Genomic DNA, 115,343 nt, shown 5'->3' with positions numbered 1-115,343 from the left:
GTAATTTACTTTAGCAGAACCAATAAAACGTTTTCTAAGGTCATCATTCAAATCTTGCTGAGTTGCAAAATAGGGATTTGTCTGATAGGTGTTTGCACCAAAATAATCTGCTTCACCTCCATTTTCATCATAAGCGTTATTCAACAATCTAATGTCTGTTCCCGGAGTTAAAAAAGTAGTTGGGAAAGATGCATTTCTTGGAGAGTCATTCAAGTAAGGTCTGTTATGACTTTTTTCTGTAACATATTGAGCATTTGTTTCTACGCTAATTTTTTTGTTTACAGCCGAATTCAAACTTAAAGCAATGTTATTTCTGCCAAAGTTGGTTCCCGGTAAAATAGATTCATCTTTAGTGTTTCCGAAAGACAATCTGAAGTTAGTTGTTTCATTTCCACCAGAAATTGCTAAAGTATTACTATAAGAATATCCTGTTCTGTAAAAGTTTTTAACGTTATCTTTTCCATAAGCCTGATAAGGTTTTGTAGTTCCGTCAAGCGCAAGAGAAGGTGTTCCGTCGTATTTATCACCCCATGCAAAATAGTACGAATCTCTAAGTTCCTGTAAATCTGAAAATCTTGTAGCTACACCATCTACAGGCGCTCCCGCTCCATATTGATCTTGCCAGTGTAAAAGACTTACAGGCGTATTAAAGGTAGAATTTGTGCTAAAATCTACTCCAATTCCTGTTCCGCTTTTTCCTTTTTTAGTCGTGATTAAAATAACACCATTTGATCCTCTGTACCCGTAAAGAGCCGAAGCAGCACTACCTTTTAATACTGACATCGAAGCAATATCATCCGGATTGAAAGACGACATTCCGTCTCCTTTATCAGCTCCACCATACATTCCTGCATTTCCTTGCTGGCTATTATCAATTGGGATACCATCAACAACATACAAAGGCTGGTTAAGTCCTGAAGCCGATGTTGCTCCACGAATTACAACACGGCTTGAACCAGATGGTCCTGAAACCGGCGCAGAAACGTTAACTCCGGCAATTTTTCCCTGAAGGGCATTTCCTAAGTTGATTTCCTTGTTTTTTGTCAGTTCTTCCCCTTTTAATTCACCAACTGCGTATCCTAAACTTTTCTTTTGTTTTTTAACTCCAAATGAAGTTACTACAACATCTTTTAATTCCTGTGTGTTTTCGATTAATACAACCGAAACTCTGTTTTCATTTTCCTGAAGTACTACTTGTTTTGATCCAAAACCCATTGAAGACACATTTAATGTCACTTTTCCTTCCGGAACATTCATTTTAAATCGGCCTTCAGCGTCTGTAATTGCGCTAAATGGTTTTCCCTGAACCTCAATCGATGCAGCAATAATTCCCTTATTCTCTGCATCAGCCACTATGCCTGTTATCAATCGGTTTTGCGCCACAGCTCCTAAGCTGCTCAACAACACCATTCCTAACACTGCCAATATTCGTTTCATAAGCATTTTTTTTTGGTTATTTGTTTTGATTTTGTTTAACGTGATTGTTTTTAATAATTAATAAAATTCGAGCTCATTCAATAGGTATTCAGAGATCTCCACCTCCTAAATACTATGGTTTAATAGTCATGTATTCAATCTTTTAATTCAAGAAATCGATATAGTGAACAGGTCAAAAAAATTACTGATTTTTCACTCGATCTGCCTAAAATTTACTAAAACGATTTAGTAAAACAGGTAAAAAAAAACGAATCGTTTCTTTTCTTTTTATTTTAAAATTTGTCCTGAAATTAAACGGATTCCCTTACGATCAATTTTCCTTTTTTAAGACTTTTTTCTACTTCAAATTTTGCCATATCCGTCATTTGGCTCATCAATAATTGTATTGATTTTACGGCAATATCTTCAATAGGCTGGGCAACAACTGTGATTGCCGGTGAATGCAATTTAAAACTGTCATGATCGTCAAAACTAATCACCGAAATATCTTCAGGAATTTTAATTCCCATTCCTTTAAAAGCCTGAAGACCCGCAAGTCCCATATAATTTGTTAAGAATATAACCGCATCGATATTTGGATTCTTTTTTAAAAAATCAACGATCGTTGCAATTCTGTTTTCTTCGCTACTGTAGTAATCCATGTGAAGAACAAGCGATTGATTGTACCTATCTGCTTCTTTCAAAGCATCTCTGCAGCCATCTTCTCTCAACTTCATCTGAATCATTTCAGATTTGTTATTCACAACAGCAATATTTTTACATCCTTTACTGATTATAAATTTTGTAGCCGTGTTTGAGGCCTCGTAATTATCCATCACCACATGACTTACTCTTTGTCCCGGAAAATATCTGTCGATTAATACCACAGGTTTTTTCAGTTTTAGAAGTAAATCAATACTGTCTTCCATATTCTCTGTTGGCGTAATTATAAAACCATCAACATTTGCTTGTAAAAGAGTGTGAACCAACTCTGCAGAACGTTCATCGTCGCCACCTGTACTGCAATAAAAAACTCTGTAATCAATACTTTTAGCCTCATCCTCAATAACTCTGGCAAGATCTGCAAAAAACTGATTCGAAATATCTTCAACAATTAACCCAATAGATCTTGTTTTTCCTGTTCTCAGGCTTGTCGCAATCATGCTGGGCCTGTAATTCAATTTTTCGGCAACTTCCTGTACCTTTTTTATTACCGCCGGGCTAATCCCCATTTTCTCCCCCTTATCGTTAATGACAAAAGACACAGTAGATATAGACACTTGCGCCTGTGTGGCAATATCCTTAATAGTAATCTTTTTCATTCAGGGAAGTTAATTTTTTTATCAAGCCATTGTTAATTATATCACAAATATATATAAAAATAGTTACTAAAACGATTTTGTAATTATTTTTTTAAACATATCATTTTTTTAATGCTAAATATAAATATAATCATCAGTAATTACAGGTAATTTTAGCATTAATCATTTTACAAGTAATACAATTAATTTGTGGTTTTTAATATGAATAATCTGCAATTACATTTTTTAAAGTCGCAAAGCCTGAATTTCCCACTTTCCTTACTTTGCGACTTTTTCCGGCTTTACGAAATATAAACTTCTAAAATCGATGCTGAACCTTCTAACACATAACTGCGCATATCAGCAGGAATTAAGACCGTATCGCCTTTTCTATATCTATAATTTACATTTTCATATCTAATCTCAAATGAACCTTCAGTACACATATAAACTGTAAAGGTTTCCCCGTTTTTATTGCTTTCAATTTTTCCGTCAAGCGGAATAATATTCGTTGTAAAATAAGGACAATCCACAATTACATTGGAGGTATTTACAGTAGTTTCATATTTTTTATGGGTATCTACTTTATTATAATTGATCGCATCAAGCGCTAAATCAACATGTAATTCTCTTGTATTTCCCTGAGCATCTTTTCGGTCAAAGTCATACAAGCGATAAGTAATATCAGATGTTTGCTGAATCTCTGCCACAACTAATCCTGCTCCTATTGCGTGAACGGTTCCGGTTTCTAAAAAGAAAACATCACCGGTTTTTGCTTTTACATCATCTAAAATAGAAACCAACGTTTTGTCATTTAAATGTTTCAGATATTCTTCTTTGCCTGAATCTTCTTTAAAACCTACAATGATTCTTGCATCATCATCAGCCTGCATTATATACCACATTTCGGTTTTACCAAAAGAGTTATGACGTTCTTTTGCCAGTTTATCATTTGGATGAACCTGGATCGATAAATCTTCGCGCGCATCCAGATATTTGAATAATAAAGGAAACTGATTCCCAAATCTCGTATAAACTGCCGTGCCTAAAATTTCGTTTGGTGCCTGATCGATTAATTCTGTTAACGATTTCCCTTTTAATTCTCCATTTGCAATAACGCTTACATCTCCTTCTACTGTAGACAATTCCCAACTTTCTCCTGTAATATCAGAAACAATAGGTTTATTAAGCAGTGTTTGTAGTTTTTCGCCACCCCAGATTCTTTCTTTAAGGATGGGATCAAATTGTAAAGGGTAAATTTTTATGCTCATTTTTATGTTTTTACTTTTTTATTAACTTTTTTTTTCGCGAAGCAATTACACGAATTTCAACTAATTAATTTGACTCATTTAAATAATAAATGTGTCTCATTCCAATTATTTTAATTCTTAAAATCTGTAACTAAACTTGTTCTCACGCAGATTAGGCTGATTAAGCAATTTTTTTTAAACAAATATCCAAAGGAAAAAATCCGTCTTTATCCGTGTTTTTGCTTTAGCGAATCAGTTTCATCCGTGTGCCATTTCACATTTCACTTTTAACACATTTCACATTTTTCACTTTATAGAAATAGCCACTCCACCACTTGCAGCTAATTTTTGTTTCAATTTAGTTTTACTATTCACAGTCACTTTTCTAATATTATACGATTGCGGATTCGTTTTATAATCTGCTGTTTTACCATCTTCGTAAATTGTTGCTGTAAATGACTTTCCAACAGGTAAAAAACTAAAATCAATTGTAGCCGTTCGTGGGTTTTCATCTGTGATTCCGCCTACGAACCATTCTTGTTTTCCTTTGGTTTTTCTGGCAATTGTGATATAATCTCCCGGTTCTGCTTCAAGAATATACGTTGCATCCCAATCTAATGCTACATCTTTTATAAACTGAAATGCATCATTAAAACGAATATAATTTTCAGATAAGTCGGCCGCCATTTGCAACGGACTGTACATGGTAACATACAATGCCAATTGTTTGACTAATGTTGTACTTAATTTATTTTTTTTAGCTCCGTAAACCGATAAATCGCCCTGAAAAATTCCGGGAGTATAATCCATCGGACCTCCCATCAAACGTGTAAAAGGTAAAATCGTCGTGTGATCCGGATGAATCCCTTCCATAGATTCAAACTCGGTTCCGCGTGCTGATTCCTGTGCAAACCAGTTGGGATATGTTCTGTGCAAACCTGTTGGACGAACTGCTTCGTGCGAATCAACCATAATCTTGTGTTTCGCCGCTTCTTGTGCAACATACGTATAATGATTCACCATTTGCTGACCATCGTGATGTTCCCCTCTTGGAATAATTGGTCCAACATATCCAGTTTTTACAGCATTGTAATTATTATCATTCATAAAGTTTAAAGCATCATTTAATTGTCGCTCGTATTCAGCAGTTGACGATGTGGTTTCATGGTGCATAATAATTTTGACATTCTTTTTACTCGCATAAGCACTTAAATCTTTCACATCAAAATCCGGATATGCTTTTGTAAAACTATAAATACGTTCTTTTTTGAAAGCCGTATTATCTTCCCAACCTTCATTCCAGCCTTCGACCAAAACAGCATCGAAACCATTTTTTGAAGCAAAATCAATATATTCTTTTACATGCTTTGTATTTGCTCCGTGGGTATTATTGGGTTTTAGCTGAGTAAAATCAGTTTTGCCAATTACAACATCCTGATTGTCCGAATATGCCCAGGTAGATCCACCGCCGGTAAAATATTCCCACCAGACACCAATATATTTTACGGGTTTAATCCAGGAAGTATCTTCAAAAGCGCACGGTTCATTAAGATTCAGGATCATTTTTGAAGCCAGAATATTTCTCGCGTCATCGCTTACCACAATGGTTCGCCACGGCGTAAAACTTCCGGTCTGGATATATCCTTTATTTCCCACAGCATCAGGAACAAGATGTGAACTTAACGAATAGGTTTTATCATTGACATTCAGGCACATTGCCGGATAATTTTTTAAAGCTGCTTCGTGAATATTAATATAAAGTCCCTCATTGGTCTTCATCATTAATGGCGTTTGCGTGGCTAAATTTTTAATCGTTGCTTGTGCCGCAAGAGGAACGTGAGTTGCATTGTAAACTAAAGATTGCATCTCAGATATTTTTGAAGTCGTATAACTGTATTCGTTTGTATCATAATCGCCTGGGATCCAGAAAAGTTTATGATCGCCCGTTAAATTAAACTCGGTAGTTTCTTCCTGAATAATAAAATGGCGCAAATTATCCTGTACCGGAAATTCATATCGAAACCCTAAACCATCATTAAACAAACGAAAATAAATGGCTATTTTTCGTTTGCTTTTCTCCTGAACAAGATCAGCTTTTAATTCATTGTAATGATTTTGAATTTCTTTTTGTTCGCCTAAAACCGGTTTCCACGTACTATTTTCTGATTGAAATTTTGTTTCAGCAATTTTAAAATCACTATTCATCATAATATCCGACTTTATAATAAAGCCCAATTTACTTTCCCTTATAACTTCTCTTTTTTTATAATTTAAAGAATAAACAGGTGTTCCGTCATTATTTAATTTGAAGGTCAAAGTTAAATTTCCATCAGGAGATTTTAGTTCCTGCGCATTTAAAAATGAATTCGAAACGATAAGTAAAAAACAGATAAAAAAGATATTTTTCATAAGTCAGAAGAAGTTTGAATAATTGCTAAATCGATTTAGCAAACATAATAAAATTTACGAAAAGGTTTTAGTTGAATGAATAAAAATATTTAATGAAATAAATTTGACCCGATTTACATTCTTCCAATTTCCATTAAATTCCATTAAATTCCATTATTACTGAAATTTGGAGCATCAGAAATTCTGCATCAATTTCACAAAGATTTTAAAGTAGTAAAAATATTAACTTTTCATAAATTTCTAAATTTCAATCCTTTACCTAATAACATCCTAAATTGTGAATATCTATTTCCGGATTTAAGATTTTATTTTCCTGTAAAATCTATCTTTGGCATCCTTAAAAATTATAGAGATGAGCGCAACTTGGTACGAATGCAAAGTAAAATATAGAAAGACTGACGAAACTGGCGGACAAAAAGTTTTAACCGAACCTTATTTGGTTGATGCTTTATCTTATACAGAAGCAGAGAAAAGAATAAATGAAGAAATGGCGGCTTATATTAGTGAAGAATTTAAAATCACGAATATAAAAGTGGCTAATTATGCTGAGATTCATCCTTTTGAAAACGCAGATCGTTGGTTTAAATCAAAAGTTTCTTTAATGGCTTATGACGAAGAAAGCGGTAAAGAAAGAAAATCGAATATGTATTTATTAGTTCAGGCAAATGATGTGAGAGAAGCTTATGACAATACGCTTCATGTAATGCAAAGCACGATGGGAGAATATTCTATTCCGGCAGTTGCCGAATCGCCAATTATGGATGTATTCCCATATTTTAGCGGTGAAGAAGGAGAAACGGAACAATTAGAAAGATTCAATGCATTAAAAGCTTCAAAACCTGCACAGGCAGAAGTTGAAACGATTGATCATATGGAATTTGAAACAGCTTTAGAAGAATAAATTTTTTAAAATTCCAAAAAAACAAATTCCAAATTCCAAAAATATTTCAATTTTTAATATTGAAATATTCAAAAAGTCAAGCTTCAGAGAAATCTGGAGCTTTTTTATTTTATAGTATTTAAGACAAATCTGTTTAATCGAAGATTCGAAATAAATTATAAATTAGCGAAACCATTAACAACCAAAAAACCAAAACCAGATGACCAAAAAAACAATAATTCTAATAGGATTTATTCTTTTTAAATTTGTTTTACAATATCTCCTGATAAGTCCTGAATATGATTTACAGCGCGACGAATATTTGCATCTGGACCAGGCACATCATTTGGCCTGGGGTTATTTATCAGTTCCGCCGGTAACTTCCTGGATTTCGTATCTGATATTTTTACTGGGAAATTCAGTTTTTTGGATAAGGTTCGTCCCTGCCCTTTTTGGCGCTTTGACACTTTTAATAGTCTGGAAAACTATCAAAGTTTTAAAAGGAAATTTATACGCTTTGGTTTTAGGCGCAACTTGCATTTTGTTTTCGTCATTGTTGCGAATCAATATGTTATATCAGCCCAATTCATTAGACGTTTTGTGCTGGACAGCATTTTATTATGTAATTATCCAATACATATCAACCGAAAAACCAAAATGGCTTTTTATTGGTGCGATCTTATTTGCTTTTGGATTCCTGAACAAATACAATATTCTATTTTTACTAATTGGTCTTCTACCCGCTCTTATACTATCAGATCAACGCAAAGTATTTACTGAGAAAAAATTGTACTTCGCCTTAATTTTAGGATTGGTTTTAATTTTACCCAATCTTTTATGGCAATACAATAACCAATTTCCAATTGTACATCACATGAAAGTATTGTCCCAAACACAATTGGTAAATGTCGATCGGTTAGGTTTTTTAAAAGAACAAATCCTGTTTTTTATCGGCTCCTTCTTTGTCATTCTTGCCGCTTTATATGCTTTGTTATTTTACAAGCCTTTTGCAAAATTCAAACTCTTTTTTGCTTCCATAATTTTCACACTTGTTGTCTTTATTTATCTAAAAGCCAAAGCGTATTATGCCATTGGGTTATATCCTGTTTATATTGCTTTTGGCGCTGCCTTTCTTTCTCAAATTCTTCAAACGGGTTGGAAACGTTATCTTAAACCTGTTTTTATTATCCTTCCGTTATTGTTTTTTATTCCGATGTATTATTTATCCTTCCCAAATAAAAGTCCTGAATATATTGTGAACCATCCGGAGAAATATAAAAAATTGGGAATGTTGCGTTGGGAAGATGGTAAAGATCATGATTTACCACAAGATTTTGCCGATATGCTGGGCTGGAAAGAACTCGCCCGAAAAACAGATTCGGTTTATGCATTAATGCCAAATACTGAAAAAACACTTGTACTTTGCGACAATTACGGACAAGCCGGCGCCATAAATTATTATACCAAAAAAGGAATAAAAGCTGTTTCGTTTAATGCTGATTATGTGAATTGGTTCAATCTCAATATTCAATATAAAAACCTCATCAGAATCAAAACTCACGAAGAACATAATAATGAATTTAAGGAAACAAGTCCGTACTTTGAATCCTCTAAAATCGCAGGCGAAGTAACCAATAAATACGCGCGTGAATACCAAACAATTATTTATGTTTTTACCAATGCTAAAATCAATATCAATAAAAGAATCGAAGACGAGATTAAGCAAGAAAAAAGTTATAATAAGAAATAAAGTATAAAGTATGTTAGACTTCTATCTTATACATGACGAACAAATTACGCAGGAATCACCATCAGACCTGGAATTTATTGATAATCTGGACGACAAAACATTTCAAAATTTAAAAACGAAAAAAATCATACCTGACAATTATGATTATTTTTCAGATTTTAGATGGAATACTACAGTCATAAAGCAAATTTTGAACATTGCATCAAACCAAGAAACACAAAATGATACTGACATACAACAACTAAAACAAATACTGAGTATCGCCGATAACAGAAAAAGCGGACTTATTGCTTTTGCAGATTAAAAATCTCATTAAATTAATAACTAATGATTGATTTCACCACTATTGAATATTTAAAAAACGGAACTCAAAAACAGATTCATGCTTTTGAGATTTTAACTCAAAATAAAATCGTATCAAATCTCGCTGAGTTCGATCCTGTTTTGGTTGGTACAATTCCGATCAATATTGATATTGAAAACAGCGATCTGGATATTATTTGCCATTGGACAAACAAAACCGATTTTATAGAAAAGCTGCATTCCTTTTTTGGAAGAGAAATTGATTTCACAATTAGAGAAGCAATCATTAATGAATCCGAATCTGTTATTGCAAATTTTAAAATAGATGATTTTGAAATGGAAATTTTTGGACAAAACATTCCCACCAAAAACCAAAATGGCTACAAACACATGATTATAGAACATAAAATTCTACAGTCAAAAGACGAAAACTTCAGATTAAAAATCATCAAGCTCAAACAAAATGGCTATAAAACCGAGCCTGCTTTTGCTTTTTTATTGGGATTAAGAGGCGATCCCTACTCAGAATTACTGGATTATAAAATTTAGCCATTATGGTTTCAACATTTAAAGCGCTATTATTTAAACATTTACAACAAAAAAGCCGAAATTTAAAAATAATCCCGAAATTTCTTTGCAAAACAGTAATTACTGTGTATCTTTGCACCCGAAACATCGCGGGATAGAGCAGTAGGCAGCTCGTCGGGCTCATAACCCGAAGGTCACAGGTTCGAGTCCTGTTCCCGCTACTAAGACAAAGCTTCAGAGAAATCTGGAGCTTTTTTTATTTGGATACTTTGCATTAACGGGTGACGCTCGAGCCAATGGCAGTATTCTGCACTTGTAAAGTAACTTAATCATTATTTATCAATTGCATTTCTCCAGAAACAATTGTTTCGCATTTACTTGACCCAACATTGAAATTTCCAACCATACTTGACAGGCATTTTTCTTATCTCCAGATTCAAAATATACAGCCGCTTTATTATATAATGCATCTATATTTTTATGATCAAGACTATATGACTCTGTAAAATATTTAATGGCTTCTGAGTATCTTTTTTCATCGTAAGCGACTAATGCTTTTTTAAAGTAATCGGAGGATTTTCTAAGATCCTCCATTTTTATACCATAAATCCTTTCAAATTCAGTTAAATCTTTTGTAAAAAATACTACTTTAATCCCCCAATATCTTTTTGTGATTTCACTTTTCAAAACAAATGGAATTTCAATGGATTCATAATCCCGAAAGTTTTTTAGATCCCATTTTTCAAAGGAATGATCAATAACTTTTTTTACTACTCTTATTCTTGAGGAATCATTTTGTGTTGAAAATGTTATAGCTGTCTTTACTTTTTTTTGTGCAGGATAAATTTTAAAACTTCCAATCAATTCAAAATTTGAATAATTATTTTTAAAGGCTTTATTCAAATCTATTTCAATTGTTGAACTGGTTTTTGGTGTGAATAATTTTGAAGCGATTATATTTTTTTTGTTTTTATTTTCTTCTTTAAACTTTGCAAGTACAAATTCTTGTCTACTAAAGTATAATCTTTTTAGTTTATCATCTGTTAAACCATCAATTTTTTCGCTTAATATTAGAGAATCATTACTTACTTTTTCAATGACAAAACCAGCATATTGAGATGTTCTTATTAAATCATTAACTAGGTTGAAATCTAAACAACTTTCATTAGTTCTATGAATAGGACTTGAATTAATACATAACTTATTTTGATCAATCCGATATTCAGCATAAGCAGAATCTTCTACAAATCGGTCAAAAAGATCACTGCCATCTTTCATTTCTACCTTGTTTTTTACCCAATATCCTTGTATTGCTGAAAGTTTAATCTGTCCATAAATATTAGAAAAGAAAATAAAGGCTATGATAAAAAAAATGTTTTTCATTTTGGATATATACTTGTTAGATCTATTTTATATTTTAGAAAAAAATATTTTCAATTTCAAGAGCAATTTTAAAGGATAAACTTACTGTTTTATTACTCAAATCCAAAAATAAATCTTCAAAACAGCAGTAAAAATCACTAAACTTTTACTGAAGCAGATTGTCCTGCGGTTGAGTCGTTTCAGATGAGTTCTGAGTGTCAAATTTTTCCTTTCAATATGATTGGTGCCGAAACGTTTTACCGAATGCAGTTTCTCCTCAATCAGATATCTGTAATTTTTTAATCGGTCCGTAAATATCTTTTTAGCTTCTGATAATTTTAGAGTTTCCAAAACATGACTCAGCGTTTTATTGGTTCGTTTCCCAACATTAAAACTCACAACTTTTTTAGAATTCCTTTCCAATGCATAAACCAGCCAGATATAATTTTTCTTGTGTCTGATAAAAGTACACAACTCATCGACTTCATAAGTCTGGCCTTTACTGATAATGGGTTTGATAATACTTCTGGCAATTGAAACAATTCTTTTCAATAATGTTGTGGCTGATATTTTTAATATTCTTGCTGTGCTTCTTATTCCTAAACCTTCTTTTGTGAACAACACTATCTCCTGATTGATATTCCTTTTATAAGCATTATACCTATAGTCAATCTGTTGTCTTTTTTGACAAATACAACATTTATAACGCTGATTTCCGTTAGATTGAAATCCATTTTTTATGCATTTACCATTACAAAAATTACATTTTATTTTCATGACCTAATTTGAAACACTAAGGTAAGGCAAAAGCATTTTAAGGCTTATTAAAAGACAAAAAAAGAAAGAGACGAACTGTTGGTCATCTCTTTCTCTAGCAACAATTAAAATTATATATTCTTTTTCAGTTAGTTAAGTGGTTACATTATAAAAACACCTGATCTGCAACACTACCAAAATGCAGCATCCACTTTCAATAAAAATAAAAAAGACCACTCCTAAAAGGAACAGTCTTTAACTATCTTGCTAAATATATTTGGCTTAAGCCATAAATAAAGCTCCTTTATTATAGTTGAATAAAACCAAGTCATATGGTACTAAAAGCGGTGCAATTTTCTCAGACGATGCCTTGAATTGTATTCCGTTATGTTTTCTGAATAAATAAATTTCTTTCAGGCAATTGGATAAACTCTGGTGAATTGCCGTTGTAAATAAGGGCAATTGCTTATCGCCTTCTAATAAATCAATTTGGTAATTTGAACTGCTTTTAGACAAATTATTCCCTATTATTCGAAGTGTAAATGTTTTGGATTTTCCGTGTTGTTCACCTTGATATTGTACTACCATAATTTTATAATTAAAAAGGTTAGAATATATTTTATTTTATTTCGAATGCAAATTGAAGAATTAAAGTTATGAAAAAAAAGCAAATTGATAAAAAATACTATCTAAAATTATATATAATTTTTACATGATAAAACACCCACAATTTCAAGCAATAAAAAAACGAAAGAATTAACGTTTTTACATTCACATTTTTCAAACTTTCAAACTTGTAATTTTTTATTTAAATTTGAATTAACTAATCATAAAAACCTAATATCATGAATATTAACCCCCTTGCTTTAGTTTTATCAGCGTTTATTACCTTATTTGTTGGCTTTGTTTGGTACAACCCAAAAGTGTTTGGCACAATCTGGATGCGTGAAAGTAATCTCACGCAAGAGCAGCTCAAAACCGGAAGTATGCTTAAAATATTTGGGCTTACGTATATCTTTTCTTTAATGATTACGCTTACGCTGATGTCGTTAACCGTTCATCAGTCCGGCGCAATTGGCATGGTTGGCGGACCACCATTAATAGAGAGCGCAAAACCGTCGTTTAAAGCCTTCATGACAGATTACGGACAAGCCTACAGAACCTTTAAACACGGCGCATTGCATGGTTTTATGTCTGGATTGTTTTTTGCTTTTCCTATTATTGGAGTTAATGGTTTATTTGAAAGAAAATCATGGAGATACATCTTTATTCATGCCGGATACTGGATTGTTACGCTTACTTTAATGGGCGGAATTATCTGCGCATACGCTTAATTATAAAAACAAAAACCCATTTGAATTCAAAATTTAAATGGGTTTTTCTTAATAATAACTTAAACAAACTGAGTTATTATAAATATTACCTAATTTTGAAAAAATTAGCTCACTCTTTTGAATACAACTTACTCTTTTCAAATTTACAAAAGCGCGTCACTATTGCCTCAGGAATGGAATTTGCTGGCTGTAAATAATATTTTTTTGACGAGAGAATATCTCGAAGTGCTGGAAAACTCTTGTCCGGTAAATATGATTTGTCATTTTATCGCAATTTTTAATGAAGACACACTTATCGGGATTGTTTTAACGCAATTTTTATTTGCCGAAAAACTGGAATCTTTTGGAGATCGCGATCAGTGTTTAAAAACTTCGGTACGTAATTTTGCATTCAAAAATTTTGCCTCACATGTATTGTTCGTTGGTAATAATATGCTTACGGGACAAAATGCCTTTGTTTTTCATGAAGATGCAAAAGAATCTAAAGCTATTAAAACACTACATAAAGCCATTAGTCAGCTTAAAAAAGATTTGAAAGCCAGCGGTAAAAAAGTGCATATAACAAGCATTAAAGATTTTACCGAAAGTGAAATTGAGCCACTAAAAGCTGAATTTAAAAATAATTATACGTTCTCGACGCAGCCCAATATGATTTTTGAAATCAATACAAACTGGAAAACCGAGCAGGATTATATTGATGCTTTATCAAAAAAATACAGGGATCAATACAAACGCGCCCGTAAAAAAGCGGAAGGAATCGAGAAGAAAAAAATGTCCTTATCAGACATTAAAAAGTACGAAGATGTAATTTATGATTTGTATTTTCATGTGGCTAAAAATGCGCCTTTCAATACTTTTTTCCTGGCCAGGAATCATTTTAGCTTTTTTAAGGAAATCATGAAAGATGATTTTTTATTTTACGGTTATTTTTTAGATGAAAAACTAATAGGATTTAATACCCTAATCAAAAACGGAAGCGTCATGGATACCTACTTTTTAGGATATGACGAGTCCATTCAGCGCGAAAAAATGCTGTATTTAAACATGTTGTACGACATGATTGCCTATTCTATCAATCAAGGTTTTACCCAAATTGTTTTTGCCAGAACAGCACTTGAAATCAAAAGTTCCGTTGGTGCAAAACCAGTAAAAATGTACGGATTAATTACACACAGCAATGCTTTAATAAATCATAATATCGCCAAATTATTCAATTATCTCGAACCCAAAACCGATTGGCAGGAACGCAATCCTTTTAAATAATAAAACGGCGGCAAATATTATGGGATTATTTGTTTCTATCAATATATCTCTACCTGCTTAAATATTCAAAAATAAAGCGATACTCCGCTAGGACTTACGTGTTGGTAAAAAAAACAAAAACCAATACAAAAATGTCCAGTAGGGAAATGTCATTAGGTTAAGCTTTTAGAAAATAAAATCCGTATTTATCCGCGTTTTTACGAAGTAAATCTGTTTTATCCGCGTCAAAATTAAACGCTGATTTTATTGATTCGCTAAAGCGAAAACGCTGATAAAAACTGATTTTTTTAAGGAACCGCAATTTTCATCTGCTTGTGCAGAATATGAATTTCCAATGAACTTTGGGCGCCGCAATACTCTCCGTCAATTTGAAAATTGACCGGATAATTAGTTGTAATCTCGGCTTTATCTGTAGAAATAATCACGATATCATCAGAATCAATTGGCATATTTCCGGTAATAATTTTGCCCAGTAATAATATATCAAGGCTTTTTAGAATCACCAGTTCAAATCGGCCGTCGTTCATCGCTCCATGCGGATTAATAGTAACGCCGGTTCCGTATTTTTGAGAATTGGCAATAACAATCATTCTTGCGGTATGTTCAACGGTTTCTTTTTTAGTTTTGATCGTAGCCACAAAAGGTTCGTTAGAATCTACAAGAGTGGTGTAAGCTTGCAGGGCATAACCCCAGAAACCTCTCATATTACTTTCTTCATAATTCTTAACCAAGTCTGCATTAATACCAATATCGCTTAAATGAATACTTTTTTTACCATTAATACAAATCATATCCATATCGATATAATGGTGTAAAAAGGCGATTTTTAGATTCTCTTCAATTGTTGTTGGCAAGTTTAAATCAACAGATAAACCATTTGCAGATCCGGCGGGCAAAATGCCAATTATTACATCAAATTGTTCGACAGCTTCGGCAACCATTTTTATGGTTCCGTCACCTCCGGCAACAATAATACGTTCCGGTGAGTATTGATTATAAAGTGATTGTATTTCTTTTTGATCACTTTTACCTGTAGTTTCATAAACTTCCAGATCAAAATTATTTGTGGTTGCAAACTCTTGCACAGCCTCAATCAAATCTGATTTATCAAGGTCTCCTGAAATAGGGTTTACAACAAATATGATATTCTTTTTCACGATTTTATTTTTAAAGTCAATTAAAATAATTAATTTACAGCATCTATATATAAATATACGCAATTAATGAAACCAATTTTACAATTATATCGAGGTTACGCAAATGAAGCAGAATTAATTGTAATGGGACATGTTTTTAAAAGAACGTATGATTATGATTTTCAGAAGAAAAACTTCAAAAACGCTACTTCTATCATCAATCAATTCAGGATAAAAACCCTTAAAAATTTTGATATTTATCTAAAATGCGGCAAGCAGGAAATTCGAACCAAAACATTGGATGACGGATATTTTAAATTTTGTATTCCGCTGGACGAAGAAACTTCTTTTGGATGGATGACTTATGAAGTGAGTATTAAAGAAGGTACGGAAACCATAACCGAAAAAGGCAGTTTCATAAGACCTCACAAAGGAAAACTTGGCATTATATCTGATATTGATGATACTTTTTTGATTTCTCACACTCAGAATTTTTTTAAAAAAATATACATTCTTTTGTTTAAAAATGTAAATGACCGCAAAGTATTTACAGATGTTGTACCTCATTATCAGGCTTTGAGTTCCGCCGGAAGAAACAATAAGGAAGAGGAAAATGCTTTTTTTTATGTTTCCAGCAGCGAATGGAATTTATACCGATTTATTGTAAAATTTACTAAAATACATGATCTGCCAAGAGCGGTAATTTTACTGAAGGATATTAAAAGGGGAATCACTGATTTTTTCATGAGCGGACGCGGCAATCACGATCATAAATTTGATAAAATAAAGCACGTTTTAGAGTTTTATCCTAATCTAAAATATGTTTTATTAGGCGATGACTCGCAACATGATCCTATTTTATATGAACGAATCTGCAAAATATTTCCTGTGACTGTTAAAGCCGTTTATATCAGGCAAACCGGAAGACACCAGAAAGAAACAACCAAAACTATCATGAAAAACTTAGAGAATCTAGATGTTTCGGTTTGCTATTATAAAAATAGTAGTGAAGCTATTATGCATTCAAAATCTATTGGGATTATTTAAATAGTATTCGTCAGGTAAACTTGTGAGATGTTATTTGTGAAATGCGATTAATGGCGCACGGATTATACGGATTATACGGGTTTACGCTGGTTTTGTTTTTGTTTGTTTTTGTTTGTTTTTGTTTGTTTTTGTTTTTGAGATTATATAATTAATTATTCCGTTTATTTTAAAGTATTGAAATCTGTTGCTACAAAATAGATCATTTCTCCGGTATTTTATAAAGTTCTGAAGGAAGAAATAATGATTGTTAGAATGGACTAAAATCCATTCTAACAATCCAAACCCAATCTTGTCATCTCGACCGAAGGGAGAGATCACACGCAAAACTCGACAAAGAGTAGTGCTTTTTTAATGTTCGAAACAGCATAAAATCGAAAATCATATCATTGGTGTCAATCAAGATTTGAAAGTCTATAATTTTTACCGTTTCGCAGTCAATATTGGTAGTCAACAGGAATCGGAATACATATTGTGTGCCGTAGGTACTATATATATCATTTTGTTGCGTACCTACGGCACGCCAACTTATTTCTAACCTATATTATCTACCAATATTGAGTGCCTAACGGCATATTTCAGCTCTTGGTACGAATTACTTCTAATTATCAAAAAAGCTTAACTAAATGATTAGGATCTCCACTATACAAACGTTGCGCAAACTAAAAACTGAAAACTGCGACTAAATAGCCCTGATTGAAGAGAAAAGCCCGGAGCAAAAAAAATTGCATTTCCTGTTGAAAAAAAGCGACTGGAAGAAGCTCTTTTTGCAACATTAGAAATGCATTTTTTTTGTGAGGACTTGAAACGGAAAGCTGGAATTGCTCCTGAAAATCATAAAAAAACCTTTGCCAAGTTTGAAATTTGACAAAGGTTTGTGAATAATATAAACTTTTTTATTCGCCAGAAACTGAAAACTGTTACTGAGACTGAAAACTAATTAAACCGTAAAATTATCAATCTCTTCCTGAACAATTTCCCAATCAAGAAGCAATTGATCCAGATCAGCTTTCTTTTTGTTGTATGCGGTGAAAAAAGAAGCGTCTTCGATATGTTTGTCATAATTTGAAGCCAGCAATTTATCATCGTGCTGAATGTCTCTTTCTAATTGTTTGATTTGACTTTCAACTTTACTTAATTTATTTTGTAGCGCTTTCCCTTTTTTCTGATCTTCGTAAGATGTTTTATTACTTTCTTTAGGGGACGCTGCTTTTGCAACATCTTTTTTCTCGACTTCACGCATGTTTTCAAGATTGCGCTGTTCTAAGAAATAATTGATATCTCCTAAATATTCTTTTATTTTTTGATCTTTGAACTCGTAAACAATATTAGACATTCCCTGCAGGAAATCTCTATCGTGAGATACCAATAATAGAGTTCCGCCAAATTTTTGAAGAGCAGCCTTTAAAACGTTCTTAGATTTAATATCTAAGTGATTCGTAGGCTCATCCATCAATAATACATTTATGGGCTGTAAAAGCAACTTACAAAGTGCTAAACGGTTACGCTCTCCTCCAGAAAGTACTTTTACTTTTTTCTCCACATCATCACCACGGAATAAAAATGAACCTAACATGTCACGAACTTTAGAACGGTTGGTATCCATTGCGGCATCCTCCATGGTTTGCAATAAGGTAATCTCACCATCAAGATATTCTGCCTGATTTTGGGCAAAATATCCTAATTGTACATTGTGTCCCAATTTTATCGTTCCTTCATATTCAAATTCGTCAACGATAGCTTTGATAAAAGTCGACTTTCCTTGTCCGTTTTGACCCACAAAAGCAATTTTGCTTCCGCGTTCTACTAATAAGTTAATCTCTTTTAAGATTGTTTTATCGCCGTATGATTTCGTTACATGATCGGCTTCAACTACTACCCTTCCCGGTTCTTTTGAAACTGGAAAAGAGATATTCATTACAGAATTGTCGTCTTCATCAACTTCAATACGTTCTACTTTATCTAATTTTTTAATTAACGATTGCGCCATCGAAGCTTTAGAAGCTTTTGCACGGAACTTTTCGATTAATTTTTCTGTTTCTTCAATTTTCTTCGCCTGATTTTTTTGAGTCGCCAATTGCTTTTCACGAATTTCATGACGCAATTCTAAATATTGAGAATATGGTTTATTGAAATCGTAGGCTTTTCCTAATGAAATTTCTATTGTACGATTGGTTACATTATCAAGGAACATTTTATCGTGCGATACAATGACCACAACTCCAGGATAATTACGAAGGAAATTTTCTAACCAAATGATACTTTCGATATCAAGGTGATTGGTAGGCTCATCCAGAAGCAAAATATCATTTGCCTGCAATAATAATTTAGCTAATTCGATACGCATTCTCCAACCTCCTGAAAATGTTTCAGTCTGGTTATCAAAAACTTCTCTTTTGAATCCTAATCCTAAAAGAATTTTCTCAGTATCACCCACATAATTATAACCTCCTAAAAGTTCAAAACGATGTGTGTAATCAGATAAATCTTCGATAATCTGGCTGTATTCTTCACTTTCATAATCGGTTCTGGTAACCAATTGATGATTGATTTGTTCTAATTTTTTTTCAACAATCTTAATATCCGTAAATGCTTCATAAGCTTCTTCAAGAACGGTTCTTCCTTGTTCAAAATCGATATCCTGACGCAAGAATCCCATTCGGACTTCCTTTTCGGTGGCAATTTGTCCTGAATCCGGTTTAAAATCTCCTGCCAGAATTTTAAGCATCGTCGATTTTCCAGCACCATTTTTCCCGACAAGTCCAACACGGTCTCCAGCACCTAAACGAAAAGTTACTTCTTCGAATAAATATGAACCTCCAAAAGAAACCGATAAATTGTGTATATTAAGCATGTATTGTTATTTTATAACTAATTGATTGTGTAAATTTACACTTCCAAATCAATGGGTAATTTAATTTTTTGCAAATGTTAAAAAAAGGATCGAAACTAAATAGTATTTTAACAGGAAGTTGTCCAAAATGTCAAAATGAAAGTATGTATTCGGACAAAAATCCTCTTCATTTGACTAAAGTTCTAAAAATGAACGATCATTGCAGCCATTGCGGATTAAAATATCAAATTGAACCTTCGTTTTTTTATGGAGCAATGTATGTGAGTTATGGATTAAATGTAGCTGTTGGAATTGCTGCCTTTATTGTTTCATTTGTATTTTTTAAAACTTCAATCGAAGAATCATTTCTGGCAATAGTTATTTCCTTAATCCTATTGTTTCCATTTGTTCTGCGACTATCAAGAAATCTATATATCAATATGTTTGTTTCTTATGATCCTAAGGCCGGTCGGAAATAAGTGTCTTTAGATATCTCTTATGAAATCTTTGAATGTCAATTTCGCGATCTAGCGGAATCTCCTTTTCAATAGTATCAAACAAGGCTTTTGCCATTGCAGGACCTAACATCACACCGCGGGTTCCTAATCCGTTAAGGATATGGAGTGATTTGCGTTCATGATGCGTTCCAATCAAAGGTCTTCTGTCTTTAACTGTTGGGCGAACTCCGCCAAAATGTTTTACGATTTCAAAATCGCAGGTAATAATTTCTTTGATTCTTTCTATTAATTCCTGTTTTCCTTCTTCAGTAGGTGAATCGGTTTTATCCTGCCAGTTGTATGTAGCGCCTACTTTGAATAAATCATTCCCCAGTGGCAATATAAAGACGCTAGTATTAACAATTACATCTAAGTTTAAATCCGGAGCTTTAATGATAAACAATTCTCCCTTTGTTCCATCTAATGGCAAATAATTAAAGAATGGGTTTTTATGTAAGCCGAAACCTTCTGCAAAAATAATATGACGCGCCTGAATGTTTTTATATTGGATTCCATAATCGAAAAATTCGATATAGATACTATCAAAAAACTCTTCTAAAAGCAGGTTATTTTCCTGTAAATATTCTTTATAACTATCAAGCAATAATGCCGTATCGACATATCCTGTATGTAAAACTTGTCCATAATCATGTGGAGAATCTATACTATTATATTTTGTGGTGACTACTTTTGTCGATAAAAAAGGAGCCAGATTTTTTTTATCCGAAGCAGCAAACCAATTATTCTGTTCTTCAATTGAAAAGAACTTTCGTAAAATTGGTAACTGAAAATTGAATTTTGCCTGTAATTTATTTTCAATTTCATTGTAGAAATCATTCATTAAAACCAATTGTTCCTGCGCTTTCCAAACTTCGCTAAAACGCTTTAAAATGACAGGATTGTATAAACCTCCGGCAACTCTGGACGAATTTTGAGATTTATTATCAATAACCAAAATAGTTTTATTGTTTTTAAGCGCAACTTCTGCAAAAGAAATCCCGGCTAATCCAGATCCAACAATTAAATAATCTAACATGTGTAAAAAATAAAGTAAAAAAACTCTTGCTACAAAGGTAGTAAGAGTTTTTTGTTATAATGTAATTTTGGTAATTAGTAGTTCCACATATCTTCCTCGAAGTTACGAATCTTCTCTTTTACTCTTTCAGATTCTAACAACTGATCCTGCGCATTATCTTTCATATAGCTTTTAATTTCACGATCTCCATACATATTTTCTTCTTTGTAGATAATGGCATTAAAATATCTTGAATTGAAGATTTGATCAAATGAAATTGGAACTGCCGAGTTCTTATCGTTAAACGCTTTTCCCTCATGTAATACCTCGCGCGCATTTGGAAAAAACACCCAAAACAGCTCAATATAATCTTTTTCATCGCTATTCATAGTATAAACATCAGGAGTTACAGGACAAATTCCCAATAAACGATATCTCAGGTCACTCTGCCGTTTGTCAAAATACCAGTATCCCTTAATTTTATATTGAGTAACATCTGCGGCAGTTAAATCTTGTTTCAGGATATACTCTGGCGGAACCGTTCTTGTGGCACCAACGGTTTCATCTACATAAGTTACTACTTTCTTTTTACCGGTACCCGTGATGACTTTTTTCTTCACTACACGAGTTTTATACTCATCCGGATATTGGTTGATTAATTCCCGACCTGCATCTGTGGTATCAACACGAGATAATGCACCCTGAATATCTTTTAATGATTTTTTAGTATTGAAATAACTGTCACTATATACCTCAGTAATTCTACCGCTTCTGATCCCTTTCGTTAAAACATCATAAAGCGAACGTCTGTCAGCACCAATATTAGCAGTATCTACTGGAAAATATAAAGGGAAATTAATTTTTTCATTCAAATCAATTATTTCCCATACTGTTTTCCCCATCAAAACGTCCCGATCATCAATATAACTATATGCCAAAGGCTTATCATTATCAGAAATCTTTTGCGCTTCACTCTTTAATCCAATTTGGTCGGCCGTTTTTGCATTAAGCAAATTAGACTGCGCTTTAGAAGTAAAGCTTCCAACGACAAGAACCACGACCATTAAAAAAATTTTCCTTTTCATCTTAAAATAGTATTTACAATAAAGATAACGTATTTTTATTTTATTTATTGTAAATTTCTTACAAATTTGCATTTTAACAAATATCCACTTTATAAATCAGATTGATAATTAGTGCTTAATTCATGTTGCTGATTTAGCAATTCAATAAATAATTTTCCTTAAAAAAAATTCAATCCTTACGTGAATGTTTTTGTGGTTGCTTTTTGTCTTACCAATATTTAACTCCTAACGGAGTAAGAAAAATACACTGGTGAGCTTACATATTGGTAGAAATCCATTTATTCAGGTCATTTTTGTCCTGCCAATATTTAACTCCTAACGAAGTAAGAAAAATATCACGGAGGGATTACATTTATATACTGGGTGATTTTTAACGCAAAGCGCGCAAAGTTTTTTATAGTAGAGTATGCTAACAAACACACAAAGTTCACAAAGCTTTGTGTTGAAATAGCTTTGTGAACTTTATGTGTATATCCATCCTCCTTGGTAAAAAATTTTCGTGTGCTCCTATGGTATTTTTTTTCTCTTTCCACAGGTTTTATGATTGATCCTAAGGATAATGAATGTTATAAAAGGCCGGGTTGTAAAATAAAAAAACTCTTACTGCTTTGCAGTAAGAGTTTTCTATATTGATATAATTTAGATACTTAGTAGTTCCACATATCTTGTTCGAAGTTACGAATCTTCTCTTTTACTCTTTCAGATTCTAACAATTGGTTTTGAGCATTATCTTTCATGTAATCTTTGATCTCACGATCTCCGTACAAGTTTTCTTCTTTATAGATTACTGCATTAAAACGTCTTGAATTTAATATCTGATCGAATGAGATTGGAAGTGCTGAGTTACTATCGTTAAAAGCTTTTGCTTCGTGCAATGCTTCTCTTGAATTAGGGAAGAATACCCAGAATAACTCAATATAATCCTTTTCGTCACTGTTCATTGTGTAAACATCCGGAGTTACAGGACAAATTCCAAGTAAACGATATTTCAGTTCACTTTGACGTTTGTCAAAATACCAGTATCCTTTTATTTTATATTGTGTAACATCAGCAGCAGTTAAATCTTGTTTAAGGATATATTCTGCAGGAACTGTTCTTGTTGCTCCAACTGTTTCATCAACATAAGTAACAACTTTCTTTTTTCCAGTACCTGTAACAACTTTTTTCTTCACAACACGTGTTTTGTAGTCATCAGGGTATTGGTTGATCAATTCTCTACCTGCGTCAGTAGTATCAATACGAGATAATGCACCTTGAATATCTTTCAAAGATTTTTTAGTATTGAAATAACTGTCGCTGTACACTTCAGTTATTTTGCCGTTTTTAACAGCTTTCGTCAAAACGTCATATAATGAACGTCTGTCAGAACCAATATTAGCCGTATCTACAGGAAAGTATAATGGAAAGTTGATTTTTTCATTTAAATCAATGATCTCCCAAGTAGTTTTTCCCATCAAGATATCTCTATCATCCACATAACCATAAGCTAAAGGCTTATCATTATCTGAGATTAGTTGCGCAGGAGTTTTAAGTCCTATCTGAGCAGGTGTTTTCGCATTTAGCAAATTAGATTGCGCATAAGAAGAAAGACCTCCAGCGATAGAAACAATAGCTATTAAAAAATTTCTTACTTTCATCATGATATCATTATAAGATATTGAATGTAGTTTTACCTACTTTATTATTGTATTTCGTAAATTACCGGAGCAGTTCTTGGTAATAAATAACTACCAGCTCCAACAAGTTTAGTCTTAATTTCAGAAATAGTAACCTGGTCTCCTTTTCCAGCTCTTGCAAGAACTGTTTTACATTGTGCATTTAATCTGTTACCAGAAACTACAACTGTAGGTTGTCCGGCAATTTTCATATTAAATCCAACAACATCTAAACCAACTTCAAAATCAAAATCAAGTAATTTAGCACCAATAGTAGCAATTTCTAAGTTAGATTTTGGTCCTTTAACAACGCCCATTTCTCCTCTAATTGTACCTGTTGGTCCAGGAATTCCTTTAATTCTAAAGGTTTTCTTATCTGTAACTTTATCTCCGTTTGGTAAAGTTCCTGTAACAGCAATTGTAGCTTCTGTACCTGAACCCGGGCTCATGTTATATTTCCCTGGTTTCCCAGCAGAAGATAATCCAGGAGCACTTGCATTAATTTTGTTTGCATCAACACCAGCAAATGATACAGAGATTGGGTTAACAACACCTCTATAAACAACATTCATTTTATCAGCAGAAATAGTAGCTGAGTTTGGTCTTGGTACTACAACGTAAGTTCCTTTAAATTTTAATGGAATGTTTTTACCGTCCTCTAAGAATGTAAATTGACCATTAATATTTTGTTCTCCTACTCCACCAGCAGTTAAAGAGATAACAGCTTGTCCGTTAACAATTTGTCCAGGACCTTGAAATGAAGTTGGTTTCGTATTTTCGTCATAACGACCTAAAACCACTTTACCAGTTACTTTTTCTCCTTGGAAGTAAGCATTTTTATCTAAAACAACAATCGCTTGGTAGTTACTGTAAGAAGCAGCAGCTACAGCAGCTTTTCCTAATGCACTATTGTAAACGTCTGTTTCAGTTTTCTTAACGTCATTTTGCCAAGCTGAAAGCTTAGCAGCTGATGCAATTGCAGGAAAACCTTTAAAGTGATATTCTAAGTATTTTTCTTTTATACCTTCTTTGTTTTTTACGTCAGAAACATCAAATTTTTTCTCAACCTCAGAAATAATAACCGCATATTTTTTATCTGTACCTAAAGCAGCTTTAATATCTGATTTATATTTCTCAATTCTTGAAATGATTTCATTCCCTTTTTTAGTGTAACCGTCTCCTGTAAACCAGTCGTCGATGTTATCACCTCTGTCCATAGACTCGTAAGGAAGTTTTCCAGTTTCTTTTTCAACTTCAAATCCTTTGATAGATTGAGTTTTTAAAGTCCCAATGTAATCGTAAAAATCTTTTGAAATTGTTTCAATTTTGTGAGCTGTAACTGCAGCAATTGCGAATTCTCCTTTTGCTTCAGCAGCTTTTTGATCTAAAGATGTTAATAAACTTGTATTTGTTTCTGATGAACTTGTATTTGCACTTTCAAATTTTTCATTCATCAAACCAAAAGCAGATATAACTTCTTTTGATACGTTCATTGCTAACATTGCGATGAAAACCAGATACATCAGGTTAATCATCTTCTGTCTAGGGGTTAATTTTCCTCCTGCCATTTTTTCTAATTAGTTCTTTATTAATAAATTTAATATAATAGTCAAAAACTAATTATCCTTTGTTACTCATTGCAGAAAGCATACCACCGTAAACGTTGTTTAAAGAAGCAATGTTTGCAGTCATTGATTGCATTTGCTCTTTTAACTTAGAAGCATTTTCAGCGATTTCGCTATTTGCTTGTGCGTTTCTTGAAGCACTTTCTAATTGTACTTTGTATAAGCTGTTTAATGATTCCATTTGCGCAGCAGCTAATGACATTTCTTCAGCATATTTCTTTTGTCCTGCAATAGAATCTACTGTTGGAGAAATTGCTTTTGCAGCTCCTTCGAAATTTTTGATGCTGTTTCCTAAGCTTGACATTAACTCTCCGTCAATTTTAGCTTCTTTCAACATTACATCTAATTTTTGAGATAATAATCCTTGAGCATCAGATGGCGCTTCAACTTTATCCGCTTTTTTTCTAGCCTGACCGTTAGCTAATTCCGGGTAAACAAGAGTCCAGTCTAATTCATCCTCAACTGGTTCGAAAGCAGAAAGAGCAAAGATTAACGCCTCAGTTAATAAACCAACTGACAACATCACAGTTCCTGTTAATGGTCCAATTTCAAAGTGAGTAATTTTGAATAGAGCTCCAACGATTACTACTGCCGCTCCCATACCATAAGCGAAATTCATTGCTTTTTTACTTAATAATGCCATAATACTTTTTGTTTAGGTTTTAATTTAAAAATAGATTTGATTTGGTTATTTGAATTTAATTATAATTTACTTTTCTTTTTTCCGCTTCCTGTTGTTTGAGTTCCCATGTAATCTTGTACAGTTCTGAAACCAATATAACTTCTTGCTGAATCTGCATATTCGTGGTCACGAGTACTTACTTGTAGGAAGTAAGCAACATCTTTCCATGAACCTCCACGAACCACTTTTCTTTGATTGTTTCCATCAATTACGTTAGGGTTCATTGTTGAAACATATTCATAAGCATTTGGATTGTAAGCTGAATCTGTCCACTCTGAAACATTTCCTGCCATGTTATATAATCCATAACCGTTTACTTCATATGATTTAGCTTCAACAGTATATAAAGCTTCATCAGCAGCATAATCTCCTCTGCTTGGTTTAAAGTTTGCTAAGAAACAACCTCTGTCACTTTTAGTATAAGGACCACCCCAAGGATATGTAGCTGATTCCAGACCACCTCTTGCAGCATACTCCCACTCTGCCTCTGTTGGCAATCTGAATGCATTTACTAAATCACGTCCTTTTTTCTTAGATTTGATATAGCTGTTTTTATTTAATGTTCTCCAAGCGCAAAATGCTTTAGCTTGTTTCCAGGTCACACCAACTACAGGATAATCACCGTAAGCTTTGTGCCAGAAATAATCATTATGCATTGGCTCATTATATGAGTAAGCGAAATCTTTAATCCAAACTGTTGTATCAGGATACACACTAACTTGTTCAGTTTTAACGAAATCTTTTCTTTTTCCAACTTTAGCTTTTGCAGCAGCCTGAATGTCCATCCAAGAATAACGGAATTTCAATTTATTCACATCAATTGTTCTCAAACCATTATATGATTCTTCTATTGGTAAATACATAGAATCCATTACCTCAGCATAATACTCATCCGGATATGCTTTAGTATCTTTAATTAACTTAACTTTTTTGTTTAGTTTTCTACCAGCATAAGGATCATCTTTAGTCCCTACACTATAGTAGTTATCATACATGTATTTATCATACGCCGTCATTTTGTCCGGCTCTGAATCATTAAATGCATAATCTGAGATGCTTCCACCTTTTTTACCTTTAGCATCACCAGCTGGCTTTTGCCCTGTTTCGTCAGCTAAAATAGCTAAACGTACTCTCATTGTAGAATCTTTTACCCATTCTACAAATTGACGGTACTCACTATTAGTAATCTCTGTTTCATCCATATAAAACGAACGAACCGTTACTGTTTTAGTCGGAGCATCTTCAACATTAGCTAAATCAGCATCTGATTTACCCATAATAAAAGATCCACCCGGAACTAATGTCATACCATAAGGTTTTTCAGGATGCCATTTGCCTCCTGTAACACCAACTAATTCACCTTTGTCTCCTGACTTACCACAGCCAATTACCAGTGTTAACATTGCTGCAAATGCAATAAACTTCTTCATATAAATTTGGGATTATCTATTCATTATTATAAGTCCGTAAACGTATTTATTATTTATCTAAAAAACAATAGCTATTTGCGAAATTTATTTTACCGTTCAAAAATAATGTTAAAAAAAATAAAAAAAAAATATTTCATCGATAAACTAGCGGAAAAAATCGACGTAAACCGTTAAATTTTATAGTTTAGATTTATTTTCTTACTAATTTTTCTTAATTTTTTTTTTGAAATTATAATTTTATCTAAAATTTTGCTCTATAGAGCATTTTTTCTTTGTGCTTTCCACCATCTTTCCGGCAGTTCTTGGTTACAAGCGCTCAAATATTCGTCGTAAGAACACGGTAATAACGTATTTCTTTTCAATTTATTGTGACCATTTGACTCCGATGGAATTTCAATCCACCAACGATCTGTTTTGTCACTTTTATAGAAAATTAATTCCTCATCTTCAAGAGGAACTATATACTTTAAATACGTTGCCCGACTACCAAACGGATATTCTTTTGATCGATAATGGTACCCTTCTATAAAATACCAGACTATCTGCGCCATAATTACTGCTTCCGGTGCCGTACTATTATGATTAAAAATTCCTAAACAGGAAACTTTATCACTGATACCGGCATATCTTGCCAATGAACATATTTCTTTTCCGTTGAAACCATTGGGCTCAAAAGTAATCATATTACCTGAAACTGATGACTTTACTGAATTTAAATCTATACTTATTAAATCAGCATCTCTAAAAACAGGTTCAGCAAGAGCAATTTTATTCGAAATTTCTCCCAAACGATAAGCATCAAAGAATAATTTCTCGATCAAATCAATTTCTTCCTGCGAATTGTAATAGGTTTGATATCCTATATTACAGTAATTAAAAAGGTTATTGGGCTCATCTATAATGATTTTAGTAAGATAAGAATTAGCCGAAACTGTTTCGTTTTCCTTTCCAAAATCAAATTTATTATCCACAGCAACCATATTTACCATTTGCTCTAAATCATCATATGCGCGATACAATGCATAGGTCAAATCCTGCGAACCTCCCAGAACTATAGGAATCACTTTATTCTTAATTAAAGCAGCTGTTACTTTTTTCAGAGCAAAATAGGTATCCTCTACAGAATCCCCTGCAAGAATATTTCCTAAATCAGCAATTGATGCATCCCAATTACCAGGAAACATGCCGTATAACTTCTTGCGAACTACATTTAAATTAACCTCGTTAATTCCGTTGCTATTACGGCGGTCTTCTAAAACACCAATTATTGCAAAGGTAATTTTATTTATATCAGGAAACTGATCTTTGGTGTGTAAAACTATTTTACTACCCAATTCTTGTGAAGACAATGAACTAATGAATTTTAAAATTCCGTCATTAACTGGTTCTAGAAAATCAAATTCCATTTATTATTTCTTTTTAGCAGCTGGTTTTTTAGCTGGAGCTTTCTTAGCGGTTGTTGCTTTTTTAGCAGTGGTGGCTTTTTTTGCCGGTGTCTTTTTTGCCGGTGTTTTTTTGGCGATCATTTCCTGAACTTCAGCTAATGTCAATTTTGTAGCATCAACATCTTTACTTAATTCAATTTTGATTTTACCTTTTGTAATAACTGAGCGTCCCCAACGGGCCTTTTCAACCAAAATTCCTTCGTCTTCCCAATTGTGAAGCACTTTATCTATATTTTTCTGTAATTTATCTTCAATTAGTTCTTCAACTTCTTGTTGGGACAGGTTATCAAAATTGTATTTTTTGCTTACATTAATAAAAATACCGTTCCATTTGATAAACGGACCAAAACGTCCCACACCTTTTTGTACACCCTCACCTTTGTAAACTGCGATTGGAGCATCGGCAATTGCTTTTTCATCAATTAATTCCTGGGCTCTTTCTTTTGAAAGACTTAACGGATCTTCTCCTTTCGGCAATGAAATAAATACACTTCCGTGACGAACATAAGGACCGTAACGACCATTACTAACTTCTACTTCTTCTCCTTTATATTCCCCTAAATTTTTAGGTAATAAAAACAAATTCAAAGCTTCTTCAAGTGTAATATTACCAATATTTTGATCTGACATTAAACTGGCGAACTTTTTATCTTCATCATCCGCTTCTCCAATTTGAGCCATTGGTCCAAATTTTCCTAAACGAACAGAAACTTGTCTCCCATCTGCATCTTTTCCTAAAATTCTTTCTCCGCTTTCACGTTCTGCATTCGCTTCAACCTCTTTTACATTCGGGTGAAACTTATCGTAGAATTCCTTCATCATAACTGCCCAGTCAATATTTCCTTCGGCAATTTCATCAAAATCCTGTTCTACTTTTGCTGTAAAGTTGTAATCTAATATATTTCCAAAGTTCTTAACCAGGAAATCCGTAACAATAGTCCCAATATCTGTTGGAACTAATTTCCCTTTATCAGATCCTGTATTTTCTTTCAATAACTTCTCCCCCACTTTACTCGCTTGCAAAGTAAGTTGTGTATAATTACGTTCCTGACCTTCAAGAGTTCCTTTTTCAACATAATTTCTGTTGATAATCGTCGAAATAGTTGGTGCATACGTAGACGGACGGCCAATTCCTAATTCTTCTAATTTTTTCACCAAAGATGCTTCTGTATATCTTGCCGGAGGTCTTGAATATCTTTCTGTCGCTGTAATATAATTGTTAACAAGCTTTTCATTTACTTTTAATGCAGGCAACATTCCTTCTTGTTCCTCCTCATCGTCATCATGACCTTCTAAGTATACTTTGAGGAAACCTTCAAAAAGTAAAACTTCACCTGAAGCTGTAAAAATTTCGCTGTGATTATTTGCTTCGATTTTTACGTTTGTTCTTTCTAATTGCGCATCGCTCATTTGAGACGCCAATGTTCTTTTCCAGATCAAATCATACAAACGAGCCTGATCACGATCGATATTTACCGTGTGGCGCGACATATCTGTCGGACGAATTGCTTCGTGCGCTTCTTGTGCCCCTTTGCTTTTGTTAGCGAAAGTTCGGGGTCTTGAAAATTCTTTTCCGTATGATTTTATGATTTCAGCCTCTGCTGCATCCATTGCATCTTTAGAAAGGTTCACACTATCCGTTCTCATATATGTAATAAGTCCGGCTTCGTATAAACGCTGTGCAAGCTGCATGGTGATTCCAACTGGCAAATACAATTTTCTTGCTGCTTCTTGTTGCAATGTAGAAGTTGTAAAAGGGGCTGTTGGTGATTTTTTGGTAGGTTTAGTTTCTAAATCGGCTACCTTATATTGTGACCCGATATTTTTATTTAAAAAATCTTCGGCTTCTTTTTTAGTATTAAAGTTTTTTGGCAATTTAGCCTTGAAAGCTTTTCCTGCTTCATTCACAAATTCGGCTACGATAGAATAACTTGCAACTGCATTAAAGTTTTGGATTTCGCGTTCTCTCTCTACAATCAAACGTACTGAAACGGATTGTACACGTCCCGCAGAAAGTCCTCCTTTAATTTTTCTCCATAAAACCGGAGATAATTCGTAACCTACTAAACGGTCTAAAACACGACGTGCTTGTTGTGCGTTTACTAAATTATAATCTATTTCTCTAGGATTATCGATTGCTTTAAGAATCGCAGACTTTGTAATTTCGTGAAAAACAATTCGCTTGGTTTTTTTAATATCTAGTTTTAGCTCTTCCGCAAGATGCCATGAAATAGCTTCACCCTCGCGGTCCTCATCACTCGCCAGCCAAACCATTTCGGCATTCTTAGATAATGTTTTCAATTTGCTTACCAAGGCTTTTTTATCTGGAGAAACTTCGTATTTAGGTTTGAAACCATTCTCTACATCTACTCCTATTTCCTTTGATGGTAAATCTGCTATATGTCCGTAACTTGACTCTACCTGAAAATCACTTCCTAAAAATTTCTCTATCGTTTTCGCCTTTGCAGGTGATTCCACTATTACTAAATTCTTTGCCATTGCTCTATTTTTCTGCAACAAAAGTATCTATTTTTTTTAAATATCAACCTTGCTAATTCATTTTTGAGGTATTTTAATATTATGATTATTAAAATTACAGATTTATCTGTATTCCTACCTATTATATATATAGGTATAACTATTATAAGATTATGCCCGGAGAATGTTCTTTTTTATCCTCAAAATTCCTAGCCCGGAGTATAGTGAAAAGCCCGGAATAAAAAATGCAAAAAGTTTCTTCTTTTAAAAAAGCGACCAACGGAAGCTCTTTTTAAAACATTAGAAACTTTGCTTTTTTTATGAGGACTTGTAGCGGAAAGCCGGAAATAGCTACAAAATATTTTATATTTTAGATTGTTGATTTTAGATTCCCTTTGATCGGTTTCAACAATCTAAAATCTGAATTCTAAAATCTAAAATTGTAATCTTTAAAATCTAAAAATCTTTTCTCTGCCATCTTGTCATATTTATACCTTTTACGTTATCTTTGCACTTTGAAATTATACAATGGAAAAGATTATTGAAGAAAGCAAACAGGGCGAAAGTCTTGTTTTGGAAAATAAACCTGAGAACACTAAGAAACTTTTTATTGAAAGTTACGGTTGCGCGATGAATTTTTCGGACAGTGAAGTCGTAGCTTCTATTTTATCGATAAACGGATATAACACTACACAAACTCTTGAAGATGCTGATTTGGTTCTGGTAAATACCTGCTCGATTCGGGACAAGGCAGAACAGACTATTCGTAAGCGTTTGGAGAAATATAATGCGGTAAAACGTATTAACCCGAAAATGAAAGTGGGCGTTTTGGGCTGTATGGCCGAGCGTTTGAAAAGTCAATTTCTGGAAGAAGAAAAAATAGTCGACCTTGTTGTTGGTCCTGATGCTTACAAGGACTTGCCAAATTTATTGGCAGAAGTTGAGGAAGGTCGCGACGCTATTAATGTAATTTTATCGAAAGAGGAAACTTACGGTGATATTTCGCCGGTTCGTTTGATGAGTAACGGAATCACAGCTTTGGTTTCGATTACTCGTGGCTGCGATAATATGTGTACGTTTTGCGTTGTACCTTTTACACGCGGACGTGAGCGTAGTCGTGAACCTCAGAGTATTATGAAGGAAATTCAGGATCTTTGGGGTAAAGGCTTTAAGGAAATTACTCTTCTTGGTCAAAACGTTGACAGTTACCTTTGGTACGGCGGCGGTTTGAAAAAAGACTTCGTAAACGCATCGGATATGCAAAAAGCGACAGCGGTTGATTTTGATCAATTGCTTGAAATGGTTGCTGTTGGTTTTCCTAAAATGCGTATTCGTTTTTCGACTTCTAATCCGCAGGATATGCATGAGAGTATCTTGCATGTTATTGCTAAATATCCAAATATATGTAAACACATTCACTTACCGGTTCAGTCTGGAAGTGACCGAATTCTAAAAGAAATGAATCGTTTGCATACTCGTGAAGAATATATGACTTTGATTGATAAAATTAAAGCGATTATTCCGGATGCTTCGATTTCGCAAGATATGATTGCCGGTTTCCCAACAGAAACTGAACAAGATCACCAGGACACAATGAGTTTGATGGAATATGTTAAATATAATTTTGGTTATATGTATTCGTATTCGGAGCGTCCGGGAACTTTGGCCGGAAGAAAAATGGAAGATGATGTTCCGGAAGAAACTAAAGCAAGAAGATTGCAGGAAATTGTTGATCTACAACAAAAACATGCCTGGTTTAGAAGCGAGGAATTCGTTGGGCAAGTTGTGGAAGTTTTAGTTGAAAAAGTGTCTAAAAAATCAACCGAAGAATTCTCTGGAAGAAATTCTCAAAGTATTACGGTTGTTTTCCCTAAAGAGAACTATAAAATTGGAGATTTCGTAAATGTAAAAATCACAAGCTGTACAAGTGGAACTTTAAAAGGTGAAGCGGTTGGATATTCTGAAATGAATTAATTTTTTTTTGCCACGAATTTCATCAATTTGCACGAATTTTCTTTCTTTTATTTATTATTCTATATGTTTGTATAAAAACGAAATATGGAATTATATAGAAAAGAGGAATACTATAAAATTATTGGCATTTGCATGGAAGTTCATAGAATACTTGGCGGTGGACTTCTTGAAATTGTCTACAAGGATGCTTTAGAATATGAATTTAAAAAACATAATATTCCTTTTCAACGTGAAAAAGAATATTATATTAAATACAAAGACATTGTGTTAGCGCATAAATTCTATGCAGATTTTATAGTTTATGACGAAATCATTCTAGAAATAAAAGCATCAAAAGATATAATTGATGAACATATCGCTCAAACAATAAATTATTTAAAACTGGCTGATAGTGATTTAGGAATTATTGTTAACTTTAATAAAAAGTCATTACAACATAAAAGAGTTATTCATTAACCCGGTTTCAAAAAATTAGTGAAAATTAGTGAAATTCGTGGCAAAAGATAAAAAACATAAATGGAAACAGTTCAAGCAATAAAACAACGATTTGAAATTATTGGAAATGATCCTAAATTAAATCGTGCCATCGAAAAAGCCATTCAGGTTGCTCCTACTGATATATCAGTAATGGTAACTGGGGAAAGTGGTGTTGGTAAAGAAAATATTCCAAGAATAATACATTCGCTTTCGCATAGAAAGCATGGTAAATATATTGCGGTAAACTGTGGTGCAATTCCGGAAGGAACTATTGACAGTGAACTTTTTGGACACGAAAAAGGCGCTTTTACAGGAGCTACAAGCACTCGTGAAGGTTATTTTGAAGTTGCCGATGGCGGAACTATTTTTCTTGATGAAGTTGGTGAATTACCTCTTACAACTCAGGTTCGTTTACTTCGTGTACTTGAAAATGGGGAATTTATAAAAGTAGGTTCGTCTCAGGTTCAGAAAACAAATGTTCGAATTGTAGCTGCTACAAACGTAAACTTATTCAATGCTATTGAAAAAGGAAAATTTCGTGAGGATTTGTATTATCGTCTAACAACTGTAGAAATTACTTTACCGCCATTACGCGAAAGAAACGAAGACATTCATTTGTTATTCAGAAAGTTTGTTGCTGATTTTGCACACAAATACAAAATGCCTCCGTTGAAATTAGACGATGATGCAGTACAACTTTTGCAAAAATTCAGATGGAACGGAAACATTCGTCAGTTGCGAAATGTGGCGGAACAAATCTCTGTTTTAGAAACCAATCGCGATATTACATTAGCTACTTTACGCTCGTATTTACCAACTGAGGGAAGTAATTTACCATCGGTAATTAGTGATAAGAAAAAGGAAAGCGATTTTAGTACCGAAAGAGATATTTTGTACAAAGTGCTTTTTGACATGAAAAGTGATCTGAATGATTTGAAAAAACTGACTTTGGAATTGATGAAAAACGGATCATCAAAAGTTCAGGATATTAATCCGAATCTGATTCAGAAAATATACGGTTCTCAGGAAAATGAAAGCGAAATTGATTTTGAAGAAGAGCCAAGAACCGCTGTTATGACACCTGCAGCACGCGAAGATAATTATCAGATACAAGACGATAATTATTTATTTGCCGAAACAATTGAGGAAGAAGAAGTTTTGCGTTTAGAACAAAAAGAAATCGAAATGATCAAAAAGTCATTAGAAAAAAATAAGGGAAAACGAAAAGCTGCTGCAGATGAGTTAGGGATTTCTGAAAGAACCTTGTACCGAAAAATTAAACAATTTGATTTATAAAAATAAATAAATTCCAATCCCGAAGCGTCGGGATAAATTCCAAATTCCAACTTTAGAAAAGTTGAACTTCAAAAATAATTACAAATTGCAAATTGCTATATTTGGAAAAAAATTGGAATTTGGAATTTAAATTTTGGAATTTCCCCAACAATTGGAATTTTGATTTTTTAAAATTGGAATTTACTACTATAGATTTTATGAAAAAAATATATTCTTTACTGGCCTTAATGAGCCTTTTTATGTTAAGCGGCTGTGGAGTTTACAACTTTACAGGAACAACAGGGAAAATTGATGCGAAAACTTTTCAGGTGAACTTTTTTCAGAATAATGCTGATTTAATTGAACCGGGAATTGACAGAACATTTACATTGGCCCTTCAGGATTTAATTCAAAATCAAACCAACCTGAACTTAGTAAGTGAAAGTGGTGATTTAGTTTACGAAGGCGAAATTACAGATTACAGAACGACTCCTATGACTGCGACGGCAGATCAACAGGCGGCTCAAAACCGTTTGACGATTAGGGTAAATGTCAGGTTTACAAATAAAAAGAAAGAAACTGATGATTTCGAAAAATCATTCGAATTCTATTATGATTTCCCGGGAACTGGTTTACCAACAGGAGCCATTTTAAATACAGCGCTTCAAACTATTTTTGAAAGAATCACGCAGGACATTTTTAATGAGTCACTGGCAAAATGGTAAAATTGTTTATTTGTTGAAATCGGTTAAATGTTTAATCGATTCTTTTAAACGATTACATATTTAAACAAAAAACGATTAAATAAAAAAGAAATGAATGTAACTGATTATACCTACTTAATGAACAAACCGGATGCTATTTCTGAAAAGCAAGCGGACGCATTAGGAAGTGTTTTGAATGAATTTCCGTATTTTCAAAGTGCAAGAGCATTACGATTAAAAGGTCTTTACAGTCAAAATAGCTTTAAGTATAATTATGCGTTAAAAGTCACGGCGGCACACACCTCTGATCGTTCGGTTTTATTTGATTTTATCACTTCAGAAGATTTTACTGCTATCCAAAGTGAATTTTATGATCGAAAATTGAGAGATCTTTTAGAAATAAAAGTGGTTGACAGCGAGGTTATTTCATTTTCGGAAATTAAAAAAACAACCGAAACCCGAATTGATCCTGTTGAACAATCTATTCTGAATTCTATAAGAGAAGCGACAAATGCAACTTTTGAAGAACCGGCAGTAACAATAGATAAACCAAGCGTTCCTCTTAATGAGCAATCTATTTTAAATTCTTTTCAAGAAGTAACTCCTGAATCGTTTGAAGAAACTGCAAAAATCGAGGAACTCAAAATTGAGCCAATTACTGAAGAATTAATTTTAGATTCTTTTAAAGAAGTAATACCTATCACTTTTGAAGAGCCTGAAAAAGTTGAGGAAATTATAATTGAACCCGTTTCTGAGCAAGAAATTTTAGACACTTTTATAGCAGTAACACCAACTTTTGAAGAACCTGCAAAAACAGAAGAGAAACCAAATGATTTAATTATTGAGCAATCTATTTTAAATTCTATTATAGAAGCAACAAACATAACTTTTGTAGAAACTTCAAAAATCGAAGAGCAAAAAATAGAGCCAATTATTGAAGAACCTATTATAACTCCCAGCAAAGAAACTATGCCAACCTTTTTTGAAGAAATAGTAGAGGATGAATTTCCGGAAGCAAGAGTTGATTCTATTGAAAAATCAGTACCAGATGCTATTGAAGAATCTACAACAGTTACTTTTGAAGAAACAATAACGCCGGAAGAACCTATAGAAGTTGAAATTCCTGAAGCAGTAAAAATTGCCGAAGAAAATCTGGAAATAGGTAAACCATTGGATTTTTCCGGTAACGAAAAACATTCTTTTCATGAATGGCTGCAATTAGCACGAACAGAACCAATTGACAGAACAGAAGGTCCTGAAGAAGCCAAAAAAAAAGCCGATCCAAAAGTGGAAGCTGAAATAATTGTTGATGAGAAAAAGAAAAAGGCAGAAATAATCAATAAATTCATTGAAACAAACCCAAAAATTCCTCCCATTAAACAAACTGCAATAGTTCCAGCGGTTCAATTTGACCTTAATAAAGAGGATAATTCTTACTTAATGACAGAGACTTTGGCCAGAGTATATCTTGAACAAAAGAAATATACAAAAGCAATACAAGCATATGAAATATTAATTTTGAAATATCCAGAAAAAATTAGTTTCTTTGCAGACCGTATTTCGGATATAAAGATTTTACAACAAAATAACAATAATAATTAAGCAATGAGCACATTTTCAATTTTTTTAGTTTTAATCACAATAGTTTGTTTTCTATTGATCGTAGTAATCATGGTTCAAAACCCTAAAGGAGGCGGATTGTCGTCTACAATTAGCGGAACTCAAATGTTAGGTGGAGTACAAAAAACAACTGACTTTTTAGATAAAAGTACTTGGACACTGGCTACTATTTTGATTGCTTTAATCTTACTTTCAAGTTTAAGCTTTACGGGATCTTTAAGCGATACTGATTCTAAACTTATTGAAAAAACAGAAGCTCCTGCTACTACACCAGCAGTTCCGGTTCAACAAACACCTGCTCCGGCAACTCCTGCAGCAAAATAATAAATTTTTGAAATAAATATAAAAATGCCAGCCTGTCAAAGCTGGCATTTTTTTTAAGAAATAATGTCAGTTTTCAGAGCATGGCATAATTTCTGAAAGTTATTTTAGCATTAAAAAAATATAAACTATTAATAATATAAAATCATGACTTTAAACATTAAACCGCTTTCAGACCGCGTACTTATTGAGCCTGTTGCAGCTGAGACTAAAACTGCGTCAGGGATTTTTATTCCAGATACTGCCAAAGAGAAACCACAAAAAGGAACTGTTGTTGCAGTAGGAAATGGATCTAAAGATCACACTATGACCGTAAAAGTTGGCGACACTGTCCTATATGGTAAATATGCAGGAACAGAATTAAAACTTGAAGGAACTGATTATTTGATTATGCGTGAGGATGATATCTTAGCGATAATCTAAAATCGCTTTATGCTATAAGCTGTAAGCTATAGGCTTTTTTAAAAGCTTAAAACATATTGACTAAAGCTTAAAGCAAAAAAGAAATGAGGGATTTTAAAAAATATGATATTTGGAAGCTAAGTCATTCTTTTACTTTAGAAATATACAAAATGACTTCTTTATTTCCTAAAGAAGAATTATATGGATTAACAAGTCAGATTAGAAGAGCTTCTTCATCAATTCCCACTAACATTAGTGAAGGATGCGGAAGAAATAGCGATAAAGAATTCAATCAATTTCTCAATATAGCTTTAGGCTCTGCCAATGAGACAGAGTATCTTTTGATTTTAGCTAAAGATTTGCAATATCTCAATCCTGAAATTGCGGAGAATCAAATAGTAAAAATCAATAGTATAAAAAGCAAGATTTACAAATTAAAACAAATATTAATTCAGCAGTAGGAAAAGCTTAAAGCTTAAAGCCTCCTGCCTAAAGCAAAAATAGAATGGCAAAAGATATAAAATTTGATATTGAAGCACGTGACGGATTAAAACGTGGTGTTGATGCATTAGCAAATGCTGTAAAAGTAACTCTTGGACCAAAAGGTCGTAATGTAATTATCGGGAAATCATTTGGTGGACCAACAGTTACTAAAGATGGTGTTTCTGTTGCAAAAGAAATCGAATTAAAAGACCCATTAGAAAACATGGGCGCACAAATGGTTAAAGAAGTAGCTTCTAAAACCAATGATTTAGCGGGTGACGGAACTACAACTGCTACAGTTTTAGCTCAGGCAATCGTAAAAGAAGGTCTTAAAAACGTTGCTGCAGGTGCAAATCCTATGGACTTGAAACGCGGTATCGATAAAGCTGTTGAAGCAATCGTTGCTGACCTTGCAAAACAAGCTAAAGTTGTTGGAAGCGATTCTGATAAAATCAAACAAATTGCTTCTATCTCTGCAAATAATGACGAAGTGATTGGGGAACTAATCGCTACTGCTTTTGCAAAAGTGGGTAAAGAAGGTGTTATTACTGTTGAAGAAGCTAAAGGAACTGATACTTTTGTAGATGTTGTTGAAGGAATGCAGTTTGACAGAGGATATCTTTCTCCTTACTTCGTAACAAACCCTGAGAAAATGGAAGTTGAATTAGACTCTCCATACATCTTATTATATGACAAAAAAGTATCTTCTTTAAAAGAATTACTTCCAGTTTTAGAGCCGGTTGCTCAATCAGGAAAACCGTTATTGATTATTGCTGAAGATGTTGACGGAGAAGCTCTTTCAACTCTTGTAGTTAACAAATTAAGAGGCGCTCTTAAAATTGCTGCTGTAAAAGCTCCTGGTTTTGGAGACAGAAGAAAAGCAATGTTAGAAGATATCGCTATCTTAACTGGTGGAACTGTAATTTCTGAAGAAAGAGGTTATACTCTTGAAAATACAACTATCGAAATGTTAGGAACTGCAAAAAGAGTTTCTATCGATAAAGACAACACTACTATTGTAAGTGGTGCCGGTGAAGCTGACATGATCAAAAATCGTGTGAACCAAATTAAAGGTCAAATGGAAGCTACAACTTCTGATTATGACAAGGAAAAATTGCAAGAGCGTTTAGCTAAATTAGCAGGTGGTGTTGCTGTTCTTTACGTTGGTGCTGCATCTGAGGTTGAAATGAAAGAGAAAAAAGACAGAGTTGATGATGCTTTACACGCAACTCGTGCTGCTGTTGAAGAAGGAATTGTTGCTGGTGGTGGTGTGGCACTATTAAGAGCAAAAGTAGCATTGGCAGATATTAAAGCTGACAACGCTGACGAAGCAACAGGAATCCAGATTGTATCTCGTGCTGTTGAATCTCCATTAAGAACTATTGTTGAAAATGCAGGTCTTGAAGGTTCTGTAGTGGTAGCAAAAGTATCTGAAGGTTCAGGTGATTTTGGTTATAATGCTAAAACTGACCAATATGTGGACATGCTTGCAGCTGGAATTATTGATCCTAAAAAAGTAACTCGTGTAGCGTTAGAAAATGCTGCTTCGGTTGCGGGAATGATCCTTACTACAGAATGTGCATTAATTGATATTAAAGAAGAAAACGGAGGCGGAATGCCAATGGGTGGAGGTATGCCAGGAATGATGTAATCATCCTCACTTCTTAAAATTTAAAACGCCAGACATAAATCTGGCGTTTTTTTTGCCACAGATTAAAAGATTAAAAAGATTTTTTTTGCCACGAATTTCACAAATTTTCACAAATTATTTTTCTATTGATTACGCTTAAAAATTTGTGCTAATTCGTGTAATTCGTGGTAAACTTTTTTTTTAAACAAAGCATTCGTGAAAATCTTTGGTAACCTTTTTTCCGCAAAGCATTCGTGAAAATTCGTGAAATTCGTGGCAAACTTAACATTCTCTTTTTCTTTAGAAAATTCATTATGAATATATTTGCAGTTCTATTAAAATTACAAAATGAGAAAATTTACTACTCACTTATTACTTTTTACATTTTTACTCCTTTCCACTTTTTCATATTCTCAATCTAATAAAGAAGCTTATGTTGTATTGGTTTCTATGGATGGATTTCGTTGGGATTATGCGAAACAATTTAAACTTGAAAATCTAAAGCTAATTGCAAAAGAAGGTGTTCATGCTAAATCCATGCGACCTTCCTATCCCAGTAAAACTTTCCCCAATCATTATTCAATAGTTACGGGACTTTATCCGGATCATCACGGGATTATTAATAATGTTTTTTATGATGCTACCCTAAATGAATCTTTCTCTTTATCATCTGATGCAAAAAATGATTCTCGTTTTTATGGCGGAAACCCAATATGGAATGTCGCTGAGCAGCAAGGTATAAAAACTGCTTCGTTCTTCTGGCCCGGATCTGATCTGGATAAAAGAAGACCAAGTTATTATAAAAATTACGATAATAAAATTCCATATGCAACCAGAATTGATACGGTATTGAAATGGTTAGAGCTTCCTGAAAAACAACGTCCGCATTTAGTCACTTTATATTTTGATGAACCAGATCATACAGGACATAATTTTGGACCGCTTTCTCCGGAAAACAAAAAGATGGTGATTAAAATGGATTCAATTATGGGAGAATTATCCCGAAGATTAAATCAATTAGCGATTGGAAAGCAAATCAATTTAATAATAGTTTCAGACCACGGAATGGCAGCTATCAGTAATGATAAGAAAGTAGCAATTCTGGATTATCTAAAACCGGAATGGTTAGGCTATAAAGATGTTATCAACCCAATTATGAGTCTTCAGGCAAAACCTGGCTTTCAGGATTCAATTGTAAAAGCACTAAAAAAAGTACCACATATTAAATTCTGGAAATCAAGCGAAGTCCCTAAAAGATTACATTACGGAACTAATCCTCGTGTGCATGATTTTGTTATTGAAGCTAAAAAAGGATATAGTTTAGTGAGTAAAGAAAGTACGCATATAAAAGGCGGAACACATGGCTATGATAATAAAGAAAAGGATATGCAGGCTATTTTTTATGCAAAAGGTCCTGCTTTTAAAGTAGGTAAAGAAGTAAAATCATTTCAAAACGTTTCGGTTTATCCTTTAATTGCCCATATTTTAGGTTTAAAAATTGATGAAGTTGATGGGAAGTTCAGCGAAGTGCAATCGATGCTGAAAAATTAGATAATGTGCCAATTAGATAATTTCTAAATGATCAAAAGTGACAAACCCGACCGGTTTTTAAAATCGGTCGGGTTTACTAAACTTTATAATTCAGCTAAAGTTGAAGGCAATTCGAAAATTATCTAATTCTCAAATTGCCCATTTTCTAATTAAAATCCTGTTGAAACAGACACCTCTTTCCAGTTCTCTAATTCTTTTTGCACATTTTCAATTTTGAGATTTGCCATATCATAAGCATCTTGTCCTAAAAATAAATGCAATGCAGGATTTTGCTCCTCACTCATTTTGATTAAGGCAACTGCTAATTTTTCAGGATCTCCGGGTTGATTTCCATCAATATCATCTTTATGAGCGCTTTCTGATGCTCTCACTGATTTGTATTCTGCAATTGGGTTTGATGGCAATAATAAAGAACTATCCGCTAAGAAATCAGTTCTGAAATAACCCGGATAAACTAAGGTTACATTTACTCCAAATTCTTTTACTTCGGCAGCTAAAGACTCGGTTAAACCGGCAACTGCAAATTTTGTAGAACAGTAAATTCCCCAACCCGGAAAACCGCCATTATATCCGCCAATAGAAGATATATTAAAAATATGTCCTGCTTTGTTTGCACGCATGTAAGGCATTGTATTTCTGATTACATTTAATAACCCGAAAACATTTACCTCATAATTTTTTCTGGATTCTGCATCTGTCAATTCTTCTAATGTTCCTAATAAACCGTAACCTGCATTGTTTACTAAAACATCAATTGTTTTAAAATGGCTAACAGTTACTTCAATGGCATTTTTGACACTTTTTTCATTTGTCAAATCCATTTCTAAAGGAAGAAAATTTTCAGATGGACTTCCAATTGCTTTTATTAATGCTGCTTCACTTCTTGATGTTGCCGCAACTTTTTTACCTTCGGCTAATAATTTTTTAGCCAATACCAGTCCAAGACCTTTTGACGCTCCCGTTATAAACCAAACTTTGTTATTTTCCATGATTTTATTTTTAGATTAAATTATGGTACAAAGGTATAGGCGTAATAGTTATCCAAAATTAAAGGATTCAAACAAGAAGTTACGAAAATCAAACAATTTCGGTTACGCGATAGGTTTTTGGTGAAAGCTGTGTATTTTTTTTGAAGAAATTAATAAAATGGGACAATTCCTCAAATCCAAGACACCAAGCAATTTCATTAATATTCCAATTGGTTTGTTTGAGTAAAACCATCGCTTCCTGAATAATTCGATCGGATATAATTTGTGATGTCGTTTTTCCCGTCGTTTCTTTTAGTGCTTTATTCAAATGATTCACATGAACATTTAACTGATTGGCAAATTCTGAAGGTGAACGAAAATTAATTTGCTGTGACATCGATTCAATCGGGAATTGGCGTTCCAGTAATTCCAAAAATAAGGAAGAAACCCTAATCGTAGCGTTTGATTTACTGTATAATGAAGAAGTTACGGTTTGTGTTTTTAGCGCGAGATGAATAATCTCAAAAACAAGATTGCGAAGCATGTCGTATTTAAATGCGTAATCAGAATCTATTTCATCGAACATTCTTAAATAAACTGATTTTAATGATTCTGCCAGTTCTTTAGAAACAGGCACAATAGGATTTCCGCCGGGTTGAAACAAAGGGTATTCTTTTAAATTTCCAAACTGACTAAAAAATGCGTCTGTGAAAATGCAGAAAAATCCGGTTTGATTCTCATCAATATGTTCCCAACTGTAGGGAATTTGAGGATTCGCAAAAAATAAAGCCTGATCTTCTATCTCAACAATTTTATCTGCATAATGCACTTTGTTTCTGCCAATGATTAAACTTATTTTATAAAAGTCTTTACGAGTATAAGGCAATGGATTACAAGTAGAACCCACATAATCATCCAATTTAAAAACATTAAAATGTCCGATTTCTTTTTGAAGATTCTCGGGCATTCCTTTTATTTTAATTGTGTAAAAATCTTCGAGGGTTTCTGTGCGTTTCATTTTACAAAGTTACAAAAATCAAACAAATTAGATAATTAGAAAATGTGCCAATTTGATAATTTGATAATGAGATAATTTTATAGGCTGTCATGTAAACGTAATAGACTCGACAAGTTTTTAAAACCTGTCGGATTTACTGTGTCGGATATATATTAATGTAAACAGAATTGACGTGAATGTCCAGCGTAGACGCACTGCTGTGCGTCTCTACGATAAATTGGGGCAGAAATTAATTATGAGATTATCTAATTGACAGATTACCACATTAACTAACCACTTTATAAGTAGGATCTTCAATTAGATTCACTTTAATAACGGCTTCGGCATTTTTAAGTAATTGAATGCAATCAGGACTTAAATGTTGAAGTTCTACTACTTTATTGAGCTGATTGTATTTCTTGGTTAGATTATTCAGCACTTCAATGGCTGACATATCTGCGATACGGCTTTCTTTAAAATCTATAATTACGTGAGAAGGGTCGTTTGCAATATCAAATTTCTCCATAAATGTGGCGACAGACCCAAAGAATAAAGGTCCGTAGATCTCGTAATGCTTTACTCCTGCTTCATCAATAAAATGTTTAGCACGGATTCTTTTGGCACTTTCCCATGCAAAAACAAGAGCCGAAATAATAACCCCAATCAAAACCGCCAATGCCAGATTATGCAATAATATAGTAATTACAGCGACCAAAATTCCAACAAAAATATCATGCTTCGGCATTTTATTGATGACTTTAAAACTTGCCCATTCAAAGGTTGTAATTGCCACCATCATCATCACACCAACTAAAGCCGCCATGGGTAATTTACCAATTACAGGTGCGCCAAAAAGTATAATGAATAAAATAGTCAATGCCGCAATAATTCCTGAAAGACGTGCTCTTGATCCTGCCGAAAGATTCACCAATGTTTGTGCAATCATGGGACAACCGCCCATTCCAAAAAAGAAACCATTTAAAATATTCGAACTTCCTTGCGCTATACATTCACGATTGCTGTTTCCTCTGGTTCCGGTAATTTCGTCGACAAGATTTAATGTCAGTAAACCCTCAGTCAAACCTACAGCGGCAACAATTACAGAATACGGAAATATAATTTTGAAAGTCTCAAAAGAAATAGGAATATCAGGGATATGAAAAGGAGGAAATCCGCCTTGAACAGATGCAATATCTTCAACTGTTTTGGTTTCGATATTAAAAATTAATACAATGGCAAATACTACCATTATTGCGACTAAAGATGCCGGAACTGCTTTTGTAAGCTTCGGAAAAATCAAAACGATCCCAATTGTCAATGCAACCAAACCCAGCATAATATACAAAGGCGTTCCCTGCAGCCATGAAGTTTGTCCGTTGATAACGGTTTTGAATTGTTCGAGTTGTGACATGAAAATAACAACCGCTAATCCGTTTACAAAACCAAACATGACGGGTTGAGGAACTAACCGGATAAATTTTCCGAGTTTAAAAAGTCCAATGCAAATCTGGACGACGCCCCCAATTGCAACGGCAGCAAAAACATATTCTATACCGTGAGATTTCATTAAGGCGATTAAAACAATAACGGTCGCTCCTGCCCCGCCCGAAATCATTCCCGGTCTTCCGCCAAAAATAGCGGTGACCAATCCGGCGATAAAAGCGGCATATAAACCTACCAAAGGCGGAAAACCTGCTAAAATAGCAAATGACAACGATTCAGGAATCATGGTCATAGCAACTGTTAAGCCTGCTAGAATTTCATTTTTATAATTGACTTTTTGAGTAAAGTCAAAGAGATGGAGTGCTTTTTTCATAAGAGCACAAATGTAGAAAATAATGCCCAAAAAGAGCGTCAACCTTTTCAAATCTGAAAAAGCAATTCAAAAAACGAAATATCAAAACAGTTAACTAAACTGTTTTAAAACCAAAAGAAAAAGTGAAACGATGAAACTTGTCATAATTGAATTTTGAAAATAAATTATCGTACAAAACTATTTATAAAATAATATGCAAACCTACGTATTTATACCTGTTTTTTATTTGATTAAAATATTTAATCTAATCGAATACAAATATAACCCAGAGCATTTACATAATCGACAATGTGATTACATTGCAGCTCAACAGCTTCTACACGCAAAATTTTATCGCAGTCTTCTAAATCAAAATTGATTCTGTAATCCGGAAAATGTTTTTGGATTACAGCAATGACATCATTTTTATCTGATTCTTTCTGGACATTTGTTTTAAAAACCTCAACAACCATAACTATTTATTTAATTTTTAGCTTTTAGATTATTTTCGCTGAAAAAGATTGTATGATACTCCTACTCTAACATATCCTTGTGCATCTTCCTTATGATCGTAAACATATTTGTTAGTACGCTCTCCTTTTTCGGTAATACGTGTGCTGACAACATTGTTGACACCGGCTTTTACAAAGGCAATTATTTTAGGAGTAAAGCAATATTCATAAGTAATACCGGATTTTAGCTCCAGTTGATTGAGTTCATAAACGCCATTTAAATCCGGGGTTTTTAAATCTAAATAAAAGCTTTCAGAATTTAATTCTGTTCCAAACGAAATTCTTCCGTTTTCCATCAATTCCCTTCTGAATAAAAGTCGTTGTGGTAAAATAAAATCCATATCCCACTTTGAATCCTTAAACTTATGGTTCAGGGTAAAAAGCGGCGTTACAGGAACAATTGACGATGGGTCCAGCAATGCCAGAGCACCAACGGTAATTGTTGTACTTGGCGTTCTTTTAAGCACTATAATTGCTGATGCAAATCCTTTTAATCGTTGAAAACTATCCTCATTTCCGTCAACACTTACTGTTGCATTGTAGATTACAGGTTTTTTAAAAAGCGATGACATATAAGTTGCGCTCACAGCTCCTGCCCAATAATGAAAATCCTCTGTACCTCTTGTATAGGTTTGTGTGGTGTTGTAATTGTAAATATCGCCAAAACTATAATTTTCGTATTTATATCGAAGTGAAGTTGTTAACACCAATTTTTTAGATTTTGATGCATAAAATGGCATATTAAAAGCCGCTTTAAATCTACTATGACTTTCGATTCTTCCTCTTTCAAAACGATCTCCAAAAAGCTTCGAATCATAATTTGATGGTCCTAATTGTTCATATTGAACATCAAAAGTTCTCGTAGTAGGGAATTTGTCAACTATTGCCTTTCCTAAAGTTTTCATCCCCGGTTCTTTTTCCTGAGCCATGCTTTGTAAAGACGTAAATACAACGATTAACGAAATGATTTTTGATTTCATAGAGTAGAATAAATAAGCTTGTTCTTAGAATTAGTATTTTTAAATCGGTTCAAAAGTAACTGACATACTCGTATTATAATAACGTTTTTATACAAATGGCGTATCATTTATACCAATGGCGTTCGTATAATTTATGCTTAACTAGTACAATAGCCTGTAATATTACCTTAATTTTGCCGTTATGAAGATTCTTAAAATATATCAGAACTTTTTTCTTCGAAATCTAATCGTGAATACGGTTGTTCTGGGTCTTATTTTTGTTGGCGTATATGATGAAATTAATTATGCCGGAAAAAACTCTTTTATTCTTTTACATAATATTTGCCTTGGTTATTTCCCCGTATATATTGGGATATTGTTTAGTAATACTTTTATCATCAAAAGATTTCTGTTCAAAAAGAAATACAAAACTTTTTGGCTTTTATTTCTCTCTTTTTGGACCTGCTATTATATTTTTATGACCTATTATTTTTATCATACAGGTCTTGGCAGAATTAAAACATTATCTATTTCGTCTTTAATTTGCAATGGTACTTTCTTGTTTTTTTTGCATACTGTAATCATGAAAAAAGTCTCGCAAACAGACAAAGATATTATGAATTACAAATCTGAACTTTCATTTTTGAAACAACAGCTCAATCCGCATTTTTTACTTAATGCCATGAATAATTTATATGGAGAATCGCTTGCAGAACCTGATAAAGTGCCGGACAGAATCCTGAATCTTTCGGATATGCTGCGCTACCAGATTGAAGCTACCAAAAAAGATTATGTATCGATAGAGGAAGAAATTGCTTTTATAAAAAAATACATTGAGTATTATACTTTTCAAAACGAACGTCTTGTGGTTACCCAAAATTTTGAAGGCGATTTTGACACTATTGACATTCCGCCTTTGTTTTTTTTGCCCTTGGTAGAAAATGCCGTTAAATTTTCGGCAGAAACCGCTGCACCTTTCATTCATATTGACTTAAAGGTAAAATGCAAAAATTTATCTTTTACATTAAAAAATAACTTATTAGAATCCGGTTCGCGACTTTCAAGCACCGGAATTGGAATCGAAAACCTTAAAAGACGCCTTGAAGTTTATGGTTTAAGACATGAACTGAGTTGTAAAAAAGAAAAGAATACCTTTATCGTAAAATTAAATATATGGCATCTCCCTACCGCTGTCTTATCATAGATGATGAATCGCCGGCACATAAGGCGCTAATATCACATATTTCGAAATTTGACGATCTGGAACATTCCGGAAGTGCTTTTAACGGAATGGAAGCTATAAAAATGCTCAACGAAAACACCTACGATATTATTTTTCTGGACATTAATATGCCCGTAATTTCCGGTGTTGAACTAATGGAATTACAACCTAAAAGACCTTTGACGATTGTTACAACGGCTTATTCTGACTTTGCGCTTTCGGCATATCAAAACGATGCGATTGATTATTTGCTTAAACCTGTTTCGTTCGAAAAATTTTCTAAAGCAATCGAAAAAGCAAAGATTTATTTCTCTGGAAATTCCGCAAAAAAAGAAATTACTCCAAACGTAAAAGTCCTTTCCCACCGCGTAAACGGACAAATGACAGAAACGCTTTTAACGGATATTATTTATATCGAAAGTCTGGGCAACTACATGAAACTTTACAGCACAAAACTAAAATCGCCTATTATTATTTACGGTTCGCTCTCGAGTATTTCGGCAGAAATTGACAGCACTAATTTTGTACAAGTGCATCGTTCCTTTATTGTAAATGTTACCAAAATTACTTCTGTTACTTTTAAATCGCTTACTATGTTTAATGGCGAAATTATTCCTGTGGGAAGGAAATATCAGATTTTATTGGATAATTTGACAATTCGATAATTTTTGAAAGCTCAACTTAATGGTTGGGCTTTTTTTGTTTTTATTTTTTTGAAAAACAGGTATAAGTACTTGATGGTTGGGATTTATTTAGTGGTATAATTGTTTTGAAATAAATATTTTATCCAGAGTATGGATTTCCGTAAAAAGGGGAATCATTAAGTGATGAAATTTGTTATAATAAATAATGAATAAAAGTTAGCTTTTTAATGATAAGAAAATTTAAAAACAAACTCTATTAAAAACGAACAAATCAAATCTGTATAGAATTGGTGTTAATCAATTTAAAATAACTAAACATTAAGTAATCAAATAAGAAAATATTAATTATATGGATGGACCAACATTTGACATTTACAATCTTGACGAAACTAGAGAAAAAAAACTATGGGAAAATGCAGTTTTCGTTTTTGACTCATCAGCATTATTAGATTTCTATTTTTTACCTATAATTACAAGAACCAAAATTTTCGATAATCTTTTTACATCAAAATTAAAATCTCGATTATGGATTCCATCTCACGTTAAATTTGAATACGAAAAAAACAGGCAGAAAATAATTACAAAACCAATTTCAGAAAATTACAAACCTTTAAAAGATGAAAATTTAAAATTTATCAAAACATCAGTAAAAGAAATTGAAAACCGAACAATTGATTTAAAAAATAAAACTATTAAAGATGACAAACATCCTCATATTCCACAAGAAGATATTGAAAAATATCTAATATTGATCGAAGAGTTTAAGAATGCTTCATCTACTTTTGAAGATTTAATTTTAAAGAAAATTTCTGCTGTCGAAGCTGAAATAAAATTGCTTCCAGAAAACGATGATGTAGCCAAAGCAATTCATGAACTATTCCAAATTGGAAGATATTACACATTCGAAGAAATAATTGAAATAACTAAAGAAGGAAAACATCGTTTCGAGTTTTCAATTCCACCTGGATATGAAGATTTAAAAGATAAAGACAAAAAAGGCACCCAAATTTTTGGAGATTTAATTATATGGAAACAAATAATAGAATTTGCTAAAGAAAATAATAAACCTATAATTTTTATTTGCAATGATGTAAAAGAAGACTGGTGTTATATACAAAAAAACAATACTGAAAAACGAATTGAAAGACCAAGAGAAGAATTAATTAAAGAAATTTACGATAATGCTAAAGTGGAATTTTGGATGTATAATCAACCTCAATTTCTACATAAATCAAACCAGTATTATGAAGCAGAAATTGAAAAACAAAACATTGATGCATTATCAGAATATATAGTAAATAGAAATGGCAAATTAGAAAGGGAACTTGTTTTTGAATGCAACAATTGTGGCTACACTCATAAATATTTAAATGAAGATTTTAAATTTCATTTCGAATGTATTGATAGTAACGAACGTAATATGGGAAGGGAAAATGAATATGAAGCATCTGAATATGTAGAATGCAACGATTGTGGAAAAATAATAAATTTAAAGTTTACAATATGGGAATATCCTTTAGGCATACAAAATTACGAAGAAATAGAAATCCAAGGTGCAAAATTAATAAGCAGTTTTGATATTATGCTAGATTTTGAATCAACACAGCAGGAAACCTGTGCAAAATGTGGAAATTCATTTAATGACATTCATCATATTAATATCTGCGATGATTGCGAAAAAGAATATGAAAATTAAAATTTCATTTATTATAAGATAAGTTAGTATCTCAAATTCAATGGAATTATACAACCTTAATAAGATTAAAAATGAACATTCACAGTAGTATATTAAAAGAAACTTTACTAAAAATATCAAATACAGCTTATGATTTTCTTGAAGTTTTTGACACAAAGGAAAACAAAATAAGACAAGTTCATGAAGATGCTATTAGCAGTATTTTGTTAAAAAAAATTGCCAAACTCTCAGATCAAGGAATATATGTTAAAACGAAAAGCTTAGACGTTTTGGAGGGTCAAACGGGAATTGATTTTGATATTTGGATTGGAGAGGATGATAAAAATTACATTCGCTTCGTAGTTCAGGCAAAAAATTTTGGAAACCAAACAAGTTTAGATGCCAAATACATTATTAAAAAAGAACAATGTGATAAAATTATAACTTTTGCAAAAAAAGAGCATACGGCATTTCCTTTGTATTTTTTATATCAATTTATTGATGACAAAAGTTTAAAATCTAAGCATTTCTCATTTTTAGAAGAATTTGAGAACTCAAATTCTAGTATAACATTTACTTCTGCTATTAATATTCAAAAGCAAATTGCAGAAAACAAACTAAAATTTTCCGACATACACAAAAATGATTTTGAACGTACCTGGAAAAATGATATTTATAAATTATTCGAAAAAGAGAAAGAGAATATTGCTTTACCATTATATTTATTATATGATATTTCACCCAGTAAAATAAAAAAATTCCAAGAATTAATTTCAACAAAAAATAATTCGTTAGGATTTTTCTTCTTTTTCTTTTTTGAAGGATCACCTTTTGAAATACATAAGATAACATCTAAAGATATAGAAGAAAAATATGGAAAAAACACTTCAGAAAGATATTGTCCTGTTAAAAACCTAATAATTATAAATGATAATTATAAAACTATAAGAGATAGAACCAAAACAATAAATAAAATTATGAAATAGTGGAATTTAAATTTCTTTTACTTAATAATAACTTTTGCAAATTCTAAAAACAGAAAAGAGACTTCATCACAAAGTCTCTTTTCTATTTATATCTTCTTAAACAATTATTTCACTTTAAATAATTTCTCTAAATACTCCACTTTTTCTTTTTCCACTTGAACTAAACGTTCGTAAAGTTCTACCACTTTATCAATAGGATTAAATGTATATTGATCATAACTCCCAAATGCACCATGACTGCTAGTGAAAGCCTCAGCATTAAAAGTGTTGAAATAATTAATTACACCTTCATCACTATAACTTTTAATAGCTTCTGCAGAAACGCCTAATGCTTCAGCAATCGTTTTTAGTTTTTCGTCATCAATATTTTCGCTTCCTTCAATGTTAGAAACAGATTGTTGGCTTAAACCAAGTGCAAATGCAAGTACTTCTTGTTTCATACCTCTAAGTTCTCTGATTCGGCTAATATTTCTGCCAATGTGTTTTGGTTTTGTTGCTGTGCTCATAGTTCAAAGATATTTAAAATTCCGTTAGATTTTCGGTTTTTGTAAAATACAAGTCTGTAATTGTGAGATACAATTTTCAGTTAAATGCGTACTTGTTTTGTATGAAACAAAAATACAATTTTTTGGACATAATAATTCAGAGTTCTACTAAAAGACATTTATTTTTAATGCTTATTATGTAATTAAGTTTTACCAAAAATTACACACTAAAAATCTTCCACATCTCTTTTAAGACTTGTATAATCTCAGGATTTTTATTTACCATAAATTTTCCTCAAAAAAAACACTCCCTAAACCAATTTTTCTTACATAAATAATTATATTAGCCCCGCCACTAATCGTTAAAGTAATTGTAGAAAAAATGACTCTTTTTAATTTCCTATTTAAAAATTCAGATTTAGAATGTCCGCGCTGTCAAGGGAAAGCATTTGTTGACTGGGAAGATATACGTCGTTTAGATAAAATCTTAAAATGGACGCCCGCTCCTTGCGCTTATTGTTTAGGCACCGGAAAAGTCACTAAAGAAATACTTTTAAAAGTTCCTGTTGACTATACTTATCTCACAATAGATTTACCGGAAACAGAAATGGACAAAATAAAAGAAGGTGACGAGGAAACATTAGAGAAAGGACGAATACATGAACTTTTTTTGGACGATCTTATAAAATATGTCGAAAATCATCATGTAAATAATAAAATGGATGCCGAAAGTATTGCGAATTTATATTTAAGTACCGAAGATGAAAATGCTTTATTTTCGCTAGAAAGAGAAAATCTGAAATTATATATCGAAAAAATCATTGAATTGAAAAAAATTGAATCAAATCAAAAATAAAACTATGCTTTTGCCATTTGATTGCAAAAAATAACCAAAAACAGGTATAAATACGCATTGCCGAAACTTTATTTAGTGGTAAAATTGCGGTAAATAATTTTTACTTAAGATACATAGTTTTCCCGAATAGGAAATTTATAAATGTTGTCATTTTTTTTTGGAACAATTAAAGTGAGATTTCTAATCGATGCCATCGATTAAAGATCTCACTTTTTATTTTAATTATTTTCTCCTTAGAACATGAGCAAACTCAGAATCATAGCAACTTTAAAAACTAAAACTGCGAATTAATCCTGATAGAACCTTTAACCAGTGCAAGTGACTTGATACTTGTTATAGGGAACTCTAATGTTTGATGTTCCGGGTTTTGAGCTACAAACAGCACATGCGATTCGCGCTCAGATTGTTTCAGGAAGCGGGTAAAAAAGTATTCGTTATCGTCATTGTTGACATATATAAGATACATTTCGCCCCAGATGATATTCTGTTCCAGATTAAATATCTTTTTGTACACCACAATATCACCACTTTTTAAAAGCGGATGCATACTATCGCCAGTGACGTATAATGCACCATCGCAATTAGAAATTTTTGGAATTCTGATAAGGTCAACAGGTTTCTGATTTTCGTTGTCTCCAAACAAATCTATAATTCCTGCTGTGGTCTGAATATCATAAAGCGGAATCTCAGGATTATCGATTGCTTTTCCTGTTTTTTGATAAAGTCGGTTATTTTTTTCATGCAAAACATCCCATTTTATCATGTTTCCGTCACCGGTCATGAGCCATTCAATATTGATGTCCCTGTACCTGTTTAAGATATTTTCTAATTTATCGATCCCGATTGTCTTATTTTTTTTCAGTTGACTCGCAAATGAACCATTAGACATTCCAACTTCTCTTTCCAGAACACTGACTCTAATACCTTTATAATCAAGATATTGTTTAATTCTTTGTATTGTATTTTCTGCCATAAAGCATTTTTTTTAGAAAAAATCCTACATTTATTAGTTATTTAAGAAATATCTTACTATATTTGTCTCATTGATAATACAAACAAAGCGATGGGCAAAAATATAAAAACTAAACCGAGTTATAACCAAGAAATCCTAAAGATTATAAAAAATAAGTACGGATATTCTGACGACTACATTCGCAAATCGATTCGTGGCGATCGTGTGGGGCATATTGCAGATATGATAAAGGTGGAATATAACAAGCTCAATAACGAATCAAAAAAAGCAATTGAAACTAAAGCTGAACAATTAAAAAATCAAAAACCATAATAGTAATTCATAAAATATTTACAAAAATCTTACGCACGAAAATTAGTAACTAATAAAATTTCCTTTTTTTTAAAGCATGCATTCACAGTCAAAATATATTACAGCAATTTTTTTTAAATTCATGTTTCTTTTATTGCTGTATTCAATGAGGGAGCTACTGACTCCCTCATTTATAATTCTAGTTTAAATTTCTGTCCTACTTAAATCCTGAAAAGGGGTTGAGGCACCGCAATAAGCACGCACAACATCTCCTATTATGTTGGGCTGCTTGCGGTGATTCTTCAAAAGCTGTCTGCTAAGAAGTGAGATTTATTTAGAAAAGTCTATCACAAAGTACGTGTAGCCTTAATGGGAGTTTGAAATGATACAAACGAAAATTCTAAGCAATATTCCCTAATCCGTCAGGAAATGGTCTATAGGCATAATAATGCAAAACTTCTTCAATAGCTATTTTTAAAGCTTCATTTATTGGAAGCAAAATAACACCCATTCTTAAATCAATTTGTGTAAGCTTCATATAATAGTCGGTAAAAATTGGTACGTATTGTCCTTTCAGGATTAGTTTTTCGGCTGCATCGAAGTTTTCCTGCTGTTCTTCTTTTATAATTTTACAAGTCGCTAATCTTAACTTTCCGTATTTATCTGTGTTTGCGGCATAACCAAAAAGTCGGCAAATTAATCCACGATAACGATAATCGCTGCAATTTCCTTTATGATGTTCTAAAACAGAAAGCGGACGATATAACAAACAATTCTTTGTAGTTGCATTGTTTAAAAGTACTAAGGTTTCATCGGCTTTACCATTTAAAAATAAATGAAACGCCCAAGGCAAAAATTCTAATGGCGACGCTTCTATATTGGGAGTAGAACAACATTTACCACAACCAGCATTACAAGATATATGTGTTGCAGATTTAAAACCAGCAATTTCAATTTCAAGACGATCAAATAATGCTTCAACCTTTTGAACTTTATCCTCTATTGTCATCCTTTTTTTGGTAAGGTAGACTAATAGAAATAGCTCAAGCCACAAATGGACTTTATTGTGACGAGATTTGGCAAAAGCTTTTATGCTACAAAGTTTCATATTCTCACAGAAAAAACCTTTGTATCTTTGAATCTTTACCGCTTTGAACCTCTCTTTTACTAAACCTCTGAACGTCTTTTAAAATAAGTAATTGCTCCGCTTGACCACAAAGCCACAAAAATTAAAACGGGCTGAAAAAACAATCTAATCAAACGAGCCTGATCTGTGTCAAGTCCAAAAGCACTTGTTCCGTTTAAATATTGGGCTATATTTCCAGGAAAAACCATAACGTAAAATAATGCCAATGCAATTCCTACTTTTACTTTGTACTTCGTTAAAAATACCATACAAAGACCTAACGCGATCTCTACTATTCCGGAAAGTAGTACGACAAGATCTTTTTCGAGCGGAATCCAGTTAGGAACTTGTGCCTGAAAATCATCTCTTTGATATGTAAAATGACCAATTGCTGCCAGTATCATAAAAATTCCCAATAAAATTCTGAAGAAATTTTGCGTCTTAGATGTTTGTACATTTTCCATATTGAATAGTAATTAGCTTAAGGTTTTTGGTTACAATTTTTAAATTAAGATTATTCTTAAAAACAATCCATCCAAATTTACAATAATCTCAATTACGTCCTTTGTAAAGTTTCTCTATAAATGTTGTGTAATATCCATGTGATTGATATACTTTAAAATTGCATCTGTTTGAATCTGGATCTCCTAAATAGAAAATAACTAAACTTTAATATAAAATGAGTCTAAAATCAAATTTGGGATGCTATTTTTGTTTTCTGAAAATACCGCAAATTAAAGCCCAAAAATCTGTATGACACGAGAACACTACATTCCCTTTAACAAGGAATTTTTACTCGAACAACAAATAACTTATTTCGCTGAAGATCAAAAAAAAGTCGACGATTTCAAAAAATTATTTGATATCATCGAACATTATTTTCATTATGAAGCTTTTAACCTCAACCGAAACTTAAAACAGCATTATGCTTTATTTGATCCGGATTTAAGTTTAAAAGAGCGTCAGGGATTTGTAGGAAAAAGTGATTTCAGGGTTTTTAAGGAAACACTTCGCACAGTTTTAGAACAAGGCAATTATCGCAGAATCGATGAGGAAACTTTAGACAAAGCCTTTGAAGATTCTGACTTAATAGGATTGCGCCTTTCAATAGATTTTAATGCTTTTAAGGATTACGAATTATATGTTCGCGGTCATCATCAGGCGAAGGAAAAAGTCAAAAAATATATCTTCTGGAAAAAAGAAATTGAGATCGAATATTATGATCGTGTACTGATTTATCTTAATTATAATGAGGAAGATTATCTGAACGAGAAAAAAGTCAAATTAGGAAAAATGCCCATCGATCCGGGAACTATTGCCTTAAAGATTTTTAAACGTGTTCCTAAAAATGATATTGAAACAATTTTCCCAAACGCGATTCCAAGAATGTCTGCCAAAGACAAATTATTCTTTTGGGTTCCGGGTATTGGCGGCGGAATTTCATTATTAAGTACTACCGTAATTCCAGCATTAATAGGTATGTATGGAGCATACCAAACCGGCGAAACGATTGATTTACTAAACAGCAAAGCTTCATTAAATCAAGGTTTAATTGCTCTGGGAATATTGTCTTTGTACTTATTTCGCCAGTACAGCAATTTTGTAAACAAGAAAATTAAATATTCAAAGATACTTTCGGACAGTCTTTATTTTAAGAATTTAGGAAATAACAGTGGTGCTTTTTACTCCTTATTAAATTCATCTGAAGAGGAAGTTCTTAAGGAAACCATTCTGGCATACACGTTTTTGTACAGAAGCGAAAAACCATTAACGGCGCAGGAACTTGATGATGAAATTGAAAACTGGTTCAAAACTAAGCTCAGCACAGATCTTGATTTTAATGTTAAAGATGCTTTATCAAAATTAAAAAATATAGGTCTTGGTATAGAAAAAAATGGCAAATGGCAAGTTATAGCTTTAGAGAAAGCCCTTATTACCATTGATGAATTATGGGATAACGTTTTTGAATACAATCAAAAATAGATTTAGTTCTATTTTTTAAGGCAGAATTACCATAACTAATAATGCCAGAAATGAAGCAATTAAAGTAAAAATAATCAACGCGCCAAAAATCAATTGCTGGTTTTCTTTTTTACTTTCACGATTGTAATTATTATAATAATCGTATTTTCTTACTGCTCTATTATCCTCTTTATTTTCTAAAATAATAGAGAGCATAATTGGCGCTGATTCTTTTAAATTTTTTGGATACATAATTTTGGTATTTTGATAGTGATTTTAAATCAGAACAAAATTACATTTAGAACAGATAAAAGAGCGCCACTATAAGTTTTTAAAATATCAAAATAAGATTTAATCTAAGTTTCCTGTTTTTAAATCTAAAAAGAACTTTTACGAGTTTTATAAGTTTCGAAAGTCGTAAAATTTCAGAATCTCCTAAACATTTAAAAGTAGAATATTCAGGAGCTGTTTCCTGCTATCCGCTTGTATCTTTTATTACTCCCCGAAGCTTCAGGGTCGCCATAAAAGGATACCGCTTCTATCAGGGCTATAATTTAGTTTTCATACTATCTTAAAGCTTGCATTTTGTGTCTTTAGGTACTCAATGTTGGTAACTAATAGGAATCGGAATAAATCTAAGGTGGCGCAGGTACGCAATAGTTATCATTTTGTTGTGTACCTACTGCACGCCAACGTATTTCTAACGTTTATTAAGTACCAACATTGATTGCCTAACGCCACATTTCGATTTTGGTTCGCTTTGTTCTAATTATCAAAAAAAGTTTAACTCAATAACATTGCCCGTAGGACTACATTTAATTTTATTGATTTTTTTCAGACAGTATCCATATCCAAAAATCTAACGTAATAATAACCTTACTTCTTTATATATTTTTTAAATTTGTAAATAAATAAGCACAAATATATCGTTCGAATTATGATTTTAATTTCTTAATTCGTTGTAAATGAAAGCATACCAGAGTATCCCAAATCAATATGTTAATCTAAAAGACAACACATGAAACTTACAAAATTTTTAAGTGAACAAGGTTATGACATTATCGAAGGTCCTGTTAGAAACCATAAACCTTTGCAATTATGGCTTAAAAAACCTTTTGACGAAGCGCAGCTTTATTATGCCAGTATTGAACATGCATTTACAAGTAATGTTGCATTAACCGAGATTGAGAATCCGGCTTTAAGTATAAATTCTACTCAAAAAGATGATTACGGTTTTAATATTGGGATTACATTATTACAGGAAATTCTGAAAACACTTGGACTGGGGACATTCGAAATCGCAAATACTATTAAATCCGGAAAAACTGTTACAATCAGTTATGATAATTCGGTAACAAAAGAATATACTATTGGCAATATCGAAGATTATTTATTCTCGGCAGATTTTCTGCATCCAAATCCTTCTTTATTAAAAAATGCAAATCGCAATTATATCTTAATTGTAACAGGAACTGTATTTGCAAAAAACCTTATTGTTGATATTGAAACCGATTTTACTTTAGATAATAATCTAATTGCCGGTTTAAACGAAGTTGCAAGCGGAAAACTTGATTTTACAATGGGTAATCAAAATAAATTAAGAATGGTTTCTAATGCCGAAATTCATTTCCCGATTGCCGTTAAAGCAAGCAGAATTGATTTTGACAGAAGCCGATTTCAAAAATTAATTCTGGTAACAGATACTAATAATATCTTTTAACCTGAATTTGTTTTACAAAACACTTTTTGTAATGCGCAAATGTTTCCAGACTTTGCGCATTTGTTTTTTAATGCTTTTTGATCCTGAAGAAAAGAGCGCAACTTATACTTAGCAAAAAGAAATTTTATTAGATTTACATATATCTAAACCCAAAACAATGAGAACATTAGACCAATGGTTTGAAGAATATGCTGTAAGTCATCAAAACCCGAAAAATAAAGCAATACATTACATTTGCGTTCCTGCGATTTACTTTTCTATAGTGGGATTATTAATGAGTATTCCCAGTGGCATCATTGCAAATACACTACAACTAAACGCTCCAATTATTGAAAACTGGGCGGTAGTTGTGCTCCTTTTTGTACTCATTTTCTATATTCGATTATCTGTTTCTATGGCATTCAAAATTGCTATTCTGTCGGCGATTTGTTTGGTGGTTAATTATTATATATCAAAGGTTTTTCCGTTATGGATTTTCTCTATTGGTGTTTTTGTGATCGCCTGGATCGGGCAATTCTACGGACATAATATTGAGGGCAAAAAACCTTCTTTCTTAAAAGATCTTCAATTTTTAATGATTGGTCCGGCTTGGGTTGTCGAGAATATATTTTCTAAGAAGTAAATAATTTTTCCAGAAAAATAACCTTTTGATTAAGAAAAACGCCATATAAAAATTTGACCTTTTTTCTTATATCATTTAGTGACGTATTACACTAATATTCACAAATTTCTTTTCTTTATAAAAACCATAACTTGATAACTTACAATCAAATACACCAAGAACATGAAAATTGATGATCACGAAATTAAAATTGAAAGTTATGATATTTTCACTTACAGACGAATCAGACGTGCTATTGGATATTTAGGAATAAGTCTCCCTATACTTCTGGTTGGACTGTCTTGGATTTCATTATTCAAAACCGCTGTTCAGCCTTCTATAAGTGATTATTATTATACTAATTTAAGAGAAATCTTTACCGGAACTTTATCTGCCGTTGGGTTGTTTCTTATTTGTTACAAGGGACACGGCAATCATTCAATCTGGAAAAATGATAATTTACTTACTAATATTGCCGGAATAATGGCTTTGGGCGTTGCATTGTTTCCAACCAATCCTGATGATTTTAAAGCTAAAATTTACACTCTTATTCCCTATTCCGCAAAATGGTTAGGGTGGCTTCATTATGGTTTTGCCGCTCTCTTATTCTTGATTTTTGCTTTATTGGCAATTAATGTTTTTACAATTGGACAGGAAAACGAAACCAGAACTCCTAAAAGTATTCTGAACGAAAATAACATTTATCGCTTTTGTGGCTATTCGATTATCGTTTTTATCATTATGGTTCCAATAGCTGAAACTTTTGATTTGTTTAATTATTCTACTTTGGTTCTTGAGGCTCTTTCGCTTTTTGCTTTCGGAATCGCATGGTTAATAAAAGGTCGTGCATTGGGAGATAAAGGCGTTATTGGACAAAAACTCTATCAGGAAAATAACCCTGTAGATACTGAAAAAGTCTTTGAGGAATAACTTTTTTTTTCATCAGAAAATAATTAAACCGCTATTCTGATAAATCCATTTTTAATTTAAAGAAACCAAATGTTGATTCAATCTGAACCTTAACATTTGATTTACTTATTTTAACTTTTGAAAAAAACTTGAAGGTGAATATCACCGAATAAACTATAATTTTGCATCAAATAAAAATCTGATGAATCTATACGAACTTACTGTAACTGATACCGAAAAAATAGTATTAGCCGATTTGCTTTTTAGTGATGAAAATAAAATTGCTTTAACGCAGACTATTAAGGAACATCAGTATCTGGAAGAATTAAAAAAATACAATCTTAAAGTAGATAATAAAATATTACTTCACGGGCATTCCGGCTGTGGTAAAACGACTACGGCAAAAGCTATTGCTACTGCATTGAATAAAAATATTGTAATTATAAATCTGAGTACATTAATTAATGCGCGAATTGGTGAAACTTCTAAAAATGTAAAAGCCATATTTGATAAAGCTATCAGGGAAAAGGCTGTATTATTTTTAGATGAATTTGACCAAATTGGTAAAAGCCGGGATAGTGATGATAAAGATGTGGGTGAAATGAGACGTCTTGTCAATACGATTATTCAATTAATTGATTATTTCCCCACTGATAGTTTGCTTATTTGTGCAACAAATCATTATCATTCTATTGACACTGCTTTGTTGAGAAGATTTCAATTGCGTTTACAATTTGAAATGCCGAATGAAAGTGAATTAAATCTTTATTATGATAAATTGCTCTCTGCTTTTCCTGTTCATTTACAATCAATTTCACGTAAATACAATATATCTTATGCCGAGGCTAAAGATTATATTAATACCACAATGAAGAAACAAATAATTGCTGAATTAGAACTTGAAAAGTTATTATAAATATATATTGTATTTACTGAGAAAAGACTCCGAAGTTTTTAATTTTTAATAGATTACCGAAAAGCAAAGCTAATATTTACCTATTCTTTTGTATTAAATTTTTTAAGCATATTAAAATCGGACACCTAACAAAAAATCATAATGATTATATTAAAATTAGAAACATGTTATTGCTATATTCAAATATGAATCTTTGAAAAAAGGCCAAATGAAAAAGGCTAAGAAATACATAACATATTTCTTAGCCTTTAATAAGCAAATTTAATTTAATTGTGTTTATTTCATTTTGTAATTCAATCCTATTTCAAAAGTATTGTTTGCATAGGCACCCAACCTTCCAAAATATTTAGAGTAAGCAAGGAATACACCTAAATCGTTAAGCGAAATTCCAAATGCTGTTGAAACAATACTATTAGTATGGTAAAATGCAGATACATTCATCTTATAATCCGGAAAATTAAATCTTGCTCCCATATCTAAAATATCTTTGTGACCTTTAATACCTCTATACGCTAACAATGGCTCAATATTTAAATTTTCATCGTAGTTCGATAATAATATCTTATAACTCACGGCTGAATAAAAAGTAGATCGATCTGCGTAATTTTTCACACCATTATCGTTTTCATAGAAAAGATTATGAAGTTTTGGTACTGATGCCTGAACTGTCCATAACCTACTTGTGTAAGCGATACCCAAATCAGCATCTAATTTTGCTGCTTCATTAAAATTCTGTAGCACAACATCATCTTTTTCCCCTGTCGCTTTACCGTAATCAATTGAGGCAAATTTTGCACCTGCAGATAATCCGAAATGAATTTTGTCTTCAACCCCTATCGGTAAGTGATAAGCAAAGGTTCCCATTATTCTTGTTCTGTTAATTAAACCGGCTCTGTCACTATTAACGTTTAGTCCCAGCCCTGTTCTGTTTCCAGAATTGTATTCGAAGGTGGCATTCATTAATATTGGATTCCCCGGAACTTCATCCCATTGTCTCTGGTAACCTAAGTTCAGTTTTACTCCTTCCTCTAACCCTGCCATAGCAGGGTTGTTAAGATACTGGTTTTGAAAATACATGGACTCGTATTCTGTTAACTGCGCATTTGCAGAGTTTGTTCCCAAAAGAATCAGGAACATAATCACCTGTAAATAGATCGTTTTTATTGATTTTATTTTCATTTTATTTATATCTGTGTATGGTTATTTCTAACCTTTTTTTTAATATTTTTTTCTTTGCTCTAGTATGTTAGTTTCTAAGAATTGAAATAAATCCTTTTAGTTTAGGTGAACCATTTCCCAGATCAATTAAATAATAATAAGTATCCTCGTTAACCGGAGATCCTTTAAAAGTACCGTCCCAATCATTGTTATAATTATTTGCAGAGTAAACTAATCTTGCTGCTCTGTCAAAAACTTTAACTGAATTGTTTGGATATTTATCCAGACCATTAATTATCCAATAGTCATTTTTACCATCTCCGTTTGGAGTAATAAAGTTATTAGGCACAATTGCTTGCGGTGTTGGAGCTGCTCTGTTTACAATAACTGTATATGTTTCTTGTGTACCATCTTCAGCAGTAACCACTACTGTAATTATGTTGTCTCCTACTTTTAAATCAATTGGAGCTGTAGGATCAATAACTACTCCGTCAACTACCATTTCTACTTTTGCTTTTGGATCTATAGGCACAGGATTAATTACAATTGAGTTTGTCTCATTTGGCACATCCACTTTATAATCTTTATAATCCGTATTAAAAGCCGGGCTTAAATCACCCTCACTTAAACTAATATCTGCTAAACCTGCATCATAAATTGGTGTAGCATCTTCTCTTGTAACAATTATAGTATACGTACTAATAGTTCCGTCTTGAGCTGTTACTACAGTCGTGATAATATTTTCACCAACCTGTAAAGGAATTTCTCCAGAAGGAGTTCCACTAGGCACTTCTTTTCCATTAACTGTTATCGTTGCTGAAGCATCTGTATTAGTTGGCTTAACTTTTATGCTGGTAGTGTCATTAGGCACTATAGTTTTATATTCAAGAGTTCCCTCTGTAAAAGCGGGGCTTAAAGTACCTTCACTGATTGCTAAATCTGTCAATGCTGAATTATGAGAAGGCTCTCTTGTAACTATTACTGTATAAGTACTAATGGTACCATCCTGAGCTGTAACTGTGGTAACAATCTCATTTTCACCAACTTCTAACGGGATTTTATCTGTAGGGGTTCCGCTAGGTATTACTTTTCCTTTTATTGTCACTACTGCTGTAGGATCTGAAGTAACAGGCGTCAATGTAACATCTGCAACTTCATTAGGTACTGTAGCAGTATACTCTTTAGTTCCTTCTTCAAAAACAGGGCTTAAAGTTCCTTTACTTATAGCTAAATCGATCAATCCTGCATTATTAGATGGCTCTCTTGTAACTATTACTGTATAAGTACTAGTAGTTCCATCCTGAGCTGTAACTATAGTTGTGATTTTGTTTTCACCAACAACTAATGGAATTTTATCTGTAGGAGTTCCGCTCGGCACTTCTATTCCATTAACTGTTATCGTTGCTGAAGGATCTGCAGCAATTGCTGTCAATGTAATATTTTCAATGTCATTAGGTACTGTAGTTGTATAATCTTTAATTCCTTCTTCAAATGCCGGGCTTAAAGTACCATTACTAATAGCTAAATCTGTTAAACCTGCATTACTGGATTTAATTACAGTTAAAGTTCCTTTTTTAAAGGTAATCGTGTAATTTAATGACGTGGCTTCATCAACTGTAATTTCGTATTCTCCTACTGCACTTGCTTTTGTTGCTGTAGTTGCAATTGTTGCCGGAGTAGTTAAATTTGCTTCGGTATCTCCATTTACAAACCCATCATAACTTACTATTAAAACAGGATTCTCAACACCATACTGTCTTTCCTTATTCTCTGCAGTAATAATTAAAGCAGCAGGAGTAATAGTTAATGCTGTATTTGTTCCGTAAGTAATAGTGTAATTTGATAAAACTGCTCCACTAACAGTAATTGGATAAGTTCCTACTGCACTTGCTTTTGTAGCTGTAGTTACAATTGTAGCCGGAGTAGTTAAATTAGAAACAGTATCTCCATTGACAAACCCAACATAACTTGCTGTTAAAACCGGATTATCTGATCCGTAAACTTTACTATCACTATTTGCTGTAATAGATAAAGCGGCTGGAGTAATAGTGAATACTGCATTTGCTCCGTAAGTAATGGTGTAATTTGATAAAACTGCTCCACTAACTGTAATCGGATAAGTTCCTACTACACTAGCTTTTGTTGCTGTAGTTGCAATTGTAGCCGGAGTAGTTAAATTCGCAACAGTATCTCCATTGACAAATCCAACATAACTTGCTGTTAAAACAGGATTATCTGATCCGTAAACTTTACTATCACTATTTGCTGTAATATATAAAGCGGCTGGAGTAATAGTGAATACTGCATTTGCTCCGTAAGTAATGGTGTAATTTGATAAAACTGCTCCACTAACTGTAATCGGATAAGTTCCTACTGCACTTGCTTTTGTTGCTGTAGTTGCAATTGTAGCCGGAGTAGTTAAATTCGAAACAGTATCTCCATTGACAAACCCAACATAACTTGCTGTTAAAACCGGATTATCTGATCCGTAAACTTTACTATCACTATTTGCTGTAATAGATAAAGCGGCTGGAGTAATAGTGAATACTACATTTGCTCCGTAAGTAATGGTGTAATTTGATAAAACTGCTCCACTAACTGTTATTGGATAAGTTCCTACTACACTAGCTTTTGTTGCTGTAGTTGCAATTGTAGCCGGAGTAGTTAAATTCGCAACAGTATCTCCATTGACAAACCCAACATAACTTGCTGTTAAAACAGGATTATCTGATCCGTAAACTTTACTATCACTATTTGCTGTAATATATAAAGCGGCTGGAGTAATAGTGAATACTGCATTTGCTCCATAAGTAATGGTGTAATTTAATAAAACTGCACCACTAGCTGTGATTGGGTAAGTCCCTACTGCGCTTGCTTTTGTTGCTGTAGTTGCAATTGTAGCCGGAGTGGTTAAATTCACAACAGTATCTCCATTTACAAATCCAACATAACTTGCTGTTAAAACAGGATTATCTGATCCATAAACTTTACTATCATTATTTGCTGTAATAGATAAAGTGGCAGGAGTAATAGTGAATACTGCATTTGCTCCATAAGTAATGGTGTAATTTGATGAAACTGCTCCACTAGCTGTAATTGGGTAAGTTCCCACTGAACTTGCTTTTGTTGCTTTAGTTGCAATTGAAGGTGCTGTAGCTAAATTTGTAACAGTATCTCCATTTACAAATCCGATATAAGTTGCTGTCAATACAGGATTATCCGATCCGTAAACTTTACTATTATTCTCTGCTGTAATAGATAAAGCTGCAGGAGTAATAGTTAATAATGCACTTGTAGCATAAGTAAAAGTATAATTAGATGCAGTTGCTCCAGCAACTGTAATTGGATAAGTTCCTACCGAGCTCCCTTTTATTGCTGTCGTTGTAATTGTAGGTGCTGTTGTTAAAACTGATTCTGTATCACTATTTACAAAACCAGCATAACTTGCTGTTAAAACCGGATTATCTGATCCGTAAACTTTACTATTATTATTTGCAGTAACAGTAAGTAGTGCCTTATTCACCGTACTCGTTGCAATTGGTAAATTTACATTAGCTGTTCCTGTACTACTTAAAACTAAATTTCCAGAATAATCACCTACGGCAATTGTACCTTTTAAGCGAACATATACTTTTGTTTCTGCAATATCACCCGCTGCTCCTAAAGTAAGTGTGTCAGAAAAAGTATCTCCATCTGTACTTACTTCAAATGCTGCAGGCGGAGTAACTAAAATTCCTCCTACCATATCAGTACCTTTTATAGTAAAATTATTAGATCCTAATGATGGTGTTCCATAAGTACTAATTAATCCTGCTAAGCCATTAGTATCTATTACTATTGTTGGTCCAACATTTACAATACCATTATTAAGAACAAAATAGGTATCATTTTTATTAACTGCGTTTGAATTTCTACTACCCCAAGATCCACCAGCTCCAGGTGTATCTCCCAGTTTTATAGTTTTTGCCTTATGTACCAAATTAGCAGTCAAATCTGCAACTACTCCGCTTGCGATAGAAAAAGTTTCATTTATGGTAGTTTTTTCACCAAAAGTTTTAGTTAAGGTTCCTGACAACGTAAGATTATTATATGTTATCGATCCTGTTCCTAAATTTTGTGCTCCTCCATTAAACTCTACTGTACCAGTTCCCGAATCAAAACTACCTCCATTACCTAATACATTTCCTGAAATTTTTAAAATACTTGAACCCGCATTTAATATTCCCTGAGTTCTAGTCCAGTCAGAAGTAAATGTATGAGTCAAACCTGTTCCAAGATTCAGTGTTCCTAAACCATTAATTGTTAACTTCTTCGTGTTTATATTTCCAACAAAGGTGGCTATACCTGCATTTTTAATCATAGAAACTCCTTCTGTAGATGTAAAACTTGCGATACTCTGATTAACACCACCTGTTAAATAAACAAATTTATCAGTTGTTAAAGATCCTCTATTATTAATAAAATCACCTCCTAAATAAAGTTCAGTATTAGTAACTACTAAAAATGCATCTTCATCCATAATTAACGGTACACCATCATTAAATCTTTTTTCTGTACCATTTCCATTTATAGTAACAACGCTTACTGCAGGATTAGCAGTAGAAACTTCAACTCCTCCACCAGCCACAAAAGGAGAAACCCATTCTGGACCAACTGTTTGAGATGATAAACTACTGTATTTTAACGCCGCATTAGCGCCATAAGTTGGTGGCGAAGAAGCTGTTGCTGTTCCTGACATAGTAAGAGTTCCATTTACAATTACTTCAGAAGTTACAATTGTTTTGACACCACTACCCGAAAGAGTTAAATCATTATAAATATATGTACCAATTATACGTGGTCCTGCACCACTATAATTTACAGTTCCTATTCCATCGGCATTTAACGTACCTCCAGTCATCATACCTCCCATTTTTAAAATACCCGCTCCGGAAAAAGTAACGTCATTTTGAAGGGCAGTTCCGGTCATTATCACATCTCCAGTAACATTTACTGTCCCCGTACCAATTTTTAAACTGCAATCGCTGGTATCACCACCATTACTATTCATAATTATTGATGCAGGAGAAAAAGATCCTGATTTTACGGTAAGAACCACCACACTCCCCGGAGTCGAATTTGATAACTCAAGAATAGCACAAGAAGTTCCGGCTGCATTTATTACCGGCTGATTAGTTGCATTTGTTATTAATACATTTTCGCCAGCGGTTGGTTTTCCAACAGGACTCCAGTTTGAATCAGTTTCCCATGCAGTACTCGTAGCACCTGTCCAGGTTTTTTGCCCATACCCTATATTAAATAGAAGAAAGGCCAATACAATAAGTAAGTTTTTGTTCATTTTTATTTTAATTCTATTCATTTTTGTTTTAAATTTTCATTCATTTTTGCTAATTTCCTAATCATCTTTTTTTGTTTTTTTAACTCATCTCATTTGTTTTTAATTTATTTATTTACTCCTTTCCCAAACTTAAGACCAACACAATTTTTAAAACAATTGCATCGACCACTTAATTTAAACTCCTAAAAAAATCTATTCAACTAAGTGCTTCTTTTCCACTTTGCTTTTCATTTCACTGCGGAACTGGATACTAATTATTATTTGAATACTGACTAAATTCAACAATTTAGTACGCTTTTATTTTTACAAAAAATCTTTAAATACTATTCGCTGATACTTCACAATAAATCCATTGCAGACTACAAGTCACAATTGATAATTCTAAAAACAATAATTAATTATAAATTTATTTTACACTAAAAAAGAAGCGACGATCATAATACGCTGATTGCAAAATAATTGTGACTAAATGTTAACAAATCCAATAGATATAAGGGTTAACAAAATTTCAAAGTTCAAATATTGCAGCTATTAACAATTATTATTGCCTTCAAAAGTTTTTAACCTGACAGATAAAGACATTTCTTACAAGTTTTGCTTATAAAGCAAAAAAAACACCTGTAGTCAGACTAGTTTTTACAGTAAATTAATTTATAGCATAAACTTTCGTAGACATGAAGCTGCTATATGGATTGAAAAAAACAAAAAAGATTTAGGAGTATATTTTTGACTTTTTAGAGCAATCATGAAAGAGCAAGTCGGGCGAAAGAATAAATTTGATAAGATGAGTTATTTAAAACACACTACTAATTGTTGTCTTAAAAAAACAATATATCTTCTAAAAAAATAGTTATATATTAGCTATAACAAACCAATAATGCTCTAAGTATTTAATAAACAGTAGAGTTGAAGTTATTATTATGGTACATTATTTAGTATTGTGAGTTGTATATTTTAAAAATCTAAACCTATAATTGAAAATTATAAAAAATGAAAAAAACAGTAATTGTTGCACTATTAGGAATTGTTTTCTTTTCTTGTAAAAACGAAAAAAAAGTGGAGAGCACTGAAAACGCTGAACAAAAAACAGAAACACCAAAAACAGAGACCACGAATAATGAAATAATGTCAACGGGAATAAACTGGGATGAAATACCAGATTTAAAAGATATTGGTAATTTTCCGTTTATTACTGCACCAACAGGTCTTAAGATCGCAAATGAGAAAAATGGCGTTTCAGAGTTTTTTGACTATGAAACCATGGAAAACTTTTTAGGCAATACTATCTATACAGCTGAGGGCAAACTGGGAATTCTGGTTTTTGAAGGATCAGAAGGCAAGGATTTTAATCAAAAGCTTTTTGACAAAAGTGTTTACGACTATTTAGACAAAATAGGTGCAAAAAAATTATATAAAGGCAATTTTCCCGAAGATGAAAATCAAAAAGCCAAATTGGAAAAAAATATGTGGAATGGAAAGCATGGAACAAGAGGTATTCTGAGAGAAAGCGATTCGCCATTTGCTGTATATGCCTTTAAAAACAGCGGTAAAAAATACATTCTAAACATTCAATCCAACTCAGCGCAAGGCAATGTTTTTATAATGGAACTTAAAGATTTTGAACAAACCATTAAAAAATATTCGGCAGAACAAATGAAAATTGATATTGATAAAACCGGGAAAGCAATTTTGCATATCAATTTTGATACTGATAAAGCTACTTTACAACCTGACGGACAAAAAACTGTAGAGGAAATTTTGACTTTATTAAATGCAAATCCAAACCTTAAGTTATCAATAGAAGGACATACAGATAATTCCGGTACTGCCGCAAGAAACCAAAAACTTTCAACCGACAGAGCAAATACTGTAATGTATGCTTTAGCAGGAAAAGGAATTGATATAAAACGATTAAAAGCAACAGGATTTGGTTCACAAAAACCTTTGAAAGCTAATGACACTGAAGAAAATAAAGCAGAAAACAGAAGAGTCGAATTGGTCAAAATTTAATAAAAGAAAATTAAAACACAAAAAAAGCCTGTTTCATAATGAAACAGGCTTTTTTTGTGACCGCGGAGGGGTTCGAACCCCCAACCCTCAGAGCCGAAATCTGATATTCTATCCAGTTGAACTACGCGGTCTTTTGATTGCATTGTTGAGTTCAGATTTTAGATTATTGAATGAAATCTAAAATCTGAAATCTAGAATTCTTTAAACTAAAAGTTTCTTAACGATTGTAGAAATAGTTTTTCCTTCAGCAGTTCCGCCTAATTGAGCAGAAGCTAATCCCATTACTTTACCCATTGAAGCAATTCCTGAAGCGCCTGTTTCAGCAATGATTTTTGCAATTACCGCTTCTACTTCTTCTTCACTTAATTGAGCAGGTAAAAATTTCTCGATTACAGCAATTTGTGCTAATTCCGGTTCAGCTAAGTCAGGACGATTTTGTTCTGTAAATATTCTGGCACTTTCTTTACGTGTTTTAACCAATCTTTGAAGCAATTTTATTTCATCATCTTCCGTTAATTCTTCTTTAGAACCTGTTGATGTTGCAGCTAATAACATTTCTGATTTAATTGCTCTTAAAGCTTCTAGTGCTACTGTATCTTTTGCTCTCATGGCGGTTTTGATCTCGTCCATGATTAATGTTTGTAAACTCATCTTTGTTTTATTTTAATAAGCTATGCTTATGATTGATGCATTTATTTAAAATTACTAGTTTATCCTGAGCAAAGCCCAAGGACCCGAACTGACAACTAATATTAACTTTAAAAGTTACGTATAGAAGTCAAATTTTAAATTCTGTGCGAAGATAAAAAAAATAACCCGAAAATTAAATCCAATTTTCGGGCTATCTTCATTATTATGATTGTAAAATTAATCTACGTTGTCGTGCAAAAATGAATTGTTTGAACGCAATTGCAAATCGTTGTTACTATCTGTTCCAACTGATATTCTCGAATTGTTATTATTTGATTGTGAATTTGATAAATCAATACCTAATCTTTTGTAAGCAGGCTCTTTTTCAAGTTCATCAATTCTCGTAGCATTATTGTTGTGGAATTTATAATTAAATTCTTTTAGTTTCTTTCTTCTTTCTTCTGCTCTTAAGCGTAAAGTTTCTTCGATTGTTAATTCAAGCGGAGAAGCTTCTGAAGTAGTGGTAAAAGCAGCCTCGCTTGCAAAATCGACTTTTGGCTTCATGGTGATATTTAATTCCGCAGGAATTACTTCTTCAACCACTTTATCCACAGGCTTTGATGCTACAAGTTCATTTTCAACCTCCATATATTCCTCTAGCGAATATTTGATGATTCCTTTATCCGAAACTTCTGTAACCGGCACAAATTGTACTGGATCATTCACTTTAATATTACGGGTTTCATTCGTTAATTCGAATAAAATTTTGTTTTCCTGCTGAGCAACCGGTTCTTTTTTAACTTCCGGCTCTGATCTGAAAAGAGGTAAATCAAATGAAAATGTTGTTTGCTCTTCTCTTTCAAAAACTCTTTGCTGAACTGGTTGTGTCTGCTGAAAAGTTGGTGCTTCCGGAGATGAAATAGTAAAATCAATGTCTGTAATAGGCGAAACAATTTCGAATGTTACATCAAGATTTTTAATAAACTCTGACATTATTACTAATTCTTCCTTATTCATTGAAGGATTTACTGCTGGAGCAACCGCAACAACCGGAGTAACTTCAATTGGAGCAACTTCAACTGGAGTAACTTGTGTAGGTGCAAACGGAGTTATCTCCTCTTCATCTTCCATTAAATCAAAAACAATTTTCTCTTCTGATTTTGAAGTAGGTGTTTCAGCATTTAAATCAAAGGAAGTAACTGTTTTATTCGATAAATTATGAACACTTCTTTGCTCATCTTCTAACGTATGAATGATTTTTTTAGGCTCTGTATTTACAATTTCATTTTGTTGTTCAACATCAAAACCTGTTGCAATAATAGTCACGGCAATAGCATCACCAAGAGTTTCGTCTTCACCAACTCCCATGATAATATTAGCATTATGACCTGCTTCTACCTGAATGTGATCATTGATTTCTCCAATCTCATCCAATGTGATTTCGTTTGATCCAGAAACGATAAGCAACAATACGTTTTTGGCTCCTGTAATTTTGTTGTCGTTTAACAACGGAGAATCCAATGCTGAAACGATAGCATCTTTTGCTCTGTTTTCACCCGCCGCAACAGAAGATCCCATGATAGCTGTTCCACTATTCGAAAGAACAGTTTTAGCATCTCGTAAATCGATATTTTGAGTATAGTGATGCGTAATTACTTCTGCGATACCTCTTGAGGCTGTTGCCAAAACTTCATCCGCTTTAGAGAATCCTGCTTTGAAACCAAGATTTCCGTATACTTCTCTTAATTTATTATTATTAATTACAATTAACGAATCGACTTGCTTACGCAATTTTTCGATTCCTAAAAGTGCTTGCTCCTGACGTACTTTCCCTTCAAACTGAAAAGGAATTGTCACGATACCAACAGTCAGGATTTCTCTTTCTTTTGCTAATTGTGCAATTACCGGAGCTGCTCCTGTTCCTGTTCCTCCACCCATACCAGCAGTAATAAATACCATCTTAGTACCACGGTCTAACATTTTTTCGATATCGGCGATACTTTCAATAGCTGATTGCTGTCCTACATCAGGATTTGCTCCTGCTCCAAGACCTTCTGTTAAATTCATACCTAACTGAATTTTGTTAGGTACAGAACTGTTCTGTAGTGCCTGTGAATCAGTATTACAAACGATGAAATCAACGCCTTTAATACCTTGTTTAAACATATGGTTGATAGCATTACTACCACCTCCACCTACACCTATTACTTTAATTACATTTGATTGATTTTTTGGTAAATCAAATGAAATACTTCCAAATTCTGAGTTGCTCATCATCTTTTTGGTTTTTGAAATTCTTATTTAATACATTTTTTACTTCTTGACTTGGGGCAAAAAGTAATTCCTTTTCTTATTTACTCTAACTCTATTCTGCGTTGTCTAAAAAATCTTTGATTTTATCGACATATCTATCAAAAAATGATCTTCTGATTTTGGTCTCCGTAGATTCTGCTTTATTCCCATTATTTCTGCCATCTCTGGAATCTTCAATAGTTTCTACTCTTTCAACGTAGTTTTCTTCAACTTCGTATCGTGGTTGTACCGGTTGTTGTATTTGAGGTGGTACATTTCTGTATACCACTTTTGGCTGCTCATTTACCAGCTCCATTCTAACGGCACTTTGAGTACTGTTTTCGATACTGTTCATTACTAAACCAACAGCTGTTGCATATAATGGACTAGAAATTTCTTCGCTTGAATTACCTGCTAAATGCTCATTTGGATATCCTATTCTGGTATCCATACCAGTGATATACTCTACTAATTGCTTGATGTGTTTTAGCTCAGCTCCTCCACCTGTAAGGACAATTCCTGCAATTAATTTTTTACGCGGATCTTCGTGTCCGTAAGCCTTAATTTCTGCAAAAACCTGTTCTATAATTTCAACTACACGAGCATGAATAATTTTAGATAAGTTTTTAAGCGAAATTTCTTTTGGCTCTCTTCCTCTTAAACCCGGAATAGAAACAATTTCGTTGTCTTTATTTTCTCCCGGCCAGGCTGATCCGAATTTTGTTTTTAAAAGCTCTGCCTGTTTTTCAATAATCGAACAACCTTCTTTAATATCTTCTGTGATCACATTTCCTCCAAAAGGAATTACTGCGGTATGACGAATAATACCATTTTTAAAAATAGCTAAATCTGTTGTTCCTCCACCAATATCAATTAAAGCTACACCGGCTTCTTTTTCTTCCTGACTTAAAACCGCATCTGCAGACGCTAAAGGTTCTAATGTCAATCCTGACAATTCGATTCCTGAACTCTGAATACATCTTCCAACATTTCTGATAGATGATGCCTGCCCCACTACTACGTGAAAACTAGATTCTAATCTTCCGCCGTACATCCCGATAGGTTCTTTAATTTCAGATTGTCCGTCGATTTTAAACTCCTGCGGCAAAACGTGAATAATTTCTTCTCCCGGTAACATTGCCAGTTTATTTACCTGGTCAATCAATAGCTGAATATCATTTTCACCAATTACTTCTTCCGGATTACTACGGCTGATGTAATCTGTATGCTGAATACTTCTTATGTGTTGTCCTGCGATTCCCACGACAACATCTTTTATTTTATAACCTGAATTGTTTTCCGCTTCAAGTATTGCTTGCTGAATAGATTGAATAGTTTGTGTAATATTACTTACAACCCCTCTGGCAACGCCCAAACTTTTGGATTTACCAATACCCAAAATTTCTAATTTACCATACTCGTTCTTTCTGCCAATCATGGCAACTATTTTTGTCGTTCCAATATCTAGACCTACTGCAATGTTATCTTTTTCCATTTTCTATTATTTTGTGCAAACTACTTGTTCCGTAAACCTAAGGTCAATCTTACTATATTTATATAACGAACTATCTAAAACCGCTTTTTGAAAAAAGGCTTTATAGTTATTAAATTTCTTATCAACATTCATCGTTCTGCCAAAATCGATGAAGTAATTATAATTTCTATTAAACATTTTTAAGCTACCATTAGGCATAATTTGAATTGCAATGATGTTTTTTTTCAAAAACGCATCGTCATAAATTGTGCGAAATAGAGTAGCTAAATCTTCGTTATTTTTTTTATTTATTGCCCCGGAAACAAGAGGAACCCGAGCAGTATAATTGTCTGACAAAGGCATTTTATTACCCTCATAGTCAATATAAAAAGAAGCGGTACCATCATAAACTCGCGCTATTGGTGTCTTCTGTTTTACTACTGCTTTTAGAACGCCATCAATACTTACAAAAACATTTGATTTCTCAATCATCTCTTGCGTATCAAGGGTTTTCTCAATCTTATTCAAATCTAGTTCATCTTTTCGGATACTGGAAGCATCTCTTTTATTTTCTATTAACAATTTATTAACCGTCTCAGGCTTTACAAAAAGCGTATTTTCTCCTACAAAAACAACCATTGATTTTTTTAATTTTCTATCTCCGTTTCGATGTTGAGCAAAAGAATATAGAAAAAGTACAAGCCCTAAAATGAGAATTAATCTAACATTTGTCCAATTAAATATTTTCATTTAGCATTTTTTTAATTGACGGAACCATTTCACCAATATCACCAGCTCCTATTGTTACAATTATTGGCGCATCACTGGCTTTGATTTCCGCTAATAAATCACTTTTTGCAACAATTTTTTTGTTCGCATTTGTCATTTTTCCTAACAGCCAATCAGATGTAATCCCTTCCATCGGTAATTCGCGTGCCGGATAAATATCCATTAAAAACACTTCATCAAAAGCGGATAAACTTTCGGCAAATCCATCAGCAAAATCTCTTGTTCTGCTAAACAAATGCGGCTGAAAAATGGCTAATACTTTACGTGCCGGATATAATTCCGTAACCGCTTGATGAACAGCATTTATTTCTGTTGGATGATGCGCATAATCATCTATATAAACTAATTCTTCAGTTTTAATCTGATAAGAAAAACGTCTTCTGATACCCTTAAAAGAAGCCAAAGCTTTTGCAATTGCATCCGTTGGAGTTCCAAAAGTTTTAGCCATTGCAATAGCCATTAATCCATTCATTAAATTATGCTTTCCTGGCAATCCAAAACGCAAATCTTTCATGATTTCTGATGGCGTCTGCACATCAAAGACATAACTTCCGTTTTCTATCCTAACATTGAAAGCTTTATATACAGCATCTTCATTTATAGCACATTGCACTCCTTCAAGTGGCAATTCTTTTGTTATAAACAGCTTATTTTTATCTTCTACTTTATTAGCAAATTCTACAAACGACGCTTCAATTGCTTCACTTGTTCCGTAAATATCCAAATGATCCGCATCCATCGATGTGATACAAGCAATATTGGGGTGTAAATGCAAAAACGAACGATCAAATTCATCTGCTTCTACAACTGTCACGGTTTTTCCGCTTCCAATTAAGTTAGAGTTATAATTTTCTACAATTCCGCCCACAAAAGCCGTAACATCAGCTCCGCTTTCAAATAGAATATGTCCTAAAATACTTGAAGTGGTAGTTTTACCGTGCGTTCCCGCAACAGCAAAACAGAAAGTGTCCTTGGTTATAATTCCTAAAACTTCTGCACGTTTTTTAAGCTGATAGTCTCTTTCTAAAAAGTAGTTCCACTCTGAATGTGTTTTGGGTACCGCAGGAGTTATAATGACTAATGTATTTTCAGCATAATAATCAGAAGGAATCAAACTAATATTATCTTCAAAATGAATATCAATACCGCTTTCGACTAACTCATTTGTCAGCATTGACGGCGTTTTATCGTAACCCGAAACCTGTTTCCCGATATTTTTAAAATAGCGGGCCAGAGCACTCATCCCGATGCCTCCAATACCAATAAAATAAACGTTTTGTATTTGATTTAAATTCATTTTAATTTTTGATTTTGAGCTATTTACAAACAGTTCTTTTTTATAAAAAACTAGTAACTAGGTCTTTGCATTTTTCTTATCTTAATAACTCAAAACGCCTAAAAATAACGTTCTGCTCTATATAAATTGTTGTATAATTTTTCTAAAAAATTACATTATAACAACTTTTCTATTTGTTCTACAATCGCTTTTGTAGCATTTGGCATAGCCAGTTTTTTGATATTCTCACTCAATTGTTTTTGTTTTCCCTGATCTTTTAATAAAGCCTCAAAAACAATACTAAACTGAGTGTCTAATTCTGACTCTTTCAATAAAATAGCTCCTTTTGCATCTACAATTGCCTTCGCATTTTTAGTCTGATGATCTTCGGCTACATTAGGTGACGGAATAAAAATTACCGGTTTCCCAACAATACACAATTCAGATACTGAGGATGCTCCCGCACGTGAAATAATCACATCTGCCGCAGCATAAACAAAATCCATTCTTTCAATAAAATCAACAACTCTTACGTTTTGCTGATTGTGTTTTTTATAATCTTCAAAATATAATTTTCCGCATTGCCAGATAATCTGAACATCCTGAGAAAGTATATTTTGTAACTCTTTTTCAATTAACTGATTGACTCTTCTTGCTCCTAAACTTCCACCCAGAATTAGTAATGTCTTTTTATTAGGATCCAAACCATAAAAAGTAATGGCTTCATCACGTTTAATTTCAATATCAATTAAATCCTGACGAACTGGATTTCCTGTTAAAATCATTTTATTTTTAGGAAAAAATCTTTCCAGATTTTGGTATGCCACACAAATTGCATTTGCTTTCTTACTCAACAATTTGTTTGTAATCCCCGGAAACGAATTTTGTTCCTGAATCACTGTTGGAATTCCTGCTAAACCTGCCGCTTGTAATAAAGGTCCGCTTGCGAAACCTCCTGTTCCTATAACCACATTTGGTCTAAACTGCCTGATGATTCTTCTAGATTCCAGCAAGCTTGTTGCCAGTTTTAGCGGAAACATCAAGTTCTGTAAAGTCAATTTCCTTTGTATACCCGCAATCCAGAGTCCTTTTATTTCATAACCTGCCTGAGGTACTTTTTGCATTTCCATTTTGTCTTTAGCACCTACAAAAAGAAATTCAGCATCAGGAAATTTCAACTTTAATTCATTAGCAATCGCAATCGCAGGATAAATATGTCCTCCTGTACCGCCACCACTTAATATGAATTTATAATTTGTCATATTTTTAAAAGTTATTCGCTTTAAAAATTATTCTATTTACTCTTTTTATTTATTCAAAACTGCATTCATCGGATTCCTGGAATTATCTTCAATTGAATACATTCCTTCCTCTTCATAAACTCCTGCCTTCTCATATTCAATTTCATCTTCTACAGCTAATTCCTTGTCAATTAATCTTTGAAGTGCTTCTTTCCTTCTTTCCTTTTCTTCCTGCTCTTCTGCGATTTCTTCTTCTTTTTTAGTCACGCTGATGATAATCCCAAGAGAAAAACAAGTCATCCAGATAGAACTTCCTCCACTACTTATCAGCGGAAGCGTTTGCCCTGTAACAGGCAATAATTCTACTGCAACTGCCATATTGATCATCGCCTGAAATATCATTGGAAATCCAAGCCCGACGACGACTAATTTCCCAAATAACGTAGTTGCTTTATGTGACGCAATTACAAACCTGAACAATAACAATAAGTACAAAACCAATATTGAAACGCCGCCAACTAAACCATATTCTTCAACAATAATCGCGTAGATAAAATCTGAAGATGATTGTGGTAAAAAGTTTTTCTGAACACTTTTTCCTGGTCCAACTCCGCCAAATCTTCCTGATGCAATTGCAATTTTTGCTTTCTCGATTTGATAATCATCTTCATCAGGTTTGTCTGTGGTGAAGTTCTCAATACGACTTCCCCATGTTCCTACCCTGCTAAAAAATCTTGAATCCGGAAAAGCCTTTGCTACCAAAAGAAAGAATGCTAACATTGCGATTCCTGAACCTATGATAAAACCAATATATTTTAATGGATATCGACCAATAAAAGTCAACATTATTACCATTGCAAATATCAACGCAGTGGTCGAAAAGTTAGCTGGCAAAATAAGTGCCAATGTTATAAAAACCGGCAACCAAAGCTGAATTAACGACGTTTGAAATGGTTCATTTTCTTCTCTGGTTTTAGACAAATAACGTGCTACATAAATAAACAATATACTCGCCGCTAATGTTGACGTTTGAAACGTAATACCTATAAAAGGCACCTGAATCCAGCGACTTGCATTTGCTCCGGCAATCACCGTTCCTTTCAATAATGTATACAGTAAAAGAAACCACACTACAGGCAAAGCAATTTTTGAAATCGCCCTGAAATAATGATATGGCACTTTGTGAACCCAATAAATAATCAGGAAACCAATACAAATATGAGCCAGATGTTTTACTAAATAACCCAATGTGTTCCCCGTTCCGTGACCGATATAAGCCAGATTACTACTCGCACTAAAAACAGGCATAAACGAAAACAGCGCTAATAAAGCCACGAATGACCATATTACTCTATCTCCTTTTAATTTGTTTACTAACTCCTTCATGTCTTTAGTTTCAAGTTTTATTTTGTTTCATGTTTCAAGTTTTCACATAACGTGAAACCTGAAACTTGAAACTATTTTTTACAAATTGTGCACCGCTTGCTTAAATTGTTTTCCTCTGTCTTCGTAACTCTCGAATAAATCGAAACTTGCGCAGGCCGGAGATAATAAAACAGCATCACCTTTTTCAGTTAAACGTTGTGCTGTTTTTACAGCATCGTTCATATTATTTACTTCAACCATTATATCCACAACATCCCCAAAAGCAGTGATAATTTTATGATTATCAACTCCAAGACAAATAATTGCTTTTACTTTTTCACGAACTAATGACATTAATTCGTTATAATCGTTTCCTTTGTCAACTCCACCAACAATCCAAACCGTTGGAACATTCATACTGTCTAAAGCAAAAAAAGTAGCATTTACATTTGTTGCTTTTGAATCGTTGATATATTGAACATTCTGGATTTTTAATACTTTTTCTAAACGGTGTTCAACACCTTGAAAATTAGATAAACTTTCGCGAATTGTTGCATTTCTAATTTGCATCAATTTTGCTACAGAGCTTGCTGCCATTGCGTTTTTCATGTTATGTTTTCCTTCTAACGCAATGTATTCTGTTTCCATTGTAAACTCTTCTTGGTTGATCTTTATTTCCATTTTGTTGTTATTTATAGAAGCCCCTTCATCGAATGTTTTAGTCAATGAAAAAGGAATTAATTTTGCTTTTGTTGTGTTATTTTTTAACCATTCGGCAATTGCCTCATCATCTGCATCGTAAATAAGATAATCGCTTTCGGTTTGATTCATTGTTATGCGAAACTTTGAATCAATGTATTTTTGATATTTATATTCGTATCGGTCTAAATGATCCGGACTAATATTTGTTATTATGGCAATATCCGGTCTGTAATCTATGATTCCGTCAAGCTGAAAACTACTTAGTTCAAGCACATAGGCATCATATTTATTATCTGCTACCTGCCAGGCAAAACTTTTGCCAATGTTTCCACCTAAACCAACATTCAAACCTGCTGATTTCAGCAAATGATGCGTTAACATTGTTGTCGTTGTTTTACCGTTACTTCCTGTAATCCCAACTGTTAATGCTTCGGTAAAAGGTATTGCGAATTCAATTTCAGAAATCACTTTTATTCCGGCTGCAATAAGTTTTTGTACTATGGGAGATTTCTCAGGAATTCCGGGACTTTTCATCACCACGTCGGCGTTTAAAATCAGGTCTTCGGTATGTTTTTCTTCTTCCCAGTCAATTTTATTAATGATAAGAACTTCTTTATAGCTTTCTTTTATTTTTCCAAAATCAGATACAAAAACATCGTATCCTTTTTTCTTCCCCAGAATAGCGGTACCTACACCACTTTCTCCTCCTCCTAATACTACTAACCTCATACTTTATATAATTAAAAATTGAGAATTAAAAATTAAAAATCTATTACACGAGGCTTTTAATTGTTTCACATTTTCCCTTTTAGGGTTATTATAATTTTTGCTAATATTTTACATATTTCTTCTGCTTCACTATGAATGCTTTCAAATTCTATTACTGAAATATAATCTGTGGCTTTCAATAGTTTTAACCAATAAATTGTTTCCCTTGCTTCTTTGTAAGAAATCTCAAGTTTAAACAGAAACTCTTTATCAGAACGTCCTCCAATTGACTCTTCTATATTTGCTCCAATTGAAGTTCCACATCTTAAAATTTGTTTACTCAAAACAAATTCTTTCTTTACCGTGGTTAGATGCTTGTACAAATTGATTATTCTAACCGCAAAAAGAAATGATTTATTCTGAATAACATTTTCTTTCATTTCTAAGAACTTTTAATTTTTAATTCTCAATTTTTAATTTAAAAATTATCTAAGTTTTAAAGTAACGATTGATAATATGGCTAACATGATGGCAACGATCCAGAATCTGGTTACAATTTTACTTTCATGATATCCTTTCTTTTGATAATGATGATGTAATGGCGACATCAGAAAAATTCTTCGGCCTTCGCCATAACGTTTTTTAGTGAATTTAAAATAACTCACTTGTAAAACCACTGAGAAATTTTCTACTAAAAAGATTCCACACAATAGCGGAATCAATAATTCCTTACGAACTGCAATTGCCAAAACTGCAATGATTCCTCCAATGGTCAAACTTCCTGTATCTCCCATAAAGACCGATGCGGGATACGAATTGTACCAAAGAAACCCAATCAAGGCTCCCACAAATGCGGATATAAAAACGGTCATCTCTCCCGAATTTGGGATGTACATAATATTTAGATAATTCGAAAAAATAATATTTCCGGAAACAAACGTAAATATCCCGAGCGCGAGCACAGATACTGCCGAAGTTCCTGCGGCGAGACCGTCAATTCCGTCTGTTAAATTTGCTCCGTTTGAAACCGCCGTGATGATAAAAATAACAACCGGAATAAAAATCAACCATGCCCATTTTTCATATCCTTCGCCTGTCCATGCTAATAATTCAGCATAATCAAATTCATTATTTTTTACGAACGGAATTGTTGTTGCTGTTGATTTTTCCTCAATTGGCGCAGGTAAAATCACAGTCGTATTGGTTGTAGTTCTAAAAACATCTGTTCTGCCAGTATCTGTTCTAACAGTTACAGCAGGATTAAAATAAAGAACTGCTCCAACGATGATCCCCAAACCAACTTGCCCAATAACTTTAAAAATACCTTTAAGTCCTTGTTTGTCTTTTTTGAATATTTTAATATAATCGTCTACAAAACCTATTGTTCCCATCCAAAGTGTAGTTACAATAAGCAATACGATATAAATATTATGCAAACGAGCAAATAACAAAACCGGTAAAAGCGTTGCAAAAATGATAATAAGTCCACCCATAGTTGGCGTTCCTGCTTTTTCATTTTGACCAGCCAGACCTAACTCACGAACGGTTTCGCCAACTTGTTGTTTACGCAAAAAGTTTATAATTCTTTTTCCGTAAATCGTTGACAAAAGCAATGAAAGCATCAATGCTAAAGCCGATCTGAATGTGATATACTGAAACACTCCTGTCCCGGGTATATCTAATGTTTTGTCTAAATATTCAAATAAATAGTATAGCATATATCTTGGTTTATTTGTTTAATTGTTTTTGTTAGTTTTTTTGATTTTATAATTATTCGGTTAAACGAATAACCTATTCACCGTTTAAACTTTATTTTCCCAGTTGTTCTAAAATTTCCTTTACAGTTTCCATATCATCAAAATGATTTCGAACACCGTTTATTTCCTGATATGTTTCATGCCCTTTTCCGGCGATTAAAATAATATCAGTTGGCTGAGCCAATTGACACGCGGTTTTAATTGCTTGTTTTCGATCTGTAATTCTCAATAATTTTTTATAATTATGAGCTTCAACTCCTTTTTCCATTTCATCCAGAATCACTTCAGGATCTTCGTTTCTTGGATTATCCGATGTTAAAATTGCTTTATCACTTAGATCTGTCGCAATTTTTGCCATAATTGGTCTTTTAGTTTTATCTCGATTTCCTCCGCAACCCACAACTGTAAACAATTGTTCGTTTTTTGTACGGATATCAGCAATCGTTTTTAGAACATTATCTAAAGCATCCGGCGTATGGGCATAATCTACAATTGCAGTAACATTTCCTGCTGAAACAATATATTGAAAACGACCCGAAACACTTTCTAAATCAGATAGTAAACGCAATGCTTCCAGACTATCCATTCCTAATTCTACAGCCGTTCCGTAAATTGCCAAAACGTTGTAAGCGTTAAAAGTCCCAATTAGTTTTACCCAAACTTCATTGTCGTTCACCTTCAATAATAAGCCTGATAATTGACTTTCTAATATTGTTGCTTTAAAATCTGCGTATGTTTTTAAGGCATAGGTACGTTTTCTGGCCACTGTATTTTGCAACATCACAGGTCCGTTTTTATCGTCGATATTGGATAAAGCGAAAGCTGTTTTAGGCAACGAATCAAAAAATGACTTTTTAACATCTCTGTATTCTGCAAAAGTTGGATGATAATCCAAATGATCGTGCGACAGATTTGTAAAAACTCCTCCAACAAAATGCAAAGCTTCTGTTCTTTTCTGGTGAATTCCGTGTGAACTCACTTCCATAAAACAATGCGTTACACCTGCTTCAATCATTTCGTTTAAATAATGATTGATTGTAATTGAATCCGGTGTTGTGTGCGTTGCTCTATATTCGGTTTCATCCACCATGATTTTTACGGTTGACAATAAACCAACTTTAAAACCTGCTTTTTGAAACAACTGAAACAATAACGAAGCAATTGTTGTTTTTCCGTTTGTACCGGTTACGCCAACTAATTTTAATTTTTCAGAAGGATTTCCAAAATAATTAGCAGCCATGAAAGCCAAAGCCGAATTGGTATCTTTTACTTGAATGTAAGTGATCCCTTTTTCAACATTTTCAGGTAACGTATCGCAAATAATCGCAATTGCACCTAATTGAATGGCTTTTTCTATATAATCATGACCATCAGAAAGTGATCCGCGAATGGCTACAAAAACATCATTTGCTTCAATTTTTCTTGAATCAAAATCAATTTTATGTATATCAATCTCTGTCGAACCTGTTACAGATTCAATAGCTACTTTATATAATATGTCTTTCAGTACTTTCACGATAATTCTAATACTATTGTTGTGTTTTTACTAATATTTTGTCCAGCCTGTAAAGACTGTTTTTTTACTTTTCCAACTCCGTTTACTTTAACTTTTAAACCTAAATTTTCCAGTAAAGCAATCGCGTCCATTCCCGGCATTCCTTTTAAATCCGGAACCTGATTTGATTTTTTATTCGCTTCAACAACATAATATTTATCATAACTGGAATCCTGTTTTGGCACTCTTGAATCCAGTTTTTTAATTTTATTTGTTGATGGCGCATCTGTAAATATTTTTTGGGCAATTCTTTTAAAAACCGGTCCCGCAACATCTGCTCCGTAATAGTTGTTTTTTGATGTATTAGGTTTATGAACCACTACAATACAGGAATATTTAGGATGATCAGCAGGAAAATATCCCACGAATGAAGAAGCGTAATACAATGCAGACTTTCCTTCTTTCCCACCATAATTGACCTGAGCCGTTCCGGTTTTTCCTGCCATCGAAAAATCTTTCGAATACAACTTAGAGCCTGTTCCTTTTTTAACTACATTTTCTAATACTGCTCTTAACTTTTTAATGGTTTCCGGTGAACATACTTTTGGATTTATTACTTCAACATCAAATTTCTTGATGGTCTTGTTCCATTCTTTTATTTCTGATACAAACTGAGGTTTTACCATTACGCCATTATTGGCAACTGAATTGTAAAAAGCCAAAGTCTGCATTGGCGTAACCGAAACTCCATAACCAAAAGCCATCCACGGAAGTGAAACTCCTGACCAGTGTTTATCGCCAGGTTGTGGTATATAAGGTCTTCCTTCTCCTTTAAAATGCAATCCCAATGTTTTATTTAATCCGTACGAATTGATATGATTGACAAATTTAGAAGGGTTGTTCTTGTAATTATTATAAACCGCCTGAACCATTACCGTATTTGACGAAAGCTCGAAACCGCGCGCTAATGAAACCTTCCCGTAACCTGATCTGTGCGAATCCGTAACAGTACGCCCATAATATTTCACTTGTCCGTTGTGACTATCAAAAACAGTACTTGTATCCGCTACTTTATCGTCTAAAATCGCCATTAAATCGACTAATTTAAATGTAGATCCCGGCTCATGAGACTCTGCTACAGCATAATTTGTAGTTTCATAATAGGACCCGTCTTCGCCTCTTCCTAAATTCGAAATCGCTTTTACATGTCCCGTTTCAGTTTCCATAACTACTACACAACCGTGATCAGCTTCGTATTCTTCAAGCTGTTTTAATAGAGCGTGATGTGCAATATCCTGAATAAAAACATCAATTGTAGAGATTACATCATAACCATCTACAGGATCAACTTCATTTAAATCACGAATAGGTTTCCATTGTCCTTTGGCAATTTTTTGTTTTAAAATTTTACCGTCTTTTCCGTTTAGATAACTTTTAAAAGCCCATTCGATTCCTTTCCCTACTTCAACTCCTGTTGCAGGGTCAATACGATCGTAACCAATTGTTCTTTCAGCAATTTTTCCTATCGGATGTTTTCTAACCGTTTCCTGCTCAATAATAATTCCTCCTTTAAAAGCTCCTAAATTGAATAATGGAAAACCTTTAATTTTTACATATTCAGTATAACTTAAATTGCGGGCAATCAAATAGTAGCGATTTTTATTTTCTCTTGCTTTTCTTAGTTCTTTTTCAAAATAACTTCCCGTTTTATCAAAAACAGTTGCTAAAGAATCTGATAACGCTTTTACATGCTTTTCAAAAGTTTCTGTTTTTGGCGCTTTTGCATCGAAACGAATTTCATAATTAGGAATCGATGTTGCCAGTAAACTTCCGTCAGCCGAATAAATATTTCCTTTGTTTGCCGGAATTACAAAATTTCGAACTGTACGTTGTTTTGCCAGTTTTCTGTAATAATCTCCTTCAACCCATTGAATATTGGTTAACTTAACAACAATAGCAATTGCCATCACAAAGATGAAAACTGCTACGAGGTAAATTCTGTAGGATATATTTTTATCGTCTACTGCCATATTCTTTTAAAGAAATTTTTTTCTTCTTCTTTTTTAACTTCTATTTTAACCGGAGGAACTGTTGACGGATAAATTTGTTTTTCAAACATTTTATCGGATATCGTTGATTCCATTTTCAATTTCATTAACTCTGAACGTCGATCTACAAATTCAGATCGCAATTCTTTTACTTCATTATTCAGTTTTGCAATTTCAAAAACCTTTTGTTCGTATCGTTGTGTATTTGCAATCATCAAAATAGCAAGCAGAATTATAAAAACAATGAATCGCCAGTTTTTTACTGCGTCATCGTTTAAAAGAAATCTTGCTTTTAATATGCCAAATACTCCACTTTTCATTTCTACCTATATATATTATATCTTCTCGGCAATTCTTAATTTTGCACTTCTTGCTCTGTTGTTGATTTTAATCTCTGCATCATCCGGAATAATCAATTTTCCGATGGTTTTATACGGAACAGAAAAATTTCCAAAAAAATCACGTTCTGGTTCTCCTTCAAACATTCCGTTTTTAATAAATCTTTTTACCAGTCTGTCTTCTAACGAATGATAAGATATTACAGAGAATCTTCCCCCCGGATTAAGAATTTCTAAAGATTGCTCTATAAATTCCTTCAAAGCTTCCATTTCGTGATTTACCTCAATTCGAATCGCCTGATAAATCTGAGCCAACACCTTATTTCGAACTCTTTCCGGTAAAAATTTTGCCAGAACATCTTTCAATTCATCTGTCGTTTTTATTGGGTGATGCTCTCTGGCTTCTAAAATTGTTCTTGCTATAACCGGCGCATTTTTCAACTCCCCATAATCAAAAAAAACACGACGTAAATCCTGTTCTTCATATTCGTTAACCACACGATAAGCATTTAAATCATTTTTCTGACTCATCCGCATATCCAGATCGGCATCAAATCTTGTAGAGAATCCTCGTTCCGGAACATCAAACTGATGTGATGAAACACCTAAATCAGCTAAAATTCCGTCTACACTTTTAACTCCGTGAAAACGTAAAAATCGTTTTATAAATCTAAAGTTCTCATTAATTAAGGTAAACCGTTCATCTGGTAATGCATTTGCAAGCGCATCTTCGTCCTGATCAAAAGCAAACAATTTTCCGTTTGGCCCTAAGCGTTTCAAAATTTCTTTTGAATGACCACCGCCACCAAACGTTACATCTACATAAACGCCATCAGGTTTAATGTTTAAACCGTCAACTGTAGGATGAAGCAAAACCGGATTATGATATTCCATTGTCGTCGTCATTAATATTTCCCATTACTTCTTCGGCTAAATCTGCAAAATCCATATCTTCGCCGCTTATTGATTTCTCGTATAAATCTTTATCCCAAATTTCCACAATATTAACCGCAGATGAAAAAACCACATCTTTAGAAATACTTGAAAAAGCAACCAAATCCTTTGGAACCAATAATCTCCCTAATGCATCAATCTCTACCACTTTAACACCAGCAGTAAATCTTCGGATGAAATCATTGTTCTTTTTTACAAAACGATTCAGCTTGTTGATTTTTTGCATCATCAGATCCCACTCTTCCATTGGATACAGTTCTAAACACGGCTGAAAAACAGAGCGCTTCAAAACGAATCCGTTTTGAAGAGAAGAAGCCAATTGCTTTTTTAAAGGCGCAGGCATCATTAGCCTTCCTTTAGCATCGACTTTACACTCATATGTTCCAACAATTGTGTTCAAGAAAAATACTTTAATATGTTATACAGCAAAAATATAAAAAATATTACCACATTTTACCACTAACTACCACTTTGTTGATAAGTTTACCCACTTTCTCCCCACCAACCTTAATTTATAGACAATCAATAGTTTAGATAATAATTAGCAGAGCCGTAATTCTGTTTCCACATCAAAAAAAATACGCACTATATTTCTTAAAAAATTAGGTATTATGCAGTTTTCTTAACATTTAGCAAATACACCAAAACACCCCATAAAAGCTGATTTTTAAACACTTAGAAGTTCGACAAAAATTATCTAGTTAAAAAACGGTAGCAAAAATTCATTTTTATTTATTAAACCCTATATTTGTCCAAATTGAAATTGGCATTAAATTAAATGGACAAACACTACAAAAAAGAAGGCAAATACAGCTATTATGAAGCTGGAGAAGGAACTCCTATCGTGATTTTACATGGCTTAATGGGAGGCCTTAGTAACTTTGATGCTGTAGCACAATATTTCCCAACGAAAGGATACAAAGTTGTTATCCCGGATTTGCCAATATACACCCAAAGTATTTTAAAAACCAACGTAAAAAGCTTCGCTAAATACGTTAAAGACTTTATCACTTTTAAAGGCTTTGACAAAGTTATTTTGTTAGGTAATTCACTTGGAGGTCATATTGCACTTTATCACACAAAACTATATCCTGAAAAAGTAGCAGGACTTGTAATCACCGGAAGCTCTGGCCTTTATGAAAGCGCTATGGGAGACAGTTATCCAAAAAGAGGTGACTATGAATACATCAGAAAGAAAGCTGAAGATGTATTTTATGATCCTGCAATTGCCACTCCGGAACTTATTGATGAAGTTTATGCAACGGTAAACGATCGTATTAAACTAATCAAAACCTTAACGATTGCAAAAAGCGCAATTCGTCATAATATGGCTAAGGATTTACCAAAAATGACAGTAGAAACCTGTATAATTTGGGGTAAAAATGATGCTGTAACACCACCGAATGTCGCTGAAGAATTTGATAAATTATTGCCTAATTCAACTTTGTACTGGATAGACAAATGTGGACACGCTGCTATGATGGAACATCCTGAAGAATTCAACAAAATTCTTGAAGAATGGCTCGTTAAAACGAATTTATAGCATCTAACTTTCGACTTTTAGGAGGTCTTAAACACAAAAAACATGAAAATTAATACCGCCGAATTTATTATCAGTAATTCTGAAGTTGCAAAATGTCCTAAAGATTTTTTGCCGGAATATGCTTTTATCGGAAGATCAAACGTAGGGAAATCCTCTTTGATCAATATGCTTACCAATCATAAAAACTTAGCTAAAACATCAGGAAGACCTGGAAAAACACAATTAATTAATCACTTTAAGATTAATAACAATTGGTTTTTGGTCGATTTACCCGGCTATGGTTACGCGAAAGTATCTAAAAAAACAAAATCAGTTTTTCAACAATTCATTACAGATTATTTTGAAACCAGAGAACAATTAGTTTGTGCTTTTGTTTTGATTGATATTCGTCATGAAGCTCAAACTATAGACATTGAATTTATGTCGTATATGGGAGAAAGCGAGATTCCGTTTTGTATTATTTTTACTAAAGCCGATAAAATTAGCAAAACAAAAATTGACTCGCATATTGCAGCATACAAAAAACAAATGTTTGCCAATAACTGGGAAGAAATGCCCCATTATTTCGTGACTTCTGCTACAGAACAAACCGGAAAAGACGAAGTTTTAACTTATATTGACGAAGTAAATCAGGAAGTTTTTAAAAACCAGAGTGAATTTTAAATCTAAAAATTAAATTCCAATTTTTGAAATTCCAAATTCCAAAATAAGAAACTAACAAAAAATCCCAAATTCCAATTTTAGCTTGGAATTTGGGATTTTTTATTGCAGTAAATTCTCAATAAAATATTGTAAATACATATATTTGCAGCAATTTTAATCACAGAATTTCATGAAGAAAATTATTGCCTTTCTCTTTTTACTACTTTTATTTTCCTGTAATACTACACATTATTACGTATTAAGCGAAAACCAAACTTATGGTGTAGATTTCTCCAGCGGCAAATGGCTACTTGGCGAAATTGAAGTTAATCCATATGTCAAAGATAAATTAACCGATTTGGCTTTTATAGATTTTTCCGAATATCTTGGTGATAGAGTTAAATATTCATTGAATGAAAAGTCATTATTATTACCTAAACAAGTCCCTATTAATCCAAGTAAATCAAAAATTTTAGATTTAAAAAAAGGAGCAAATTTTGACTATTATATAAATATCAAATGCAAAAATTCAAAAAATGATTTAAGTGATTTTCAGCTTATAGATCATTTTTATTATAAAAAGCAAATGTCTTTTGCAGAAGTCACCTTAGAAGTATATGATTTAAATAGTGGGGAAATACTTATTCAAAAACTTCCGGAGGCTCAATTGAAGACGAAAATAGCCTTACAAACAAACCAACATCTACTGTCATAATGGGATGTTACAATAAAATCATAAATGATATTAAACTAAAATCTATCAAAACAAACGCCATAATAAATTAATAAAAAATCCCAAACATCAATCTTTACAATTGGAATTTGGGATTTTTTCTTATTGGAATTTAGTTCCAGTATTTGAATTTGGAATTTAACTACTTCGTTAGTTCCAGCTTTTCTGCAAAATAATCACAGAAATCTTTCATTGTATCCGACATTTTTTCGTCGTCTGTGGCGCGTTTAAAAGTATCTGCCATTGCAACTAAAGTCTGATGGAAGAAAATCTTCATTTCATCAACCGGCATATCCTTTGTCCATAAATCAATACGCATCGTTTCTTTGACTTTACTGTCCCAAATAGACAACATAATTGCTTTTGCTTCTTCAGCTTCAACACCGCCATCTTTTGCGCTCCATGTTAATTTTTCGGGAACACGGTTTTCATCTAATTCTATATTGAATCTAATTTCTGAGTTTACTGTATCTGACATTACTTCTTAGGTTTATATTTTGATTGTTCAAAAATTTCTTTTGCATTTATTTTTAATAATTCCGGCAATGTTACATTCGGATTATTCTTCATGTAAGATCGCACTATTTGCCATCCCAGCCAGGCGCCAATTCGTCCCGGAGAATCGTTATCAATCTCTAAATAAAATTTAGAAAACGGAGCCAGTGCTATAAATCGGGTTGTTAATTTTGGATCATCGCTGTACAGCATTTCATTTTCTATAATAAAACGCCACATATATGCTTCATTTTCCTGACTCCATTTTATTTGTTCCGGTGTGTAGCCTATTTTATCTGCATCTGAATATTCTGGTAAAAGCAAATCTTTGGCATACAATTGCTTTCCTTCAAAAATCATTTGAGAAATTAAGTTTTTGTCCGCAAAGGCAGGAATATTTCTGTAGGCAAAACTCGAAACTACATCCGGCATAATTTGTTTTTCTTCAAAATTCTGTTTCAGATAATTCGGAAACTGATAAAATTTATGCTCTTTCCCTAAATAAAGCTCTAAGGCAACAATTACCAGACTATCAGCATAAATTGCTTTTGAAGTATAATCCATTTCTCCAATTACGGTAATTACTTTAGGAGTTTTTGATTTTGGAAAATAATATTTTACGTGCTGAAACAATTTATTGAATTCCTGACGAACAGGTTCAAAATTGGCGTATTTTTTTTGCACTTCAGTATATACTTCTTTCCAAAGCGGATCCTGCATTTTTTTCAACCAAATATTATCATCATTTCCTGCCGGAAAAAAGAAAGGGTACTGTCTTTTTACTTTTGCTAAATCTTCTGGTTTAGTTTCAAAAAACACTTTATCAAAACGCTCTACCTTAATATCCACAGGGATTTCCTCAACCTCTTTTTCCACTTTAGTTTTTTGTTCACAGGACAAAAAAAACAAGGACAGAACCACTACTAAGCGATAAATTTTCATTTTATTTTAATTAGATTTGTGTTGCTGGATTTTAAGTAAAAAGATACTTAAAAAATAATTCTGCAAATATACATCCCTACATCTTAAAACTTGAACTATTATGGCTAAAAAAAGTACGATTCAGACAGAAAAAGTAAATACCCACATTGTAGAGTGGCTAAAAAATTATGCTAACAATGCAAAAGCAAACGGTTTTGTAATAGGAATTTCCGGTGGAGTTGATTCTGCTGTGACTTCTACTCTATGCGCCCAGACGGGTTTGAAGGTTTTATGTGTTGAAATGCCCATTCACCAGGCTCCAAATCAAGTTTTAAGAGGAAGAGAACATATTGATCAATTGAAAAAGCGTTTTCCAAACGTTTCTGACGTACAAACTGACCTTACGGATACATTTGAAGCTTTTAAGGCAACAGTTCCTACATCCGAAGATTCAACAAAAGTTAATTTATCGTTAGCAAACACTCGTGCACGCCTCAGAATGACATCTTTATATTATTTGGCCGGAATTCACGGCTTATTAGTTGCAGGGACTGGGAATAAGGTAGAAGATTTTGGCGTAGGTTTTTACACCAAGTATGGAGATGGAGGAGTCGATTTAAGTCCAATTGCCGACTTAATGAAATCAGATGTGTATGCTTTAGGTGAATTTTTGGCAATTCCGACAACAATTTTAACAGCCGCTCCTACAGATGGATTATTTGGCGATAATCGTACAGATGAGGACCAATTAGGGGCAAGTTATGACGAACTTGAATGGGCCATGTTAGCCGCGGAGTCAGGAAATACGGCATCTGACTTTGATGGGAGAGAAAAATCTGTCTTTGAAATTTATAAACGTTTAAACACCAGTAACAAGCATAAAATGGACCCAATTCCAGTCTGTTTAATACCAAAAACGTTAAAATAAAAGATTTTAACATTTGTCTGCAATTAATTACAGAATTTATTTATTAATTTTACAGTTCCAAAAACATGAACAATTCTAAAAAAGGTAAAAATTATGATTAAAGTATGTCTTGCAGACAATCATCCTGTGACTCACTTTGGCGTTAAGTCTTATTTCAAAGACCACGATCAAATTTCAATTGTTGCCAACGTAGGCAATTTTTCAATGGTTAGAGATATCCTTCAGACGAAGGAGATCGATATCCTAATTCTCGATCTGGAGCTGGAAGGGCTTTCAAGCATCTTCGAGGTCAAGTCGATCCTGAAAAATTTCCCAAAAACAAAAATTGTAATTTTTAGTGACCTCGCTGAACAAATGTATGCTCCAAATGCTATTAAAGCAGGAGTTTCCGGGTATGTGCACAAAACAGAAAAACTTGAAACTTTAGGTCTTTCTATTATTAAAGTACACGAAGGAAAAATTATCATCAATGAAACGGTACGTAAAAACATGGCACTTATTGCTAAACAAAGCAAAAGCGAACGTTTGTACAGAAAACTTTCTAATCGCGAGATTGAAGTTTTACGTTACTTAAGTGATGGTAAAAAGAATAATGAAATCTCTAAAATCTTAAATCTGAACGAGAAAACGATCAGTACTTACAAATTAAGATTATTGACTAAATTAAATGTTACTAATTTAGTTGACTTAGTTAATAAAGCGAAGACTTTAGAAATTATTTAATGGTATCTCGACATTACTCTTCCTAGTTTTTTCGAGAATGAATTGACAAGTTTCGAGTAATCGACAACCATAGACAAAAGCTCTGTATTATCTGAATTATCAGGTTGTATAGAGCTTTTTAATTCTTCAATGATTTTGTCTACCAAAAACCAACGCATAGACATAATCGTTTCAGAAACATATTGTGCAATTGTTTCGTGTTTCATTTTCGAAAAAATGTTCTGTCCTTCCCAATCGTGCAGCGTCAATCTTTCATCTTCCATTAAAATATCGGTAACCTCCTGAGCAAAATCTGGCTGTAAACGCATTAAATATTGCTCCAGATTGAATTTTTCATTTTGGTTATAAAACCCAATTAAGTCGGTATAAATATCCCTGAACAAATTATTAGAAAGTTCAACCTCATCTTCCTGCAAACTCAAATAAATTCGCTGGAAAACTTTGTATTGTCGCTTTTCAGTAATCATTACAACCTCACCTTCATCATTGTTTTTTAAAAGTACATCTTCAAATTCTTCTGTTTTATCTCCGTAAAGCAATAATATCTCAATTACTTTTCGTTCTAAACGGTAAAGAATATCTACTTTTTCTGTTGACTCGGCTGAATATCCCGTTTCTCCCGGATAATCCTCAGGCGGTCCATTTCGTGGATCTTCCGGATCTCCTCCCGAATATCCTGTATTTTTTTGATTTCTATGAACCTCAAAAGGTTTTTGTTCGTGTTTTTGCTTTTTACCAGCCTCAACAAGATCTTTCTGAATTAATTGCGCCAAAGTACTGGTAAGCACCTGTTCAGAAATATCCATGATTCTGGCGCATTCCTGAATATAAACTTCGCGCTGGATACGATCCGGTATTTTTGAAATACTAGCAACCATATCCCTGATTAAATCGGCTTTTTTTATAGGATCGTTTTTAGCATCTTTCATCAAGAGCGACGCTTTAAACTGAATAAAATCTTTGCTGTTTTCTTCTAAATAGGCAACCAGTTCATCATGGGAATTTTTTCGTGCAAAACTGTCCGGATCTTCTCCATCAGGAAAAGCACAAACTCTTACGTTCATTCCTTCTTCAAGAATCAAATCAATTCCTCTAACAGAAGCGCGTAATCCTGCAGCATCTCCATCAAAAAGAACCGTTATATTTCTGGTTAGTCTATTGACCAAACGAATCTGATCTGGCGTTAAAGCGGTTCCTGATGAAGCCACAACATTCTCAATTCCTGCCTGATTAAACTGAATCACATCTGTATAACCCTCGACCAGATAACAATTATTTTGTTTTGCTATAGCTTGTTTTGCCTGAAAAATTCCGTAAAGCACTTTACTTTTATGGTAAATATCACTTTCGGGCGAGTTTAAGTATTTCGCTGCTTTTTTATCATTAGTTAAAATACGTCCTCCAAAACCTAAAACACGCCCGGACATACTTTCTATAGGAAACATTACACGTCCCTTAAAACGGTCAAAAGGGCGGTCTTCTCTGGCAATTGTCAAACCGGTACTTTCCAGAAATTCCAACTTATATCCTTTACCAAGAGCTTCTTTTGTAAGTGCATCCCAGGTTTCAGGTGAATATCCTAAACTAAATTTCTTGATGGTTTCATTTGTAAAACCTCTTTCTTTAAAATAGGAAAGTCCAATTGCTTTTCCTTCCTCAGAATTTAAAAGTGTATTATGAAAATATCCTTTTGCAAATTCTGATACTAAGTACATACTTTCACGAACATCCGTCATTGCTTTTTCAGCATCTGTCTGTTCGGTTTCTTCAATTTCAATGTTGTATTTTCTTGCCAAATACCGAATAGCTTCCGGATAAGTAAACTGTGAATGTTCCATCAGGAATTTAACAGAGTTCCCTCCTTTTCCTGTACTAAAATCCTTCCAGATTCCTTTTGCAGGCGATACCATAAACGACGGCGAACGCTCATCAGAGAACGGACTTAATCCTTTGAAGTTACTTCCGGCGCGTTTCAAATTGACAAAATCACCAATAACCTCCTCTACACGAGCAGTTTCAAAAACAGTATCAACAGTATTTTGTGAAATCAAAACGTAAAATATTTTAAAAATTTGAAGTCTGTAAAAGTAAACAAATCGATCCTTAATCTTAGGGTTTTCCATAAAAAAAGTGCCTCTTTCGAGACACTTCTTTCACTAACTAATTAACTGTATTCTTAATTTAAATCAAGGCGTAATCCTAACGAAATATTATTTTCTTTTACTAAATTATCCTCAAACAGGGAATTCAAATCATACTTTGCATACAAACTCAAGTCTTTGTATCCAATATAAGAACTCACGCCGTAAATAAAATTATTTACATTATAATCTCCTTTTACTGTTGTTTTGTAATCTAAATCGTCCTGATCGTATTTTAAAATTTGTTTTGATTTCACATTTATTCCTGCATATCCACCAATCCCAAAACGAAAGCTTTTATGTGTTCTGAAATACGTTTTCCCGTTACTTACCTGAGGCTTAGAGAAATCAAACTCTAAATGTAATGGCAAAACCAGATAAACATTTCTAAAACGGGATTCATCCAGATTTATCGCATTTGTTTGAAGTTCAGTTTGATTGCCATTCACCACAAAACTTTTGTTATTTGTGGGGCGAATATTATTATACATTAAAGAAAGCCCGTATTTAACATGCAATAAATTATCGTTTTTCAATAATCTGGAATTATAGGTAAAACCCCATTCGTAAAAATGTGACCCAATAAAACTATAATTAGAGTCCTGAAGTTTTCCATCGACTATCATATTATTTAAACCCATTGCAAATAAAAATTGCGAAGTAGTTCTTTTTTCTCCACGAATGGAATCTTTATCAATATCTCTTCTTTTCCAACTAAAGACATAAGTATGTGTAGAATCCTGTTCTTTAATTTTACCATCGACCTTTTGTTGTACCAGATCGTTAAGTTCATTTTGAGCCAAAGTAACTTTCTCTTCAATAATAACCGCTCTGGCTTCTGCTAATTCTTTTTTGCGCTTGTCTGCTTGTTCCTGCGTAATTTTTCCTTCAGACAATTGTACGTTTACAGCTTCTACTTCGTCTTTTAAAGCAGCTTTTTCTTCTTTGGTAATCTTCTCTATTTTATTGGCAATTTTCTTGGCTCTGGATTCAAAAGTTTCCTGTCCCAGAACTTTAGTAACAAATAAAAAGACCAGGATTACGAGATAAATGGTAAAATTTTTCATGATTGATTGATTTTTAAATTGATTGATGATTTTTTAATTGTGAATTATAAATGGTAAATTGTGAATGCGCTACTTCGTCTCCATCGGGTTGAAAACCGACAATACAATATGGATCGATCCTCCGGAACTAAAAATCTATTTTTTATTTTCTTTATTCTTTCTTCTTTATTCTTTCTTCTTTTTTCGATAATCTTTCTTCTATTCCCCTCACTCCTGCTTATTACGATTTGCCAACGCCACTTTTACCGATTGGTAGTTTTTATTGACTTTTGTAATCATTTTTTCTCTAAACGAAAGTTCTAATTCGCCATCAACCTGATGGAGTAAATCATTCGCATTAATTTTTACTTTTGATTTTGGTTTTACCGAATTTTCAGCAACAACGCTTTTTTCGGCTGTTTCCAGTAACTGATCTACTGTTTCTTTTTTAGGAGTTTCAGCAACTGACGTTTTAGTGATTGATTGTTTTTCCTGATTGTTTTTGATGATGATTGAAGACTCCGCTATTTGATTTGATTCATTTTTTATGGTTTTATTTGATTTTTGTCCCGAAATTTCAGGAAGGTTATTCCCTTTTTTTATTGATTTTTGAGTAGCTGTTTTTTCTGAGATTGCAACTTCAGTTTTACTGGAATCTATTATGTTTAAAGTTGGTTTTACAACCGAATCCTTTTTTACTTTCTCTTTAACAACAACTGTATTTTGTGGTGTTTCAATTTGATTTTTCTTCTGATTAAAAAAGAATGTTCCCACTAATAAAAACCCAACAATACTTGCTGCGATATAAAGCCATTTCTTATTATTTTTTGGCTGCTTTTTTTCTTCAGCAACACTTAACATCGCGTCTAATCGATCCCATGCTTTATCGCTTGGTTCTATTTTACGGTGCTTTAGTTTTTCACGGAAATCCTTTTCAAAATTATTCGGTTCCATTATCTTGTTTTTTTAAAATATTAATCTGTGTTTGCAGCATTTTTCTGGCGTGCGATAATTGCGATTTTGATGTTCCTTCACTAATTCCCAACATCTTTGCAATCTCATTGTGTTTGTATCCTTCAATGGCATATAAATTAAAAACCATTTTGTATCCGTCCGGCAAAGCATCTATTAAAAACTGAATCTGATCTATTGAAAACTGGCTGTCAATTGCATTGAAACTTTCTTCAGTGTAAATCTCCTCTTCGGAAAACTTTACTTTTTTCTGAACTCGTAAATACGATATACATTCGTTCACCATAATTCGCCGAATCCAGCCTTCGAAACTTCCTTTATGTTCAAATTTGTTTAAATTGGTAAACACTTTCATAAAAGCTGTTATCATTACATCTTCGGCAAGTTGAATGTCCTTTATATATTGTCGGCAAACACTCAGCATTTTTGGAGAAAACCGACTATAAATTTGCTGTTGCGCTTGTCGGTTATTTTCGACAGCCAACTTTATAAGTTCGGTTTCTTCTTGATGTAAATGAATAATTTTCATTTATAAGCTTTTGGTTTTGGTTTAGTAACAGACTTCTATTAGCATAGACGATTTGATTTGCAAAAGGGTTGCATCAGTTATGAAAAAATTCCAAAAAATAAATTCTAAATTCAATATAGAAAGACAGAACAACTGATTTACAATCACGTAAACCAATTATCTAATTTTATAATTGACAAATTATCTAATTATTTTTTTCTTTCAATAACGTAGTTTACCATCAAAGTCAGGGCATCTTTGAACTCAGAGTCAGGGAAATTCTGTAATAATAAAAGCGCTTCCTGCTGAAATTCAATCATTTTATTTTCAGCGTAAGCCAAACCATTATTGTTTTTTACAAAAGCAATCACTTCTTTAACGCGTTTTTTGTCTTTATTGTGGTTTTTGATGGAGTTTATCAACCACTTTTTTTCTTGCGGAGTACAAGTATTTAAAACATGAATTAAAGGTAATGTCATTTTTTGCTCCTTAATATCGATTCCCGTTGGTTTACCAATAGCTTCTTCGCTGTAATCGAATAAGTCATCTTTGATTTGAAAAGCCATTCCGATAAGCTCTCCAAATTTACGCATATGTTCTACTTTTTCATCGTCTTCAATAACTGATTTCGCGCCAAGAGCACAACAAGCAGCAATAAGTGTTGCGGTTTTTTTTCGGATGATTTCGTAATAAACATCTTCGGTAATATCGAGTCTTCTTGCTTTTTCAATTTGAAGTAATTCCCCTTCGCTCATTTCACGAACGGCAACAGAAATGATTCTAAGTAAATCAAAATCGCCATTATCTATAGAAAGCAACAATCCTTTTGACAATAAATAATCTCCCACTAAAACGGCAATTTTATTTTTCCAAAGTGCGTTGATAGAGAAAAATCCGCGACGGCGATTACTATCATCGACAACATCATCATGAACTAAAGTTGCAGTATGAATAAGTTCAATTACAGATGCTCCCCGATAGGTTCGTTCGTTTACAATACCGCCGGAAACCATTTTTGAGGTTAAAAAAACAAACATCGGACGCATTTGTTTTCCTTTTCGGTTTACTATATAATAGGTGATACGGTTGAGTAAAGCGACCTTTGAAGTCATCGATTCATGGAACTTTTTTTCAAAAAGTTCCATCTCGTTAAAGATGGGCTGTTTTATTTGAGAAGTAATATTCATTTCGTTCCCAAATATACTATTTTTAATAAAAAAACGTTGTATAATTTAGGTTAGTATATCAATAATTTATAGAATAATTATGAAAACAAACCAAAAGCATTCCGGATTTAAAGCCTGATTTGAATTCACTATTTAAAAGTAAAAACTATTTGAGCTTTTTAATTGACGTTTAAACAATAATCCTTTTTGCCCAAAAAAAAGCATTAAGAACAAGAGTAATTCTCGTTTTTAATGCTTTTGTTTATTTATGATTTTAATGTAATTCAGTAAAAAAATGTATAGTCCCTACGGGACATTTTGAATTTTTACATCATTTTTTGTTACCAATATTTAATTCCTAACGGAATATATTTGAAATTTCTTTAACCAAACATTTCACATTATTATGTCTCGGAGAGACTATATATTGGTAGAAAAATATTCGTCACACATTTCTTTGTCCTGTAGGGACTACACAAACTACTAATATTTAATTCCTAACGGAATAAAGTGAAAACATCTTTTAACCAAACATTTCAAAATCATGTCTCGGAGAGACTATATATTGGTAGAAAAAAATATTCGCATACATTTCTTTGTCCTGTAGGGACTACACAAACTACTAATATTTAATTCCTAACGGAATAAAGTGAAAAGATCTTTTGATCAAACATTTCAAATCATGTCTCGGAGAGACTATATATTGGTAGAAAAAAATATTCGCATACATTTCTTTGTCCTTTTGGAGACTACACAAACTACTAATATTTAATTCCTAAATGAATATATTTGAAATATCATTTAACCAAACATTTCAAAATTATGCCTCGGAGAGACTATATATTGGTAGAAAAAATATTCGCAAACATTTCTTTGTCCTTTAGAGACTACACAAACTACTACTATTTAATTCCTAACGGAATATATTTGAAATTTCTTTAACCAAACATTTCGAAATTATGTCTCGGAGAGACTATATATTGGTAGAAAAAATATTCGCACACATTTCATTGTCCCGTAGGGACTACACAGTTTCGCCTTCTTTATTGGCTAATTGTCCACAAGCGGCATCTATATCTTTTCCGCGGCTGCGACGTACTTTACATACTACTCCAATGTTTTCCAATGCTTTTATATAAGCCATTATAGATTCTTCTGAAGCTTGTTGAAATTCGCCGTCGTCAATTGGATTATATTCGATTAGATTTACTTTGCAAGGCACATATTTACAGAATTTTACTAATGCATCAATCGAAGCTTTATCATCGTTGATTCCCTTCCATACTACATATTCATATGAAATTTTATTCTTTGTTTTTTTGTACCAGTATTCTAATGATTCTCTTAAATCTGCTAAAGGAAAGTTTTTACTGAATGGCATTATTCGCGCACGAATTTCGTCTATGGCGGAATGCAAAGAAACTGCCAATTTGAATTTAACGTCGTCGTCGGCCATTTTTTTAATCATTTTCGGAATTCCTGAAGTTGAAACCATAATACGTTTTGGCGACATTCCTAAACCTTCTGGAGAGGTAATCATATCGATGGCTTTAATGACATTATTATAATTCATTAAAGGTTCTCCCATTCCCATAAAAACAATATTCGAAAGCGGATGATTGTGATACAAACGACTTTCCTTATCAATTGCAAGTACCTGATCGTAGATTTCGCCCGGTTCCAGATTTCGCATTCTTTTTAAACGTGAAGTGGCGCAGAAATTACAATCTAAACTACAACCAACCTGACTTGAAACGCAGGCAGTTGTTCTGGTATCGGTAGGAATCAAAACAGATTCTACTACTAAACCATCATGTAATCGAACGGCATTTTTTACTGTTCCGTCGCTGCTGCGCTGCATTGTATCAACCTTTATATGATTGATAACAAAATTATCTTCCAGCATAGAACGGGTTGATTTGGCAACATTTGTCATGTCCTCAAAACTATGTGCTCCTTTGCTCCATAACCATTCATAGACTTGATTTCCACGAAAAGCTTTGTCATTATTAGCGACAAAAAAATCGCGTAACTCGTCTTTTGATAGGGCTCGTATATCTTTTTTCTCAATTTGCATGGCGCAAAGTTACTACTTTTTTTCTTAAAATTTCTGATGATATACTGAGGCTTAGTACCTGTAAATACTTGTTTTTTATTTTTTTTGTGTTAGCTCATCTTTCGATAAAAGGCGACCAGAAAAACCCATTGTAATAATTATAATTGTTTAATAATTTCTCAACAATGACTTTTATCATACCTGTTGTTGCGTGTTCGCAATAAATTTGATCTCAGAAACAAGACAATCTTTATTATAAAACCTGATTGATCATGTTTCCATTATCCCTAAAAAGAATTAAATACCACATCAAAATGAAAACGACTAAATCAATTTTATTGACAATGATTTTAATAACATTGTCATTACCAACAAATGCTCAAAGAAATTATACTCTGGCAAAATCAACTTTTGAAGTTGCGGGAACTTCAAATGTGCATGATTGGGTGATGAAATCTTCTGAAGGAAACGGTACTGCAAATCTAACTGTTATAGATTCTAAACTTACAGATATAAATAGCTTAACTATTATATTGCCTGCAGAAAGTATAAAAAGCAGCAAAACAAGTATGGATGATGTGGCATACGAAACTCTGGATACTAAATCACATAAAAATATTAAGTACGTTTTAAAAACTGCAAACAAAGTAAACGAAACAACCTGGAATTTAACCGGAACTTACACTATTGCAGGAATGAGCAGAGATTATAAAACTCAGGTAAATGTAACGGCTAATAATGGAAATTTTATCTTAAAAGGATCTAACCAAATCACTTTTGCTGATTTTGGTATGTCACCTCCAACAGCGGCTCTTGGCGTTGTGAGAGCCGGGAAAGAACTGGCACTGATTTTTAATGTGACTTTAAACGATTTTAACATGAAAGAATCTTTGACTCAAAATTAATTTGTAAAAATTTAAAATAAAAAAACAGCTATTTGGTAAAAATCTAATAGCTGTTTTTTTATCCCCTAAAATGAAAACGTTGTAGTTATAAATACAAATTTAATAAAATTTTAACAATGATTATTATCATACAAATCTCATCATAAGAGAGATAAATTTGAATACGATAATAAAACGCGCGATCAAAATCGAATTCAAATAATTGTAAAACCCCATAAATAATAGAAAAATGAAATCACAAAAAATTAAAATATTCGCCTTCATCATTTCCTTTTTAGGAATTATCTCAGTTGCAACTGCACAAAAAAGTTGTACGCTGGATAGTAAATCTACATTTTCAGTTTTAGGCACATCAACCTTACATGATTGGGAAATGAAATCTGCTTCGGGAACAGGAACTGCAAACTTGACTGTTACAAATGATAAACTTTCTAATATCGAATCTTTATCCATAACGCTCTTAGCAGAAAGTATTAAAAGTGAGAAAAAAAGCATGGACAAAGTAGCGTATGAAACTTTAAAAACTGATAAAAACAAAAACATAAAATATGTTCTTAAATCTGCCGAAAAAATAAATGAAACTACTTGGGAACTCACCGGAACTTATACAATTGCAGGTACTAGCAAAGTCCTTAAAACTACTGTAAAAACAAGCATTACAAAAGATACATTAACGATGCAGGGATCAAACAAAATTACTTTTAATGATTTTGGAATGAAGTCTCCAACCGCTCTATTAGGCACTATTAAAACAGGTCAGGATTTAACCTTAAAATTTAATTTAAACTTTAATTTATAATAACCATGAAAAAAATCTATCTCCTATTTATAGCATTAACAAGCACGTTTGCTGCAAATGCACAACTAAGTTTTGGACATATTCAAAATCAGGTTCCCCGTGATCAAAGAGCCATTAATGTATTTGATGTAAAAAAAGATACCACAGCTTATAAAGGTATCAGTATTGACTTAGGCGGCGCATTTGCCTTACAATTTCAAGCCATAAATTCGTTCAACGATCAAAGAAATTTAACTGGTGCTAACGCTGCTTATAGATTAAATAATTTAACAAATGACTTTAATTTACCTAACGCTAATATGACCATTGGTGCACAATTAGCAGATGGTGTACGTGTAAATTTAGATCTCTATCTTGCATCAAGACACCATCATGAAACATGGGTTCAGGGTGGATACTTGCAAATTGATAAATTAGATTTCATCAAAAAAGGGCTTCTTGAAGATGTAATGAAATATACTACCATAAAAATTGGTCAAATGGAAAACAATTATGGTGATGCACATTTTAGAAGAAGTAACAATGCTTATACCATAACAAATCCTTTTATTGGAAATAATATAATGGACGCGTTTACTACTGAAATGGGTGCTGAAGTATACTACAACCGCAGTGGTTTTGTAAGCATGATAGGAGTAACTAACTCCAAGTTAAATCAAAATGTACAAGAAGTTATTCCGGGAACTACTACTGTAATTACTCCGGATCAAAATACAACTATTAGTCCAACAATCCTGGCGAAATTAGGCTGGGACAAACAAATTGACAGCGATTTAAGAATCAGACTTACCGGATCTTACTATCATACAGCAAACTCTAGTGGTAACTTATACTCTTCTGACAGAGCAGGAAGCCGCTTTTATAGTGTTATGACGCACGCCGGAACAATTGGTTACCCAAGTACAAATATTTTAGATTCTGAAACTAATAAGGATACAGGCAGATTCAATCCCGGATTTGGAAATTGGGCAACTTCTTACATGATCAACCCATTTGTAAAATATAAAGGTTTTGAATTCTTTGGTACTTTAGAATTTGCTTCGGGAGGTGATTATAAAGGAACGGATGATACCCGTAATGTCAACCAATATGTGGGCGATTTAGTATATCGTTTTGGAAACCATGAAAACTTATATCTAGGCGCTAAATACAATTTAGTTGATGGAAAACTTAAAAATACTGATGCTGATGCTGTTCAGGTGAATAGGTTTGAAGCAGCAGCAGGTTGGTTTATGACTAAAAATATATTGGCAAAACTTTCATATGTACAACAGAATTACAAAAACTATCAGCAATTTGGGAACGTAGCGGGAGTTTTAATGCCAAATGATTTCTACGGAGGAAAATTTGAAGGACTAATGTTTGAAGCAACAATTTCATTCTAAAAAAAATGAAAACGAGATTTTTAATCTTAATTATGGGCTTAGCAATTTTCTTTTTTTTGGGAAGTGCTAAACCCATTTTTTTTGCAGAAGATACAACTTTGTTAATAAATAAAATTAAAATAGAAATTAACGGACTATCTACTGTTGGCAAGTATAATTGTTCAAATACTTTTAGTATAAAAGATACGATTTACTTAAACTCAAATAAAAAAAATGCTTTTAAAACCGAAATTAAAATGTCTAATTTTGATTGTGGCAACAAAATAATGACAAAAGATCTACAAGGGACCGTAAAGGCAAAAAAATTCCCGAATAGTATTGTTTGCTTAACAGATATAAAACCAAACGGTAAAAATTACAAATGCAATCTGAACTTTTTTATTACTGATAAAACATTAAAATACAAGGATTTCATATTATATAACAATGATGATAAAATTCAGGGAACGCTTAACTTAAAATTTTCTGATTTAGAGTTAGATGCTCCCGTAAAAATGGCAGGCTTAATAAAGGTTAAAGATGAAATTGTAATTAATTTTAGTTTGTATAAAAACTAAACGATTTTTTTAAAATCGAAGTTTCATTTTTTCACATTTTACACATTGTGATTTAAAAGGATCATGAAGATTATTTTAGCAAGAAAAAATTATATCTAATATTTTAAAATTAAAATTTGTGGCACGAGTATTGTCTTGTCCTGAAATGAAAAATAACGTTACAAAGAGCTCAGTCATTTTAAAATGTGTATCTTTATTTTTCAGCTTTATAACCTTTAAATTTTATCAACCTAAAAAAAATCATTCATTATGAAAAAACAAATTTTAAGCTTAGCTGTTGTCGCTCTATTAGCATTCGCTGTTCAATCATGCGAGAAAAAAGAACCAAAACCTGCAGAAGATGAATTAACTCTTGGAAACAAAGTTGATACATTAACTACAGATATTCAACAAGCAAAAGACAGTGCTGTAATTAAAGCAGAAAATGCTGCTGCCAAAGCTAAAGCAGCTTCTGAAAATGCTGCGCAAGATGTAAAAGATGCAACAAAAAAAGCTGCTGACGATGTAAAGGATGCCACTAAAAAAGGAGCTCAAAAAGTAGAAAATGCTGCAAAAGCTGCAAAAGACGGAACTGTGAAAACAGCAAAAGAAGTTAATGAGGCTTTAAAAAAATAATTCTGTCAGAATTTAGAATTGAAACCATCCGCCGCGGCAGATGGTTTTTTTTATGCAAAAAAGTGAAGCAATATTTTTTGTATTTTTACACTCAAATTTAGAAGATTATCACATGCATTTTATATCACAAGACTTAGAAGATTATATTGAACAACATTCTGAAAACGAACCTGAATTATTAGCAAAACTAAACAAGGAAACGTATCAGAAAATACTTTTGCCAAGAATGTTAAGCGGACATTTTCAGGGTCGGGTTTTAAGTATGTTATCTAAATTGATTCGTCCTGTAAATATTCTTGAAATCGGTACTTATACCGGTTATGCGGCTTTGTGCTTGTGCGAAGGAATGCAGGAAAACGGACAATTGCATACTATTGATATTAAGGAAGAACTAGTCGATTTTCAGCGTAAATATTTTGATGCATCACCTTGGGGGAAGCAAATTTTTCAGCATTTAGGTGAAGCGGTGGATATTATTCCGAATCTTGATGTTAAATTTGATTTGGTTTTTATTGATGCTGATAAGGAAAATTACCTGAACTATTGGGAAATGATTGTTCCAAAAATGAATAAAGGCGGCATCATTTTATCTGATAACGTTTTATGGAGCGGAAAAATCCTTGAACCTGTTCATCCAAATGATAGTAGTACAAAAGTACTTTTAGAATATAATATGCTTTTGAAAAATGATCCAAGGGTTGAAACGGTTTTATTACCTATTCGTGATGGTTTGACTGTTAGCAGGGTTCTATAAAAAAAGCGCTTAGTTTCTGAGGTACTGAGATGCTAAGTCTTTAGTAGTAATTACATAAATTGATTTCAAAATGAATGCTGCAAATCAAATAAATTCCGAAGGTTTTGCAATTATTGATAATATATATTCTGAAGTTGAAATTAAAAAACTGATTTCTTTAATTGAGGATGTTACGGAGAATAAAACTGAAAATTCAACTTTTAGAAAATCTCAGGATTTATTTGCTATCAGGCAATTTCACAAAGAAATTCCCAAAACTTTACCTTATATTTTTAATGAGAAGATAAAAAATATTATAGATTCTACTTTTGGAAAAGGATATTTTATAACAAAATCTATTTATTTTGACAAACCGGAGAAATCAAATTGGTTTGTAGCATACCATCAGGATTTAACCATTTCGGTGGATAAAAAAACCGAAATTGAAAACTTTGAAAACTGGACCACAAAACAAAATCAGTTTGCGGTTCAGCCTCCAAAAGAAATCCTTGAAAACAATTTCACTATAAGAATTCATATCGATAAAACAACGAAGGACAACGGTGCTTTGAAAGTTATAAATGATTCACATTCCAAGGGAATTTTCAGGGTTGAAAATCTTGAAATTAAAAATGAAACAATTTGCGAAGTTAATACAGGCGGAATCATGATTATGAAACCTTTGCTATTTCACGCTTCAAATAAAACTACAAATAACAAAAGAAGAAGGGTTATTCATATTGAATTTAGTAATCAACAACTTCCTGAAGGTCTTGAATGGAGTGAAAAGACTATTCTTGAAAATTAATATTCTGCTCAATTCAAAAAATATTGATAATGTGTATTGCAGTAAAGTAGATTTCCGAAAGTATTATGTTTCATTTTGAAGAATAATAAATTCCGCTTTTTGAGGCAGCCAATCTTTGTCGAATTACTATTGTGATTTCTCATTCTTCGAAATAACAAACCTGACTTGAAAAATATTAAAACTTTAAATTAATTTGTGCCGTCAGGCACTAAATATTGGTAGTTTATATGAATCGGGGGGGGAATCTAGCGTGCCGTAGTTACGCAATAGTTATCATTTTGTTGCGTACCTACGGCACGCTAACGTATTCTAATCTAAATTCACTACCAACATTTAGTGTCTGACGGCACTAATCGTGGTTTGATTGCTCTCATTATAAAAAAGCTTAGCTTAATGATATTGAACTTTACCTTTTTTGATTTTAAATCTCTCGTTAAATCAGAAGGCAATTTAAAACTAATATAAAATTAAATTTCTTTTGAAACAAATGTCTTAGCCCAGATAGAAGTGTAAATCCTTTTGTGCCGGGGTTTGGCATAAAAGATTGAAACGAATAGCTGGAAATAGCTCCAAAAAATTATCCCGGAAAATATTGTGGTTTTAGTTTTCGATATACCAGATAAAGTAAAGATCCGAAAATTGCTCCGAAGAAATAACCTGTAAGAATGTCTCCAGGATAATGCAATCCTAAATAAATACGGCTATAAGCGAAGATTAAAGGCCATAAGAACAAGAATCCTAAATACTTAAAATGGCGTTTTAGAACTAAGTACAAAAACGTTGCTACTGCCATTGTATTTGCGGCATGTCCTGAGAAAAAACTATATGATTTTCTGACCTGAACAACGCGTATAATCGAATTGATATCCGGATTATTACAAGGGCGTAAACGCTGAAATGTATATTTGAATAAATTGGTCGTCTGGTCTGTAAAAGCTAATAAAACTGCTATAAACAACAAAACATATAAGGTTTGTTTTCCGCCTATTTTTTTATAAATAAGATAAAACATCAATAAAAAAAGCGGTGTCCAATTTAGCTGACTTGTAATAATAAGCCAAAATGGATCGTATGTTTCAGAACCTAAACCGTTAAGATATATTAAAAGACTGGTATCTAATTGCTGTATTTTTTCAAGCATTATTGTTGACGTTTTACAGGTCCTGAGATCGTATCAATATCTTCTTTTACTTTATCTATTTCTGTGGCTGTATCGCCTAACAAATTTGAAGTTAAATTTGCATTATCTCCTAATAAGTTTGTTTTGGCTTCATTAATCTGAGCATTGATATTACCTGTGATACTTGTCAAAGAATTATGGTCAAGACCATTAGCTTCTGCTCCTTTGTGAATTTCACTTTTAATATCGTTGGTCGCGTTTTTTAACTGCGCCATAGCTTTACCCATTGTACGAGCAATTTCAGGCACTTTGTCTGAACCAAAAAGCATAAGTACGATAAATAATATAAAAACTAGTTCTCCTCCTCCTATACCAAACATATCTTTTATTTTTGTGTGCCACAAAGATATTAAAATTTGTAGCTGAGAGTTTTAAAATTAACTTAAAAAAAAAGACTCTTTTCAGAGTCTTTAAGGTTTATATCAATCAAATTTTGACTTTACTTCTACTTTTGGCCATGAATTATTGGTTACATCAATATCGGCAGTCATTAATTTTGGATCTATTTGTATGCTTTTTATGGATTTTGAAGTCGCATAGACTTTTTTAGCCGTGTCATTATTTTTTCTCCAGATTTGCGCCGGATATTGGTAATTATCTTTTGTACCGTCTTCATAAGTAATCTCAACAAGAATTGGCATAATCATTCCGCCTGGCTTGTTAAATTCGACTTCATAGAAATATTTAGGCGATTTTAATTCTGATTTTTCCTCAGCAGTAAAAGTCTGATTGACATAATCAGCCAAAGGTTTAATATCATCTACTTTTAACGGTTTTTTGCTTGAAGCACTAACCTCGGCATTATCTCCGGAAACCAAATAAACGAACGGTCCTTTCTCGAAACCAAAACGTCCTTTTTTCACTTTTACATCTTTAATATCTGCCGTTGGCGTTTCAGAAACATAATACTGTTTTACATCTTTGATTCCGATATCTACAAAATCTGTTGAATAAAACCATCCTCTAAAAAACCAGTCTAAATCTACTGCCGAAGCATCTTCCATAGTTCTGAAGAAATCTTCAGGAGTCGGATGTTTGAATTTCCATCTGTTTGCGTATGTTTTAAAAGCATAATCAAACAATTCTCTCCCCATTACCACTTCTCTTAAAATATTAAGTCCTGTAGCAGGTTTTCCGTAAGCGTTATTTCCAAATTGCTGAATGGTTTCAGAGTTGGACATAATTGGCTCTAAAAACTTTTGATCTCCGCTCATGTAAGGAACGATATTTTTTGCCGGTCCGCGTCTTGACGGGAAAGTTGGATCTAATTCCTGTTCTGCCAAATATTCTAAAAATGAGTTTAATCCTTCATCCATCCACGTCCATTGACGCTCGTCTGAGTTTACGATCATCGGAAAAAATGTATGTCCAACTTCGTGAATTACAACACCAATCATTCCGTTTTTAACTTCTTTACTCGTTTTTCCATTTTCATCAGGACGACCATAATTCCAGCAAATCATAGGATATTCCATTCCCTGATCTTCTGCCGAAACTGAAACTGCTTTTGGATAAGGATATTCAAATGTATGTGATGAATAGCTTTTTAAAGTATGGGCAACAACCATTGTTGATGTTTCTCCCCAAAGCGGATTTGCTTCTTTAGGATAAACAGATTCTGCCATTACTATTCTATTGCCCATTTTTACAGCCATTGCATCATAAATGAATTTTCTTGAAGATGCAATCCCGAAATCACGTACGTTTTTAGCGCTGAATTTCCATGTTTTTTTCTTTTCAGAAAAACCTTTTTCTGTTACTTCCGCCTCAGCTTGTGTAACAATTACAACCGGTTTATCAAATGATTTTTGAGCTTGTTCGTAACGTTTTACCTGTTCCGGGGTAAAAACTTCGCTCCTGTTTGTCAATTCTCCCGTAGCGTCAATTACGTGATCTGCAGGAACTGTAATATTTACGTCGAAATTCCCAAAAGGCAAAGCAAATTCTCCACCTCCCCAAAATTGCATATTCTGCCAGCCTTCAACATCGTTGTAAACTGCCATTCTTGGGTAAAACTGAGCAATTACATATAATTTATTGCCGTCTTTTTCAAACAATTCATAACCTGAACGTCCGCCTTCTTTTCTGTAATTATTAATATTATACCACCATTTTATAGCCAGTGCAATTTTTTCACCTGGTTTTAATGGCGTAGCTAAATTAATACGCATCATTGTTTCATTGATGGTATACGACATTGGATTACCTTTTGAATCCTTTACCTGTTCAATATTAAAACCGCGCTCTAAATTCTTTTTTAGGTATTTAGTCGAAAAACCTTCAAGTGGTAATACCTGATTGATTTTTTCTCCTTCAGCTAATGATGTTTGGGTATTGGCTTTTTGCTGATTTTGATCTAACTGGATCCATAAATATTCCAAACTATCCGGTGAATTGTTCGAATATGTTATTACTTCAGAACCGCTTAATTTTGAATTTTTATCGTCTAATTCAATATCAATTTTATAATCTGCCTGTTGTTGGTAATATGCAGGTCCGGGAGCACCTGAAGCTGTACGAAACATATTAGGTGTTGCTAACAAATCATACATTTGACTGAATTTGTTAGTATCGTACTTTCCTTGTTGTCTTGGAGCAACTGTTTTTTCCTGAGCGAGCAATATTGCAGGAAAAATCAATAATAATGAAAGCTTTTTCATAAATTTTAATGGTAATTTGAGTCAGGGCGTGAAAATAACAATTAAAACCATAATTGCAGGTTTTAATTAATATTTTAACACTTCTTTCCTTGAAGATTCTGTAAAGAGAACGCTCTTTTTTGTGCCAAATGCTGAAATATGTGTAATGTTTTGCTGTTCAGAATTCCAGTCTACTAAAACAGTATTTGAGATTTCTATTGTTTTGAATTTATCAATATCTTTTATTCGGGAATAACATACTAAAACATCATTAGATTCTACTTCTTTAGATAAAAAAGTGATGGATTTTGACTGACCGTTAATTTTGATAATGAAATTTTCAGCAAGATACTTCTTTAGCAAATCCATGTCAGCCTGAGTTTCCTTATCGGTTCCAACGTATGTTTTTTGATGGTATTTCTTTTCCATTCCGTTATTCAGATCATCGATAAAGATTCTGGAAGTAATTTGAATCATTTTTTTCTCGGACGCATAATTGACCTGAAAAACTCCCATATAAAATTTATGGAAGGCAAAAGATGAAAGCGATAAAAATAATATCCCAATTAAGGGATATATTACTTTTGTTTTCATTTTTTATTCGTTTCGATTTTTTTAAACTCTTTGTTTTTATTAATCATGAAATCTATCAATTCAAACTTTTCTTCAGGTTTAAGATATTTCTTAGATTCAGCATCGTTAGAACAATACATTAAAAATAAATCGATTTCATCTTCCTTCAATCCTAATGTTTTAGTAAAAAAATCAGGCGTAAAATTATCTTTAGAATATTCCACAAAAGCAATATCACTAATAACTTCTTCTTTTACATCGTCATTTTTCCTCAACAGTTTTTTGACATCTTTAAATATTCTCACAAAGTCAGTTCCGTATTTAATCGTCTGATCAGAGTACATTACATTATTTTTCGCCGTAGATTGTCTATCATCCTCAAACTGCATATCGACAATACCTTGTGATCCGCCTTGTAATGATTTTACCTTAAGTTCTTTATGAACCAAAACCTCTTTTAATTCGATATTTACTAAATCCAAAGGCACTGAAAAAAGTATTTCGGCACAATCTTTTTCTGTTAAAACCACTTTTTTAGACTGAAAAGCCAAGCCTGTAAACAGCAAAGTATCTTTAGGTCTTGCCATAATATCAAACAATCCGTTTACACCAATAAAAGTTCTCACGTTCGCATTAATATTCATCACATAACCACTTTCTATAGCCAGTGATTTATTTACTACTTGTCCATGTAATGGCTTCCTTGAATTATTTTGTCCCAGCATAATCTGGCAAAATAAGCACACAACGAGTATTCCTAGTTTATTTTTCATTTTCGAGAATTGTTAGATATTTCCTTGCTAAATCTGTTATTAAAAACATACTCATTGTCTTGTTCTTAGTATTCAAAGATAAGGCAAAATCAGCATCATCTACACAAAATAATTGAAATCCTTTGATATCCTGGGCAGGAATTTTCAATCTTTCTGTATAATAATTCTCCTCAAAAAGGTATTCTATTTTATGAAATAGCATCTCCTTTTTCTCAACATTTACTTCTTTTTTAAGCATTGCAGTTCGTCCGGAAATTTTATTAAGTAACTTATCTACAGAGGTTGAAGTCGCCGTATACACTTTTCGTTCTGCCGGAGTATATTTTTTTTGACCAGCCGGAATTATCCCTAAATTTTCAGCGTTGATATTCGCATTTTCATTTACAATTACTTCTTTCAACTCTACCTCTTTTGCTGTCATTTTAACAACAATCGAAACCGAATTTAAATCTTCAATCGTGATTCGGCGTTTTACAGGATCTAAATTAACTGCCGAAAAAACAAGAACATCGCCTTCTTTTACCACAATAGAAAACATCCCGTTTACATCTGAAACAGTTGTGACCTGAGTAGTATTATTGATGATATTTACTCCTTCAACATTAGAAGATTCTTCAAATATTTGGCCATTAATTTCTTTTGAAACATCTTTTTGACCAAAACCAATCTGAACGACCAATAAAAGGATTATTTGTAAAGCACTATTTATTTTCACGTTCAATTATTTCTTTATATTTTACAGCTAATTCCCCTAACAAAAACTCTGTTGAAGTTTTGTTTTTAGAATTTAAAATCACTGTGAATTTATCATTGTCAACTGCATAATATTCAAATCCTTTTACATATTCTAACGGAATTTTTAATCGATTCACAAAATGATCAATTGAAAACATACGCTCTAACATTTTCATAAAAAGTTCTTTTTTCTCGACCGCAACTTCTTTTTTAAGCATTGCTGTACGTCCTGAGAAAAAGTTCAATAAAGGATCTGCAGAAATAGATCCTCCAGCCATAGTACCTGCATTTGCAGTTGGATTTAAAGCTGTTGCTGTATGTAATTTTCTCTCGGCTTCAGTATATTTTTTCTGATCACCAGGAATAATCCCCAGAGAAACCGCATTAATACCGCCATAATTTCTCACAACAACTTCTTGCAACTGATGCATTACCATATTTAATTTTACAGTAAAGTTCAAGTCCGAAAAGTTTTCCTGAGTTAACAAAACTCTGTTTTCTTTAAATTGTATGGATGAAAAAATAAGTGTTTCTCCAGGTTTTGCTGCAATAGAAAAAGCTCCTGAAGCATCTGTCGTAGCCATGGCCTCTGTTTGCGCGTTAACAACATAAACTCCGTCCAAATCTGAAGTGTTTGACGTTATCCGCCCGTTTATAATAGCACGATCTTCAATTTGAGACCAAGTGGTTTGGGTCATCGCAACAAGCAGAATAAATACAACTTTATTAATCAAAATACGAAAAAATTAGTTTTGTTCTTAAAAATGTAAAAATATCTTAATGTAGTCCAAATTTAGTATTAACAACTTGGTAAAAATATGTTAATTAAACCTTTCTTATCAGTTATAAAATAAGGAGTTTTTAATATCTTTAACCTCAACAATCAGAGTTAAATTTTATGAAAAGTATTATCATTGCCAGCACTTCTACTTTGCACGAAGGCAGCTATTTAGAGTATTTATTACCTACTTTAAAATCCCATTTTCAAAATTGCAAAAGCATCTTGTTTATTCCGTTTGCGCGTCCGGGCGGCATTTCGCATGACGATTATACCGTAAAAGTTGCACAGGCTTTTGCTTCAATAAATATTGAAGTAAAAGGAATCCACGAATTTGAAAGTGCCGAGAATGCCATAAAAAATGCGGAAGGGATTTTTACAGGCGGAGGAAATACTTTTTTACTCGTTACTCAATTGTACAAACACAATATCATGCAATTATTATCTGAAACGGTAAAAAACGGAACTCCTTATTTAGGAACCAGCGCCGGCAGCAATATTTGCGGCTTATCTATGCAAACCACGAATGATATGCCTATAGTTTATCCTCCAAGTTTTCAGACTCTAGGATTGATCCCCTTTAACTTAAATCCTCATTATTTAGATCCGGACACACAATCTAAACATATGGGCGAAACGAGAGAAACGAGAATTAAGGAATTTCACGCCTTTAATGCAATTCCGGTTTTAGGTTTAAGAGAAGGAAGCTGGCTTGAAGTAAAAGGAAACAAAGTCACTTTAAAAGGAAATTTATCTGCTCGTTTATTCAAACAAAACGAAAGTCCTGTGGAATTAGAAACAGAAAGTGACTTGAGCGCACTAAAATAATTTTTCGCTATGTAAGTTATATAAGAATTTAAGATTTGTCTAAAACTTTTTTTAAATGACCTTATATAACTTATGTGATTTAAAACAAAAAATCCCTCCCGATACATCGGGAAGGATTTTGAAGAGCGAAAGACGAGGCTCGAACTCGCGACAACCAGCTTGGAAGGCTGGAGCTCTACCAACTGAGCTACTTTCGCATTAACAGGGTGCAAAGATAAAAAATTAAATGGTTTAAAAAAATAAAATTCAATAATTATTTAACTTTGATAAAAAACCGAAACAATTAAGTTCCGGTTTTTAGAGCGAAAGACGAGGCTCGAACTCGCGACAACCAGCTTGGAAGGCTGGAGCTCTACCAACTGAGCTACTTTCGCATTACTGGTGCAAATATAAAAATAAAGTTGAGTTCAAAACAAGCTTTTTCGCAAAAAAAATCAATTAAAATCAGCATTAATTTATAACTTATTTAAAACTAAAAAGTTATACAGCCAATTATTTTTCAAAAATCATCAATATTATTAAAGAAATCCCCTCAAATCAAACTTATAGTGTTCATCAACCTTTTTCAGAAAAAGGAAAATCTCCTAAAAGCTCTATCTTCGATGGAGATGACCTAAAAACAACACATCCTTCTGGATTATTTGATAATGAAAGTTTAATAGGAATTATTTCGTAATTCAATAAAATCAATACTATATTTGCGGGGCAGAATCAAGCTCAAATTTGTGGATGGCAGTTTTAGAAACGCATCAAAAAAACGAATTTGGAAAAGCTTTAGTCCAGCATTGTGAAACCTACTGCAATGCTAACAAAGTTGATTTGATTTGGTTTAACGCCAGAACCGCAGCTGTAGGTTTTTATAAAAAAATGGACTACCAACCCCCAAGGTAAAACCATTTGACATTAAAGACATTGGCGGACATTATTTAATGTTTAAAAATTATAGAGAATGAACAAACTTTACTTTTTATTGGTAATATGCATTTTTGTTGGCTGCAAAAAAGATACACCCAAAATTATTCCTGCGATCAAAAAAACTGCTCCTGCAATTATACTTACTGATGAAAGAAAAGTA

General features: G+C 33.0%; 104 protein-coding genes and 4 tRNA genes (2 of these 108 running past the window's edge). 46 read left to right on the top strand and 62 right to left on the bottom strand.

Translation table 11 applies throughout. The features are described from left to right. From ACHRVX_RS12350 to ACHRVX_RS12335, 4 genes are all read right to left on the bottom strand, one after another. Positions 1-1,437, bottom strand: the 5' portion of a protein-coding gene (locus ACHRVX_RS12350; protein WP_395332594.1) for a SusC/RagA family TonB-linked outer membrane protein. 1,653 nt of this gene lie to the left of the window's left edge; only the first 1,437 of its 3,090 coding nucleotides appear in the window; it begins with the start codon at positions 1,435-1,437; its stop codon lies off the left edge, out of view. 290 nt (positions 1,438-1,727) lie between these two features. After that, positions 1,728-2,738: a LacI family DNA-binding transcriptional regulator gene (locus ACHRVX_RS12345; RefSeq protein ID WP_395332592.1), complete on the bottom strand. Its 1,011-nt coding sequence runs from the start codon at positions 2,736-2,738 to the stop codon at positions 1,728-1,730. 281 nt (positions 2,739-3,019) lie between these two features. Further along, a complete protein-coding gene (locus ACHRVX_RS12340; protein ID WP_395332590.1) occupies positions 3,020-3,988 on the bottom strand; it encodes a type I phosphomannose isomerase catalytic subunit in 969 nt (322 codons plus the stop codon). Positions 3,989-4,273: 285 nt separating this feature from the next. After that, positions 4,274-6,376 (bottom strand): glycoside hydrolase family 97 protein, encoded by a 2,103-nt coding sequence (locus ACHRVX_RS12335; RefSeq protein WP_395332588.1) that lies wholly within the window; start codon positions 6,374-6,376, stop codon positions 4,274-4,276. Positions 6,377-6,728: 352 nt separating this feature from the next. Between ACHRVX_RS12335 and ACHRVX_RS12330 the strand changes: the two genes are divergently transcribed. The 5 genes from ACHRVX_RS12330 to ACHRVX_RS12310 all read left to right on the top strand — a co-directional run bounded on the left by ACHRVX_RS12330 (position 6,729) and on the right by ACHRVX_RS12310 (position 10,058). Beyond that, positions 6,729-7,277: a DUF4494 domain-containing protein gene (locus ACHRVX_RS12330; RefSeq protein WP_395332586.1), complete on the top strand. Its 549-nt coding sequence runs from the start codon at positions 6,729-6,731 to the stop codon at positions 7,275-7,277. A 199-nt stretch (positions 7,278-7,476) separates the two neighbouring features. Further along, a complete protein-coding gene (locus ACHRVX_RS12325; RefSeq protein ID WP_395332585.1) occupies positions 7,477-9,006 on the top strand; it encodes a glycosyltransferase family 39 protein in 1,530 nt (509 codons plus the stop codon). 10 nt (positions 9,007-9,016) lie between these two features. After that, complete coding sequence (locus tag ACHRVX_RS12320; RefSeq protein ID WP_395332583.1) at positions 9,017-9,310, top strand: hypothetical protein; 294 nt, start codon at positions 9,017-9,019, stop codon at positions 9,308-9,310. A gap of 23 nt (positions 9,311-9,333) precedes the next feature. Beyond that, entirely contained in the window at positions 9,334-9,858 is a 525-nt protein-coding gene (locus ACHRVX_RS12315) for a DUF4269 domain-containing protein (RefSeq protein WP_395332581.1), read from the top strand. A gap of 127 nt (positions 9,859-9,985) precedes the next feature. Further along, a tRNA-Met gene (locus ACHRVX_RS12310) sits at positions 9,986-10,058 on the top strand. Between the two features lie 118 nt (positions 10,059-10,176). Here the strand turns inward: ACHRVX_RS12310 and ACHRVX_RS12305 are convergent. From ACHRVX_RS12305 to ACHRVX_RS12295, 3 genes are all read right to left on the bottom strand, one after another. Beyond that, positions 10,177-11,220, bottom strand: a complete 1,044-nt coding sequence (locus tag ACHRVX_RS12305) for a tetratricopeptide repeat protein (protein ID WP_395332579.1) — start codon at positions 11,218-11,220, stop codon at positions 10,177-10,179. Positions 11,221-11,316: 96 nt separating this feature from the next. Beyond that, entirely contained in the window at positions 11,317-11,976 is a 660-nt protein-coding gene (locus ACHRVX_RS12300; protein ID WP_395332577.1) for an IS1 family transposase, read from the bottom strand. 261 nt (positions 11,977-12,237) lie between these two features. Next, a complete protein-coding gene (locus ACHRVX_RS12295; protein ID WP_213307268.1) occupies positions 12,238-12,543 on the bottom strand; it encodes a hypothetical protein in 306 nt (101 codons plus the stop codon). Between the two features lie 257 nt (positions 12,544-12,800). Between ACHRVX_RS12295 and ACHRVX_RS12290 the strand changes: the two genes are divergently transcribed. Further along, positions 12,801-13,289: a DUF1761 domain-containing protein gene (locus tag ACHRVX_RS12290; RefSeq protein ID WP_395332575.1), complete on the top strand. Its 489-nt coding sequence runs from the start codon at positions 12,801-12,803 to the stop codon at positions 13,287-13,289. Between the two features lie 117 nt (positions 13,290-13,406). Further along, positions 13,407-14,552 (top strand): GNAT family N-acetyltransferase, encoded by a 1,146-nt coding sequence (locus tag ACHRVX_RS12285; RefSeq protein ID WP_395332573.1) that lies wholly within the window; start codon positions 13,407-13,409, stop codon positions 14,550-14,552. A 287-nt stretch (positions 14,553-14,839) separates the two neighbouring features. Here the strand turns inward: ACHRVX_RS12285 and ACHRVX_RS12280 are convergent, their stop codons facing one another. Next, complete coding sequence (locus tag ACHRVX_RS12280; RefSeq protein ID WP_395332571.1) at positions 14,840-15,709, bottom strand: diacylglycerol/lipid kinase family protein; 870 nt, start codon at positions 15,707-15,709, stop codon at positions 14,840-14,842. 66 nt (positions 15,710-15,775) lie between these two features. On the opposite strand from ACHRVX_RS12280, the gene ACHRVX_RS12275 reads away from it, so the two are divergent. Next, the gene (locus ACHRVX_RS12275; RefSeq protein WP_395332569.1) at positions 15,776-16,735 is read left to right on the top strand and encodes an App1 family protein; all 960 of its coding nucleotides are present in this window, start codon (positions 15,776-15,778) and stop codon (positions 16,733-16,735) included. Between the two features lie 937 nt (positions 16,736-17,672). Here the strand turns inward: ACHRVX_RS12275 and abc-f are convergent. Next, positions 17,673-19,586 (bottom strand): ribosomal protection-like ABC-F family protein, encoded by a 1,914-nt coding sequence (gene abc-f, locus ACHRVX_RS12270; RefSeq protein WP_395332567.1) that lies wholly within the window; start codon positions 19,584-19,586, stop codon positions 17,673-17,675. A 74-nt stretch (positions 19,587-19,660) separates the two neighbouring features. On the opposite strand from abc-f, the gene ACHRVX_RS12265 reads away from it, so the two are divergent. Then, positions 19,661-20,044, top strand: a complete 384-nt coding sequence (locus tag ACHRVX_RS12265; protein ID WP_395332565.1) for a DUF983 domain-containing protein — start codon at positions 19,661-19,663, stop codon at positions 20,042-20,044. Here the strand turns inward: ACHRVX_RS12265 and ACHRVX_RS12260 are convergent. The 8 genes from ACHRVX_RS12260 to topA form a co-directional block, all read right to left on the bottom strand. Then, the gene (locus ACHRVX_RS12260) at positions 20,025-21,098 is read right to left on the bottom strand and encodes an NAD(P)/FAD-dependent oxidoreductase (protein WP_395332563.1); all 1,074 of its coding nucleotides are present in this window, start codon (positions 21,096-21,098) and stop codon (positions 20,025-20,027) included. The genes ACHRVX_RS12265 and ACHRVX_RS12260 overlap by 20 nt on opposite strands. A gap of 74 nt (positions 21,099-21,172) precedes the next feature. Further along, positions 21,173-22,162 (bottom strand): gliding motility protein GldN, encoded by a 990-nt coding sequence (gene gldN / locus ACHRVX_RS12255; RefSeq protein ID WP_395332561.1) that lies wholly within the window; start codon positions 22,160-22,162, stop codon positions 21,173-21,175. A gap of 647 nt (positions 22,163-22,809) precedes the next feature. Beyond that, positions 22,810-23,799, bottom strand: coding sequence for a gliding motility protein GldN (gldN, locus tag ACHRVX_RS12250; protein WP_395332898.1), 990 nt, complete (start codon positions 23,797-23,799; stop codon positions 22,810-22,812). Between the two features lie 44 nt (positions 23,800-23,843). After that, positions 23,844-25,385, bottom strand: a complete 1,542-nt coding sequence (gene gldM, locus ACHRVX_RS12245) for a gliding motility protein GldM (RefSeq protein WP_395332559.1) — start codon at positions 25,383-25,385, stop codon at positions 23,844-23,846. Between the two features lie 52 nt (positions 25,386-25,437). Then, positions 25,438-26,085 carry a gliding motility protein GldL gene (gene gldL / locus ACHRVX_RS12240; RefSeq protein ID WP_395332557.1) on the bottom strand — a complete coding sequence of 216 codons (648 nt, stop codon included), beginning with the start codon at positions 26,083-26,085 and terminating at the stop codon, positions 25,438-25,440. Positions 26,086-26,144: 59 nt separating this feature from the next. Continuing rightward, positions 26,145-27,554 (bottom strand): gliding motility lipoprotein GldK, encoded by a 1,410-nt coding sequence (gldK, locus tag ACHRVX_RS12235; RefSeq protein ID WP_055094854.1) that lies wholly within the window; start codon positions 27,552-27,554, stop codon positions 26,145-26,147. A 254-nt stretch (positions 27,555-27,808) separates the two neighbouring features. After that, positions 27,809-28,960, bottom strand: coding sequence for a formimidoylglutamase (locus tag ACHRVX_RS12230; protein ID WP_395332554.1), 1,152 nt, complete (start codon positions 28,958-28,960; stop codon positions 27,809-27,811). A 3-nt stretch (positions 28,961-28,963) separates the two neighbouring features. Beyond that, positions 28,964-31,498, bottom strand: coding sequence for a type I DNA topoisomerase (gene topA / locus ACHRVX_RS12225; protein WP_395332552.1), 2,535 nt, complete (start codon positions 31,496-31,498; stop codon positions 28,964-28,966). 507 nt (positions 31,499-32,005) lie between these two features. Between topA and miaB the strand changes: the two genes are divergently transcribed. The 10 genes from miaB (at position 32,006) to ACHRVX_RS12175 (ending at position 41,914) form a co-directional block, all read left to right on the top strand. Next, complete coding sequence (gene miaB / locus ACHRVX_RS12220; RefSeq protein WP_395332550.1) at positions 32,006-33,451, top strand: tRNA (N6-isopentenyl adenosine(37)-C2)-methylthiotransferase MiaB; 1,446 nt, start codon at positions 32,006-32,008, stop codon at positions 33,449-33,451. A gap of 84 nt (positions 33,452-33,535) precedes the next feature. Continuing rightward, a complete protein-coding gene (locus tag ACHRVX_RS12215; protein ID WP_395332548.1) occupies positions 33,536-33,907 on the top strand; it encodes a GxxExxY protein in 372 nt (123 codons plus the stop codon). Between the two features lie 60 nt (positions 33,908-33,967). Continuing rightward, a complete protein-coding gene (locus ACHRVX_RS12210) occupies positions 33,968-35,224 on the top strand; it encodes a sigma-54 interaction domain-containing protein (protein ID WP_395332546.1) in 1,257 nt (418 codons plus the stop codon). A 197-nt stretch (positions 35,225-35,421) separates the two neighbouring features. Then, positions 35,422-35,928, top strand: a complete 507-nt coding sequence (gene lptE, locus ACHRVX_RS12205; protein WP_395332544.1) for an LPS assembly lipoprotein LptE — start codon at positions 35,422-35,424, stop codon at positions 35,926-35,928. Between the two features lie 90 nt (positions 35,929-36,018). Further along, entirely contained in the window at positions 36,019-37,509 is a 1,491-nt protein-coding gene (locus ACHRVX_RS12200) for a tetratricopeptide repeat protein (protein WP_395332542.1), read from the top strand. A 3-nt stretch (positions 37,510-37,512) separates the two neighbouring features. Continuing rightward, a complete protein-coding gene (gene secG, locus ACHRVX_RS12195; RefSeq protein WP_395332540.1) occupies positions 37,513-37,851 on the top strand; it encodes a preprotein translocase subunit SecG in 339 nt (112 codons plus the stop codon). 144 nt (positions 37,852-37,995) lie between these two features. Then, positions 37,996-38,271 (top strand): co-chaperone GroES, encoded by a 276-nt coding sequence (gene groES, locus ACHRVX_RS12190; protein WP_007806577.1) that lies wholly within the window; start codon positions 37,996-37,998, stop codon positions 38,269-38,271. 83 nt (positions 38,272-38,354) lie between these two features. Continuing rightward, positions 38,355-38,711: a four helix bundle protein gene (locus ACHRVX_RS12185; protein ID WP_395332538.1), complete on the top strand. Its 357-nt coding sequence runs from the start codon at positions 38,355-38,357 to the stop codon at positions 38,709-38,711. A gap of 44 nt (positions 38,712-38,755) precedes the next feature. Continuing rightward, positions 38,756-40,384, top strand: coding sequence for a chaperonin GroEL (gene groL / locus ACHRVX_RS12180; protein WP_395332536.1), 1,629 nt, complete (start codon positions 38,756-38,758; stop codon positions 40,382-40,384). Positions 40,385-40,711: 327 nt separating this feature from the next. After that, a complete protein-coding gene (locus ACHRVX_RS12175) occupies positions 40,712-41,914 on the top strand; it encodes an ectonucleotide pyrophosphatase/phosphodiesterase (RefSeq protein WP_395332534.1) in 1,203 nt (400 codons plus the stop codon). A gap of 149 nt (positions 41,915-42,063) precedes the next feature. On the opposite strand, the gene ACHRVX_RS12170 is transcribed toward ACHRVX_RS12175, so the two are convergent. The 5 genes from ACHRVX_RS12170 to ACHRVX_RS12150 all read right to left on the bottom strand — a co-directional run bounded on the left by ACHRVX_RS12170 (position 42,064) and on the right by ACHRVX_RS12150 (position 47,166). Further along, on the bottom strand, positions 42,064-42,903 hold the full coding sequence (locus ACHRVX_RS12170; RefSeq protein ID WP_395332532.1) for an oxidoreductase: 840 nt from the start codon (positions 42,901-42,903) through the stop codon (positions 42,064-42,066). A gap of 88 nt (positions 42,904-42,991) precedes the next feature. Continuing rightward, positions 42,992-43,900: a helix-turn-helix domain-containing protein gene (locus tag ACHRVX_RS12165; RefSeq protein WP_395332530.1), complete on the bottom strand. Its 909-nt coding sequence runs from the start codon at positions 43,898-43,900 to the stop codon at positions 42,992-42,994. A 265-nt stretch (positions 43,901-44,165) separates the two neighbouring features. Beyond that, a complete protein-coding gene (locus tag ACHRVX_RS12160; RefSeq protein ID WP_395332528.1) occupies positions 44,166-45,695 on the bottom strand; it encodes a SulP family inorganic anion transporter in 1,530 nt (509 codons plus the stop codon). Between the two features lie 239 nt (positions 45,696-45,934). After that, on the bottom strand, positions 45,935-46,147 hold the full coding sequence (locus ACHRVX_RS12155) for a hypothetical protein (protein ID WP_395332526.1): 213 nt from the start codon (positions 46,145-46,147) through the stop codon (positions 45,935-45,937). Positions 46,148-46,176: 29 nt separating this feature from the next. After that, positions 46,177-47,166 (bottom strand): hypothetical protein, encoded by a 990-nt coding sequence (locus tag ACHRVX_RS12150; RefSeq protein ID WP_395332524.1) that lies wholly within the window; start codon positions 47,164-47,166, stop codon positions 46,177-46,179. Positions 47,167-47,347: 181 nt separating this feature from the next. On the opposite strand from ACHRVX_RS12150, the gene ACHRVX_RS12145 reads away from it, so the two are divergent. The 4 genes from ACHRVX_RS12145 (at position 47,348) to ACHRVX_RS12130 (ending at position 51,672) form a co-directional block, all read left to right on the top strand. Next, the gene (locus ACHRVX_RS12145; protein ID WP_395332522.1) at positions 47,348-48,349 is read left to right on the top strand and encodes a sensor histidine kinase; all 1,002 of its coding nucleotides are present in this window, start codon (positions 47,348-47,350) and stop codon (positions 48,347-48,349) included. After that, complete coding sequence (locus tag ACHRVX_RS12140; RefSeq protein WP_395332520.1) at positions 48,319-49,032, top strand: LytR/AlgR family response regulator transcription factor; 714 nt, start codon at positions 48,319-48,321, stop codon at positions 49,030-49,032. Before ACHRVX_RS12145 ends, ACHRVX_RS12140 begins: the two co-directional genes overlap by 31 nt. Before the next feature lie 328 nt (positions 49,033-49,360). Next, the gene (locus ACHRVX_RS12135; RefSeq protein ID WP_395332518.1) at positions 49,361-50,707 is read left to right on the top strand and encodes a PIN-like domain-containing protein; all 1,347 of its coding nucleotides are present in this window, start codon (positions 49,361-49,363) and stop codon (positions 50,705-50,707) included. A 71-nt stretch (positions 50,708-50,778) separates the two neighbouring features. Next, on the top strand, positions 50,779-51,672 hold the full coding sequence (locus ACHRVX_RS12130; protein ID WP_395332516.1) for a hypothetical protein: 894 nt from the start codon (positions 50,779-50,781) through the stop codon (positions 51,670-51,672). Positions 51,673-51,776: 104 nt separating this feature from the next. Here the strand turns inward: ACHRVX_RS12130 and ACHRVX_RS12125 are convergent, their stop codons facing one another. Continuing rightward, positions 51,777-52,178, bottom strand: a complete 402-nt coding sequence (locus ACHRVX_RS12125) for a helix-turn-helix domain-containing protein (RefSeq protein WP_395332514.1) — start codon at positions 52,176-52,178, stop codon at positions 51,777-51,779. Positions 52,179-52,539: 361 nt separating this feature from the next. Here ACHRVX_RS12125 and ACHRVX_RS12120 point away from each other — a divergent pair, with 361 nt between their 5' ends. After that, entirely contained in the window at positions 52,540-53,013 is a 474-nt protein-coding gene (locus ACHRVX_RS12120; protein WP_395332512.1) for a hypothetical protein, read from the top strand. A gap of 274 nt (positions 53,014-53,287) precedes the next feature. On the opposite strand, the gene ACHRVX_RS12115 is transcribed toward ACHRVX_RS12120, so the two are convergent. After that, entirely contained in the window at positions 53,288-53,986 is a 699-nt protein-coding gene (locus tag ACHRVX_RS12115; RefSeq protein WP_395332510.1) for a helix-turn-helix transcriptional regulator, read from the bottom strand. Positions 53,987-54,076: 90 nt separating this feature from the next. On the opposite strand from ACHRVX_RS12115, the gene ACHRVX_RS12110 reads away from it, so the two are divergent. Beyond that, positions 54,077-54,298 carry a hypothetical protein gene (locus ACHRVX_RS12110; RefSeq protein WP_395332508.1) on the top strand — a complete coding sequence of 74 codons (222 nt, stop codon included), beginning with the start codon at positions 54,077-54,079 and terminating at the stop codon, positions 54,296-54,298. Positions 54,299-54,677: 379 nt separating this feature from the next. Here ACHRVX_RS12110 and ACHRVX_RS12105 read toward each other — a convergent pair whose 3' ends face one another. Together ACHRVX_RS12105 and ACHRVX_RS12100 are read right to left on the bottom strand one after the other, a co-directional pair. Then, the gene (locus ACHRVX_RS12105; RefSeq protein ID WP_395332506.1) at positions 54,678-55,286 is read right to left on the bottom strand and encodes a YkgJ family cysteine cluster protein; all 609 of its coding nucleotides are present in this window, start codon (positions 55,284-55,286) and stop codon (positions 54,678-54,680) included. A 158-nt stretch (positions 55,287-55,444) separates the two neighbouring features. Continuing rightward, positions 55,445-55,867 carry a hypothetical protein gene (locus tag ACHRVX_RS12100; RefSeq protein WP_395332504.1) on the bottom strand — a complete coding sequence of 141 codons (423 nt, stop codon included), beginning with the start codon at positions 55,865-55,867 and terminating at the stop codon, positions 55,445-55,447. A 289-nt stretch (positions 55,868-56,156) separates the two neighbouring features. Here ACHRVX_RS12100 and ACHRVX_RS12095 point away from each other — a divergent pair, with 289 nt between their 5' ends. Then, positions 56,157-57,386: a TMEM143 family protein gene (locus ACHRVX_RS12095; protein WP_395332502.1), complete on the top strand. Its 1,230-nt coding sequence runs from the start codon at positions 56,157-56,159 to the stop codon at positions 57,384-57,386. A 15-nt stretch (positions 57,387-57,401) separates the two neighbouring features. Here ACHRVX_RS12095 and ACHRVX_RS12090 read toward each other — a convergent pair whose 3' ends face one another. Beyond that, positions 57,402-57,617, bottom strand: coding sequence for a hypothetical protein (locus ACHRVX_RS12090; protein WP_395332500.1), 216 nt, complete (start codon positions 57,615-57,617; stop codon positions 57,402-57,404). Between the two features lie 766 nt (positions 57,618-58,383). Between ACHRVX_RS12090 and ACHRVX_RS12085 the strand changes: the two genes are divergently transcribed. The 4 genes from ACHRVX_RS12085 (at position 58,384) to ACHRVX_RS12070 (ending at position 61,511) form a co-directional block, all read left to right on the top strand. Next, a complete protein-coding gene (locus ACHRVX_RS12085) occupies positions 58,384-59,085 on the top strand; it encodes a hypothetical protein (RefSeq protein ID WP_395332498.1) in 702 nt (233 codons plus the stop codon). Positions 59,086-59,242: 157 nt separating this feature from the next. After that, on the top strand, positions 59,243-59,707 hold the full coding sequence (locus ACHRVX_RS12080) for a DUF962 domain-containing protein (protein WP_395332496.1): 465 nt from the start codon (positions 59,243-59,245) through the stop codon (positions 59,705-59,707). A 162-nt stretch (positions 59,708-59,869) separates the two neighbouring features. Continuing rightward, a complete protein-coding gene (locus ACHRVX_RS12075) occupies positions 59,870-60,616 on the top strand; it encodes a hypothetical protein (RefSeq protein ID WP_395332494.1) in 747 nt (248 codons plus the stop codon). Between the two features lie 181 nt (positions 60,617-60,797). Continuing rightward, positions 60,798-61,511 (top strand): AAA family ATPase, encoded by a 714-nt coding sequence (locus tag ACHRVX_RS12070; RefSeq protein WP_395332492.1) that lies wholly within the window; start codon positions 60,798-60,800, stop codon positions 61,509-61,511. Between the two features lie 276 nt (positions 61,512-61,787). Here the strand turns inward: ACHRVX_RS12070 and ACHRVX_RS12065 are convergent, their stop codons facing one another. Further along, on the bottom strand, positions 61,788-62,690 hold the full coding sequence (locus tag ACHRVX_RS12065; RefSeq protein WP_395332490.1) for a PorP/SprF family type IX secretion system membrane protein: 903 nt from the start codon (positions 62,688-62,690) through the stop codon (positions 61,788-61,790). A 67-nt stretch (positions 62,691-62,757) separates the two neighbouring features. Then, positions 62,758-68,028 carry an MBG domain-containing protein gene (locus ACHRVX_RS12060; RefSeq protein ID WP_395332488.1) on the bottom strand — a complete coding sequence of 1,757 codons (5,271 nt, stop codon included), beginning with the start codon at positions 68,026-68,028 and terminating at the stop codon, positions 62,758-62,760. 969 nt (positions 68,029-68,997) lie between these two features. Between ACHRVX_RS12060 and ACHRVX_RS12055 the strand changes: the two genes are divergently transcribed. Further along, a complete protein-coding gene (locus ACHRVX_RS12055) occupies positions 68,998-70,017 on the top strand; it encodes an OmpA family protein (RefSeq protein ID WP_395332486.1) in 1,020 nt (339 codons plus the stop codon). Positions 70,018-70,074: 57 nt separating this feature from the next. On the opposite strand, the gene ACHRVX_RS12050 is transcribed toward ACHRVX_RS12055, so the two are convergent. The 16 genes from ACHRVX_RS12050 to ACHRVX_RS11975 all read right to left on the bottom strand — a co-directional run bounded on the left by ACHRVX_RS12050 (position 70,075) and on the right by ACHRVX_RS11975 (position 87,486). Then, a tRNA-Arg gene (locus ACHRVX_RS12050) sits at positions 70,075-70,148 on the bottom strand. Between the two features lie 70 nt (positions 70,149-70,218). Continuing rightward, positions 70,219-70,668 (bottom strand): GatB/YqeY domain-containing protein, encoded by a 450-nt coding sequence (locus ACHRVX_RS12045; RefSeq protein ID WP_213305106.1) that lies wholly within the window; start codon positions 70,666-70,668, stop codon positions 70,219-70,221. A 216-nt stretch (positions 70,669-70,884) separates the two neighbouring features. Beyond that, entirely contained in the window at positions 70,885-72,924 is a 2,040-nt protein-coding gene (gene ftsZ, locus ACHRVX_RS12040) for a cell division protein FtsZ (protein ID WP_395332484.1), read from the bottom strand. Between the two features lie 88 nt (positions 72,925-73,012). Further along, positions 73,013-74,434, bottom strand: coding sequence for a cell division protein FtsA (gene ftsA / locus ACHRVX_RS12035; RefSeq protein ID WP_395332482.1), 1,422 nt, complete (start codon positions 74,432-74,434; stop codon positions 73,013-73,015). A gap of 6 nt (positions 74,435-74,440) precedes the next feature. Next, on the bottom strand, positions 74,441-75,163 hold the full coding sequence (locus ACHRVX_RS12030; RefSeq protein ID WP_395332480.1) for a cell division protein FtsQ/DivIB: 723 nt from the start codon (positions 75,161-75,163) through the stop codon (positions 74,441-74,443). After that, on the bottom strand, positions 75,150-76,499 hold the full coding sequence (gene murC / locus ACHRVX_RS12025; protein ID WP_395332478.1) for a UDP-N-acetylmuramate--L-alanine ligase: 1,350 nt from the start codon (positions 76,497-76,499) through the stop codon (positions 75,150-75,152). Before murC ends, ACHRVX_RS12030 begins: the two co-directional genes overlap by 14 nt. A gap of 155 nt (positions 76,500-76,654) precedes the next feature. After that, entirely contained in the window at positions 76,655-77,740 is a 1,086-nt protein-coding gene (murG, locus tag ACHRVX_RS12020; RefSeq protein ID WP_395332476.1) for an undecaprenyldiphospho-muramoylpentapeptide beta-N-acetylglucosaminyltransferase, read from the bottom strand. A gap of 45 nt (positions 77,741-77,785) precedes the next feature. Further along, entirely contained in the window at positions 77,786-79,105 is a 1,320-nt protein-coding gene (locus ACHRVX_RS12015; protein ID WP_395332474.1) for an FtsW/RodA/SpoVE family cell cycle protein, read from the bottom strand. A 78-nt stretch (positions 79,106-79,183) separates the two neighbouring features. Beyond that, complete coding sequence (gene murD, locus ACHRVX_RS12010) at positions 79,184-80,515, bottom strand: UDP-N-acetylmuramoyl-L-alanine--D-glutamate ligase (protein ID WP_395332472.1); 1,332 nt, start codon at positions 80,513-80,515, stop codon at positions 79,184-79,186. 65 nt (positions 80,516-80,580) lie between these two features. Beyond that, positions 80,581-80,934, bottom strand: a complete 354-nt coding sequence (locus ACHRVX_RS12005; protein WP_395332470.1) for a four helix bundle protein — start codon at positions 80,932-80,934, stop codon at positions 80,581-80,583. Between the two features lie 45 nt (positions 80,935-80,979). Beyond that, a complete protein-coding gene (gene mraY, locus ACHRVX_RS12000) occupies positions 80,980-82,212 on the bottom strand; it encodes a phospho-N-acetylmuramoyl-pentapeptide-transferase (RefSeq protein WP_395332468.1) in 1,233 nt (410 codons plus the stop codon). 91 nt (positions 82,213-82,303) lie between these two features. After that, positions 82,304-83,767 (bottom strand): UDP-N-acetylmuramoyl-L-alanyl-D-glutamate--2,6-diaminopimelate ligase, encoded by a 1,464-nt coding sequence (locus tag ACHRVX_RS11995; RefSeq protein ID WP_395332466.1) that lies wholly within the window; start codon positions 83,765-83,767, stop codon positions 82,304-82,306. Beyond that, complete coding sequence (locus ACHRVX_RS11990; RefSeq protein WP_395332464.1) at positions 83,764-85,776, bottom strand: penicillin-binding protein; 2,013 nt, start codon at positions 85,774-85,776, stop codon at positions 83,764-83,766. The genes ACHRVX_RS11995 and ACHRVX_RS11990 overlap by 4 nt, the downstream gene beginning before the upstream one ends. Beyond that, on the bottom strand, positions 85,767-86,114 hold the full coding sequence (locus ACHRVX_RS11985) for an FtsL-like putative cell division protein (RefSeq protein ID WP_213305072.1): 348 nt from the start codon (positions 86,112-86,114) through the stop codon (positions 85,767-85,769). The genes ACHRVX_RS11990 and ACHRVX_RS11985 overlap by 10 nt, the downstream gene beginning before the upstream one ends. A gap of 15 nt (positions 86,115-86,129) precedes the next feature. Next, positions 86,130-87,038: a 16S rRNA (cytosine(1402)-N(4))-methyltransferase RsmH gene (gene rsmH / locus ACHRVX_RS11980; protein WP_395332462.1), complete on the bottom strand. Its 909-nt coding sequence runs from the start codon at positions 87,036-87,038 to the stop codon at positions 86,130-86,132. Continuing rightward, positions 87,013-87,486, bottom strand: coding sequence for a division/cell wall cluster transcriptional repressor MraZ (locus ACHRVX_RS11975; protein ID WP_029273286.1), 474 nt, complete (start codon positions 87,484-87,486; stop codon positions 87,013-87,015). Before ACHRVX_RS11975 ends, rsmH begins: the two co-directional genes overlap by 26 nt. A gap of 378 nt (positions 87,487-87,864) precedes the next feature. On the opposite strand from ACHRVX_RS11975, the gene ACHRVX_RS11970 reads away from it, so the two are divergent. From ACHRVX_RS11970 to ACHRVX_RS11960, 3 genes are all read left to right on the top strand, one after another. After that, entirely contained in the window at positions 87,865-88,629 is a 765-nt protein-coding gene (locus ACHRVX_RS11970; protein ID WP_395332459.1) for an alpha/beta fold hydrolase, read from the top strand. Positions 88,630-88,671: 42 nt separating this feature from the next. Further along, positions 88,672-89,292, top strand: coding sequence for a ribosome biogenesis GTP-binding protein YihA/YsxC (gene yihA, locus ACHRVX_RS11965; protein WP_395332457.1), 621 nt, complete (start codon positions 88,672-88,674; stop codon positions 89,290-89,292). Between the two features lie 169 nt (positions 89,293-89,461). Beyond that, positions 89,462-89,986, top strand: a complete 525-nt coding sequence (locus ACHRVX_RS11960) for a hypothetical protein (RefSeq protein WP_395332455.1) — start codon at positions 89,462-89,464, stop codon at positions 89,984-89,986. A gap of 160 nt (positions 89,987-90,146) precedes the next feature. Here ACHRVX_RS11960 and gldC read toward each other — a convergent pair whose 3' ends face one another. After that, positions 90,147-90,482 carry a gliding motility protein GldC gene (gldC, locus tag ACHRVX_RS11955; protein WP_394775257.1) on the bottom strand — a complete coding sequence of 112 codons (336 nt, stop codon included), beginning with the start codon at positions 90,480-90,482 and terminating at the stop codon, positions 90,147-90,149. Beyond that, positions 90,482-91,441: a gliding motility lipoprotein GldB gene (gldB, locus tag ACHRVX_RS11950; RefSeq protein WP_395332453.1), complete on the bottom strand. Its 960-nt coding sequence runs from the start codon at positions 91,439-91,441 to the stop codon at positions 90,482-90,484. The genes gldC and gldB overlap by 1 nt, the downstream gene beginning before the upstream one ends. 100 nt (positions 91,442-91,541) lie before the next feature. Here gldB and nadE point away from each other — a divergent pair, with 100 nt between their 5' ends. Together nadE and ACHRVX_RS11940 are read left to right on the top strand one after the other, a co-directional pair. Then, positions 91,542-92,348 carry an NAD(+) synthase gene (gene nadE / locus ACHRVX_RS11945; RefSeq protein WP_395332451.1) on the top strand — a complete coding sequence of 269 codons (807 nt, stop codon included), beginning with the start codon at positions 91,542-91,544 and terminating at the stop codon, positions 92,346-92,348. Positions 92,349-92,441: 93 nt separating this feature from the next. Further along, the gene (locus tag ACHRVX_RS11940; protein ID WP_026730588.1) at positions 92,442-93,071 is read left to right on the top strand and encodes a response regulator transcription factor; all 630 of its coding nucleotides are present in this window, start codon (positions 92,442-92,444) and stop codon (positions 93,069-93,071) included. On the opposite strand, the gene dnaG is transcribed toward ACHRVX_RS11940, so the two are convergent. The 6 genes from dnaG to rlmN form a co-directional block, all read right to left on the bottom strand. Further along, positions 93,068-95,122 carry a DNA primase gene (gene dnaG, locus ACHRVX_RS11935; RefSeq protein ID WP_395332449.1) on the bottom strand — a complete coding sequence of 685 codons (2,055 nt, stop codon included), beginning with the start codon at positions 95,120-95,122 and terminating at the stop codon, positions 93,068-93,070. The two genes, ACHRVX_RS11940 and dnaG, sit on opposite strands and share 4 nt — an antisense overlap. Before the next feature lie 125 nt (positions 95,123-95,247). Beyond that, on the bottom strand, positions 95,248-96,279 hold the full coding sequence (locus ACHRVX_RS11930) for a hypothetical protein (RefSeq protein WP_395332447.1): 1,032 nt from the start codon (positions 96,277-96,279) through the stop codon (positions 95,248-95,250). Positions 96,280-96,486: 207 nt separating this feature from the next. Then, complete coding sequence (locus ACHRVX_RS11925; protein WP_395332445.1) at positions 96,487-97,212, bottom strand: hypothetical protein; 726 nt, start codon at positions 97,210-97,212, stop codon at positions 96,487-96,489. Then, entirely contained in the window at positions 97,199-97,759 is a 561-nt protein-coding gene (locus tag ACHRVX_RS11920; protein WP_395332443.1) for an RNA polymerase sigma factor, read from the bottom strand. Before ACHRVX_RS11920 ends, ACHRVX_RS11925 begins: the two co-directional genes overlap by 14 nt. Before the next feature lie 188 nt (positions 97,760-97,947). Further along, complete coding sequence (locus tag ACHRVX_RS11915; RefSeq protein ID WP_395332441.1) at positions 97,948-98,925, bottom strand: polyprenyl synthetase family protein; 978 nt, start codon at positions 98,923-98,925, stop codon at positions 97,948-97,950. Positions 98,926-99,928: 1,003 nt separating this feature from the next. Further along, positions 99,929-100,981 (bottom strand): 23S rRNA (adenine(2503)-C(2))-methyltransferase RlmN, encoded by a 1,053-nt coding sequence (gene rlmN, locus ACHRVX_RS11910; RefSeq protein ID WP_395332439.1) that lies wholly within the window; start codon positions 100,979-100,981, stop codon positions 99,929-99,931. 293 nt (positions 100,982-101,274) lie between these two features. On the opposite strand from rlmN, the gene ACHRVX_RS11905 reads away from it, so the two are divergent. The 7 genes from ACHRVX_RS11905 to ACHRVX_RS11875 all read left to right on the top strand — a co-directional run bounded on the left by ACHRVX_RS11905 (position 101,275) and on the right by ACHRVX_RS11875 (position 106,762). Further along, the gene (locus ACHRVX_RS11905) at positions 101,275-101,865 is read left to right on the top strand and encodes a YceI family protein (protein ID WP_395332437.1); all 591 of its coding nucleotides are present in this window, start codon (positions 101,275-101,277) and stop codon (positions 101,863-101,865) included. A 229-nt stretch (positions 101,866-102,094) separates the two neighbouring features. Continuing rightward, the gene (locus tag ACHRVX_RS11900) at positions 102,095-102,664 is read left to right on the top strand and encodes a YceI family protein (RefSeq protein WP_395332435.1); all 570 of its coding nucleotides are present in this window, start codon (positions 102,095-102,097) and stop codon (positions 102,662-102,664) included. A 5-nt stretch (positions 102,665-102,669) separates the two neighbouring features. Next, a complete protein-coding gene (locus ACHRVX_RS11895) occupies positions 102,670-104,049 on the top strand; it encodes a hypothetical protein (RefSeq protein WP_395332433.1) in 1,380 nt (459 codons plus the stop codon). Positions 104,050-104,054: 5 nt separating this feature from the next. After that, complete coding sequence (locus tag ACHRVX_RS11890; RefSeq protein ID WP_395332431.1) at positions 104,055-104,606, top strand: hypothetical protein; 552 nt, start codon at positions 104,055-104,057, stop codon at positions 104,604-104,606. A gap of 249 nt (positions 104,607-104,855) precedes the next feature. Further along, a complete protein-coding gene (locus ACHRVX_RS11885; RefSeq protein ID WP_395332429.1) occupies positions 104,856-105,221 on the top strand; it encodes a hypothetical protein in 366 nt (121 codons plus the stop codon). 112 nt (positions 105,222-105,333) lie between these two features. Continuing rightward, positions 105,334-105,975, top strand: a complete 642-nt coding sequence (locus tag ACHRVX_RS11880; RefSeq protein ID WP_395332427.1) for an O-methyltransferase — start codon at positions 105,334-105,336, stop codon at positions 105,973-105,975. Positions 105,976-106,045: 70 nt separating this feature from the next. Beyond that, the gene (locus ACHRVX_RS11875; protein WP_395332425.1) at positions 106,046-106,762 is read left to right on the top strand and encodes a phytanoyl-CoA dioxygenase family protein; all 717 of its coding nucleotides are present in this window, start codon (positions 106,046-106,048) and stop codon (positions 106,760-106,762) included. A 577-nt stretch (positions 106,763-107,339) separates the two neighbouring features. On the opposite strand, the gene ACHRVX_RS11870 is transcribed toward ACHRVX_RS11875, so the two are convergent. The 7 genes from ACHRVX_RS11870 to ACHRVX_RS11840 all read right to left on the bottom strand — a co-directional run bounded on the left by ACHRVX_RS11870 (position 107,340) and on the right by ACHRVX_RS11840 (position 113,396). Further along, complete coding sequence (locus ACHRVX_RS11870; RefSeq protein WP_395332423.1) at positions 107,340-107,903, bottom strand: phosphatase PAP2 family protein; 564 nt, start codon at positions 107,901-107,903, stop codon at positions 107,340-107,342. After that, complete coding sequence (locus ACHRVX_RS11865; RefSeq protein ID WP_395332421.1) at positions 107,903-108,262, bottom strand: twin-arginine translocase TatA/TatE family subunit; 360 nt, start codon at positions 108,260-108,262, stop codon at positions 107,903-107,905. The genes ACHRVX_RS11870 and ACHRVX_RS11865 overlap by 1 nt, the downstream gene beginning before the upstream one ends. Positions 108,263-108,364: 102 nt before the next feature. After that, complete coding sequence (locus tag ACHRVX_RS11860; RefSeq protein WP_395332419.1) at positions 108,365-110,602, bottom strand: M1 family metallopeptidase; 2,238 nt, start codon at positions 110,600-110,602, stop codon at positions 108,365-108,367. Between the two features lie 66 nt (positions 110,603-110,668). Next, positions 110,669-111,175, bottom strand: coding sequence for a DUF6702 family protein (locus tag ACHRVX_RS11855; RefSeq protein WP_395332417.1), 507 nt, complete (start codon positions 111,173-111,175; stop codon positions 110,669-110,671). Beyond that, a complete protein-coding gene (locus tag ACHRVX_RS11850) occupies positions 111,172-111,927 on the bottom strand; it encodes a hypothetical protein (RefSeq protein WP_395332415.1) in 756 nt (251 codons plus the stop codon). The genes ACHRVX_RS11855 and ACHRVX_RS11850 overlap by 4 nt, the downstream gene beginning before the upstream one ends. Then, positions 111,917-112,642 carry a carboxypeptidase-like regulatory domain-containing protein gene (locus ACHRVX_RS11845; RefSeq protein WP_395332413.1) on the bottom strand — a complete coding sequence of 242 codons (726 nt, stop codon included), beginning with the start codon at positions 112,640-112,642 and terminating at the stop codon, positions 111,917-111,919. Before ACHRVX_RS11845 ends, ACHRVX_RS11850 begins: the two co-directional genes overlap by 11 nt. Then, a complete protein-coding gene (locus tag ACHRVX_RS11840; protein WP_395332411.1) occupies positions 112,629-113,396 on the bottom strand; it encodes a carboxypeptidase-like regulatory domain-containing protein in 768 nt (255 codons plus the stop codon). Before ACHRVX_RS11840 ends, ACHRVX_RS11845 begins: the two co-directional genes overlap by 14 nt. A 164-nt stretch (positions 113,397-113,560) precedes the next feature. Between ACHRVX_RS11840 and pepE the strand changes: the two genes are divergently transcribed. Beyond that, the gene (gene pepE / locus ACHRVX_RS11835) at positions 113,561-114,268 is read left to right on the top strand and encodes a dipeptidase PepE (protein WP_395332409.1); all 708 of its coding nucleotides are present in this window, start codon (positions 113,561-113,563) and stop codon (positions 114,266-114,268) included. A gap of 124 nt (positions 114,269-114,392) precedes the next feature. Here pepE and ACHRVX_RS11830 read toward each other — a convergent pair. Together ACHRVX_RS11830 and ACHRVX_RS11825 are read right to left on the bottom strand one after the other, a co-directional pair. Beyond that, positions 114,393-114,465 (bottom strand) — tRNA-Gly (locus tag ACHRVX_RS11830). A 104-nt stretch (positions 114,466-114,569) separates the two neighbouring features. After that, positions 114,570-114,642 (bottom strand) — tRNA-Gly (locus ACHRVX_RS11825). A 355-nt stretch (positions 114,643-114,997) separates the two neighbouring features. Between ACHRVX_RS11825 and ACHRVX_RS11820 the strand changes: the two genes are divergently transcribed. Together ACHRVX_RS11820 and ACHRVX_RS11815 are read left to right on the top strand one after the other, a co-directional pair. Continuing rightward, a complete protein-coding gene (locus ACHRVX_RS11820) occupies positions 114,998-115,159 on the top strand; it encodes a GNAT family N-acetyltransferase (RefSeq protein WP_395332407.1) in 162 nt (53 codons plus the stop codon). Positions 115,160-115,217: 58 nt separating this feature from the next. Beyond that, positions 115,218-115,343, top strand: the beginning of a protein-coding gene (locus tag ACHRVX_RS11815) for a murein L,D-transpeptidase (RefSeq protein ID WP_395332405.1). Its footprint extends 1,458 nt past the window's final position; only the first 126 of its 1,584 coding nucleotides appear in the window; it begins with the start codon at positions 115,218-115,220; its stop codon lies beyond the right edge, outside the window.

It is taken from the genome of Flavobacterium sp. FlaQc-47 (assembly GCF_044006475.1).
Lineage (GTDB): Bacteria > Bacteroidota > Bacteroidia > Flavobacteriales > Flavobacteriaceae > Flavobacterium.
This window is presented reverse-complemented; position numbering and strand designations above follow the sequence as displayed.

Bases quoted from the DNA above. Each gene is read 5' to 3' on its own strand.
- ACHRVX_RS12345 (WP_395332592.1), bottom strand. From the start codon at position 2,738: ATGAAAAAGATTACTATTAAGGATATTGCCACACAGGCGCAAGTGTCT.
- ACHRVX_RS12340 (WP_395332590.1), bottom strand. From the start codon at position 3,988: ATGAGCATAAAAATTTACCCTTTACAATTTGATCCCATCCTTAAAGAA.
- ACHRVX_RS12335 (WP_395332588.1), bottom strand. From the start codon at position 6,376: ATGAAAAATATCTTTTTTATCTGTTTTTTACTTATCGTTTCGAATTCA.
- ACHRVX_RS12330 (WP_395332586.1), top strand. From the start codon at position 6,729: ATGAGCGCAACTTGGTACGAATGCAAAGTAAAATATAGAAAGACTGAC.
- ACHRVX_RS12325 (WP_395332585.1), top strand. From the start codon at position 7,477: ATGACCAAAAAAACAATAATTCTAATAGGATTTATTCTTTTTAAATTT.
- ACHRVX_RS12320 (WP_395332583.1), top strand. From the start codon at position 9,017: ATGTTAGACTTCTATCTTATACATGACGAACAAATTACGCAGGAATCA.
- ACHRVX_RS12315 (WP_395332581.1), top strand. From the start codon at position 9,334: ATGATTGATTTCACCACTATTGAATATTTAAAAAACGGAACTCAAAAA.
- ACHRVX_RS12305 (WP_395332579.1), bottom strand. From the start codon at position 11,220: ATGAAAAACATTTTTTTTATCATAGCCTTTATTTTCTTTTCTAATATT.
- ACHRVX_RS12300 (WP_395332577.1), bottom strand. From the start codon at position 11,976: ATGAAAATAAAATGTAATTTTTGTAATGGTAAATGCATAAAAAATGGA.
- ACHRVX_RS12295 (WP_213307268.1), bottom strand. From the start codon at position 12,543: ATGGTAGTACAATATCAAGGTGAACAACACGGAAAATCCAAAACATTT.
- ACHRVX_RS12290 (WP_395332575.1), top strand. From the start codon at position 12,801: ATGAATATTAACCCCCTTGCTTTAGTTTTATCAGCGTTTATTACCTTA.
- ACHRVX_RS12275 (WP_395332569.1), top strand. From the start codon at position 15,776: ATGAAACCAATTTTACAATTATATCGAGGTTACGCAAATGAAGCAGAA.
- abc-f (WP_395332567.1), bottom strand. From the start codon at position 19,586: ATGCTTAATATACACAATTTATCGGTTTCTTTTGGAGGTTCATATTTA.
- ACHRVX_RS12265 (WP_395332565.1), top strand. From the start codon at position 19,661: ATGTTAAAAAAAGGATCGAAACTAAATAGTATTTTAACAGGAAGTTGT.
- ACHRVX_RS12260 (WP_395332563.1), bottom strand. From the start codon at position 21,098: ATGTTAGATTATTTAATTGTTGGATCTGGATTAGCCGGGATTTCTTTT.
- gldN (WP_395332561.1), bottom strand. From the start codon at position 22,162: ATGAAAAGGAAAATTTTTTTAATGGTCGTGGTTCTTGTCGTTGGAAGC.
- gldN (WP_395332898.1), bottom strand. From the start codon at position 23,799: ATGAAAGTAAGAAATTTTTTAATAGCTATTGTTTCTATCGCTGGAGGT.
- gldM (WP_395332559.1), bottom strand. From the start codon at position 25,385: ATGGCAGGAGGAAAATTAACCCCTAGACAGAAGATGATTAACCTGATG.
- gldL (WP_395332557.1), bottom strand. From the start codon at position 26,085: ATGGCATTATTAAGTAAAAAAGCAATGAATTTCGCTTATGGTATGGGA.
- gldK (WP_055094854.1), bottom strand. From the start codon at position 27,554: ATGAAGAAGTTTATTGCATTTGCAGCAATGTTAACACTGGTAATTGGC.
- ACHRVX_RS12230 (WP_395332554.1), bottom strand. From the start codon at position 28,960: ATGGAATTTGATTTTCTAGAACCAGTTAATGACGGAATTTTAAAATTC.
- topA (WP_395332552.1), bottom strand. From the start codon at position 31,498: ATGGCAAAGAATTTAGTAATAGTGGAATCACCTGCAAAGGCGAAAACG.
- miaB (WP_395332550.1), top strand. From the start codon at position 32,006: ATGGAAAAGATTATTGAAGAAAGCAAACAGGGCGAAAGTCTTGTTTTG.
- ACHRVX_RS12215 (WP_395332548.1), top strand. From the start codon at position 33,536: ATGGAATTATATAGAAAAGAGGAATACTATAAAATTATTGGCATTTGC.
- ACHRVX_RS12210 (WP_395332546.1), top strand. From the start codon at position 33,968: ATGGAAACAGTTCAAGCAATAAAACAACGATTTGAAATTATTGGAAAT.
- lptE (WP_395332544.1), top strand. From the start codon at position 35,422: ATGAAAAAAATATATTCTTTACTGGCCTTAATGAGCCTTTTTATGTTA.
- ACHRVX_RS12200 (WP_395332542.1), top strand. From the start codon at position 36,019: ATGAATGTAACTGATTATACCTACTTAATGAACAAACCGGATGCTATT.
- secG (WP_395332540.1), top strand. From the start codon at position 37,513: ATGAGCACATTTTCAATTTTTTTAGTTTTAATCACAATAGTTTGTTTT.
- groES (WP_007806577.1), top strand. From the start codon at position 37,996: ATGACTTTAAACATTAAACCGCTTTCAGACCGCGTACTTATTGAGCCT.
- ACHRVX_RS12185 (WP_395332538.1), top strand. From the start codon at position 38,355: ATGAGGGATTTTAAAAAATATGATATTTGGAAGCTAAGTCATTCTTTT.
- groL (WP_395332536.1), top strand. From the start codon at position 38,756: ATGGCAAAAGATATAAAATTTGATATTGAAGCACGTGACGGATTAAAA.
- ACHRVX_RS12175 (WP_395332534.1), top strand. From the start codon at position 40,712: ATGAGAAAATTTACTACTCACTTATTACTTTTTACATTTTTACTCCTT.
- ACHRVX_RS12170 (WP_395332532.1), bottom strand. From the start codon at position 42,903: ATGGAAAATAACAAAGTTTGGTTTATAACGGGAGCGTCAAAAGGTCTT.
- ACHRVX_RS12165 (WP_395332530.1), bottom strand. From the start codon at position 43,900: ATGAAACGCACAGAAACCCTCGAAGATTTTTACACAATTAAAATAAAA.
- ACHRVX_RS12160 (WP_395332528.1), bottom strand. From the start codon at position 45,695: ATGAAAAAAGCACTCCATCTCTTTGACTTTACTCAAAAAGTCAATTAT.
- ACHRVX_RS12155 (WP_395332526.1), bottom strand. From the start codon at position 46,147: ATGGTTGTTGAGGTTTTTAAAACAAATGTCCAGAAAGAATCAGATAAA.
- ACHRVX_RS12150 (WP_395332524.1), bottom strand. From the start codon at position 47,166: ATGAAATCAAAAATCATTTCGTTAATCGTTGTATTTACGTCTTTACAA.
- ACHRVX_RS12145 (WP_395332522.1), top strand. From the start codon at position 47,348: ATGAAGATTCTTAAAATATATCAGAACTTTTTTCTTCGAAATCTAATC.
- ACHRVX_RS12140 (WP_395332520.1), top strand. From the start codon at position 48,319: ATGGCATCTCCCTACCGCTGTCTTATCATAGATGATGAATCGCCGGCA.
- ACHRVX_RS12135 (WP_395332518.1), top strand. From the start codon at position 49,361: ATGGATGGACCAACATTTGACATTTACAATCTTGACGAAACTAGAGAA.
- ACHRVX_RS12130 (WP_395332516.1), top strand. From the start codon at position 50,779: ATGAACATTCACAGTAGTATATTAAAAGAAACTTTACTAAAAATATCA.
- ACHRVX_RS12125 (WP_395332514.1), bottom strand. From the start codon at position 52,178: ATGAGCACAGCAACAAAACCAAAACACATTGGCAGAAATATTAGCCGA.
- ACHRVX_RS12120 (WP_395332512.1), top strand. From the start codon at position 52,540: ATGACTCTTTTTAATTTCCTATTTAAAAATTCAGATTTAGAATGTCCG.
- ACHRVX_RS12115 (WP_395332510.1), bottom strand. From the start codon at position 53,986: ATGGCAGAAAATACAATACAAAGAATTAAACAATATCTTGATTATAAA.
- ACHRVX_RS12110 (WP_395332508.1), top strand. From the start codon at position 54,077: ATGGGCAAAAATATAAAAACTAAACCGAGTTATAACCAAGAAATCCTA.
- ACHRVX_RS12105 (WP_395332506.1), bottom strand. From the start codon at position 55,286: ATGACAATAGAGGATAAAGTTCAAAAGGTTGAAGCATTATTTGATCGT.
- ACHRVX_RS12100 (WP_395332504.1), bottom strand. From the start codon at position 55,867: ATGGAAAATGTACAAACATCTAAGACGCAAAATTTCTTCAGAATTTTA.
- ACHRVX_RS12095 (WP_395332502.1), top strand. From the start codon at position 56,157: ATGACACGAGAACACTACATTCCCTTTAACAAGGAATTTTTACTCGAA.
- ACHRVX_RS12090 (WP_395332500.1), bottom strand. From the start codon at position 57,617: ATGTATCCAAAAAATTTAAAAGAATCAGCGCCAATTATGCTCTCTATT.
- ACHRVX_RS12085 (WP_395332498.1), top strand. From the start codon at position 58,384: ATGAAACTTACAAAATTTTTAAGTGAACAAGGTTATGACATTATCGAA.
- ACHRVX_RS12080 (WP_395332496.1), top strand. From the start codon at position 59,243: ATGAGAACATTAGACCAATGGTTTGAAGAATATGCTGTAAGTCATCAA.
- ACHRVX_RS12075 (WP_395332494.1), top strand. From the start codon at position 59,870: ATGAAAATTGATGATCACGAAATTAAAATTGAAAGTTATGATATTTTC.
- ACHRVX_RS12070 (WP_395332492.1), top strand. From the start codon at position 60,798: ATGAATCTATACGAACTTACTGTAACTGATACCGAAAAAATAGTATTA.
- ACHRVX_RS12065 (WP_395332490.1), bottom strand. From the start codon at position 62,690: ATGAAAATAAAATCAATAAAAACGATCTATTTACAGGTGATTATGTTC.
- ACHRVX_RS12060 (WP_395332488.1), bottom strand. From the start codon at position 68,028: ATGAATAGAATTAAAATAAAAATGAACAAAAACTTACTTATTGTATTG.
- ACHRVX_RS12055 (WP_395332486.1), top strand. From the start codon at position 68,998: ATGAAAAAAACAGTAATTGTTGCACTATTAGGAATTGTTTTCTTTTCT.
- ACHRVX_RS12045 (WP_213305106.1), bottom strand. From the start codon at position 70,668: ATGAGTTTACAAACATTAATCATGGACGAGATCAAAACCGCCATGAGA.
- ftsZ (WP_395332484.1), bottom strand. From the start codon at position 72,924: ATGATGAGCAACTCAGAATTTGGAAGTATTTCATTTGATTTACCAAAA.
- ftsA (WP_395332482.1), bottom strand. From the start codon at position 74,434: ATGGAAAAAGATAACATTGCAGTAGGTCTAGATATTGGAACGACAAAA.
- ACHRVX_RS12030 (WP_395332480.1), bottom strand. From the start codon at position 75,163: ATGAAAATATTTAATTGGACAAATGTTAGATTAATTCTCATTTTAGGG.
- murC (WP_395332478.1), bottom strand. From the start codon at position 76,499: ATGAATTTAAATCAAATACAAAACGTTTATTTTATTGGTATTGGAGGC.
- murG (WP_395332476.1), bottom strand. From the start codon at position 77,740: ATGACAAATTATAAATTCATATTAAGTGGTGGCGGTACAGGAGGACAT.
- ACHRVX_RS12015 (WP_395332474.1), bottom strand. From the start codon at position 79,105: ATGAAGGAGTTAGTAAACAAATTAAAAGGAGATAGAGTAATATGGTCA.
- murD (WP_395332472.1), bottom strand. From the start codon at position 80,515: ATGAGGTTAGTAGTATTAGGAGGAGGAGAAAGTGGTGTAGGTACCGCT.
- ACHRVX_RS12005 (WP_395332470.1), bottom strand. From the start codon at position 80,934: ATGAAAGAAAATGTTATTCAGAATAAATCATTTCTTTTTGCGGTTAGA.
- mraY (WP_395332468.1), bottom strand. From the start codon at position 82,212: ATGCTATACTATTTATTTGAATATTTAGACAAAACATTAGATATACCC.
- ACHRVX_RS11990 (WP_395332464.1), bottom strand. From the start codon at position 85,776: ATGGCAGTAGACGATAAAAATATATCCTACAGAATTTACCTCGTAGCA.
- ACHRVX_RS11985 (WP_213305072.1), bottom strand. From the start codon at position 86,114: ATGAAAAGTGGAGTATTTGGCATATTAAAAGCAAGATTTCTTTTAAAC.
- rsmH (WP_395332462.1), bottom strand. From the start codon at position 87,038: ATGACGACGACAATGGAATATCATAATCCGGTTTTGCTTCATCCTACA.
- ACHRVX_RS11970 (WP_395332459.1), top strand. From the start codon at position 87,865: ATGGACAAACACTACAAAAAAGAAGGCAAATACAGCTATTATGAAGCT.
- yihA (WP_395332457.1), top strand. From the start codon at position 88,672: ATGAAAATTAATACCGCCGAATTTATTATCAGTAATTCTGAAGTTGCA.
- ACHRVX_RS11960 (WP_395332455.1), top strand. From the start codon at position 89,462: ATGAAGAAAATTATTGCCTTTCTCTTTTTACTACTTTTATTTTCCTGT.
- gldC (WP_394775257.1), bottom strand. From the start codon at position 90,482: ATGTCAGATACAGTAAACTCAGAAATTAGATTCAATATAGAATTAGAT.
- gldB (WP_395332453.1), bottom strand. From the start codon at position 91,441: ATGAAAATTTATCGCTTAGTAGTGGTTCTGTCCTTGTTTTTTTTGTCC.
- nadE (WP_395332451.1), top strand. From the start codon at position 91,542: ATGGCTAAAAAAAGTACGATTCAGACAGAAAAAGTAAATACCCACATT.
- ACHRVX_RS11940 (WP_026730588.1), top strand. From the start codon at position 92,442: ATGATTAAAGTATGTCTTGCAGACAATCATCCTGTGACTCACTTTGGC.
- ACHRVX_RS11930 (WP_395332447.1), bottom strand. From the start codon at position 96,279: ATGAAAAATTTTACCATTTATCTCGTAATCCTGGTCTTTTTATTTGTT.
- ACHRVX_RS11925 (WP_395332445.1), bottom strand. From the start codon at position 97,212: ATGGAACCGAATAATTTTGAAAAGGATTTCCGTGAAAAACTAAAGCAC.
- ACHRVX_RS11920 (WP_395332443.1), bottom strand. From the start codon at position 97,759: ATGAAAATTATTCATTTACATCAAGAAGAAACCGAACTTATAAAGTTG.
- ACHRVX_RS11915 (WP_395332441.1), bottom strand. From the start codon at position 98,925: ATGAATATTACTTCTCAAATAAAACAGCCCATCTTTAACGAGATGGAA.
- rlmN (WP_395332439.1), bottom strand. From the start codon at position 100,981: ATGCAAATTGAGAAAAAAGATATACGAGCCCTATCAAAAGACGAGTTA.
- ACHRVX_RS11905 (WP_395332437.1), top strand. From the start codon at position 101,275: ATGAAAACGACTAAATCAATTTTATTGACAATGATTTTAATAACATTG.
- ACHRVX_RS11900 (WP_395332435.1), top strand. From the start codon at position 102,095: ATGAAATCACAAAAAATTAAAATATTCGCCTTCATCATTTCCTTTTTA.
- ACHRVX_RS11895 (WP_395332433.1), top strand. From the start codon at position 102,670: ATGAAAAAAATCTATCTCCTATTTATAGCATTAACAAGCACGTTTGCT.
- ACHRVX_RS11890 (WP_395332431.1), top strand. From the start codon at position 104,055: ATGAAAACGAGATTTTTAATCTTAATTATGGGCTTAGCAATTTTCTTT.
- ACHRVX_RS11885 (WP_395332429.1), top strand. From the start codon at position 104,856: ATGAAAAAACAAATTTTAAGCTTAGCTGTTGTCGCTCTATTAGCATTC.
- ACHRVX_RS11880 (WP_395332427.1), top strand. From the start codon at position 105,334: ATGCATTTTATATCACAAGACTTAGAAGATTATATTGAACAACATTCT.
- ACHRVX_RS11875 (WP_395332425.1), top strand. From the start codon at position 106,046: ATGAATGCTGCAAATCAAATAAATTCCGAAGGTTTTGCAATTATTGAT.
- ACHRVX_RS11870 (WP_395332423.1), bottom strand. From the start codon at position 107,903: ATGCTTGAAAAAATACAGCAATTAGATACCAGTCTTTTAATATATCTT.
- ACHRVX_RS11865 (WP_395332421.1), bottom strand. From the start codon at position 108,262: ATGTTTGGTATAGGAGGAGGAGAACTAGTTTTTATATTATTTATCGTA.
- ACHRVX_RS11860 (WP_395332419.1), bottom strand. From the start codon at position 110,602: ATGAAAAAGCTTTCATTATTATTGATTTTTCCTGCAATATTGCTCGCT.
- ACHRVX_RS11855 (WP_395332417.1), bottom strand. From the start codon at position 111,175: ATGAAAACAAAAGTAATATATCCCTTAATTGGGATATTATTTTTATCG.
- ACHRVX_RS11850 (WP_395332415.1), bottom strand. From the start codon at position 111,927: ATGAAAAATAAACTAGGAATACTCGTTGTGTGCTTATTTTGCCAGATT.
- pepE (WP_395332409.1), top strand. From the start codon at position 113,561: ATGAAAAGTATTATCATTGCCAGCACTTCTACTTTGCACGAAGGCAGC.
- ACHRVX_RS11820 (WP_395332407.1), top strand. From the start codon at position 114,998: ATGGCAGTTTTAGAAACGCATCAAAAAAACGAATTTGGAAAAGCTTTA.